The organism is Photobacterium kasasachensis (genome assembly GCF_050336885.1).
Taxonomy (GTDB): domain Bacteria; phylum Pseudomonadota; class Gammaproteobacteria; order Enterobacterales; family Vibrionaceae; genus Photobacterium; species Photobacterium kasasachensis.
Genome location: NZ_JAKJSH010000007.1, coordinates 57,672 through 173,014, shown reverse-complemented (window position 1 = coordinate 173,014; position 115,343 = coordinate 57,672). Strand labels below are relative to the sequence as shown.

General features: G+C 46.7%; 88 protein-coding genes and 6 tRNA genes (2 of these 94 cut by a window edge). 46 read left to right on the top strand and 48 right to left on the bottom strand.

The window, feature by feature from the left end; all coding sequences use genetic code 11:
* The 3 genes from L4D19_RS10630 to L4D19_RS10620 form a co-directional block, all read right to left on the bottom strand.
* Positions 1-719: the 5' portion of a LutB/LldF family L-lactate oxidation iron-sulfur protein gene (locus L4D19_RS10630; RefSeq protein WP_428452436.1), read on the bottom strand. 712 nt of this gene lie to the left of the window's left edge; 719 of the gene's 1,431 nt are visible here — the first part of the coding sequence; it begins with the start codon at positions 717-719; its stop codon lies off the left edge, out of view.
* A gap of 2 nt (positions 720-721) precedes the next feature.
* On the bottom strand, positions 722-1,474 hold the full coding sequence (locus L4D19_RS10625; RefSeq protein ID WP_428452435.1) for a (Fe-S)-binding protein: 753 nt from the start codon (positions 1,472-1,474) through the stop codon (positions 722-724).
* 143 nt (positions 1,475-1,617) lie between these two features.
* Positions 1,618-3,309, bottom strand: a complete 1,692-nt coding sequence (locus L4D19_RS10620) for an L-lactate permease (protein ID WP_428452434.1) — start codon at positions 3,307-3,309, stop codon at positions 1,618-1,620.
* 155 nt (positions 3,310-3,464) lie between these two features.
* Here L4D19_RS10620 and L4D19_RS10615 point away from each other — a divergent pair, with 155 nt between their 5' ends.
* Positions 3,465-4,367, top strand: coding sequence for a LysR family transcriptional regulator (locus tag L4D19_RS10615; RefSeq protein ID WP_428452645.1), 903 nt, complete (start codon positions 3,465-3,467; stop codon positions 4,365-4,367).
* A 10-nt stretch (positions 4,368-4,377) separates the two neighbouring features.
* On the opposite strand, the gene L4D19_RS10610 is transcribed toward L4D19_RS10615, so the two are convergent.
* Positions 4,378-4,728, bottom strand: coding sequence for a YcgJ family protein (locus L4D19_RS10610; protein ID WP_428452644.1), 351 nt, complete (start codon positions 4,726-4,728; stop codon positions 4,378-4,380).
* 135 nt (positions 4,729-4,863) lie between these two features.
* Between L4D19_RS10610 and L4D19_RS10605 the strand changes: the two genes are divergently transcribed.
* On the top strand, positions 4,864-5,259 hold the full coding sequence (locus L4D19_RS10605) for a DUF805 domain-containing protein (protein WP_428452433.1): 396 nt from the start codon (positions 4,864-4,866) through the stop codon (positions 5,257-5,259).
* An 81-nt stretch (positions 5,260-5,340) separates the two neighbouring features.
* On the opposite strand, the gene L4D19_RS10600 is transcribed toward L4D19_RS10605, so the two are convergent.
* Positions 5,341-6,015, bottom strand: a complete 675-nt coding sequence (locus L4D19_RS10600; RefSeq protein WP_428452432.1) for a hypothetical protein — start codon at positions 6,013-6,015, stop codon at positions 5,341-5,343.
* A 259-nt stretch (positions 6,016-6,274) separates the two neighbouring features.
* Positions 6,275-8,077, bottom strand: coding sequence for a MutS-related protein (locus tag L4D19_RS10595; RefSeq protein ID WP_428452431.1), 1,803 nt, complete (start codon positions 8,075-8,077; stop codon positions 6,275-6,277).
* A 471-nt stretch (positions 8,078-8,548) separates the two neighbouring features.
* Here L4D19_RS10595 and L4D19_RS10590 point away from each other — a divergent pair, with 471 nt between their 5' ends.
* Positions 8,549-9,529 carry a hypothetical protein gene (locus L4D19_RS10590; protein ID WP_428452430.1) on the top strand — a complete coding sequence of 327 codons (981 nt, stop codon included), beginning with the start codon at positions 8,549-8,551 and terminating at the stop codon, positions 9,527-9,529.
* Between the two features lie 143 nt (positions 9,530-9,672).
* Positions 9,673-10,017 carry a hypothetical protein gene (locus L4D19_RS10585; protein ID WP_428452429.1) on the top strand — a complete coding sequence of 115 codons (345 nt, stop codon included), beginning with the start codon at positions 9,673-9,675 and terminating at the stop codon, positions 10,015-10,017.
* A gap of 71 nt (positions 10,018-10,088) precedes the next feature.
* Here the strand turns inward: L4D19_RS10585 and L4D19_RS10580 are convergent, their stop codons facing one another.
* Positions 10,089-11,792, bottom strand: a complete 1,704-nt coding sequence (locus L4D19_RS10580; protein WP_428452428.1) for an FAD-dependent oxidoreductase — start codon at positions 11,790-11,792, stop codon at positions 10,089-10,091.
* Between the two features lie 202 nt (positions 11,793-11,994).
* Here L4D19_RS10580 and L4D19_RS10575 point away from each other — a divergent pair, with 202 nt between their 5' ends.
* Both L4D19_RS10575 and L4D19_RS10570 read left to right on the top strand, forming a co-directional pair.
* On the top strand, positions 11,995-12,414 hold the full coding sequence (locus L4D19_RS10575; protein WP_428452427.1) for a YeeE/YedE family protein: 420 nt from the start codon (positions 11,995-11,997) through the stop codon (positions 12,412-12,414).
* Positions 12,415-12,438: 24 nt separating this feature from the next.
* Positions 12,439-12,921 (top strand): DUF6691 family protein, encoded by a 483-nt coding sequence (locus L4D19_RS10570; RefSeq protein ID WP_428452426.1) that lies wholly within the window; start codon positions 12,439-12,441, stop codon positions 12,919-12,921.
* A gap of 75 nt (positions 12,922-12,996) precedes the next feature.
* Here the strand turns inward: L4D19_RS10570 and cobA are convergent, their stop codons facing one another.
* The 4 genes from cobA to nirB all read right to left on the bottom strand — a co-directional run bounded on the left by cobA (position 12,997) and on the right by nirB (position 17,800).
* Positions 12,997-13,755 carry a uroporphyrinogen-III C-methyltransferase gene (gene cobA, locus L4D19_RS10565; RefSeq protein WP_428452425.1) on the bottom strand — a complete coding sequence of 253 codons (759 nt, stop codon included), beginning with the start codon at positions 13,753-13,755 and terminating at the stop codon, positions 12,997-12,999.
* A 164-nt stretch (positions 13,756-13,919) separates the two neighbouring features.
* Entirely contained in the window at positions 13,920-14,774 is an 855-nt protein-coding gene (locus tag L4D19_RS10560; protein ID WP_428452424.1) for a formate/nitrite transporter family protein, read from the bottom strand.
* A gap of 141 nt (positions 14,775-14,915) precedes the next feature.
* Entirely contained in the window at positions 14,916-15,239 is a 324-nt protein-coding gene (nirD, locus tag L4D19_RS10555; RefSeq protein ID WP_428452423.1) for a nitrite reductase small subunit NirD, read from the bottom strand.
* 2 nt (positions 15,240-15,241) lie between these two features.
* The gene (nirB, locus tag L4D19_RS10550; RefSeq protein WP_428452422.1) at positions 15,242-17,800 is read right to left on the bottom strand and encodes a nitrite reductase large subunit NirB; all 2,559 of its coding nucleotides are present in this window, start codon (positions 17,798-17,800) and stop codon (positions 15,242-15,244) included.
* Positions 17,801-18,329: 529 nt separating this feature from the next.
* On the opposite strand from nirB, the gene L4D19_RS10545 reads away from it, so the two are divergent.
* The 4 genes from L4D19_RS10545 to L4D19_RS10530 all read left to right on the top strand — a co-directional run bounded on the left by L4D19_RS10545 (position 18,330) and on the right by L4D19_RS10530 (position 23,886).
* Positions 18,330-20,567: an alpha/beta fold hydrolase gene (locus tag L4D19_RS10545; protein WP_428452421.1), complete on the top strand. Its 2,238-nt coding sequence runs from the start codon at positions 18,330-18,332 to the stop codon at positions 20,565-20,567.
* 108 nt (positions 20,568-20,675) lie between these two features.
* Positions 20,676-20,927, top strand: coding sequence for a hypothetical protein (locus tag L4D19_RS10540; RefSeq protein ID WP_428452420.1), 252 nt, complete (start codon positions 20,676-20,678; stop codon positions 20,925-20,927).
* Between the two features lie 608 nt (positions 20,928-21,535).
* The gene (locus L4D19_RS10535) at positions 21,536-22,702 is read left to right on the top strand and encodes an amino acid permease (protein ID WP_428452419.1); all 1,167 of its coding nucleotides are present in this window, start codon (positions 21,536-21,538) and stop codon (positions 22,700-22,702) included.
* A gap of 386 nt (positions 22,703-23,088) precedes the next feature.
* Positions 23,089-23,886, top strand: coding sequence for a DUF4922 domain-containing protein (locus L4D19_RS10530; protein ID WP_428452418.1), 798 nt, complete (start codon positions 23,089-23,091; stop codon positions 23,884-23,886).
* 110 nt (positions 23,887-23,996) lie between these two features.
* Here L4D19_RS10530 and fusA read toward each other — a convergent pair whose 3' ends face one another.
* Positions 23,997-26,084, bottom strand: coding sequence for an elongation factor G (gene fusA / locus L4D19_RS10525; protein ID WP_428452417.1), 2,088 nt, complete (start codon positions 26,082-26,084; stop codon positions 23,997-23,999).
* Between the two features lie 479 nt (positions 26,085-26,563).
* Between fusA and L4D19_RS10520 the strand changes: the two genes are divergently transcribed.
* The gene (locus L4D19_RS10520) at positions 26,564-27,271 is read left to right on the top strand and encodes a DUF4336 domain-containing protein (RefSeq protein ID WP_428452416.1); all 708 of its coding nucleotides are present in this window, start codon (positions 26,564-26,566) and stop codon (positions 27,269-27,271) included.
* 78 nt (positions 27,272-27,349) lie between these two features.
* Here the strand turns inward: L4D19_RS10520 and L4D19_RS10515 are convergent, their stop codons facing one another.
* Together L4D19_RS10515 and L4D19_RS10510 are read right to left on the bottom strand one after the other, a co-directional pair.
* Positions 27,350-27,808, bottom strand: coding sequence for an RNA methyltransferase (locus L4D19_RS10515; protein ID WP_160651078.1), 459 nt, complete (start codon positions 27,806-27,808; stop codon positions 27,350-27,352).
* A gap of 153 nt (positions 27,809-27,961) precedes the next feature.
* Positions 27,962-28,294: a PBPRA1643 family SWIM/SEC-C metal-binding motif protein gene (locus tag L4D19_RS10510; RefSeq protein WP_428452415.1), complete on the bottom strand. Its 333-nt coding sequence runs from the start codon at positions 28,292-28,294 to the stop codon at positions 27,962-27,964.
* 292 nt (positions 28,295-28,586) lie between these two features.
* Between L4D19_RS10510 and L4D19_RS10505 the strand changes: the two genes are divergently transcribed.
* The 10 genes from L4D19_RS10505 to L4D19_RS10460 all read left to right on the top strand — a co-directional run bounded on the left by L4D19_RS10505 (position 28,587) and on the right by L4D19_RS10460 (position 45,188).
* Positions 28,587-30,386, top strand: a complete 1,800-nt coding sequence (locus tag L4D19_RS10505) for an extracellular solute-binding protein (RefSeq protein ID WP_428452643.1) — start codon at positions 28,587-28,589, stop codon at positions 30,384-30,386.
* Positions 30,387-30,472: 86 nt separating this feature from the next.
* Positions 30,473-31,558 carry a microcin C ABC transporter permease YejB gene (locus L4D19_RS10500; protein WP_075763389.1) on the top strand — a complete coding sequence of 362 codons (1,086 nt, stop codon included), beginning with the start codon at positions 30,473-30,475 and terminating at the stop codon, positions 31,556-31,558.
* A gap of 5 nt (positions 31,559-31,563) precedes the next feature.
* The gene (locus L4D19_RS10495) at positions 31,564-32,580 is read left to right on the top strand and encodes an ABC transporter permease (RefSeq protein WP_428452414.1); all 1,017 of its coding nucleotides are present in this window, start codon (positions 31,564-31,566) and stop codon (positions 32,578-32,580) included.
* 3 nt (positions 32,581-32,583) lie between these two features.
* Positions 32,584-34,176: an ABC transporter ATP-binding protein gene (locus L4D19_RS10490; protein ID WP_428452413.1), complete on the top strand. Its 1,593-nt coding sequence runs from the start codon at positions 32,584-32,586 to the stop codon at positions 34,174-34,176.
* Between the two features lie 193 nt (positions 34,177-34,369).
* Positions 34,370-35,869: a glucose-6-phosphate dehydrogenase gene (gene zwf / locus L4D19_RS10485; protein ID WP_428452412.1), complete on the top strand. Its 1,500-nt coding sequence runs from the start codon at positions 34,370-34,372 to the stop codon at positions 35,867-35,869.
* Between the two features lie 2 nt (positions 35,870-35,871).
* Positions 35,872-36,588, top strand: coding sequence for a 6-phosphogluconolactonase (gene pgl / locus L4D19_RS10480; protein ID WP_428452411.1), 717 nt, complete (start codon positions 35,872-35,874; stop codon positions 36,586-36,588).
* A gap of 10 nt (positions 36,589-36,598) precedes the next feature.
* Complete coding sequence (gene gnd, locus L4D19_RS10475) at positions 36,599-38,047, top strand: decarboxylating NADP(+)-dependent phosphogluconate dehydrogenase (RefSeq protein WP_428452410.1); 1,449 nt, start codon at positions 36,599-36,601, stop codon at positions 38,045-38,047.
* A gap of 584 nt (positions 38,048-38,631) precedes the next feature.
* Positions 38,632-40,179 (top strand): alanine/glycine:cation symporter family protein, encoded by a 1,548-nt coding sequence (locus L4D19_RS10470; protein ID WP_428452409.1) that lies wholly within the window; start codon positions 38,632-38,634, stop codon positions 40,177-40,179.
* Positions 40,180-40,613: 434 nt separating this feature from the next.
* Entirely contained in the window at positions 40,614-42,524 is a 1,911-nt protein-coding gene (locus tag L4D19_RS10465) for a methyl-accepting chemotaxis protein (protein WP_428452408.1), read from the top strand.
* Positions 42,525-43,217: 693 nt separating this feature from the next.
* Positions 43,218-45,188: a methyl-accepting chemotaxis protein gene (locus tag L4D19_RS10460; RefSeq protein WP_428452407.1), complete on the top strand. Its 1,971-nt coding sequence runs from the start codon at positions 43,218-43,220 to the stop codon at positions 45,186-45,188.
* 251 nt (positions 45,189-45,439) lie between these two features.
* On the opposite strand, the gene L4D19_RS10455 is transcribed toward L4D19_RS10460, so the two are convergent.
* The gene (locus L4D19_RS10455; protein WP_428452406.1) at positions 45,440-47,308 is read right to left on the bottom strand and encodes a methyl-accepting chemotaxis protein; all 1,869 of its coding nucleotides are present in this window, start codon (positions 47,306-47,308) and stop codon (positions 45,440-45,442) included.
* A 284-nt stretch (positions 47,309-47,592) separates the two neighbouring features.
* Complete coding sequence (locus L4D19_RS10450) at positions 47,593-48,696, bottom strand: phosphoribosylaminoimidazolesuccinocarboxamide synthase (protein WP_428452405.1); 1,104 nt, start codon at positions 48,694-48,696, stop codon at positions 47,593-47,595.
* Between the two features lie 272 nt (positions 48,697-48,968).
* On the opposite strand from L4D19_RS10450, the gene L4D19_RS10445 reads away from it, so the two are divergent.
* A complete protein-coding gene (locus tag L4D19_RS10445) occupies positions 48,969-51,296 on the top strand; it encodes an ATP-dependent helicase (protein ID WP_428452404.1) in 2,328 nt (775 codons plus the stop codon).
* Between the two features lie 197 nt (positions 51,297-51,493).
* Positions 51,494-52,960 carry a glycoside hydrolase family 19 protein gene (locus tag L4D19_RS10440; protein ID WP_428452403.1) on the top strand — a complete coding sequence of 489 codons (1,467 nt, stop codon included), beginning with the start codon at positions 51,494-51,496 and terminating at the stop codon, positions 52,958-52,960.
* A 50-nt stretch (positions 52,961-53,010) separates the two neighbouring features.
* Here L4D19_RS10440 and L4D19_RS10435 read toward each other — a convergent pair whose 3' ends face one another.
* Entirely contained in the window at positions 53,011-54,627 is a 1,617-nt protein-coding gene (locus tag L4D19_RS10435; protein WP_428452402.1) for a BCCT family transporter, read from the bottom strand.
* A gap of 341 nt (positions 54,628-54,968) precedes the next feature.
* A complete protein-coding gene (locus L4D19_RS10430) occupies positions 54,969-55,403 on the bottom strand; it encodes a carboxymuconolactone decarboxylase family protein (RefSeq protein WP_428452401.1) in 435 nt (144 codons plus the stop codon).
* Positions 55,404-55,533: 130 nt separating this feature from the next.
* Between L4D19_RS10430 and L4D19_RS10425 the strand changes: the two genes are divergently transcribed.
* Positions 55,534-56,424, top strand: coding sequence for a LysR substrate-binding domain-containing protein (locus L4D19_RS10425; protein WP_428452400.1), 891 nt, complete (start codon positions 55,534-55,536; stop codon positions 56,422-56,424).
* A gap of 201 nt (positions 56,425-56,625) precedes the next feature.
* On the top strand, positions 56,626-58,359 hold the full coding sequence (locus L4D19_RS10420; RefSeq protein ID WP_428452399.1) for a hypothetical protein: 1,734 nt from the start codon (positions 56,626-56,628) through the stop codon (positions 58,357-58,359).
* Positions 58,360-58,570: 211 nt separating this feature from the next.
* Here the strand turns inward: L4D19_RS10420 and L4D19_RS10415 are convergent, their stop codons facing one another.
* Together L4D19_RS10415 and L4D19_RS10410 are read right to left on the bottom strand one after the other, a co-directional pair.
* Positions 58,571-59,209 carry a glutathione S-transferase family protein gene (locus L4D19_RS10415; RefSeq protein WP_428452398.1) on the bottom strand — a complete coding sequence of 213 codons (639 nt, stop codon included), beginning with the start codon at positions 59,207-59,209 and terminating at the stop codon, positions 58,571-58,573.
* A gap of 44 nt (positions 59,210-59,253) precedes the next feature.
* Entirely contained in the window at positions 59,254-59,622 is a 369-nt protein-coding gene (locus tag L4D19_RS10410; protein WP_428452397.1) for a VOC family protein, read from the bottom strand.
* Between the two features lie 377 nt (positions 59,623-59,999).
* Between L4D19_RS10410 and L4D19_RS10405 the strand changes: the two genes are divergently transcribed.
* From L4D19_RS10405 to L4D19_RS10395, 3 genes are all read left to right on the top strand, one after another.
* On the top strand, positions 60,000-61,454 hold the full coding sequence (locus L4D19_RS10405) for an HD domain-containing phosphohydrolase (RefSeq protein ID WP_428452396.1): 1,455 nt from the start codon (positions 60,000-60,002) through the stop codon (positions 61,452-61,454).
* 264 nt (positions 61,455-61,718) lie between these two features.
* The gene (locus tag L4D19_RS10400) at positions 61,719-63,689 is read left to right on the top strand and encodes a tetratricopeptide repeat-containing diguanylate cyclase (RefSeq protein WP_428452395.1); all 1,971 of its coding nucleotides are present in this window, start codon (positions 61,719-61,721) and stop codon (positions 63,687-63,689) included.
* A 198-nt stretch (positions 63,690-63,887) separates the two neighbouring features.
* Positions 63,888-66,587 carry an EAL domain-containing protein gene (locus L4D19_RS10395; protein WP_428452394.1) on the top strand — a complete coding sequence of 900 codons (2,700 nt, stop codon included), beginning with the start codon at positions 63,888-63,890 and terminating at the stop codon, positions 66,585-66,587.
* Positions 66,588-66,669: 82 nt separating this feature from the next.
* Here the strand turns inward: L4D19_RS10395 and L4D19_RS10390 are convergent, their stop codons facing one another.
* Positions 66,670-67,158 carry a L,D-transpeptidase family protein gene (locus L4D19_RS10390; RefSeq protein ID WP_428452393.1) on the bottom strand — a complete coding sequence of 163 codons (489 nt, stop codon included), beginning with the start codon at positions 67,156-67,158 and terminating at the stop codon, positions 66,670-66,672.
* 495 nt (positions 67,159-67,653) lie between these two features.
* On the opposite strand from L4D19_RS10390, the gene L4D19_RS10385 reads away from it, so the two are divergent.
* On the top strand, positions 67,654-68,511 hold the full coding sequence (locus L4D19_RS10385) for a GNAT family N-acetyltransferase (RefSeq protein WP_428452392.1): 858 nt from the start codon (positions 67,654-67,656) through the stop codon (positions 68,509-68,511).
* Positions 68,512-68,622: 111 nt separating this feature from the next.
* On the opposite strand, the gene L4D19_RS10380 is transcribed toward L4D19_RS10385, so the two are convergent.
* The gene (locus L4D19_RS10380) at positions 68,623-69,870 is read right to left on the bottom strand and encodes an NADH:ubiquinone reductase (Na(+)-transporting) subunit B (protein ID WP_428452391.1); all 1,248 of its coding nucleotides are present in this window, start codon (positions 69,868-69,870) and stop codon (positions 68,623-68,625) included.
* A 570-nt stretch (positions 69,871-70,440) separates the two neighbouring features.
* Here L4D19_RS10380 and L4D19_RS10375 point away from each other — a divergent pair.
* Positions 70,441-71,811: a cytochrome ubiquinol oxidase subunit I gene (locus L4D19_RS10375; protein WP_428452390.1), complete on the top strand. Its 1,371-nt coding sequence runs from the start codon at positions 70,441-70,443 to the stop codon at positions 71,809-71,811.
* A gap of 8 nt (positions 71,812-71,819) precedes the next feature.
* Entirely contained in the window at positions 71,820-72,818 is a 999-nt protein-coding gene (gene cydB, locus L4D19_RS10370; protein ID WP_428452389.1) for a cytochrome d ubiquinol oxidase subunit II, read from the top strand.
* A gap of 230 nt (positions 72,819-73,048) precedes the next feature.
* Here the strand turns inward: cydB and L4D19_RS10365 are convergent, their stop codons facing one another.
* The 3 genes from L4D19_RS10365 to L4D19_RS10355 all read right to left on the bottom strand — a co-directional run bounded on the left by L4D19_RS10365 (position 73,049) and on the right by L4D19_RS10355 (position 77,955).
* A complete protein-coding gene (locus L4D19_RS10365) occupies positions 73,049-76,222 on the bottom strand; it encodes an efflux RND transporter permease subunit (RefSeq protein WP_428452388.1) in 3,174 nt (1,057 codons plus the stop codon).
* Positions 76,222-77,322, bottom strand: a complete 1,101-nt coding sequence (locus L4D19_RS10360) for an efflux RND transporter periplasmic adaptor subunit (protein WP_428452387.1) — start codon at positions 77,320-77,322, stop codon at positions 76,222-76,224. Before L4D19_RS10360 ends, L4D19_RS10365 begins: the two co-directional genes overlap by 1 nt.
* Positions 77,323-77,799: 477 nt before the next feature.
* Positions 77,800-77,955, bottom strand: a complete 156-nt coding sequence (locus L4D19_RS10355) for a hypothetical protein (RefSeq protein WP_428452386.1) — start codon at positions 77,953-77,955, stop codon at positions 77,800-77,802.
* 119 nt (positions 77,956-78,074) lie between these two features.
* Between L4D19_RS10355 and L4D19_RS10350 the strand changes: the two genes are divergently transcribed.
* Positions 78,075-78,437, top strand: coding sequence for a hypothetical protein (locus L4D19_RS10350; protein ID WP_428452385.1), 363 nt, complete (start codon positions 78,075-78,077; stop codon positions 78,435-78,437).
* 657 nt (positions 78,438-79,094) lie between these two features.
* On the opposite strand, the gene L4D19_RS10345 is transcribed toward L4D19_RS10350, so the two are convergent.
* From L4D19_RS10345 to L4D19_RS10295, 11 genes are all read right to left on the bottom strand, one after another.
* A tRNA-Val gene (locus L4D19_RS10345) sits at positions 79,095-79,171 on the bottom strand.
* Positions 79,172-79,194: 23 nt separating this feature from the next.
* Positions 79,195-79,271 (bottom strand) — tRNA-Val (locus L4D19_RS10340).
* A gap of 52 nt (positions 79,272-79,323) precedes the next feature.
* Positions 79,324-79,400 (bottom strand) — tRNA-Val (locus L4D19_RS10335).
* 23 nt (positions 79,401-79,423) lie between these two features.
* Positions 79,424-79,500, bottom strand: a tRNA-Val gene (locus L4D19_RS10330).
* A gap of 52 nt (positions 79,501-79,552) precedes the next feature.
* Positions 79,553-79,629: transfer RNA gene (locus L4D19_RS10325), tRNA-Val, on the bottom strand.
* A gap of 23 nt (positions 79,630-79,652) precedes the next feature.
* A tRNA-Val gene (locus L4D19_RS10320) sits at positions 79,653-79,729 on the bottom strand.
* A gap of 185 nt (positions 79,730-79,914) precedes the next feature.
* Positions 79,915-80,712 carry a ParA family protein gene (locus tag L4D19_RS10315; protein ID WP_160651153.1) on the bottom strand — a complete coding sequence of 266 codons (798 nt, stop codon included), beginning with the start codon at positions 80,710-80,712 and terminating at the stop codon, positions 79,915-79,917.
* Between the two features lie 65 nt (positions 80,713-80,777).
* Positions 80,778-81,038 carry a DUF5062 family protein gene (locus L4D19_RS10310; protein WP_075763414.1) on the bottom strand — a complete coding sequence of 87 codons (261 nt, stop codon included), beginning with the start codon at positions 81,036-81,038 and terminating at the stop codon, positions 80,778-80,780.
* Positions 81,039-81,174: 136 nt separating this feature from the next.
* On the bottom strand, positions 81,175-82,221 hold the full coding sequence (locus L4D19_RS10305) for a DUF3080 domain-containing protein (RefSeq protein ID WP_428452642.1): 1,047 nt from the start codon (positions 82,219-82,221) through the stop codon (positions 81,175-81,177).
* Positions 82,222-82,314: 93 nt separating this feature from the next.
* Entirely contained in the window at positions 82,315-83,685 is a 1,371-nt protein-coding gene (locus L4D19_RS10300) for an MATE family efflux transporter (protein WP_428452384.1), read from the bottom strand.
* 90 nt (positions 83,686-83,775) lie between these two features.
* The gene (locus L4D19_RS10295) at positions 83,776-85,638 is read right to left on the bottom strand and encodes a diguanylate cyclase (protein WP_428452383.1); all 1,863 of its coding nucleotides are present in this window, start codon (positions 85,636-85,638) and stop codon (positions 83,776-83,778) included.
* A gap of 206 nt (positions 85,639-85,844) precedes the next feature.
* Here L4D19_RS10295 and L4D19_RS10290 point away from each other — a divergent pair, with 206 nt between their 5' ends.
* Complete coding sequence (locus L4D19_RS10290; RefSeq protein WP_428452382.1) at positions 85,845-86,459, top strand: riboflavin synthase subunit alpha; 615 nt, start codon at positions 85,845-85,847, stop codon at positions 86,457-86,459.
* Positions 86,460-86,542: 83 nt separating this feature from the next.
* On the opposite strand, the gene L4D19_RS10285 is transcribed toward L4D19_RS10290, so the two are convergent.
* The 9 genes from L4D19_RS10285 to ompV all read right to left on the bottom strand — a co-directional run bounded on the left by L4D19_RS10285 (position 86,543) and on the right by ompV (position 96,746).
* Positions 86,543-86,746 (bottom strand): CPXCG motif-containing cysteine-rich protein, encoded by a 204-nt coding sequence (locus L4D19_RS10285; protein ID WP_075763419.1) that lies wholly within the window; start codon positions 86,744-86,746, stop codon positions 86,543-86,545.
* 324 nt (positions 86,747-87,070) lie between these two features.
* Positions 87,071-87,724, bottom strand: a complete 654-nt coding sequence (hxpB, locus tag L4D19_RS10280) for a hexitol phosphatase HxpB (protein WP_428452381.1) — start codon at positions 87,722-87,724, stop codon at positions 87,071-87,073.
* 133 nt (positions 87,725-87,857) lie between these two features.
* Positions 87,858-88,724: a fructosamine kinase family protein gene (locus L4D19_RS10275; protein ID WP_428452380.1), complete on the bottom strand. Its 867-nt coding sequence runs from the start codon at positions 88,722-88,724 to the stop codon at positions 87,858-87,860.
* Positions 88,725-88,954: 230 nt separating this feature from the next.
* Complete coding sequence (hutH, locus tag L4D19_RS10270) at positions 88,955-90,487, bottom strand: histidine ammonia-lyase (RefSeq protein WP_428452379.1); 1,533 nt, start codon at positions 90,485-90,487, stop codon at positions 88,955-88,957.
* Between the two features lie 25 nt (positions 90,488-90,512).
* Positions 90,513-92,225, bottom strand: coding sequence for a urocanate hydratase (gene hutU, locus L4D19_RS10265; RefSeq protein ID WP_428452378.1), 1,713 nt, complete (start codon positions 92,223-92,225; stop codon positions 90,513-90,515).
* 27 nt (positions 92,226-92,252) lie between these two features.
* On the bottom strand, positions 92,253-93,281 hold the full coding sequence (hutG, locus tag L4D19_RS10260; RefSeq protein ID WP_428452377.1) for a formimidoylglutamase: 1,029 nt from the start codon (positions 93,279-93,281) through the stop codon (positions 92,253-92,255).
* Positions 93,271-94,503 (bottom strand): imidazolonepropionase, encoded by a 1,233-nt coding sequence (gene hutI / locus L4D19_RS10255; protein ID WP_428452376.1) that lies wholly within the window; start codon positions 94,501-94,503, stop codon positions 93,271-93,273. Before hutI ends, hutG begins: the two co-directional genes overlap by 11 nt.
* A 305-nt stretch (positions 94,504-94,808) precedes the next feature.
* Positions 94,809-95,513, bottom strand: coding sequence for a histidine utilization transcriptional repressor HutC (gene hutC, locus L4D19_RS10250; protein WP_239411825.1), 705 nt, complete (start codon positions 95,511-95,513; stop codon positions 94,809-94,811).
* 459 nt (positions 95,514-95,972) lie between these two features.
* Complete coding sequence (gene ompV / locus L4D19_RS10245) at positions 95,973-96,746, bottom strand: outer membrane protein OmpV (RefSeq protein WP_428452375.1); 774 nt, start codon at positions 96,744-96,746, stop codon at positions 95,973-95,975.
* A gap of 365 nt (positions 96,747-97,111) precedes the next feature.
* On the opposite strand from ompV, the gene thrS reads away from it, so the two are divergent.
* From thrS to L4D19_RS10220, 5 genes are all read left to right on the top strand, one after another.
* Positions 97,112-99,043: a threonine--tRNA ligase gene (gene thrS, locus L4D19_RS10240; protein WP_075763428.1), complete on the top strand. Its 1,932-nt coding sequence runs from the start codon at positions 97,112-97,114 to the stop codon at positions 99,041-99,043.
* 3 nt (positions 99,044-99,046) lie between these two features.
* A complete protein-coding gene (infC, locus tag L4D19_RS10235; RefSeq protein WP_075763429.1) occupies positions 99,047-99,598 on the top strand; it encodes a translation initiation factor IF-3 in 552 nt (183 codons plus the stop codon).
* A 97-nt stretch (positions 99,599-99,695) separates the two neighbouring features.
* The gene (gene rpmI, locus L4D19_RS10230) at positions 99,696-99,890 is read left to right on the top strand and encodes a 50S ribosomal protein L35 (protein ID WP_007469870.1); all 195 of its coding nucleotides are present in this window, start codon (positions 99,696-99,698) and stop codon (positions 99,888-99,890) included.
* 41 nt (positions 99,891-99,931) lie between these two features.
* Positions 99,932-100,285: a 50S ribosomal protein L20 gene (gene rplT / locus L4D19_RS10225; protein WP_007469869.1), complete on the top strand. Its 354-nt coding sequence runs from the start codon at positions 99,932-99,934 to the stop codon at positions 100,283-100,285.
* Between the two features lie 374 nt (positions 100,286-100,659).
* Positions 100,660-101,943: a trypsin-like serine protease gene (locus tag L4D19_RS10220; RefSeq protein WP_428452641.1), complete on the top strand. Its 1,284-nt coding sequence runs from the start codon at positions 100,660-100,662 to the stop codon at positions 101,941-101,943.
* A gap of 118 nt (positions 101,944-102,061) precedes the next feature.
* On the opposite strand, the gene L4D19_RS10215 is transcribed toward L4D19_RS10220, so the two are convergent.
* Entirely contained in the window at positions 102,062-103,570 is a 1,509-nt protein-coding gene (locus L4D19_RS10215) for an acyltransferase family protein (RefSeq protein WP_428452374.1), read from the bottom strand.
* A 298-nt stretch (positions 103,571-103,868) separates the two neighbouring features.
* Here L4D19_RS10215 and pheS point away from each other — a divergent pair, with 298 nt between their 5' ends.
* The 6 genes from pheS to btuD all read left to right on the top strand — a co-directional run bounded on the left by pheS (position 103,869) and on the right by btuD (position 111,280).
* On the top strand, positions 103,869-104,852 hold the full coding sequence (gene pheS / locus L4D19_RS10210; protein ID WP_160651212.1) for a phenylalanine--tRNA ligase subunit alpha: 984 nt from the start codon (positions 103,869-103,871) through the stop codon (positions 104,850-104,852).
* An 18-nt stretch (positions 104,853-104,870) separates the two neighbouring features.
* Positions 104,871-107,276 (top strand): phenylalanine--tRNA ligase subunit beta, encoded by a 2,406-nt coding sequence (gene pheT / locus L4D19_RS10205; RefSeq protein ID WP_428452373.1) that lies wholly within the window; start codon positions 104,871-104,873, stop codon positions 107,274-107,276.
* A 471-nt stretch (positions 107,277-107,747) separates the two neighbouring features.
* Positions 107,748-108,044 (top strand): integration host factor subunit alpha, encoded by a 297-nt coding sequence (ihfA, locus tag L4D19_RS10200; protein ID WP_075763434.1) that lies wholly within the window; start codon positions 107,748-107,750, stop codon positions 108,042-108,044.
* A 237-nt stretch (positions 108,045-108,281) separates the two neighbouring features.
* Positions 108,282-109,325, top strand: coding sequence for a succinylglutamate desuccinylase (locus tag L4D19_RS10195; protein ID WP_428452372.1), 1,044 nt, complete (start codon positions 108,282-108,284; stop codon positions 109,323-109,325).
* Between the two features lie 115 nt (positions 109,326-109,440).
* Positions 109,441-110,433, top strand: coding sequence for a vitamin B12 ABC transporter permease BtuC (btuC, locus tag L4D19_RS10190; protein WP_428452371.1), 993 nt, complete (start codon positions 109,441-109,443; stop codon positions 110,431-110,433).
* 85 nt (positions 110,434-110,518) lie between these two features.
* Positions 110,519-111,280, top strand: a complete 762-nt coding sequence (gene btuD / locus L4D19_RS10185; protein WP_428452640.1) for a vitamin B12 ABC transporter ATP-binding protein BtuD — start codon at positions 110,519-110,521, stop codon at positions 111,278-111,280.
* A gap of 19 nt (positions 111,281-111,299) precedes the next feature.
* Here btuD and L4D19_RS10180 read toward each other — a convergent pair whose 3' ends face one another.
* Complete coding sequence (locus L4D19_RS10180; protein WP_428452370.1) at positions 111,300-111,713, bottom strand: hypothetical protein; 414 nt, start codon at positions 111,711-111,713, stop codon at positions 111,300-111,302.
* Positions 111,714-111,777: 64 nt separating this feature from the next.
* Positions 111,778-113,232 (bottom strand): DUF3360 family protein, encoded by a 1,455-nt coding sequence (locus tag L4D19_RS10175; RefSeq protein ID WP_428452369.1) that lies wholly within the window; start codon positions 113,230-113,232, stop codon positions 111,778-111,780.
* Between the two features lie 645 nt (positions 113,233-113,877).
* Here L4D19_RS10175 and L4D19_RS10170 point away from each other — a divergent pair.
* Together L4D19_RS10170 and L4D19_RS10165 are read left to right on the top strand one after the other, a co-directional pair.
* Positions 113,878-115,245, top strand: a complete 1,368-nt coding sequence (locus L4D19_RS10170; protein ID WP_428452368.1) for a TolC family protein — start codon at positions 113,878-113,880, stop codon at positions 115,243-115,245.
* Positions 115,242-115,343, top strand: the 5' portion of a protein-coding gene (locus tag L4D19_RS10165) for an efflux RND transporter periplasmic adaptor subunit (RefSeq protein WP_428452367.1). Its footprint extends 1,050 nt past the window's final position; 102 of the gene's 1,152 nt are visible here — the first part of the coding sequence; the start codon lies at positions 115,242-115,244; its stop codon lies beyond the right edge, outside the window. The genes L4D19_RS10170 and L4D19_RS10165 overlap by 4 nt, the downstream gene beginning before the upstream one ends.

Here is a 115,343-nt window from a genome sequence, read left to right as displayed (position 1 = left end):
GCGATATGGACGTCGGGCACAGTGGTACACATTCTGCCGTTGCCTTCATTTTCCACCAGGCACAATGTGCCGGTTTCGGCAACCGCAAAGTTAACACCGGACAGGCCGATATCTGCATCATGGAATTTCTGGCGCAGCCTGCTTCGGCCAGTCTGAATTAATTCATCGACATCAATGGTTGGAGTGAAATCATCAAGGTTATGTTCGAAGGTATCACTCACTTCCTGTTTGTTCTTGTGAATCGCCGGCATGATGATGTGAGAAGGCTTGTCACCGTCAAGCTGGACAATGTATTCGCCCATATCACTTTCGAGGCACTCTATACCGAGCTTTTCCATTTCATGATTCAGCTCGATCTCTTCGCTGACCATTGATTTGCCTTTGACGATTGTCTTGGCGTTATGGGACTGGGCAATAGTGGCGATAATACTATTGGCCTCGTCGGCGTCTTCTGCCCAGTGGACCTGAATACCGTTCTTCAGGCAATTAGTTTCAAGTTGTTCCAACAAATCGGGTAGCTTGCTTAGGCAACGCTGGCGGATAGCCTCAGAAAGGTTGCGAATATTGTGTTCTTCATTGGCATCAGCAAAAGCCGTTTTCCGTTTGTCCCGGAGGTAATCCATCGCACCGCGGAAATTCTGTCGTAGCTGTTGGTCCGCCAATGCTGATTTGGCTTGCGGGTGGAAGAATTCTGGCCCTTGGGCGTTTTCATGTTTCATGCTTACTTTCCTCCGGTTCTTTCCAGCAGGAAGCTGGCAAGGTGGCGGCCGCGCATTGACTTGCCTTGGTAGTCCAATGCCCCGTTAATGTTCAGCAGGCAACCCCAGTCGGCGCTCACCAGCTCATCGGCCTGGGTATTCGACAGGTGGTGGGTTTTGTCTTCGACCATAGCCTGGCTGATATTAGGGTGGCGAACGGCAAAGGTACCGCCAAAGCCGCAGCACTCGCTTTCGTAGTCTTGTTCACGAAGCTCGACATTTTTCAGCTGGTTGAGTAGCTGGGTGGCGGTGACATGGACATTCATTTCGCGACGGGCGGCGCAGGAGGTGTGCATAACGACAGAGGTTGATTCACCGCGGTCATTAAGCTTGATTCGGCAAACATTGACAAGGAACTCGGTGAGTTCAAAAACACGGTCACAAAAGGTATCGACCTGTTGCTGCTTTTCATCTCCTTTGAATAGACGACGATAGTGGTGGTGCATCATTCCGCCGCAGGAACCGGACAGAACGATGACCGGCCATTGCTCTTCAAACAGTGCCATCTGGCTGAGAGCGACTTGCTTGGCTTCACTGTCGTAGCCGGAGCTATAGGCTGGTTGGCCGCAGCAAGTTTGCTTCTCTTTGAAAATGACCTCGATCCCCTGCTGCTCTAACAGCGTAATGGCATCAAGACCGGCTTCCGGGTCGAACATGTCGACCAGGCAAGTTGCGTAGAAATAGACTTTTTCCGGCTTGGCAGGGTAGATTCGCATCTTGAACTCCTTGAAGGCAGGTAAGCTATTCCATCCGGTCCAGTGAAACTGCTCTGGGAAGCGACTCTTGTTCACTGGGGCCGAATGGAATAGCTGTGTTGCTCGTCGTTAGTGACTTTCCGTGTACTCGTTGTGTTGTAGTGTTAGCTCATCAGGGCATCGGTAATGTGGAAACCATAGACGATGGTTAGACCAATCACACCTGTCACGATGAGGTAGTAGAACGTTGGGATAACTGTTTTACGTAGAGTTGCACCCTCGCGGCCAAGCAGACCAACGGTAGCTGATGCGGCGACCACGTTGTGGATAGCAATCATGTTACCTGCCGCGGCACCGACTGCCTGTAGGGCAACAACGGCGGCACTCGAGATAGTCAGGGTTTGGGCAACCTCAAACTGGAACTGGCTGAACATCATGTTTGATACTGTGTTCGAGCCGGCGATGAAGGCACCCAGGGCACCGATAGTCGCACTTAGGGCAGGGAAGAACTCACCAACCAGTCCTGAGGCAAAGTTTGCTGTTGTCACTGGCATACTGGCTAGGTCAGCGGCGTTAACGCCCGAGTTGATGAAGATTCGTACCATAGGAATGGTGAATACCAATACAAAGCCGGCACCGATTAGCGTTTTGCTTGATTCACCAAAAGCCTTCACCAGCGGCGACACTTGGCGAGATTGCAGCAGTACAGCCAGCAGGGCTACGAACACCAGGATACCGCCCGGTAGATACAGAGGTTGGATGGCAGCACTGATCCCGGCTTCACCTAGGATGTCACCAAACGACAGGCTGACACTTTTCAGGAAGTTCTTGAAGTCAGCACTTACACGGCTGGCAACTAGTACCACAGCCAGAAGAACATATGGGGCCCAAGCAAGTGCCATGTTCATTGGCTTTTTCTCGTTTTCAGTCAGATCCATCTTCAGAGAACCCAACCATTCAGTCGGCCACTTGTCTTCACTTTCAAAGTCCCAGTGATTCTTAGGCACCAAGAAGCCATTCTTGGCAGCGGTAACTACGATAGCCAGACCAACCAGACCGCCGATTAGTGATGGGAATTCAGGACCAAGGAACACGCCTGTTAATGCGTAAGGGATGGTGAACGCCAGACCGGCAAAGATGGCGAATGGCAGAATTTCCAATCCTTCTTTCCAGCTTTTGTTCTTACCAAAGAAGCGGGTCAACATCACAGCCATCAATACCGGCATTAATGTACCGACAGTGGCATGGATAAGAGCAACATTGGTGGTGATTTGTTGGAGGTAGATATCCCAGTTAGAGCCGTTTGCGACTAGGGTCTCGGTAATATTGTGTGTATCAAGACCTTTGTTTACACCCACGATGATAGGTGTACCGACGGCGCCGAAAGAAACCGGCGTAGACTGGATCATCATACCCATAACAACTGCGGCAAGCGCCGGGAAACCGATAGCAACCAAAAGAGGGGCAGCGATAGCAGCAGGTGTACCGAAACCAGAGGCACCTTCGATAAATGAACCGAAGCACCAGGCGATAATGATTGCCTGTACGCGTCTATCGGTTGATATATCGGTAAAGCCACTTCTTATAGTAGCTATTGCCCCGGTGTGCTTAAGGGTGTTAAGCAGGAATATGGCACCGAAGACGATCCAGAGTACGGCAACGGTAATAGCGAGTCCTTGCAGGGTGGAAGCGAAAACCCGGTTGGCAGACATATCCCAGAAATAAAGGGCAATGCCGACAGTGAGTAGAAAGGCCACAGGCATAGCGCGTTTTGCTGGCCAGTTAAGGCCGACCAGTAAAACAGCAGCGACCAATATGGGTGAAAAAGCGAGTAACGCAAGTAGGGTATCGTTCATGGTAGTACATCCTTCGTACAGCTGTTTCGTGTTTGACCTATTCAGGTCTTGTTATGGATTGTAGGGTGTTTGTTAATGTGGTGTGACGATAACCCTTTATTTTTTTTTGATATAGGGAAATAATGAAAAAGATTAATTCCAAAAGTTGATAAATGATGGCTAAAACAGATGATTTGATCCTCTTCGCCCAAGTGGTGGAATGCGGTTCATTCAGCAAGGTGGCTGAATTAAATTCCCTTACAAACTCAGTGGTTAGCAAACGGATTGCGAGGCTGGAAGAAGACCTTGGTGTCCAACTTTTGTACCGGACAACCCGAAAGTTAACAGTTAGTGAAGCAGGTAAAGTTCTTTACCAGGGTGCCAAAAATGTGAAGCAGGCAGCACTCGAAGCGGTTGACGCGGTCAGCGGATATGGCGAAAAAGTCAGCGGTCATGTCAAAATGTCAGTGCCGACTATCTCCGGAGACCTTTTGCTGGCTGATGCAGTGGCTGAATTTTGCACCCTGCATCCCGGTATGACAGTTGAAATGTCGCTGAATAATCGCTTTGTTGACTTGGTGGAAGACGGTTACGATCTGGTGATCCGTACCGGCTACCTGGAGGATTCAAGCTTGATTGCCAGGCATATTCTTGATTCCCAATGGGTCATTTGTGCTGCACCTTCTTACATAGGTCGCCAAGGGCGGCCGATGGAACCGGAAGATTTGGTTAATCATAATTGCCTTCAATACGCCTATCAGACAACGGGGGCGGCAGAATGGCAGTTTATCGGCGAGCAAGGGAACTATATATTGCACGTAAAAGGGAATTTTTCGACGGATAATGCCACGGCTCTGCGTAAGGCGGCGCTTGGTGGCTATGGCATCGCCTATGTACCACGTTGCTTGGTGTATCATGATTTGATTGAGGGTAAGTTACTTGATCTTTTTCCGGATAAAGTCGGCAAGAAGCTTGGGATCTATGCTGTCTACCCGTACACTCGCCAACCTTCCCAGAAAATACGATTGTTGATCGAACACATCCGTAACCGTTATTTGTCGATGAGTCAGTTTTTTTAATAGCTCAGTCCTATTTAAACAAAACCTGGCTGTAGGTTTCTTGTGGTTGCTCTTGGTACCGGTCGGTAAAACACGCTTGCTGGCCGGAATCGCAATAGACTTTGTTGCTAAATGAATATCGGCTGGTATCAAAGTTCTTTGCACCCACCTCATTAATCATATTCATCATCTTGTCTTGTGCAGCCTGTCCAAGGAACTCCTTGGTAAAGGCCATGGAAATACCGTAACGGTCGACGCAGAACCCTGCTCTTTGATCACATATGATCCCATGGTCAGGAGAGAATAGATGTTCGTCAAGCCTGGTGTTCGCGTGAGCTGAATGAACACAACAGAGTAAAGCGGCAGAAACAAGCAATTTCATGGTCACAAATGCGCTCCTTATATCAGTGTCCTCTAAGTCTAGGACTACGTGATTTGTGGGTTGTTCAATATCAGAGAAAACGGGATTGGCAGTAGTGGATATACTTTCAGTAGTTATTCACATGAAGGTTGAGCCATGAACTGGTATTTCCACGTCCTTAAAAATTATGCCGTCTTTAGGGGAAGAGCACGCAGGAAAGAGTACTGGTATTTTTTCCTGACCAATGTTGTGATCAGTATTGTACTGGCCTTTCTTGATAACGCGATGGGGAACCCTGGTGCAGGAGAGGGAGCAGGTGCTTTAGGTACGGTATATTCACTGGCTATTCTTATACCGAGTATTGCCGTGGGTGTGCGGCGTTTGCATGATACCGGGCGTAATGGCTGGTGGATGTTGCTTGGTCTGATCCCGTTGGTAGGGGCGGTGGTGCTGATCTATTTCTTTGTATTGGACAGTCAACCGGGCAGTAATGAGTACGGATTAAACCCCAAAGATATTGATTCTGATTCCGTCGGGCAATTTAAGGTGTGAGTATATTGTTATCACATACAGGGCATTGCATTGCCCTGTATCTGCTTTAGTTGCTAAATATATAATTTAACAGGCTTTGAACTATAGAAGCTCACATGTTCCGTTAGCAGCATCGTATTTATACCCTTTAGTAAAAGTCACAGCCTTGTCGTTAATGCTGTAAGTTTTAACCTCATTATTAAGAGATGAGCTTTCAATAAAGTGTACGTAAGATGTCATCGTGGTTGCTGGGTTAGGTTGCTGTTGTGAATCTGTAGTTTTTGTATATTCAACTGTTACGCTTACATCTGCTAAATTCTCTTTATAAGCTAATGAGAATACGTAGTGGATTCCATCTTTATTAACATAGTACCTAGCATTATACCTATCATCGATGTGAAAACTCATGAAATTCGCATTACCAATAAAGAGTGTTTCGCTACTTGTTAATTCATCAATGTCAGCTATGTTAAATGCGGCAAACTTCCAATGCTTATTATTATTGGCTTGGCTTCTAAGATCGCCTAGTTCAACAATTTTTCTGTAAACAGGCTTTCCTTTCCAAATCTTGTTTGTCAAAGTTTCTGATGTTGAGTAAAGATCGTATCCCTGAGCTTGAGCTACTTCTCTGTGCAAGCTTTCTAAATTGTTTGAATAACTATAGGATTTCACACATAGATCCTCTTGAATATCAGGACCATTAATAATCATCCGATAATCTGCCTGAGCATATAAAGGAGCTATAGCAAGAAGTGCCAAGGTAGTATATTTCTTCATATATCATTTTCCCTTTTCTGGTAAGCCATCACAGACGCTGTTGGGCTTTTATATAAATAATCAATAAAAACAGTACACTAGGTGGTTTAAGGAACAAGGGCAACGATTAAGCATAAATGTAGAACTTATATGTGTGCTGATTCATATTTTTGCTATATAGGTGACCGTTGTATGGGCTAAAGGTATGTTTTTTGTGATAACACTTCGCTTGTTCTAAAGGAAAGACTCCTAAAGCTACCGGTGATTTAGTAGCCAATCACTACTGACTTACTGGGATCCCAATTTCCTGCATCATGAAAAGTGCATTGCTGGTGGTTGAGTAGCCCGACCGGATCTTATAGTCAAAGTAAATTCTATTACCTTGATAGTGTTCGCGGAAATAGTAGTTCTCGGCGGTGAGCATGTCATTGGTTGTGAGCTCGCATAACGCCAAATCATGGGTTGAAACTATGCCAATGCAGTTAGGGGTATTTAGTGCTTTGATGACCTGAAAGGCCCCTTCAAGTCTGTCACGGGAGTTTGTGCCACTAAAGATTTCATCAATGAAAAAGAAGGTATTGCCAGTTTTGGCAACATCAATCATCTTCTTGATTCGTATCAGCTCTGCGTAGAATGTGGATATTTTCTTATCGATATTGTCGACGGTTCTCATAGAGGTCACGATGGTAAATTGACCACAATGAAAGTTGTCGGCATTGACTGGAGCACCTGCATAGGCAAGTATTAAATTGGTCGCCACAGTTCGCAGGAAAGTGCTTTTCCCTGACATGTTCGAACCTGAAATAATCGCTGTATCTTTATTTTGTCCCAGTGAAAAATCATTGCCGATATTATTCTCTGCTTCTAACAGAGGATGCTTGATGTTCTTGGCATCAATGGTATTCGAATTATTGATTGTTGGCATTGTCCATGACGGGTTCTCATAAGACAGCACCGATAATGATGCGAGTGCTTCTATTTCGCCAATCACCTCGAACCATGTGGCAATTGAAGCGCCATTTTGAGTTTTCCATTCAATAAGTTCGTTGACGTATTGGCAATCCCACAGCAATAGTATGTTGATAAACAGGTGAACGAGCTTGTTATGTCGAAGGCTGGCTTGGTTTAGCAAATAGTTCAGTGTAGCCAGTTCAACAGAAGGTAGAGTACAGCGGTCACTCATCATACGTTTGTGTAATTCTCGTAGCCTCTGAGAGGTAAAAAGCTGCTCTTCGATGATTTTTAATAACTCGGTATAGTCTTTTAGGCTGTTTTTCTTGTTATCAAACGATGTCAACAAACTCTGGTTTTGTTTATGGTATTTCAGAACCACAAATGCTTGTAATGTATAAAACAATACCGGAAGAAAGAGCGTTTGAAAGAAGATAAATTCAGCACAGGAAGAGCCGAATGATACTATGGGTAGCAGACGAACTAGTCTTTTCTTTTGTTGTAGGCCCAGACCCGTTTTCTTGTCTCCAAGCCACGCTATTGTTTGGTTGATATTGTGACTCTTTAACTGCGATGAAGCTTGCTCCAGATTTTGTCTGAACTCGACATTGGCAGCAAGTTCTAAGACGGCGCATTGGTTTTCGTATGTGCTTGAACAGGTTTGGTTAGGCTTACGGAGCTTAGTTGCTAGTGCTTCTCGTCCGAATTTAGTATGTGAAGTATTTATCCGCTGAAAGAGAGAGCTATTGCCAAAAATATCCAAATCACTGGTAAATAAATGCTCCTCGTTTATGAAATCACTGCCGCTATCTGGAAGTGAATGCCAGCGCCCCTCGGTGCGAGAAATACCATTATTATTGATAACAATTAAGGCTTTTAGCTGGGTGATTCTTTCTTCTACTAGCAGGTGTTTTCTAACCAACAGTAAGAAGATTGTGCCTGAAATGAATATTATTGTAAAAATGGCTTCAATATAATCATGGTTATAGAGAATAGATGCTGCAGTAATTGTTGTTACTACCAACAATAATCGGAGATGACTAATGTTGCGATGGAATTTTTCTTTCTCTGCTAGTTCTCTATTGTGGTTTTGTAGTCTTTTTTTATACTCGTTAGCGGCATTGTTTATCATTTAATTAGTTTAAGTTAGTGAATGAAACGCTGAGTGAGAGTCTATGTGATATCGAGGATTAGAACATAATTAATTACCTTGATCATACCACTTTTCAAGCTTGAAGGTAAATAAAACAATCGGTTATGCGATTTTTGTCGACGTTCGGATTATGTGTGATTTTCTTAATTATGAGAACTGGGAATAGATCTTTATAGGTGGATTTTACCAATGTTCGCATAATTTCTAATTTATTCATGATGTTGATAATAATTAAAGGGAATAGATATCATTATCAAAATATTTAATACCATCTACAATTAAGCASAATAAAGCAGTTCAAATTACTCCCATATTATTATGTTTGGAGGTGGCTTGGTTGTTTCTGAAAAATAGAGCAGATGGCAAGGAGTATAATGGAAGTGCTTTGTTATGTTTGTTGGCTATAGCAATTACCTAAGATGTCACTAAAAAGGTTCGTGGAGAATCGTGATGAAAATGAATAAGGTTGCAATATCCGTGCTTACGGTATGTGTCGGCTTTTCCGGTATTGCCGTCGCATCTTATGATGATAACGACTCATATGATTACTCGTCGTATGAAAGTGATAGTTATGCGAGCACTGATACTGATAGTGGTGATGAGTATAACTCGTATGATGAACCTGTTGATGAATCTGATGATGAGTACGTTGATGATTCGTATGAAGATGATGATACAGGTGATGATGATACAGAGTATGACACCAAGGATGAACATTCTGACTACAAGCACGAAGAGCATTCTGGTGATGACGATGACGCAGACAGTAAACAGCGCTTAGCCCTTAATTTGGTAGGTAAGGGTGAAATGTATGAAATGGACGTGCCTGATATAGACGGTGATGAGCAGCCAGATCCCGCTTTTTGCTTTGATGTTGATTTGAAAGAAATTGCAACGGGGGATCTTGTCGGAACCGCGACAGATTGCTTGTCTAACATCGAGGACGGGCCCAATGGAGGGCTTCAGCTTGTCGGAACAACCTTCTTTAAATTTCCGAACGGCACCATTGTGACTCGGGGTGACACCACAGTACAACCGGCAAACAAGCCAATAGTGACACCTGAAGGTGAGGAAATAACACATATCACAGGCGCCTCCAGTGATGAAAATGCAGTGATTAAAACGTCGGGCGATTTTGCCTGGTACCAAGGTACTGTTAGGTTGTCGGGAATGGTAAACCTAACCGACTTTGGAGGCGGGGTAGGTGATCCTATCTTCTTTGACTGCCTATTTATCCTTGATTTAGATAAGATCAAGTTCAAACGTCCGTACTGGTATGACTGGTACAAAGAGCGCTACAACAGAGATCACAACTGGAGACATCACGGTCATCGACACTATGATGGCAGAGATTCATCAGATGATTCTGACAAAGGTGATAGATCCGACTACAGCAGAGGTTATGGTTCCCACTCAGGCTATTGGCGATAATCGAACGCGTCCTCCGTGGAAGCGGTAAATGGAAAGCCTAAGGCAAAATGTTTTAGGCTTTTTTATACATATCTTGCACTTGGAGCGACATTTTCCCTCTTTTTAGCTACTATCATCCCACGATTTATTCTGGTGATATTGATATGAGAATTTCTGTTGATGGTGGCTCCTTCAAGGTCGCGATTGAAACTGAGTTTGAAGGGCTAGTAGACGAGGCATCGGTTATCTATAACGAGGCCCTTAAGCAGACGAAATCTAACGATAAAACGATTTTACGCTTCTTGCAGACCATCCTTGAGCACCGAGATAGCGACGATGCCATCGGCTATGCGGTATTGGGTTTGCTGGGTTGGTATCACGCGACGATTAACCCGGTAGAAGATAAAGATATCGAGCTGAACTTACCGAAAATCTTGCCTCACCTTATTAACCCGGCTGGCGATTTAGCTGCCTTCAGTGCCAGTGAAAAGGGCACGTTTTTGCATTAATGAATAATGCTCCTGTCACCATTGCTGTACGAAAGAAGTACAGCAATGGTGTTGGTTAAAAACTTTAGTGTTTACGCTTTCGCAAACTGATAGGTACGATAGCCGCCAATTAAGTTGCGTGCCTGATAGCCGTTGTTGACGAGCTGACGATAGGCAACGTTACCACGCAGTCCCACCTGACAAATTACGATGATTTCTTTATCTTTAGGCAGTTCATCCATACGATGGCGCAGGCTGTCGACCGGGATGTTTATCGAGCCGTCAATAAAGCCAACGTTTTCCAGTTCAGCGGGATTGCGGACATCCAGCAGCAGCTGGTTATCGGAAAGCGTCTCTATTTCATCAAAATGAATTGGCTTGGCATCGCCCTTGATGATGTTGGTAGCAACAAAAGCGGCCTGGTTAATCACATCTTTGGCGCTGCCATAAGGCGGAGCATAAGTAAGTTCTAGGTGCTGTAGCTGTTCAACCTTCATACCGGCGCGTTGTGCCACGGCCATCACATCGATACGCTTGTCTACACCGTCTTTGCCCACAGCTTGTGCACCAAGGATCTTGCCTGTTTCAGGATCAAACAGCATCTTGAACGAGACGATCTCCGCACCGGGGTAGTAGCTGGCATGGCTTGCGGTATGAACGTAAACTTTTTCAAAGCGGGTACCTTCACGCTTGAGTGTTTTTTCATTCTTACCGGTCGAGGCAACGGCAAGATCGAAGATCTTACAAATCGCGGTGCCTTGTGTACCCTGGTAGGTTTCGTTGCGGCCAAGCATGTTGTCTGCTGCCATACGACCCTGGCGGTTTGCCGGGCCAGCAAGCGGGACAAGAGTCTGTTTACCTGTCACGAAATCAGCTTCTTCTACGGCATCACCAACGGCGAAAATAGCTGGATCGCTAGTTTGCATATGCTCGTTGGTATAGATACCGCCAAGCTCACCGATTTGCAATCCGGCTTCTGCGGCAAGGGTCGTTTCCGGACGAACACCGATAGCCATGATCAAGATATCAGTGTTTAGCGTATCGCCATTATTCAGGTTCAGTGTTAGTTCGCCACAGAGATGCTGGTGCTCTGCGCTCTCGCCGGCATCCTCGTTGGCGACAGATCCGCCAGAGATGTACTCGACAGATTCGAGAGCAATACCCAAGCGCAGATCGATGCCTTTATCGCGAATTTCTTGATGCGCAAAGCCTGCCATCTCCCTGTCAACTGGTGTCATGACCTGATCGGCCATCTCGACCAAGGTGGTCTTGATACCGAGCTGGTGGAACGCTTCCATCATTTCGAGGCCGATAAACCCGCCACCAATAACGGTAGCGTGTTCCGGCTTATTCATCTCGATCGTCTTAATGATCTTATCCATGTCCGGAATATTACGCAGAGAGTGGGTCAGCGGGTTATCAAGGCCAGGGATAGGCGGGATAACCGGCGCAGCACCGGGACTCAGTAGCAGGAAGTCGTAGCTTTCGACATACTCACTGTCATCCAGGGTGTTGCGGACGGTAACCGTTTTGTCTGCACGATTGATGCTGACCACTTCGTTCATCACCCTCACATCGACATTGAAGCGGGCGAGGAAGCTTTCAGGCGTTTGCAGCAGCAGCTTACTGCGATCTTTGATGTCGCCACCAATGTGGTATGGCAAGCCACAATTAGCAAATGAAACGAATTCACCGCGTTCAAACATGATGATTTCGGCGTCTTCGCTGAGACGACGAGCACGGGCAGCAGCAGATGCGCCGCCAGCTACGCCACCGACGATGAGGATTTTGGTCATTACACTCTCCAGTAAAATTAGACAATGCTGAAAGTCATTACGGCTTCGTCTTGTTTCTAGCATTGGATATCACTATAAAACCATCAATTAGCAATGTCTAATTTAAATTTATCTAATTTACTGTTGACTATAAGTCATACTTTAGTAATCTCTAATTTAACGAGGGCGGGAGTCGAACGAATTGAGAGAGTAGGAGAGTGTGATGGGTTTTGAATTTCCGTGGGATGCCTTGTTTGGAGGCATGCTTTTAGGGTTGTCTGCCAGCTTGCTGTTGATGGTTAGCGGCAGAATTGCCGGGATCAGCGGTATTGTATCAGGCCTGCTAAAGCCGGTCAGTGGTGAAATTTTATGGCGGGTGCTGTTTGTCATAGGGATGATAACCAGTGGGCTGCTGGCCACTCGTATTGGGTTTGAATTACCGGAATCATTGCCTGTCAGTTCTTTCTTTTGGGTAGGTATCGCAGGATTGCTGGTCGGTATAGGGACCAAAATAGGTAATGGATGCACCAGCGGCCACGGTATTTGCGGGATGGGACGTTTGTCTGGCCGCTCAATTGTCGCCACATGTGTATTTATGGCAGTTGCTATTGTAACTGTGTTCGTTCGCATGCATCTGCTTTAAATGGCCTTAACTCGGAGATTAATAATGAAAAAGTCATCACAGGCAATTGCCTCACTTTTCGTTGCCCTTGTATCTGGTGTCTTGTTCGGCATGGGGATGATGATTTCGGGCATGGTTGACCCGCACCGGGTTATTGGCTTTCTGGATATTACCGGCGCATGGGATCCGAGCCTGATGTTCGTGATGGGTGGCGCATTGGCGGTGTTCATGCCGATCTATCTACTGGTGATAAAGAAACGTTCCGCCCCTGTATGCAGCGAACGATTTCAATTGTCAGAGAATCGTATGATTGATAAGAAGCTGGTGGGCGGTGCAGCAATGTTTGGTTTAGGCTGGGGGATTGCCGGAATTTGTCCTGGACCGGCTGTAACATCAATCTCAGGCCTGAACCCGTCGATGTTAGTGTTTATCGCTGCAATGCTGTTGGGTATGGTGATAGCTAATTTAGCGGTCAATAAGTACGGTAAGGCTAAGCCTGAAAAGGTTAGTGTTACTGCGCGAAGCTAAGACGGTATAGAAATCAGTAAAAGGGCGCAATTAAGTGCCCTCCCCACCAAAAAAATAACTAACAAACTAACTCGATTACTCCTGATTGAACCACTGCAATGATTCGCTCAATGTCGTCACGCTGCCGATAACAATCAAGGCCGGGCTTTGGGCGCTTTTTGCCACTACGGGCAGATTAGCCAAACTACTTGTGAGTACACGTTGCTCTTTACGAGTGCCGTTTTCGATAATGGCACATGGCGTGTCTGAGGATAAACCGTGCGTGATCAACTTGTCGCTAATATGACCACTTTGCTTGAGCCCCATATAGAACACCAGCGTATTATTTGATTGTGCCAGTGATGCCCACTCGATTTCTCGGCCATCTTTTTGTACGTGACCAGTAATAAACTGAACACTCTGTGCATGGTCTCGATGTGTTAGAGGGATCCCCGCATAAGCAGTTGCCCCTGCCGCTGCTGTGATGCCCGGAACAACTTCATATTTGATGTCGTGCTTGCTCAGCTCTTCCAGTTCTTCGCCACCACGACCGAAGATAAAAGAGTCACCGCCTTTTAGCCGAACGACACGTTTTCCAGCCTGCGCTTTGTCGACCAGGATCTGGTTGATCTGGTCTTGGGGAACGCAGTGGTAGTCTAGCTTCTTACCGACATAAACCATTTCGGCATCAGGGCTCGCCAGCGCTAAAATTTCCGTTGATACCAGACGGTCGTAAACCACGACATCAGCTTGCTGAATCACCCGGTGCCCCTTGACGGTAAGCAAGTCTGGATCACCCGGTCCTGCACCAACAAGGGAAACAAAACCGTTGTTTAACGATGTGTGATTGGTCATAGCAACGCCTATCAGTTCAAATTTGGGTATAAAAAGTAGAACTCAGGGCTAAGGGGCCGGGAAACTATCCTAAGGAGTTATTACTTTTTATAGCCAAAACAATACAATACATGGCGAAAGTTAAGGTTGGCCCCGCACAGTCTGCACAGGGCCAAATTATGTGATTATTTAGTGCTAAATGCAGGTTCTGCGTGAATCTCTGCATCGTTTTCTACGTCAATAGCTGGTGCTGTTTTTGCGTGAGTCAGATATAGAGGAACACACGTAAATAGCAGGCCACCAACTAGGTTACCTAGCACTGTAGGAATAAGGTTCCAGTTCAACCAAGTCGCAACACCGAAATCGGCGCCTAGCATCATGCCTAGTGGGAACAGGAACATGTTTACTACTGCGTGCTCAAATACCAGTGCGAAGAAGATAAAGATTGGAAGCCACATCGCCGCAATTTTGCCAGCGACAGAGCGAGCTGTCATGTTACCTATAACGCCCAGACAAACCATTAAGTTACAAAGAATGCCTTTAACGAAGACGGTGATCCAGCCATCCATTCCATGTTCGGCGTAACCCACAGTACGAGCTGTTGCAGCTGCAATGAATTTTTGACCGACAGCACCGGCTTCGACGCTGAAGTTTGTTGTGAAGGTTAATGCGATAAGGAAAGCAACAAGCAGTGAACCGATAAGGTTGCCCAGGCCTACATAACCCCAGCAGCGCAGGATACGGCTCCAGGTGATGCCTTTGCGGTTTTCAAATTTAGCCAGTGGTGCAAGACCGAAAACACCCGTCAGCAGGTCATAACCCATCAAGCTAAGAATACAAAAGCCTACCGGGAAAACTAGCGCTCCGACAATCCCTACACCGGTTTGTACGATAGTTGTTATGGCGACAACCACGGCCAGAGAAAGGATAATACCTGCCATCATGCCACGTAAGACTAGGTCACGCGTCGATGTGCGTACTTTTGCTTCGCCAGTGTCGATCATCGTCTGAACGAATTCAGCAGGTTTGTTATAAGACATAATAATCCTTATTATCAAAAGTTTAAAAATTAAAAGTTAAGATTGAATAGACAAAGGCTCCCTGCATCTCACTTTCCTCTCCGAAAAAATCCGGCCCGAAGCAAGAAGCCTTTTAGCTATTAAATCTCGACGACTGTTAGCTTAAGCTGCAATTTCTACTTTGCTGCCAGTCACACGAGCTTTAAACGCTTTGATATTGAAGCGCTCATCCTCCATGCACGCGCCAGTGGCCAGATTGAAGCGCTGCTTCTTTAGCGGACTGGCTACCCAAAGCTCGCCCTGATGTTCACAGATAAGGCCGCGTGATAGCACATTGGAACGGGCAAATGGGTCCATATTGCTGATGGCAAAAACCTGCTCTGCATCGCTTGGGCGGAATACCGCGACCTGCTGTCCATTGATCAGTGCGCAAACACCGGTTCCCGGGGCGATGTCGGTGATATCGCAAACTTGTTCAAAAGCCATGATTAGTTCTCCAGTTCCACGTGTAGGATGTCGCCTTTGGCCTCAGGGTGTTTTTCAGTGAATGTTGCCGGGCGGTGTTGGTCACGTTCAGAAACGAACACGACGTTATCGTCACGCAACTCTGAGTTGATGAAGTGAGCAAAGCGAGTCAGTTGTGATTCGTCTTCAATAGTGTCTTTCCACTCACAGCTGAACTCGTTAACCAGACGGGTAACATCGGCTTCCAGTTGGGTATTGATGCCAAGTTTGTCGTCGATGATCACTTCACGCAGGTAGTCCACTCCGCCTTCCATGTTATCCATCCATACCGATGTGCGCTGTAGCGGCGCAGCCGTGCGGATATAGAACATCATGAAGCGGTCGATGTACTTAATTAGCGTTTCCTGGTCCACGTCGGTAGCCAGAAGGTCTGCGTGACGAGGCTTCATACCACCGTTACCACAGACATACATGTTCCAGCCGGCATCTGTAGCGATGATGCCCAGATCCTTACCCTGTGCTTCAGCACATTCACGGGTACAGCCAGATACACCAAACTTCATTTTGTGAGGAGTTCGGATGCCTTTGTAGCGGTTCTCGATATATGAACCCAGCCCGACAGAATCTTGTACACCGTATCGACACCAGGTCGAGCCAACACAGGTTTTTGCCATGCGCAGCGCTTTAGCGTAGGCCTGACCGGTTTCGAAGCCCGCGTTGATAAGCTTGCGCCAGATCGCTGGTAGGTCATCTTTTTGGGCACCGAACAAGCCGATACGCTGGGCACCTGTTACTTTGGTGTACAGGTTGTACTCTGCCGCCACATTGGCCAGTTCTGCCAGCGCTTGTGGTGTAACTTCACCGCCAGCCATACGCGGAATGACCGAGTAGGTGCCGTCTTTTTGAATGTTGCCCAAGAAGTTGTCGTTGGTGTCGTGCAGTTTGACCAATTGTGGCTTTAGAATGTGTTCACCCCAGCAAGACGCCAGAATCGAACCAACCAGAGGTTTACACACTTCACAGCCATAGCCTTTACCGTATTTATCCAGCAACTCGTCGAATGTTTTGATTTCTTCGACGCGGATCAAGTGGAAAAGCTCTTGGCGCGAGTAGGCAAAGTGTTCACAAACATCGTTCTTCACTTCGATGCCGGTTTTTGCCAGTTCAGCGTTCAAAACAGAGGTAACCAGTGGGATACAACCGCCACAGCCAGTGCCTGCACCGGTAACGGCCTTGATGTCAGCCATTGTATGGTGACCATCAGCAACCGCTTGTGCAATTTTGCCTTTGGTAACATCAAAGCAAGAACAGATAACAGCACTTTCAGGTAGTGCGTCCGGGCCTAGGGCTGGCTTTTCAGCTCCAGCATGCGCTGGCAGGATCAGTGTGTCAGGATGCTCTGGCAGGTCGATTTCGTTCAGCATCAGCTGAAGCAGGTCGCCGTAGTCAGAGGTATCGCCAACCAGTACGGCTCCAAGTAGCTTTTTACCGTCTTCGGAAACGATAATGCGCTTATAGACTTCTTCGTTTTCGTCAAGATAGACGTAGCTTTTGCTGTCAGGTGTGCGGCCATTGGCATCACCGATGCTGCCTACTTTAACGCCGAGCAGCTTGAGTTTGGCGCTCATATCAGCGTCTTTGAATGCGTTCTCTTCGCCAATAAGGTGGCTGACAGCTACCTGGGCCATTTTATAACCCGGTGCGACCAGGCCGTAGAATTTTTCATTCCATGAAGCACACTCACCAATGGCGTAGACATCTTCGTCAGAGGTGATGCACTGGTCGTCGATAGCAATACCACCGCGACGGCCAGTTGCCAGTCCGCACTGCATGGCTAGCTTGTCTTGAGGACGGATACCTGTTGAGAAAACAATGAAGTCAACTTCTAGCGAGGTACCGTCTGCAAACTGCATGGTGTTACGGCCATTGGTGCCTTCCGCAACAATTTCTTTGGTATTTTTGCCGGTGTGAACATTTACCCCGAGCTTTTCGATTTTCTTTCGAAGCTGTTCACCGCCCTGAGGGTCGAGCTGCTCGGCCATTAGCACAGGAGCAAACTCGACAACATGGGTTTCTACACCGAGTGCTTTAAGAGCGCCTGCAGCTTCAAGGCCAAGCAAGCCACCGCCAACAACCACACCGCTTTTACTGCGTTTTGCTGTTGCTTCGATGGTTTTGAGATCTTCGATGGTGCGGTATACGAAGCAGTCCTTGCTTTCATTGCCTTTGATTGGTGGAACCCAAGGGTAGGAGCCGGTGGCCATGATGAGCTTGTCGTATTGAACTTCGCGGCCTGTGCTGGAGTGGATGATTTTTTGAGCGCGGTTGATGGTAATAGCACGTTCACCGATAAGAACCTTGATGCCATGTTTCTCGTAGAAACCTTCTTTGACCAATGAAAGTTCTTCGGCTGTGTGGTGGGAGAAATACGAAGACAGGTGAACCCTGTCATAAGCTTTTCGTGGTTCTTCACAGAAAACTGTTACGTCATAGTTTTCCATGTCTGCTTTATCGATTAGTTCTTCGATATAGCGATGGCCGACCATACCGTTACCGATAATCGCCAATCTGACTTTGCTCATAAGATCCTCTTAACAACAGGCGTTAATTCTGAGGCAATAGTAATAAGTCAGATTGTGAATAAATATGACGTAAATCAACTACGACTTTGAATACCTCTAAAGGGGTATGCAGCTAAAAATCAATGGCTTATGTGTTTTGTGGTGATTTTGATGCACATGTTATGAAGGAATATTACATCTTTATAACCGCTATAATCATGAAAGAATATGCAATTTGTTTAATTCAGGGCAGAAGAAATTGCTGATCAAATCTTGCCCTCGTAAAACGGATAAATGGTGTCTTATGTAATAATCTGCGAGCCTGTTTTTAGATGGGCTATTTGGATGGTTATTGGGGTGGGGAATGGTTGATTTGAACTCTATTTTTGCTGTGATTGTTTTTTATATAAAAAATAAATAAAAAACAAAATATCTAAGTGTTTTAATGCTCATAGATGCATAATTTTACATTCTTCTGACATTTCAGAGGGGGCGTATTTTTAGGGTGATGGCGCGTCTGAAATACACTAACCGTTTGAATGGAATGAAAATGAAGAATAATAAAAGCTATTTTTACCTAATCCCGATAGTCGCCTTGTTAAATGGATGTTCGGATGATAGTGAGCTGGAAACGGATTCCCGTCAGTTTGTTCCGTACACCCTAGATAAATTGTATTACCCCAACGATTTGTTGCTTAGTGATAGTGACGGGACGATTGAACTACCTGCTGAACAAGATGGCAGTGTTGTCGATTATCACGACTACGAGAATGTGTATGGTGCCCTGGATGGTTGGTCGACCGGGTACCCGATGACGCTTCCATTAGTTGGTTCGGATATTGCGATAGATCCAGAGACGTTATCCGAGAGTGTGATTCTCTTTGACGTTGCTAGCGGACAACGATTGGTGGCAGGAGAAGACTTTGTTACTAGCCTGTCGGAAAGCCAGGATATTGTCATTAAGCCGATGAAAATATTCCCGGAGTCGACGACCTATGTATTGGCACTGACAAATGGTATCAGGGATATTCAGGGCAATGAGCTTAAACCTTCTCCGGGTTACGAAAAGCTTGCCAAGGGCGAATCCCTGGATGACCCGTTAAGCGATCAAGCTATGGCACAGGTTCAGCGCAATCAGAGTCAGTTAAAAGCGGCCGGTGTCGCCGGTGAGATTGTATATAGCGCCGAGTTTACAACCCAGAGCATTTATCCGGTCATGGAAGCTGCCCGGGACAATATCCCAACTCAAATGCTGCAAAACCTCGCATTGAAGGCCAAGGGAAGAGATTATTGGACGTATAGTGCCACGATTTCCATTCCGTATTATCTGGATATGCCAGCCTCTTCGAATTGTGAAGTGTCTTCATTGTATGAACGCGGTAGTGATAAATACCAGCAGATTGATGCTGATCCGGTTGGCTACTGTCCGCCTCTTTATAGCTGGTGGAATGATGTTAATGGTAACTTTGTCCATGGCCTAAACCCAGAACCGGCAATTCGCTCGGTGCAGGAAATTCCAGTAATTATCTATTCCCCGGTAAATTGGAATCCTATTCAGCTTTCTGGAACGGCGGATCCATTACCGACGTCTATTTTTGTCCACGGCATAACAGGATGGAAAGAATCAGCAGGAACCATGGTTAAAAGCATTGTCACTCAAGGCAATGGCCGCCTTGTCGTGGCGATTGATCAGCCACTTCACGGCGAACGCGGTATTGACCTCAACAACGATGGCGTAATAGATATTACGGCAACCAGTTCAGAAGATAACGAAGATAAATCGGTTTATCTGAACCTGTTGAGTCCACTGACATTACGTGACAATCAGCGTCAGGCCGTGCTGGATCAGCTTGCGCTGCGAAAAGCGCTTAATAGTACGCCGTATATCGATAATACAGACATCAGCCTTATCGGCCATTCTCTGGGGGGAATCATCTCCACTATGGTAAGTGAGATGTCGCAGGGCGTCGACGAACTGGCCTTTTCTACCGTTACTCTGGTGGTGCCGGGAATGCATCTAACAGATCTGGTGATGAACTCTATGTTGCTTGGTGAGGAAGTGATTGGCGAGATCAAGAAATCAACCGATGTCCAGCTAGCCGTTGCCGGGATCCTCGGTGTCTATGATGAGTCGCTGCATTCACCAGAAGAAGGATTGAACGCGTTACGTGACTTTAAACGCGTAAGTCAGGAGAACCGCGATAAAGCCGCAGAACTCGAGGAGATGATTTACGGTATGGTGATTGAGGAAATGACGGCTGCGATTCAGGCGGCGGTTGATGCAGGGGATCCAGCAAACTTTACGACCAGACAAGCGACGAATACTGAGCAGCCAATTTTGCTGATTGAAGCGGCAGGGAACTGTGGTGAATTCTTGGGTGAGTCATGTATTGAAGGGGTTGAATACCTGTCTGATACTGTTGTTCCCAACAGTGCCGAAGGCCTGCCGCTAGCGGGTACAGAGCCTCTAATCCGCCATTTGGATCTCGATCCAATTTCGCAGTCTATTGAAGATGGCTCGGAGATCATTAAAGGTGCTGTTCGCGTTAAGCACGGTGGTCACGGAACCTACCTGTTCCCTTATGAGGGGGCTGTTTCCTATGACGGGAAAGATAACAATGAGGGAGTGCCGTCGCTACCGGGTGATGATCAATTCGACATGGCGGAAGTGAAAGCATCAATGGACATGCAGCAACTGGCGGTATCTAGCTTTGTGACAAGTGGCGGTGTTGACGTGGTTGTTGATGAAAACCTTGTCCATGGAGACACTGATCCCACTGCGAAGTAATTATGGTTTATCTTGGGTGTTTTTTGTTCGGTCGGTCTGGCGCAAGGTTGCAACTGCGTAAGGATTTGGTAAAAGAACAGTATGTTTCAGGGTGCACAGGAGGTTAGGATGACTGTTGCCGTAAAATCTGTAGCTGAAAAGTTGCTAAGCCCTGCCATTTTGCTTCAGGCAAAAACGGATGGGGCACTTAATGCACTGGAAGCGGTGTACACCAAAGCCCGTTATGCAAGGTTTACCCGGGTTAAGTGGGGCGCTGACTACTATGATGGCATTCAGTTTGATGACGGTAGCCATATTAGTGTCCGTCCTGGCCCATTTAACCGCTTAATGCTTGTCGCGACTGACGCGAGCGCCCAGTAACGCCAATTGAAATACCTTCTTCAAATCCCTTTCAGATGATAATTGTCTGGAAGGGATTTCCTTATTTCTCACTTGAATCTGCTCATTGAAAGCCACGTAACCATATATGAGATCAAAGATTTCATATATGGTTGTTGTGATTTTTCTGTTAGAACTTTAAGTTGCTAAATGACCGAACAAAAATAGGATAATTAACGGATGATTATCCTTACTAGCAGGGAAATATCGTTTTTTGGAGTACGATAAATGAAACTTAATACAGCAGGGCTGTCACATTCAGCCATATACTGCTTATCGTCAGCGTCTAACGCTGCGACATCCTCTCGCCAACATTCTGCCAGCTCTTCTGCCTTCGCCTCTCAGCATGACGGTTTTTTTGCCTATTCGCGATTTAGCTTTTTTAGCTAATAATTCTTGTCTGTCCTTTGGGGACAATTTTTCTTTATAGACTGTTTTACAACAACTTTGCCAAAAGTTTGTATGTATTGCCGTTAGCTTGGCTGCTGACCACAGCTAAGAATAAGTGAGATTGCCAAATAGACAGTGTTTAAGTACTGCTAACGGGAAATCCTCTAGCAGAGTCGATCTATTTTTCAGAGATATTTGTTGTGAACTTGAAGTTATTGGGTAGTGCGCTGATTGTTGCGGGTACGGCGCTGGGTGCGGGAATGCTGGCAATCCCGATGGTATTGGCACAATTCGGACTGTTATGGGGCACCTTAATGATGCTCTTCATCTGGTCTGGAACGACTTATGCGGCCTTGCTGCTTTTAGAAGCCAGTATTAAAGCCGGTGGTGGTTTGGGAATGAACACCATTGCCCGCAAAACGTTGGGCAAGGGTGGCCAGGTAGTTACAAACGGCTTGCTTTACGCTTTGCTGGTTTGTTTGTTGATGGCTTACATCATTGGAGCTGGTGATCTGGTTAAGAAAATGATGAGCGGTCTGGGCGTTGAGCTGACAATGATGCAGTGTCAAATCGCCTTTGCGTTAATTGCCGGTATCGTTGTTGCAGCCGGTACAGCGGCGGTAGATAAGCTCAATCGAGTGCTGTTCGCCATTATGGTGGTAATGCTGGGGCTGACATTGGTATCACTGGTACCGACTATTTCTGTTGAAAACCTTTTGGAAGCCTCCAGTGATAGCAAGATTGATCTGATCAAAACAAGTTCGGTGCTGTTCACCAGCTTTGGTTTCGTGGTGGTTATCCCGTCTCTGGTGACTTACAACGAAGATGCCACGCACAAACAGCTACGAAACATGATCATCGGTGGCTCCTGCATACCACTGGTTAGTTACCTGTTCTGGCTGTACGCTGCGATGGGTAACTTGTCTGCTGAACAGATGACGTCTTTTGCAAACGTTTCTGAGCTTATTGCGACACTGGGCGCTGAGCATGGCATGATCAAGCTGGTGCTATCTGTCTTTACTGGCCTTGCGCTACTGACGTCGTTTCTGGGTGTGGCTATGGCGCTATTTGATCAAAATGCTGATGCCTTTAAACAGAACAGGGCGGTCACTTATGTACTGACATTCATCCTGCCTCTAATGGGGGCGCTATGGGCTGCAGATCAGTTCCTGGCAGTACTGGGATATGCCGGCATTATTCTTGTTTTCCTGGCGATTTTTGTGCCGATGGCGATGACTATCAAAGTGCGTAAGCTGCAAAGTGTTCAGGAAGATGCAGTCGAGTATTACCAGGCCGGCGGTGGCCAGCTTGCATTGGGGATGAGCTTTTTGTTTGGCTGTTTCTTGTTGGCGGCTGAACTAATCTAAACTCTTCATCGGTTAACATTTTCTGAGTACAGCAAAAGGGCGTTTACCAGACGGTAAACGCCTTTTTATTTTCAGAGATAGTCGTTGAATATGAAGAGAGCATGCTTGTTTGACCGAACGAACATGCGCCGAGTTGATAAACTTTGAGTGACCGAACAAAGATTTATCCAGCTTCCCTTTGGAGTAGAGCATGGGAATAGGGTGGGAAGCTGTTCTCATTCAACAAGTTGATCATACAAACTTTTATTGCGTGCTGCTATAGAACTACGGGATTCAGAGCTACCGACATCTGATTTGAAGTGTAAACTAAGCAATACACACGGTTGAAAAATAGGCAGTTTGCTGTAGCCTTTTATATCGGTTTCGTTTTCAGATAAGGAGAGTCAATGTTTTGGAATGTCGCTGAGCAAGTGACCCAGCAAGCACTCGCTGATAGCCTCTTGATGCCAATAACAACAGAAGCCGAGGTGATCATGGAGCAGGGAGTCGATTACCTCGGTTATGTTGTGACGCCTAACGCCAGTAAAAAGCCGATAGCGAAAGCGCCGCAAGCGAACCCGTTTCTGCCCTATGAGCCATCTATGTATGTCGGAGAAGCCGGAGAGCATCATGTGTGTCTGCTCAATAAGTTTCCTGTCTTATCACCTCATTTGCTAATTTGCTCCAAAACATTTATTCCCCAAACCTTTCAGCTGTGTCTGGCAGATTTTAAAGCGTGGTTATTGGGCTTCGATGATAGGGATGTCTTTGGTTTTTACAATAGCGGCCCGCTTGCCGGAGCTAGCCAGCCGCACCGTCATATGCAGCTGGTAAAAGCTGATATACCGCTCGAATCACTCATAATGTCAGGCTCTCTGCCTTTCAGGCATTGTCTTTTTCTACTCTCAAGGCCGAGTGCAGATGAGTTGTATCAGCATTATCTGGATGCATTGAAGGTGTTGTCGTTGATTGATGATGAAGGGAAGTGCCGCCCTTACAATATCTTACTGACAGAGCGCTGGATGCTGGTACTGCCGAGGAGAATCAATAATATCGAAGGTGTGTTTGCCAATGCGCTTAATTACAGCGGCAGATTTCTGGTAAAGCGGCCGGAGCAGCTTAGGTGGCTACAGCAATACGGCATTATGCGCTATCTCGCTGAGTGCAGTGGGAGTAATCAAGAAGTCGCACCAAAACATCATTGAAGTAGTTCTTGCGCTCATTTCCTATATGCATTTTTCTTTAGGTACAGATAAAAAATAACCCCAGTTACCGAGGTAACTGGGGTTATCGATAGGTTAAAGTAATTTAAAAATTACTTCTTACCGTCTTTTTCTTTCTGCTCTGCGATTACTGCTTCAGCAACGTTTGCAGGACATGGTGCGTAGTGTGAGAACTCCATAGAGAACTGACCACGACCAGAAGTCATTGTACGTAGAGTACCGATGTAGCCGAACATTTCTGATAGAGGAACGTCTGCTTTAATACGAACACCAGTAGTACCAGCCATCTGATCTTTGATCATGCCACGACGACGGTTAAGGTCACCGATAACATCACCAACGTGATCTTCTGGAGTGAACACGTCAACGTGCATGATTGGCTCTAGAAGCTGTGCACCTGCTTTAGGCATAGTCTGACGGAATGCACCTTTCGCTGCGATTTCGAATGCTACTGCAGATGAATCGACTGCGTGGAAGCCACCGTCGAATAGTTCAACTTCAACGTCAAGAACAGGGAAACCAGCTAGAACACCAGTGTCCATCATGCCAGCAAAACCTTTCTCGATTGCAGGCCAGAATTCTTTAGGTACGTTACCACCAACAACAGTTGAAGAGAACGTGAAGCCAGAGTTTGGCTCACCTGGTTTGATACGGTAGTCGATCTTACCGAACTGACCAGAACCACCAGACTGCTTCTTGTGCGTGTAGCTATCTTCAACAGGTTGAGTGATAGTTTCACGGTAAGCAACCTGTGGCTGACCAACAACTAGGTCAACACCGTAAGTACGCTTAAGGATGTCAACTTTGATGTCTAGGTGAAGTTCACCCATACCTTTCAGGATAGTTTCACCTGAATCTTCGTCAGTCTCAACCTGGAATGATGGATCTTCTGCAACCATTTTACCGATCGCGATACCCATTTTCTCAGAACCGCCTTTGTCCTTAGGAGCAACTGCGATTGAGATTACTGGCTCAGGGAAGATCATTGGCTCAAGAGTACACTCGTGCTTAACATCACATAGAGTGTGACCAGTCTGAACGTTCTTCATACCAACAACAGCGATGATATCACCAGCTTGTGCGCTAGTTAGTTCGTTACGCTCGTCAGCCTGCATTTCAACCATACGGCCGATACGCTCAGTCTTACCAGTCGCGCTGTTAAGAATTGTGTCACCTTTGTTCATCTTACCTGAGTAGATACGGATGAATGTTAGGGCACCGAAACGGTCGTCCATAATTTTGAACGCAAGAGCACGTAGAGGCTCGTTCTCGTCAACTAGTGCAACTTCACCAGTTGGCTCACCAGTTTCTGGATCTGTTAGCGGCTGTGGATCAACTTCAGTCGGAGCTGGTAGGTAATCAACAACTGCATCAAGGATTAGCTGCATACCTTTGTTTTTGAATGCAGAACCACAGAAAGTTGGGAAGAACGCTAGGTCACGAGTACCTTTACGGATACAACGCTTAAGCTCTTCGATAGAAGGCTCTTCACCTTCCATGTAAGCTTCCATTAGGTCGTCGTCCTGCTCAACAGCAGTCTCAACAAGCTCTTCACGGTAAGTTTCTACGTCATCAACCATATCCGCTGGGATATCTTTGATTTCGTAGTTTTCTGGAAGACCTGTGTCATCCCAAACGTAAGCTTGACGGTTTAGTACGTCAACAACACCAACGAAGTCATCTTCGCGACCGATTGGAAGAGTCATAACTAGTGGGTTAGCACCTAGAACGTTCTTAACCTGGTCAACAACGTTGAAGAAATCTGCACCCATACGGTCTAGTTTGTTAACGAAGATCAGACGAGCAACTTCTGATTCGTTCGCGTAACGCCAGTTAGTTTCTGACTGAGGCTCAACACCACCAGAACCACAGAATACACCGATACCACCATCAAGTACTTTAAGTGAACGGTAAACTTCAACTGTGAAGTCAACGTGTCCAGGAGTATCGATAACGTTTAGACGGTGGTCGTTCCAGAAACAGCTAACTGCTGCAGACTGGATTGTAATACCACGCTCAGCTTCCTGCTCCATGAAGTCAGTAGTTGATTCGCCGTCGTGTACTTCACCAGTCTTGTGGATTTGACCAGTAAGCTTAAGGATACGCTCAGTAGTGGTGGTTTTACCCGCATCAACGTGCGCGAAAATACCAATGTTTCTGTATTTAGATAAATCTGCCATTGTTTTTCTCTATAAACAATTACTGTCACTATTCGGTGGGGGAGTATATCACTGATTCAAACAAAGATTACAGAGCCCATGCACTATAAAATGAACATTTGCTTGTTTTTGCTCCGTCTTTTCTATATTTCCAGCTCAAACGCTCAATAAAACCACAAGGTTACCAATGAGATAAGATAATCTGCTGGGAAATGACCCATATACAGGTTGCTTATCGTTGTGGTAGACGTTGCAGATTGTTAACCGAACGCTTTGTGATAATTCTCCGTGTAGTTTGAGTCTGGTGTTGTGACCCATAGTTGAATCGGATTAAGTCTAGTTCGGTTAGGCCTCGTGCACCAGTTGTGTACCCATATTTTCAGGACCTGATGGAAGATAGTTAATGGCCTAGTCATTGCCATTGTTCCAGCATGAAAGACTGGCTGAGTTTGACAAAATTGTAAGTGCTAGACTTTTCCTGAATAAACCGGAGAAGTGATATGAGCATGCTACTGACCGAACATACTCGAGATAGGATATGGACAATTGACTATCCGGTACATTACGCCGGTTTAGATTTCTTCTCACGGATGACCGTGATTCGCCTTATAGATGATCGGCTGCTCCTGCATTCGCCTTGCCATATCAGTCCGGCATTGAAAGCGCAGCTTGATCAGTTGGGAGAGGTTGCGTATATCGTTGCTCCGGGCTCGTATCATTACCAGCATGTTGTTTCCACACAGGATACATATCCGTTAGCACAAACTATGATTTGTCCGGGTGTTGAACAGAAAGTGCCGGATTTGCAGTTCAGCGAGTTCCTGTGCGACAAGGTCCCTAACTGTTGGGTTGATGACTTCGATCAGGTATTGGTGCGAGGGGCTAAGTATATGTGGGAGGTCGCTTTTTTTCACAAGCCGAGTCGAACGCTCATCCTGGTCGATCTTGTCGAAAACATTGGCGATAAAACAAAAGGGGTTGGCTGGGGGCTGAAGTTTTGGTGGAAGTTGGTTTTTCGAATGTGGAATCATCCCAAGCCTGCGCCTGAGTATCAGTTGGGCTGGAAGGATAAAGTTGCAGCAAGGCAGTCTTTATTGCAGATACTGAACTGGGATTTCGATCGAGTGATTATTTCTCATGGTGATTTAATCAATCATAACGCCAAGGAAATAGTTAGGCAGGCCTGGGAGGTGCCGCTTGAGCACTGACTCTATCTGTGTGGAATAACCAAAGAGGTCCTGGTTATTCCGTTTGCAGTCTATCACTTGCTATATATAGGCGGCTATTTATTTGTGGTTAGAGAAATTATCGCCCTTTGCCATGCGGTCATAAAGGATAACATTAACGGCAGCAGCCAGGTTCATACAGCCTGTGGTCGGTACGTAAATTGTTTCACGACAAAAATCGGTGATCTCTTTTTTCAGCGTGTTGTCTTCCGGACCGAAAATATAAAAGGCGCGCTTCGGGTGTTTGTAATCCGGCAGCGGTTTTGCCCCTTCAATCAAATCAACGGCAACAGGCACGCAGTCATGCGGAATGATATCTTTTAGGTCCTGTACCCCGATGAGTGGAATGTCCTGATAGACGTTTTTGGTGTCAGTACAAAACTTTTTGGCAAGGTCATAACGTGTCCCTGTGTAAAACACCGAGTTTACGCCGTAGCAGCCAGCTGCGCGCATTACCGAACCAACATTTTCAGGGGTTTTGGGGTTGAATAGCCCGACACAGGAGTAGCCTTTGCTCATATCGCGTATTTCTTCAAAATTTAAAAACGAGGCGGGATTATACGGATTTTTCTGCAAAATTGCAGGAACAAAAGGAATTCGGCTAGCTGATGGGTAGGAGAGTTGAGGTAACAGCCCCACTAGATGGCGGGACTGTTGCCAGTCAGCAGGGTGTTAGCCGCAGCACTTTTTGAATTTCTTGCCGCTACCACATGAGCAAGGGTCATTACGGTTGGGCGTTTTCTCGAAAACGGTCGTTTTTGGTTTGTTCAGGATTGTTTCTAGTTCTACGAGATTTTCTTTTTCTTCTGCACTGACCGTAATCGTTGCAAACAGCTGGTTTTCGGTAAGGATAGCTTCAACTTCTGCTTTGCGCTCTTCACTATTGACGATAAGCGGTAGCGGGTTGGTTTCGGTACCTAGTTTGGCTGCACGTTTGGTGTTGTAGCCGAAGCTTTCGTGCTTGGGCTTTTTCTCGATGCGGCCTTTATAGAAAAATTTAGACATAACCTGAATCCTGAATAACGTATTCCGCACCTGCGGAGAGGGAGGGGATGTTAACGGCTAACCGTGCTGCCTGCAAGTCATAGGCCATATCAGTGGATAACCTTTGTTCGACAGAACAAAAGCGTTATCCGCGTCGGACAGATTATGATGTAACCAAGCTCGTGACATTGTCGAATAGTGATTACTGTCCTATCGTAGAATAATGATAATTTGAACTTTTTTAACCTCAAGCAGGACGTTCGAGGTAAGCAGGGAGACGCTAATGTTGAAAAAGATACCATTATTCGGGGCAATGTTGTTCGCTACCGGTGCGATCCATACCGTCGATGTTTATGCTGCCGAGGTAATAGAGTCGACCAATCTGGTTGGTTTCGGCAGTGCGAAATACCCCAGTAACTTTACCCATTTCGACTACGTGAATCCCAAAGCCCCTAAAGGTGGCCAAGTTACCTACGCCCAGGTAGGCACGTTTGATAGTTTTAATCGTTATGCCAGTCGGGGAGTATCTGCAGCCGGTGCGGATGCTATCTATGATACCTTGTTTGTTTCCTCTACAGATGAAATCGACAGCCACTATCCGCTTATTGCAGAAAAAGTACGTTATGCCGATGATTTCACCTGGATGGAGGTAGACATCAACCCCAAGGCCCGCTTTCACGATGGCCACCCTATAACGGCTGAAGATGTTGCTTTTACGTTTGAAAAATTCCTTAAAGAAGGGGTTGCACAGTACAAGGTTTATTATAAGGACGTTAAGTCAGTAACGGCCAAGTCCAAACTCACTGCCCGTATCGACATGGTTAAACCCAATCGCGAAATTCTATTTTCGCTGGTACAGGGAATGGTTGTGCTCCCAGAGCATTATTGGAAAGACAAAAACCTGAGTGAGCCTCAGAGCACGCCCCCTCTTGGTAGTAGTGCCTATAAAGTTGCCAGCTATAAATCAGGCCAGAGCGTGACATATTCGCTGGTTGATGATTACTGGGCCAAGGATTTGCCGGTGAATATCGGTCGCCATAATTTTGAAACCATCAAGTACGACTACTATCGTGATGAAACGGTAACCCTCGAAGCCTTCAAGGCGGGTGAATACGACATCCGGGAAGAGAATGTTGCCAAGTTCTGGGCCACTATGTATCAGGGGCCTAACTTTGATCAGGGCTATATTCTCAAGGAAGAGATCCCACACCAGATCCCGCAATCGATGCAGGCTTTTGTCTTTAATACCGAAAGTCCATATTTTCAGGACGCCAGAGTCCGCGAGGCACTGACCTATGCAATGGACTTTGAATGGATGAACAAAAGCTTGTTCTACAACCAGTACAAACGCACCCGCAGTTATTTCCAGAATACTGAGTATGAAGCAAGCGGCCTGCCCACCGCTGATGAGCTCAAGGTGCTTGAGCCTGTGAAAGATAAAGTGCCGCCGCGGGTATTTACCGAGGCTTATCAACCGCCGGTGACTGACGGTTCGGGACGGATCCGTAGCCAGATGCGCAAGGCCCTTGGGTTGCTGAAGCAATCTGGCTGGGTACTGAAGAACAAGGTGATGAGCAATGTCGAAACAGGCGAACCGTTTGCCTTTGAGTTGTTGATCTATAGCCCGACTACCGAGCGTCTGGCAATCCCAGTGCAGAGAAACCTCAAATTGATGGGGATCGATATGAAGATCCGCACCGTCGATACTACCCAGTACATCAAGAGATTGCGTGATCGTGACTTTGATATGGTGTCCCATGGCTATGGTGCCAATCCTTATCCGAACCCTAACTTGTTGATAGCGTGGAACAGTAACTTTATTGACAGTACCTACAACACGGCAGGTGTCAAAGATCCCGCTATTGATTATCTGACTGAGAAGATCGCTGAAAATCAGCAAGATCCGGATGCTCTACTCAGTTATGGGCGAGCGCTAGACAGGGTGCTGCAGTGGAATTTCTTCGTGATCCCGCAATGGCATATTAGTCAGTTTCGTGTGGCCAGCTGGGATAAGTTCTCCCGTCCGTCGGTAAGGCCCAAGTATGCGCTGGGCAAGGATACCTGGTGGATTGATCCGGTGAAGGCCGCCAAGCTGCCGGAAAAACGCCGCTAGCGAATAATATTACGATTGAGGAGCCAGCGTTCTGTGCTGCCGATACGTTGTTCGCCTTGGGAAGTTTTAATAAGGCATAGGGAAAGATGACTGCTTATATAATTCGTCGTTTGTTACTGGTTATTCCGACCTTGTGGGCGATTATAACCATTAACTTTTTTGTCATTCAGATTGCACCGGGCGGCCCTGTCGAGCAGGCAGTCGCCCAGCTTGAAGGGCACTCGTCCGGTATCATGGAACGTTTCACCGGCGGAGGCCAGGAGGTTCAGGCCGTAGAGCCGGGAGACAATGGTTCTGGCTATCGTGGTTCGCGCGGGTTGGATCCCGAAGTGGTCGAAGCCATCAAGGTGCAGTTTGGCTTCGATAAGCCTCTGCATGAGCGCTACTTCGATATGCTGAAGAACTATGCCACCTTTAATTTTGGCGAGAGCCTATTTAAAGGGGGCAATGTGATCGATCTGATCATCGATCGTTTGCCGGTCTCTATCTCACTCGGACTCTGGAGTACTCTGATCATCTATTTTGTCTCTATTCCGCTGGGGATCGCCAAGGCCATTAATCATGGTTCGCGGTTTGATGTCTGGAGTAGTGCCGTTGTGATTGTCGGTTATGCCATACCGGGCTTTTTGTTTGCCATCTTGTTGATAATCTTCTTTGCCAGTGGGAACTATTTTAGCTGGTTCCCGTTGCGTGGTTTGGTGTCGTCCGACTTTGACCAGCTGGCGTGGTATCAGCAGATCATTGATTATTTCTGGCATTTGACCTTGCCAATTCTGGCCATGGTGATCGGTGGGTTTGCTACCTTGTCGATGCTGACCAAAAACTCCTTTCTTGATGAAATTAACAAGCAGTATGTGGTGACGGCCCGGGCCAAGGGGCTCGATGAGCGCAGCATTCTCTATCGTCATGTATTCCGTAATGCCATGCTGATCATCATAGCCGGGTTCCCCGCGGCGTTTATCAGCATCTTCTTCACTGGCGCCATGCTGATAGAGGTCATGTTCTCGCTGGAAGGGATCGGGCTATTAGGGTTTGAGTCGACCATACAGCGTGACTATCCGGTGGTATTCAGCTCTTTATATATCATGACCCTGCTAGGACTTTTGTTAAACATCATTTCGGATTTAACGTATACCTTCGTTGATCCACGCATTGATTTTGAGGCGCGCTAGTGAAAATGAATCCGTTAACAAAGGAGAGACTGGCGAGATTCCGTGCCCATAAACGCGGTTACTGGTCGTTGTGGATTTTTGCTTTGTTGTTTTTTATCAGCCTGTTTGCCGAATTGGTTGCCAACGACAAGCCGCTGCTTATCCGTTTTGATACCAACTGGTATTTTCCAATCATCGAGCAATATACCGAAACCGAATTTGGCGGAGAGTTTGAGTCTGAAGCCGATTACACCGACCCCTATGTGATTGACTTAATTGAGGCCGATGGCTTTATGATCTGGCCGCTCATCCGTTTTAGTTACGATACCATCAACTATAACCTGACCGGGCCAGCACCGTCGCCACCTGATAATGTGAACTGGCTGGGGACGGATGATAAAGGGCGGGACGTACTGGCACGGATCATTTATGGTTTCCGGATCTCAGTGTTATTCGGGTTTGCCCTTACTGTTATCTCGACCATCATCGGGGTGATTGTCGGCGCTTGTCAGGGCTATTACGGTGGTTGGGTCGATTTGTTTGGTCAGCGTTTCATCGAAGTGTGGTCGGGAATGCCGACGCTGTTTCTGCTGATCATTCTTTCCAGCTTTGTCGAACCCAACTTCTGGTGGTTGCTTGGGATCATGGTGCTGTTTAGCTGGATGGGGCTTGTTGGTGTAGTGCGAGCCGAGTTTCTGCGTTGCCGGAACTTTGACTACGTGCGTGCCGCCCAGGCGTTGGGTGTTGGTGACGGCCGAATTATGTTACGCCATATGCTGCCAAATGCCATGGTCGCCTCGCTGACTATGATGCCGTTTATTCTCAGTGGCTCGGTAACGACATTGACCTCACTGGATTTTCTTGGCTTTGGCCTGCCGGCAGGTTCACCGTCGTTAGGCGAGTTACTGGCGCAGGGTAAAACGAACTTACAGGCTCCCTGGCTGGGTTTGTCTGCGTTTGTTGTATTGTCAATTATGCTAAGCCTGCTGGTATTTGTCGGTGAAGCAGTTCGGGATGCATTCGATCCCCATCATCAGAGATAAGTTATGGCAAAACCAATACTTACAATTGAAAACTTATCGGTTGGCTTTCAGAGCGGCGACAGTGTCAATCAGGTCACCCATGATGTCAGTCTTTCTATTCGCCGTGGTGAAACACTGGCGCTGGTGGGGGAAAGTGGCTCGGGCAAGTCGGTAACGGCCAATGCAATACTGCGCCTGTTGCCAAGGTCCTCTACTCGTTATATCGGTGGCCAGGTTATCTATGACGGCACAGATATGATGGCGTGCAGCGAGCGCGAGATGCGCAGAATGCGCGGCGATCGGATCGGGATGATTTTCCAGGAACCGATGATGTCGCTTAACCCGCTGCACAAAATTGGTCGCCAGTTGTGTGAAACCTTGGCCATCCACCGAGGGATGAGGCAGAGAGATGCTGAAAAGCGTGCATTGAGCTGGCTGAAGAAAGTCGGTATACGCAATGCCGAAAAACGCCTGACAGCTTATCCGCATGAGCTTTCGGGGGGCGAGCGTCAGCGGGTAATGATTGCAATGGCGTTGATAAACGAACCTGAGCTGTTAATTGCCGATGAGCCGACAACAGCGCTGGATGTGTCGGTTCAGGCGCAAATACTGGAGCTGCTCAAAGATCTTCAACAGGAAATGGGTATGGCAATGCTATTTATTACTCATGACCTGAGTATTGTCCGCCGTATTGCAGATCGTGTGGCTGTTATGCAGCTAGGCAGACTGGTCGAGACAGATACCCGGGAGGTGATATTCAATAATCCCTCTGATCCTTATACGATAAAGCTGATCAACTCTGATCCGAGCGGCAGTCCGGTTTCAGTTTCAGCCAGTGCCGAGCCTTTGTTCGATGTGAATGAATTGCGGGTGTGGTTCCCGATCACTGGCGGCATTTTGAAAAGAGTGAAGGATCATATTAAAGCCGTTACCGATGTCAGCTTTATTCTGCGCAAGGGCCACAGTGTTGGCTTGGTGGGAGAAAGTGGCTCCGGTAAATCGACAACCGGTATGGCGGTGCTGAAACTGCTCAACAGTGAAGGGCAAATTCGTTTCGATGGTGTTGATATATCGGCGCTCAGCCGTAAACAGATGTTACCTTACCGGAGCAAGTTACAGGTGGTTTTTCAGGATCCGTTTTCGGCGCTCAATCCACGTATGTCGGTTGCGCAGATAATTGGTGAAGGGTTAAAAATTCACAAGTCGCTGACCCCGGAAGAAGAGAACGAGGTGATTTGCGAGGCAATGCGGGAAGTTGAGCTGGACCCGGACACCCGTCACCGCTATCCCAATGAGTTTTCAGGCGGACAGCGGCAACGTATCGCGATTGCCCGTGCCCTGGTATTGAAACCGGAGTTTATTTTGCTCGATGAGCCGACATCATCGCTCGACAGGACCGTGCAGTTTCAGGTCTTGAGCTTGCTAAAATCCCTCCAGCAGAAGTACGGGTTGAGCTATCTGTTTATCAGTCATGATCTCCATGTTGTGAAGTCACTCTGCCATTACACCTTGGTGCTTAAAAATGGCCAAGTAGTTGAACAGGGTGACACGGCGCAAGTCTTTAATGAACCACAACATGCCTACACCCGAGAGCTAGTGAACTTGTCATCAGTCTAAATAGTTAACCGGTTTACCTGTATGGTATATGTTCAGTAACTATTTGGCTTTATCGTCTAAACTTTTCCCACAACAAGGTTTTACCTATTACTGTAATAGGTAAAACCGAATTTCCCTTCTTTTTCGTAGTGCTAACATCCGGTCTATCAAGACATTGTCTTGCAGATCTTGTTGTTCTGAATGGAAAAACTCTATGGATAAGCCAGAAAATAATTGTATTGTCATTTTTGGTGCGTCAGGCGATCTGACCCACAGGAAATTGATCCCTGCTTTCTACCATCTCTATGCCAATGGGCAGTTACCTGAAGAGTTTGCCATTTTGGGTGTTAGCCGCACGGCATTCTCCGATCTTGCATTCAGAGAAAAGCTCAAGCAAACACTGATGACCACGGAGGAAGTGGACGAACAGACGCTTGAGGCATTTTGCCAGCATTTGCATTATCAGGCTCTCAATACGGCAGCAGCTGAAGATTACGCGTTGCTGAAAGAACGCCTGGATAGGATTGGTAAGCAGTGCCATACCAATGGCAACACCACCTTCTACCTGGCTACACCGCCAAGTCTGTACAGCGTGATCCCAGAAAATTTGGCTGCATACGGTCTCAATGATGAATCGAACGGCTGGAAGCGCCTGATTGTCGAGAAACCCTTTGGTTATGATCTGGCTTCGGCACAGGCTTTGGACCAGCAGCTCCATCGCTATTTTCAAGAGCACCAGATTTACCGAATCGACCATTACCTGGGTAAGGAAACCGTGCAGAATTTGTTGGTTTTCCGCTTTGCCAATGGGATGTTTGAGCCGCTATGGAACCGTAACTTTATCGATTATGTCGAAATTACGGCTGCAGAATTTCTCGGTGTTGAAGAGCGCGGTGGCTATTACGACGGAGCCGGTGCGGTGCGTGATATGTTCCAGAATCACCTGCTGCAGGTACTAGCCATGGTGGGCATGGAGCCGCCAGCGGCTATCAATGCCGATTCGATGCGTGACGAGGTTGTGAAGGTGATGAACAGCTTTCAGCCGTTGTCAGAGCAGGATTTAAAACAGAATCTGGTATTAGGTCAGTACACGGAATCTGATGTTCGCGGTGAGCATCTGCCGGGTTATCGCGACGAACAAGGGGTGGCATCCGAATCCCGCACCGAGACCTATGTTGGGCTTAAGATGTTCATTGATAACTGGCGTTGGAGCGGGGTGCCATTTTATGTTCGTACCGGCAAACGCCTTCCAACCCGAGTGACCGAGGTGGTAATTCATTTCAAGAAAACGCCGCACCCGGTCTTTAGTGCCAATGCGCCAGCCAATAAGTTGATTATTCGTATCCAGCCGGATGAGGGCATTCTGATGAGTTTTGGCCTCAAAAAACCGGGTGCCGGGTTCGAAGCCAAGGACGTGTCGATGGACTTCCATTACGAGAGCCTTGAGGAAACTCATATGCTGACGGCCTACGAGCGGTTGCTGCTTGATTCAATGAACGGTGACGCAACACTGTTTGCCCGTACTGACGCAGTAAAAGCTTGCTGGAAGTTTGTTCAGCCAATTCTTGACTACAAAGAAGATCCCAAACACCTGTACGGCTATGCTGCAGGCACCTGGGGGCCAAAAGAAGCTGATGCCCTGTTGGCTGGCGACAATCGAGAGTGGCGCTTCCCTTGTAAGAACCTGACTAATACCGATTACTGCGAGTTATAACCATGATGAACTATTCAATCTTTGATACCCCCGAGCAGGTTGTTACTTCGCTGGCCGAGTCCATCGTTGAGTACAGTCAACAAAACCGTCCGGTACATATCTCATTGTCTGGTGGTAGTACACCGGCTCTGTTGTTCAAAGTATTGGCACAGCCGACATTTGTAGATGTCGTCCAGTGGCAGAATTTGCATTTCTGGTGGGGAGATGAGCGCTGTGTCTCGCCAGATAGCCAGGAGAGTAACTATGGTAATGCCAAGGCCTTGTTATTCGATCATATCTCGATACCGGCTGAAAACATTCACCGTATTCGCGGCGAAGAGTTTGCGGCACTGGAAGCGGTGCGCTTTGCCGAAGAAATGAAGGCGGAGATCCCCCATGAAAATGGTGTACCGGCGTTTGACTGGGTACTGCTCGGGATGGGGACGGATGGACATACGGCATCGCTGTTCCCCGGCCAGACGAATTACGACACAACCGAGCTTGCAACCATTGCGGCTCATCCGGAAAACAGACAAATCAGGGTATCCAAGACCGCGTATTTGCTGTCTCATGCCAAGCGAATCACTTATTTGGTGATGGGGGAGAGCAAAGCGCCGGTGATTAAAGCCATTTTTGAGCAGTCAGCCGAAGCATCCGCGTATCCGGCGGCAAATATCAAGGCCGAAAATGGTCTGACAGAATGGTTTTTAGATTCAGCAGCCGCCAAAGAGCTGGCATAAGGAGAAAGAAATGAAAGGTGATATTGGTGTAATTGGCTTGGCTGTGATGGGCCAGAATTTGATCCTGAATATGAATGATCATGGCTTCAAGGTGGTCGCCTACAACCGTACTGTGGCCAAGGTTGACGAGTTTTTGAGTGGTGCTGCGAAAGGAACCAACATTGTCGGGGCAACCTCGCTGCAAAACCTGGTTGATCAGCTCGAAAGTCCGCGAAAAGTGATGTTGATGGTACGTGCAGGTGAAGTGGTTGATCAGTTTATCGACAGCTTGGTTCCGCTGCTGGATGAAGGCGATATTATTATCGATGGCGGTAATACCAATTATCCGGATACTAATCGACGTGTTGCGGCACTTCGTGAAAAAGGGATCCGTTTCGTCGGTGCCGGTGTATCCGGTGGTGAAGAAGGTGCACGTTTTGGTCCTTCCATTATGCCCGGTGGTGATCCGGAGGCATGGCCGCATGTGAAGCCGATTTTCCAGGCTATCGCCGCGAAAACCGATAAGGGCGAGGCTTGCTGTGACTGGGTTGGCAGTGAAGGTGCCGGTCATTTCGTGAAAATGGTACACAACGGGATTGAATACGGTGATATGCAGCTGATCAGCGAAGCCTATCACTTCATGAAAGAGGGGCTCGGAATCTCGCATGATGAGATGCAGTCAATCTTTTCTGACTGGAATAAAACGGAACTAGACAGCTATCTGGTTGAAATTACAGCCGATATTCTTGGCTATCGAGATCAGGAAGGCGAACCGCTGGTGGAGAAAATTCTCGATGCGGCAGGTCAGAAAGGTACAGGCAAGTGGACAGGGATCAATGCTCTTGAACACGGTATTCCACTGACGCTGATCACTGATTCTGTATTTGCACGCTGCCTGTCATCGCTTAAAGAACAACGTGTCGAGGCTGAAGCGTTGTTCGATAACGCGATTCAGCCTGTTGATGGCGAGAAGTCCGAGTGGGTTGATGCGCTTCGCCAGGCGTTGCTTGCATCGAAGATTATCTCCTATGCACAGGGCTTTATGTTGATCCGCCAGGCTTCGGAGGAGAATGATTGGTCACTCAACTACGGTAATGTGGCCTTGATGTGGCGTGGCGGTTGCATTATCCGCAGCGCGTTCCTTGGGAATATTCGAGATGCATTCGAAACCAATCCGGATTTGGCCTTCCTTGGTCTCGATCCTTACTTCAAGGCTATTTTGGAGCAATGTCTGCCAGCATGGCGTAAAGTCGTTGCCAAGTCGTTTGAAGTAGGTCTGCCTATGCCTTGTATGTCATCGGCGCTGACGTTCCTTAACGGTTACACTACGGCCCGTTTGCCAGCCAATATGCTGCAAGCTCAGCGCGACTACTTCGGTGCGCATACTTATGAGCGCACGGATAAGCCTCGTGGCGAGTTTTTCCATACTAACTGGACAGGTAAGGGAGGAGACATTTCTTCTACGACTTATGATGTGTAACGGTGAGATTAACGCCCAACAAAGATAACAAAAGCGCAGTGACTACCACTGCGTTTTTTGTTTGTCGAGCAGGAAGAGCGTGAGCAGTCGCTGTCATTACACTTAGTAAGAGCAAGGTTAATGGTTAAGACCTTGTTAAATTTTAACGGGCTGTAGCCTGGGTCCAAAAAAAGGTTGTGGCTAGGAAAACATTAAAGTTAGTAACAAATACTAAAACTTATTTAATATAAAACACATAGTAAACGTGCTGCTATTTACTGGTTAATAAATGTGCAGCTTTTATAAGAGCTGCGAATTTATCTGCTTTATCATCCTGCTAAATCTGTGATCAATAACATAAATATTGGTTTGCTTGCCTGCCTATTGTTCAAAGAATAAGGGGCTAAGCCTTTCTCTTGCAGTACAAATAACCATGCATTTCATGGCATAGGGATAAATTCACTGGTTGTTAATTTAATGTTGTTGTTCTGTGCTGTTGCTCACGCTTAATTGACTGATGAAATAAAAATCTTAACATTTAGCTTACAATCTGCTTATTATACTGCCCACGCATTAACCATAATCTATAAGACAGGGAGATTTTAATGCAGTCGTTAGTAGATTTTCTAAACGGAATAATATGGAGCCCGGTACTGATTTATTTGTGCCTGGGTGCTGGTTTGTTTTATTCCATCGCCACTCGTTTTGTTCAAATTCGTCACTTCAGAGAAATGTGGCGCCTACTATTATCCGGTAAGAGTTCAGATCAAGGTATTTCCTCTTTTCAAGCACTAGCCGTTTCTTTGTCTGGACGTGTCGGTACCGGTAATATTGCAGGTGTTGCTGCAGCAATCGGTTTTGGTGGTCCGGGTGCCGTATTCTGGATGTGGGTTGTTGCCTTCCTGGGTGCTGCGACAGCATACAGTGAATCAGCTCTGGCGCAGATTTATAAAGAAGAAGACGAAGACGGTCAGTTCCGTGGTGGTCCGGCTTACTACATCGAAAAAGCAATGGGCCAAAAGTGGTATGCATGGATCTTTGCTATTGCGACTATTTTCGCTTGTGGTGTGCTTCTACCTGGTGTTCAGTCAAACAGTATCGGTAATGCGGTTGAAGCTGCATTCGGTACAGGTGGTATGATTGAAACAACTATCGGTACTATCAGCCTGGCGAAAATCGTAACAGGTACAGTTGTCTCGATTATTCTGGCATTTATCATCTTTGGTGGTGTGAAGCGTATTGCTAGCTTTACCCAGATTGTCGTTCCATTTATGGCACTGGCCTACATCATCATTGCCTTCATTATCATCCTGCTGAACATCAACTTGGTACCTACGGTATTCGGTATGATTGTTGGTGATGCATTTACACCTATGGCTGGTGTTGGTGCAGCAATTGGCTGGGGTGTTAAGCGTGGTGTTTACTCGAATGAAGCCGGTCAGGGTACAGGTCCTCATGCTGCGGCAGCGGCAGACGTTGATCACCCGGCACAGCAGGGTTTGGTTCAGTCGTTCTCTATCTACATCGATACACTGCTAGTATGTTCTGCTACAGCATTTATGATTATTATCACTGGTGCTTACAACGTTCACGGTGGTGCAGAAGGTACATTCCTGGTACAGAACCTGGCTGCTGATATTGGTGCCAACGGTCCTGTGTTCACTCAGATGGCTATCGAAAGTGCAATGCCAGGTATCGGTAAACCGTTCATCGCATTTGCTCTGTTCTTCTTTGCCTTCACAACGATTCTTGCTTACTACTACATCGCGGAAACTAACATCGCCTATATCCGCCGCTCACTGAAGCTGCCTGGCATGATGTTTGTACTGAAAATTGTTCTGACTGTAGCGGTATTCTACGGCACAGTGAAAGCAGCAAACCTTGCCTGGGCAATGGGTGATGTGGGTGTAGGCCTGATGGCATGGCTGAACATTGTTGGTATCCTGATCATCTTCTTCTTGTCGAAGCCTGCTCTGAAAGCGCTGAATGATTACGAAGCGCAACAAAAAGCAGGTGTAACAAAGTTTACTTTCGACCCTGTGAAGCTTGGTATCAAAAATGCTGACTACTGGGAAAAACGCTTGAAGTCTTCAGGTAAACCAGCAGCTCAGCCAGAAGATGTTGACGGCGAGCCGGTTAAGCCGACAGCGTAACTGAACCATCTATTGAAATGTGTAAAGGGTTAGCTTAGTGCTAACCCTTTTTTCTTTTGAGTCTGTTTCAAATGACATATGCCTATAGCGTATATGATGCGTGATGATTATCACAGATTTCAATCTTGCCGCAAATTAAGGCATCTGAGCTGATATGCAGTTCGAATAAATAGTTTTTCAATAGTTGAATAAACGATTGCATACCCTCAGTGTTGAACTTATGACAATAAGCGAGCGCCTAAGAAGGGATATCCTGGGAAAAACTCTGAAATGGTTGATCTCTAGCCAAGAATGGGACGAGATTAGTTTTTCATGGCGTCAAAAAACAGATAGAAATGTCAATTTATTAACTCTCCACTTTCTTATTCTGCGTGTTTAGACTCTAAAGTGAACAATTATTTAGTACTCAACTTTAAGCATATAAGACGTAGATCATGCACCTTTCATTACAACGTATTGGTTTCAAGCAACGCATCATCATGACAGTTGCTGTATTGGTTGCGGTTGCTCTGTCGATCACCAATTGGCTGTCTTACAACAATTTCAAACAAGATAAAATAGCGACAATTGAAGAGAAGTCTCAACTCATTGTTGAGAGTGCCAAACGAGAGATAGAAGTGTCTATGCAAAAAGGCGTAGATGCGCTTGAGTCAAGCAGGGCCTTCTACCAGGAAGAGCACTCAGACAGTGAATATGTCGAAGTGGCTAAGATGGTCACCAAAGCGGCCAGTTTTGCCAGTTTTACTGCTGGTTACAGCGATGGTCGGGCATATGGTGACTCAGGTGGAGATAACGGTGTCTTTGATGTTAAAGATTATGATCCTCGTACACGTGATTGGTATAAGCAGGCACTGACGAAGAACGGAACCATACTGACTGATTTTTACAGCGATGCAACCACGGGCGATCTGATGGTGAGTATTGCTACGCCAATTAGTCGTGAGGGTGTGGTGGTTGGTGATGTTTCGTTAAACAGCCTTAATGAAACAATCCGCCGGGTAAACTTTCCGGGAGCTGTTATTCTGATTCTCAGCGAAGAGTTTACTCAATTGGCCTCTACGGATCCAAGTGATGAGCTAGGCATTTACTTTGATATTCCTGATCTCGAGCAGAAGATGACGGCAATGGGATCGGGCGCGGCTGATTATCAATGGGCGGGTGTTGATAAGCGGGCTTATTTTTCTGATATTCCATTGGTTGATGGTAAGAGATGGTATTTGTACGTAGGTGTCAATAAGTCGGTGGTTTATGCCGATGTAGAGGAGGCGTTTACTAACTCTTTGATCACTTCGGCCACCATTCTTATATTTGCCTTGCTTGTTGTGGTTATGGTGTTAAATCGGCTATATCGTCCGATTGTTGCCCTGAAAGAAACTGTTATAGATCTTTCGGCAGGAAACGGCGATCTTACCCGTCGACTTGATGTGAACAGTCATGATGATCTGGGGAAAATCGCTGAAGGGATCAATACCTTCATCGCTAACCTGCAACAGATGATGTTGGAAGTCTCACAGGCGACGAACCATATCTCACGAAGTGTGGAAGATCTCAGAACGCAGTCTGAACAGAACGCAACCGTACTGCAGTCTCATGTCGATGAGACCGACCAGGTGGTGACAGCGATTAATGAGATGAGCATTACAGCCGAGACGGTGTCAGCAAACGCTGCCCAGACTTCTTCCCATACTCAGAGTACGAATGACCAGGCGCAACATTCAAAGGCAATTGTTTCTAATGCTGTGTCATCGGTCTCTGCGCTGGTTAATGATGTTGAGTCAATGGCAACCAATATCAGTGAGATGAACCGAAATAGTATGGATATTGCGGGTGTTCTCAAAGTAATTGGTGATATTGCTGAGCAGACAAACCTGTTGGCATTGAATGCGGCCATTGAAGCTGCACGTGCCGGTGAGCAAGGCCGGGGGTTTGCAGTCGTTGCCGATGAAGTGCGAGCCTTGGCTGCCCGAACACAGCAGAGCACCTCTGAGATTGAGCAAATGCTGACCAAGCTTACGACGGGGGCTGACAGTCTGGTGTCGAACATGAATGTGATTAAAGAGAGCTGTAACCATACCGCCGAGAATACGGCGCGGGTAAACCAGGATCTCGATACCATGGCGGAGTCTATCATCGAGGTGAATAATCTCGCGGTAGAAATCGCAACGGCTGCTGAAGAGCAAAGCTCTGTTTCTGAGGAAATTAGCAAAAACATGTCTTCCATCAGGGAGATGGCAGATACGCTTGCCGAGAGCGGACAGCAAAACGTTGAGAATAGCCAAATCCTGGCGTCGGCCAATACTCAGCTTGCGGCTATTGTTAGCAAGTTTAAGCTTGAAGCAAGTTAACCGTACAAGGTTACAACTAGTAAAGTTGCCGAAGTAGACAAACTCCCCCTTTTTTATGGCTATATACCCAAGCATCTTAAGGTAGCTTGGGTATATTTTTTCGTATCAACAGCCATTGAGGTTTTGGTACGATGTTTAGCTGTGGTTAGTACTGATCGTTGTGAAATAAAAACAAAAACGCACGTTGATGTGACTAATTGCCCATTTGTTTGGGGTTCTCAACTTATTTCTTCCTGATTGTCCTTTCTATTGTTATATTTTTGGAATAAAAATAACCGAGTATCTATTCTATATTCTGATTTATTAGGTAAGGTTTACAAATATTAGTACCGTGAGTTGTATTGATATTTAAACATGATGGTATATTTATAAAGGCAAGTAACTCACTCACTTCACAAACCTTAAAGAGCATAAATGCTCAAAATGGTATAAGCCTATTTCCAGCTTCATCAACTGGAATTGTTCATGTAAGATATGTTAATTGTAAAATATATGCGTCATTAAAGTTGCGAGCTGTTGGTGGTTTGTGCAATTTGTTGTCGTAGGCTAAATATCTATACCCACATTTGAGGTTAGTTCCGCTAATCACGGCCCTGTGACAATAATTCTCGTATATAAATCACAGTGCAACTCGTAAAGTCATGAGTAGTAAGGCTTTTTGTTTTTATATGATTATTTGACAGGCGTTGAAGTATGTTACATCCACAAGCTCTCTCCATTAGGAATATTAGTCAATGGAGTCTTAAGACTAAGTTAACACTTGCATTTTTGTTAGTAGGAATATTTCCTGCTTTAATTAATACAATTATTGCAACCATACAATCTAATCAAGATGTTGAAAGTAAGGTGTTTCTTAAGTTAGAAGCCATCAATAAGATAAAGAAAAATCAAGTTAATAGTTTCTTCAATGAACGTGAGGCTGATATTAATGTCTTGGCGGCTTTAATCCCGCAGTTAGATGAAGAGCTGTATGATTCATTCTTTTCAGATTATATAAAACAGTATGATTATTACGACTTGTTCCTGATTAACGAGCAGGGAATGATATTCTATACTGTGACGAAAGAAGCGGACTACCAGACCAACATATTGACAGGGAAATATTCGGGGTCAAATTTAGGGAAACTTATTAAGCAGGTTCGACAATCAAGCCGCTATGGCATTGTTGACTATCAACCTTATGCTCCTAGTAATGGCGATCCGGCTGCTTTCATCGCCAAGCCTGTTGATGGTGCCAATACAATAGTCGCGCTACAGCTATCGCAGGATGGTATTCAGCATATCATGACGGTCCGTGACGGTATGGGGGAGACAGGTGAAAGCTACCTAGTGGGTGATGATAGGTTAATGCGTTCTGATTCGTACCTAGATCCAACCGGTCGCTCAATGAAAGCTAGCTTTGCCGGGACCGTTAAGAATAATGGTGTCGACACTGATGCCGTCAACCGTGCACTGAGTGGGCTGGGTGGTGTTGACATCATTACTGACTACAATGGGAATGATGTATTATCTGCCTACGATAGTATTAAAATTGGCAGTTTTACATGGGCGATTCTAAGTGAAGTGGATGCCCAAGAGGCATTTGCTTCTGTTGAGCGCACGATGTTTATTTCCGCGCTGTTGATTGTCGCTACCGCAATCATTGTCTCTTTACTCGGATTTTACAGTGCACGTAGAATTGCGACACCAATTATTGAAGCTGCAGATGTTGCGCAGAAAGTCGCTGACGGCGATCTCACTCACAATATAACGGTAAATGCTCACGATGAAGTTGGTATGCTGCAAACGTCTCTAGATAGGATGCTGGCTAACTTGCGTACTATGGTCGGTCAGTTAACGGATGTTGCAAATCAGCAGGGGGCGACGGCTGATGAACTAGCGGCTGTGACAGAGCAAACCAGTGCGGCCGTTACTGAGCAGCAGGCTCAGACAGCCCAAGCGGTTACGGCAACGACCGAAATGGGGGCAACAATTAGGGAAATAGCTGGAACCACAGCCACTGCATCCAACGTGTGCGAAGATGTTCTGGCAAAAGCGAAAGAAGGTGCCGATCATATCGAAAATACCTATAGCTCTTTGGTCACATTAGGCGAAACGACACAATTGACAGCTGAGCAGATGGTCAATCTTCGCCATGACTCAGAGAAGATAGTTAACGTATTGGGTGTTATCAAGCAGATTGCTGAACAAACTAATCTATTGGCATTGAATGCTGCCATTGAAGCAGCTCGAGCTGGTGAACATGGACGTGGATTTGCTGTCGTTGCTGATGAGGTACGTCACCTTGCACAGTCTACGCAAAAATCGACCTCGGAAATTGAAGCCATTATCGAAGCTATTGTGGGGGGAACAAATGCTGCTGTTGAAACTATGGAAACAAATGTTGAGCAGACGAACAAGGTACAACGGATAGCCGAACAGGCTAATCAGATAAACAGTATGCTCTCAAAAGAGGTTGGTGGTATTTTTGATATGGTTGTACAAATAGCGGCAGCAACTGAACAGCAAGCGACGACGATTGATGAAATAGCCCAAAATATTGAGTTCATCGATACTGGTGTATCTGAAACAGAAAAAGCAACTCGAAATATTGCAGACTCCAGCAGTGAGTTATCGCGAATGGCACATGCTTTAAATATCGAAACTCAAAAATTCAGTACGTAGCGGCTTAGATAATTGCGTTGGGAAAATTACTTAGAGGAAGGCATGAATTATAGCTAACTGGTTATTCTAATTAAAAAACTAATAGCGCAGTTATAAGAGATTGCAAACCAGAAAGAATGGTCAAACATTTATTTAATTGGGATAAGTGCTTGATAAAGAATGAATGAAAAAATGCCACTCTGAATAAGGAGTGGCATTTTTGTTATGTGTGTTTTATTGGATTCTGAGTCCCATAAAGGTTACTTAATTTGTTAGACAATAAACTTGTTCATCACACTATCTTGTTCACGTACTTTGTTGATTTGAACTCCCATTGCCTCGTTGGCACCATTGGCAGCATCGGCAACCTGTACCGAGAGCTCTTTGATGTTCAGGGTGTTGGTATTTATTTCTTCGGCAACCAGGCTCTGCTCTTCAGCTGCAGAAGCAATCTGCAGGTTCATATCGTTGATTTGCTGAATTGCGCCACTAATGCGTGCCAAGGCTTCATCTGCCTCCTGCGCTTTTACAACGGTATTGGCCGCTGTTTCCTTGCTTAGCCCCATAACACTAGCGGCTGAGCTGGCGCCAGATTGAAGTTGCTCAATCATCTGGCGGATTTCTGTCGTTGACTGCTGAGTACGCTGGGCAAGTGTGCGAACTTCGTCGGCGACTACGGCGAATCCACGGCCAGAATCACCGGCACGTGCAGCTTCAATCGCTGCATTGAGTGCCAGCAGGTTCGTTTGGTCAGCAATTTCATTGATCACCTTAAGGATGGACTCAATGTTGCCGGTGGCTGCTTCCAGTTGTTTGACGACCTCAACAGCCTCATCGATTTGTTCCGACAGATTGGTAATGGCAGTCGCGGTATGGGAAACCACGTCACTTCCCTCGGTCACTGCTGTGTCCGCAGCTTGAGCCGCAGAGGCGGCACCTTGCGCATTACCGGCGACATCTGATGACGTGGTCGCCATTTCATGCATAGCCGTGGCGAGCTGATCCAGTTCCTGCAACTGAGCAGACATCGCACTGGCAGACTGTTTTGCGCCTTCTGCCGTCATTTCTGTGCCTTGCATGATGTCATGGCTTAATGACTTGGACTGAATGATAAGGCCTTGTAGCTTTTCGGTGAAGGCGTTAAAACCCGTTGCCAGCTCGGCAAACTCGGCATCGGTGCTGGTGTCCAGACGGCGGGTCAGATCGCCCTGACCGGATGCCACGTCCTGAATTGCGATATTCAAGTCTTGCAAAGGACGCATGAGTACTTTGATAAGAAGAAGCAGGGCAATAATACCGGCAATCAGAGCAACAACTGAATAGATGATGGAATCTGTTTTTAGCTTGTCAACGGCGGCAAATGCCAGGCTTTCATCCAGAATAGTACCAATGTACCAGTTCTGGCCTGCAACCTGGGTAAAAGAGAGCTTAACAGTTTTACCGTTGAGTTCAGTTGTTACTACCTTGTCTGAAAGAGCTTGATTACCCAGGAAGTCTGACATTGGTTTGCCATTATATTTCTCTTCAGGGTGCGCAATAACGGTACCATCGTTGGCAACGATAAATAGGTAACCGGCATCAAACAGTGAGACCTGATTTACCAGTTCAGCCAGGCCGCCTAGGCTAACGTCAAAGAAAATGGCGCCGGTAAATTCACCGCGTGCAAATATTGGCGTTGCAATGGAGACCAAAATCTCTTTGGTAGCAGAGTCGGCGTACGGCGCGGTGATCACAAGATCACGGGCTTCTTTGGCGTCTATGTACCATGGACGTGCCCGAGGGTTCCAGTCACTGCCCGGGTTCCAGCTCGGGTCATTACTGGTATAGCTGCCATCTTTCTCAAAGCCGAGTCCTGTCAGGAGAAAGGTGTTCTTCATTACAGGCTGGCTGATAACGGTTTGGATATTATTGAGTGATAAATCTTGCTCAATCAAGCTAGTAGCGTAACTGGCAAGTTCTTTGCGACTGCTTATCTCGGCATTGACGGTATTACTCATACCAGAAACAATTTCCTCAATACTTTCCATGACCAGAGTCTGGATCTGAGATTTAGTATTGAAATACTGATTGGCAGACAGCAGAGATAATGCTGCAAGCAATATGGCGGATGATGTGGCGACCACTTTATGGCTGAACTTCATATGATGAGACCTCAACGAGCACACGTATATTTATAGGTTTGATAGCCATTGTGTCGGCTGGGTAACGGGATTGTTAATAGCGGTTGTGTAAATATGTGATCGCGGAATGTGTTTTTTTGCTGGTAATTAAGTTTATAAAATCTGTATTGCAAAACACGGCTAAATTCTGCACTTTTAAATATTAAAGCAGTTGAATATTGCGATTTAACGCTTGTAAATATAGTTAAAAATATAAAAAGAAAAGCGGCATGATTGCCGCTTTTTTTTAATTAACAATGTAATTGCTAATCAATTAAATTATATTCATCGCGCAGAATATTAATAATTTCAGCTTTAGGGTTTTCACTCAGTGTGATTTTTTTGCCGGTGATTTTTTCAGCAATGCTGGTGTAAACCTTGGAGACTTGCATGAGCACCTCTTGTGGCAGGGCGTTGTCACGCGCTAATGCCGAACGTTCATCCATGCGATCTTTGTTGAGCAGGATGTCAGGATCTGGGAAGTGGTTTAGCAATAGCTGGCGGAAATCTTCTTTAGAATTTTCAACTATTTTTCCTTCACGGAAAGCGGCACCTTCCCAGATACGTGATGAATCAGGTGTACCGACTTCATCCATATAGATAAGTTTATCGTTGCCTTGGGCATCAGTGACATAGCCAAATTCAAATTTGGTATCGACAAAGATTTGGTCCAGTTTTGCAAGGGCGTCACTGATCACACCAAAGCCTTCTTTCAGTAAGGTTTCGTAGCGAGCAATATCATCCGCTGAACTGAAATTAAAGGCGGCAAAGTTATCTTCAATGTTCTTTCGGCTGATGTTGACATCATCAACGGCCGGAACGCCAGGAATGCCTTCAAGAATGCCTTTGGTGGACGGGGTGATCAGTAATTCTGGTAGCTTCTGATCTTTTTCCAGCCCCTCGGGTACATTAATACCGCAGAACTCACGTTCGCCATTGGCGTAGGCACGCCACATCGAACCCGTGATGTACTGGCGACAAATGGCTTCGATTTTGATCGGTTTGGCTTTTTGCACAATCCAGACAAATGGATGGGGGATATCAAGAATGTGGCTATCGGCCAGGCCGTTATCGCGGAATAGCTTAAACCAGTGATTAGAAATAGCATTGAGCGCGGCGCCCTTGCCCGGAACGCCTTTCATTCCGCCTTCGCCATGCCAGATACAGTCGAATGCGGAGATACGATCACTGATCACCATGATGGCGAGCGGGGCATCTGGCTGTACGTTATAGCCTTTTTCCTTGATCAGACGGCGGCTATCTGCTTCCGTCAACCAGTACACGGAACGTACTTTTCCGCTATGGACGGGTTTGTCTGTACGGATCGGGAGATCGTCATTTACAGCGAGAACTTGATCAGCAAGGCTCATGGTGAATTCCTATTTCAAAAGTCGAGACAAAGATAAAACCATGCAGGTTAGGCCGGATATGTCTTCAAAACAGCAGCCTAGCCTGTAACTGTGGCTGATAATAGCAGAAGCCATTACAGCTTTCAGCAAATAAAGCAAACGTTTGCGTGATTTGATTTGCAGACTATACCGGTGGGAATTTGAATTTGGTCTGTTAGTATCGATTTTGAGGAGCGAAGTGGCGTGAGTTGTGGCAAAATCACCGTCTTTTCGTTTTCAGGTTCAGGTCCACTATGACGCGCTATACCCCCGAGCAGACAGCATTTATTAATCACCAAACAGGTAATGCCCTCTGTATCGCAGGCGCAGGAACGGGGAAAACCACAACCCTGGTTGGCCTGATTGAAAAGAAGCTGGCGTATATCCCTGCCGAAGCAATGTTAGTGATGATGTTCAACCGCGATATTCGTACCGACTTTCAGCAGAAACTCGTCACAACGGGGATAGAGCAAAACGTACCGGTCCATACTTTTCACAGCTTCTGCCTCAAGCTGCTTAATCAAACAGGGGTTCTCAGAGAAACGGGCTTTCGCGTTGATTATCAAAGCGGTGAGAGTGATAAGTCACTGGTAAAAACAGTACTCCGGGCAGTGGCAGGACAGGAGAAAAGCTTCCAGCGCCAGCAAATGGTCAAAGATCCCAAGACCATTGAGCTCTTGTTGAGTTTTATCGGCCTGGTTAAGGCGTATATGCTGCCGCCACGCGAAGTGTTCCGGATGTCAGAGATCAGCCGGGACTATTTGTTCATTATTGATGCCTATGAGCAGTTCGAGACCTTGCGCAAGCAGCAAAAGGTGCTGTTTTTTGATGACTGGCTGGTGGAGTCGGTGAAATTGCTCGAAGGCAACGATGCAATACGTGAGCATTATCATCAGTACTGCAAGCTTGTAGTGGTTGATGAGTTTCAGGATATCAATACGGCTCAGTACCGCTTGCTCAAACAGCTGCTGGGGCCAGATACACAACTGCTGGCTGTCGGTGATGTTGATCAGTGTATCTATAAATGGCGGGGTAGCGCACCTCAATTTATGCTGGATTTTGAACAGGATTTTGCTCCTGCCAGTACCTATACCCTGTCTCGTACCTTCCGGTTCGGGCATAGTTTGGCTTTGTCGGCGAGTCATTTAATCGCTAACAATAAGCAACGATTTAGTGATTTCCTAACCATTTCTGATGAAGCTATCAGTGATACCGCCATTGAGATGTTAGGCACTTCGCGTCAGGTCGGTGAAATTGCCCAGTCGGTGCAGAACTACATCGCTGACGGTGGCGAGCCGTCAGACGTTGCCATTTTGGTTCGGCGCTGGTCGCAGACCTTGCTGTTTGAGCTAGCATTTTTGAGCAAGCAGGTGCCATACCAAATGCCGGTGCCCTCGGTATTGGCCAATAGCCGGGAAGTTAGGTTGCTGATAGAACTCATGCTGCTGGCGACAGGCAGGTACGGGGAGATGCCTCAGCAGCAAAAGTCTTTGTTGCTATTTGGTTTTTTGAGCTTTCCCCATTGTTATGTACCGAATAAGGCACTGCGGCCGCTGTGCGATCAGCTGGCCGGTATGGAAACCACCAACTGGCTGGTGTTTATTGGTCGGTACGAGAAAGCGAACAGTAGCCTGAAGCTGGATAATCTGATCGAGCGATTGGATTTGCTGGTTCGATTACAGCGAAAGGGGAGCTTCAAGGCGCTGGAAGTCTATAACCAGTATCGCAATGACAGCGGACTCGATAGCTGGATATGGAAAACCGAGGCAACAGCGACTGAAATTGAAGAGGCCATTGAAAGGCTCGACAGTGTGGCAACGGTGCTGGAATCGATGGATCAGAATTGCGAAAAAGCACTGCAGTATTTCGAATATTACACTCAGCAGTCGGCACAGCAATCTGCCCAGCGAACTGGGGAGACCAATAACGAAGCTTCGGGTGTCCAGTTGACAACGATTTTCCGTGCCAAAGGCTGTGAATATAATCATGTTCACCTGCCTTTCTGGGATAAGGATGCCTTCCCTTATATGAATAAATCGTCGGGGAGTATTGCTGCCGATGTTGAGGAAGAACGGCGGCTGGCCTATGTTGGCCTGACACGGGCTAAAGCGCGGGCAATGGTGTATTTCACCGAGCCGGATAAACCAACGGCCAAAGCGACCAATGCGAGTATTTTTGTATTGGAGGCGAAAGTAGATCTGGCCAGAGAGCTGGGGCCGAAGTTGTACCAAAGTGGCGAACTGCCCCATCACCGGTCTCCTGTTGTCTGCGAGTATTACAGGAAACTAGGGCGTGAAGCGGATGTTCAGTCTCCAATTGAAATCATGATTGATGCTCAAGGGGCTGGCAATGATTCGGACACCAGCCAAGGCTACAGTTACCAGTGGGCACTGGCACAGCCGTTGCCGGTCAACGCTGATAAAGTCATCAGTGCAATGATCCGCACTAAGACAGCCAAGTACCTTGATTCTGAAATCAGCCGGGTGATCCGCGAGCTTAATACTTCGTCGGAGACCAAGAAAAAAGTATTGATTAACCGACTTATTGTAGCGGCGAATGCCAGAAGCCGGGTAAGGCGGTGATTGCGTTTTTACTAATTTTATCAATAGAATAATTCTTTGCGCGATATCGACAATTCACTGCGAGAATATTCTCGCTATCAGAAATAATGTGAATACACTCGAACGCCTGACAATTTAAATTTGAATCACATCGCACCGTATTTTTGTTGAACAAATAATAACCAGAACCCGAAAGATAGAACGGAGGCTTGTTATTTATGTTAAACATTAATAAGACTAAAAGAATTGGTTATTTGATTGGTATGGCACTCAGTGTTAGTGCAAGCGGCGTGACTCTCGCTAATGTACAACCTATAGAGTGGGTGCCAGGTCAGACTCAGGTTGTTAATGGTGATGTTGTTAGCTACAACGGAAGTTGCTATATCGCCCAAAATAATCCGGGCGCATGGGATACACCGTCTGCGTCATCATCATGGTTTTGGAAACCCTCGGATTGTACCACCCCTGTAGAGCCTGGTCCGGGACCAGGTCCCAACCCTAATCCGGAACCCGGCCTGACGGTGATCCCTGATGGCAAAGGCGGGTACTTAATGCCGCGCAGTGAGCTGGAAGCTTTCGAAACACAACAAACCAGCACAGAGCTGTTTAGTTTGGTTCGCTCAGATATTGCGACGCTTGATAATGCATTGGTGGAAGCTGTGACTCCTCTGAACATAGCGAACCCGGAGAATGTCCGTCGTGTCGAGACGATTGTTGATGAGGCGATGTGGAACTATCTTTTCCCGCTGCGCAATGAGAAGTACACCTATACACGTTTTCTACAGGCTATAGCCAAATTCCCTGCATTCTGTCGAACATATACCGACGGTCGTAATTCAGACGACATCTGTAAACGTTCTATCACCACCATGTTTGCCCACTTTGTCCAGGAAACAGGGGCACATGCTCCAAGCTGGGAGACATCAAAAGGGGTACCAGAGTGGCGTCAGGGACTGTATTACCTGCGTGAGATGTATAAGTCCGAAGATAAGCCCGACAGCACCTACAGTAAATGCAGCGGCTGGCAGGGCGAGAAGTGGCCATGCGCGCCAGGCAAGAGTTATTTTGGTCGTGGTGCTAAACAGCTGAGTTGGAACTATAACTATGGCCCGTTCTCGGAAGCGATGTTCGGCGATCAGAGTATCTTGTTGGAAAACCCCGCATTGGTTGCCGATACCTGGTTGAATCTTGCTTCGGCAGTCTTCTTCTATGTCTATCCTCAGCCACCGAAGCCGAGTATGTTGCATGTCATTGACGGGACTTGGAAGCCAAATGCCGCGGACAAAGCGGCGGGCATCGAGGCCGGATTCGGGGCAACCATTCAGATCATCAACGGCGCCTATGAATGTAACAAGGGAGCCGAAACCAATCTGGCGCAAAACAGAATTGATTATTATCGTCTCTTTGCCAAAGAACTGAATCTTGATATCACCGGCGAGAAGTTGGGTTGTGCCGATATGAAGCCATTTGATACAAGCGGAGCAGGAGCGTTAATGATCACCTGGGATAAGGATTGGGGCTGGAATCCGAATACTCCGGGGAACCATAGCTTTGCATGTAAACTCGTTCCTTATCAGTATGCTTTTAATGCGCTATTTAAAGGTGATTACGAGAAATGTGTCGAGTACCATTTCAATGTCCGGGCCTATGATGAAAATGGCAATGTGATCCCGGATGGACAATAGTTCGGGCGGGTAAAAAAATGGTCAGCATGTTGCTGACCATTTGTTTTTAATTAAAGAGAAGGGCTTGTGTTAATGCTCGTCCCTTTCGCCGTGTAGAGCGATGTTTCGGTTCTTAACCCTTTGATGAGACTCACACACATCAATAGGAGAATAATGGTAAACGGTAGGGCTGTGGCAATGGTACCTGCCTGCAGAGCCTGGATTGCTTCGGTTCCGCCGACCCACAACATGACTGCCGCAATTGCGCCCTCAACGGTTGCCCAGAAGATACGCTGCGGAACAGGAGCATCCACTTTACCGCCAGCAGTAATGCTATCGATAACCAGAGAGCCTGAATCAGACGAGGTGATAAAAAACACCAAGATTAGCGCGATAGAAATTACTGAGATGATTGAGCCAAATGGCAGAGCATCAAATACGTGAAACAGAGTCAGAGAAATATCAGTCAGCCCGTTTGCACCTAGCTCACCCACTTTATTCACCACCTGGTCGATAGCAATACCACCAAACACAGACATCCAGATTAGGGTAATCAGGGTTGGAATAAAGATTACGGCAATCAGGAACTCTCTAACCGTTCTGCCTTTAGAAACGCGGGCAATGAACATACCGACAAATGGTGACCAAGAGATCCACCAAGCCCAGTAAAAGACTGTCCAGCCGTGCATCCAGGTCTCATCTTCACGACCATGCGGGTTGCTCAGGGGAATGATATTTTCGACATAGCCCATGAAAGTTGCTGGAAGGGAACCTTTTGCAATGGCAAAACCAACCAGAGTAACGAAGACAAGCAGTGCAAAGGCAAAAAGCATGTTGATGTTGCTTAGCACCTTAACGCCGCCTTCAATACCACGAACAACAGACATAACAGCCAGTGTAGTAACAAAAGCAATGACGGCTAGCTGCATGCCAAGGCCACCATCGGTGCCAAAGACATGATTGATGCCACTGGTTGCCTGTTGAGCACCAAGCCCTAAAGAAGTCGCAAGACCAAACAGGGTAGCCAGAACAGCCATAATATCAATGGCGTTACCAAACCAACCCCAAGTTCTATCGCCGAGAATTGGGTAAAAGATTGAACGGATAGAAAGTGGCAGGCCTTTGTTGAACGTGAAGAAAGCCAGAGACAGGGCGACGATTGCATACATAGACCATGCATGAATCCCCCAGTGGAACATGGTTGCTCCCAGAGCGACTTCCTTCGCCTCCGGTGAATAAGCTTCTACGGCAAGAGGTGTTTCATACCAGCCAGTAAAGTAGGCTGTTGGCTCTGCCACGCCCCAGAACATCAGACCGATACCCATACCGGCCGCAAACAACATTGCAAGCCATGAGATCTTGGAGTGCTCAGGTTTGGCATTGATGCCCCCGAGCCTAACTTTGCCAAGCGGCGAGACTATCAGGCCAAGGCAAAAAATAAGGAAAATATTGCCAGACCACATGAACAGGAGGTCAAAGTTTTCAATGATTTGAAACTTTAGGCCATTGAGGGCGGCTTTGGCAGTACTTGGATCTACAAGCAAGAGTGCACTCAAAAATAGAATAATCAGTCCGGCACTGATGCCGAACACTGGGTTATGAACGTCAAATCCCCATTTTTGAATGTTGTCTTGCCCAACTTCGTAATCCGTTGTTTCTATACTGTATTTACTAAATACGCTATCCATACTTCTTCTCGAACGTTTTGTCCTCTAAGTATTTCCCTCTGGTAAACATGATCTAAACAGCTCAAAACAGAAAAATACTTAGACTTCAAATTAAAAAAATCGGCAGAATGTTAACATTGTGATAAGGGTCTCACAAGTTTTGATTTGAATTTCATCATTTGACAAAGGTTTTTATCAGTAAAGCGGTAACTTGTGTGGTGGAATGTTTTGACCTCTAATTATTCATGTCGTATCTATCGTGAAGCGAGTGATATAGCGGGATGGCGTAAGAAAACCAGCCACGGGAAGTGACTGGGTGTGGTGCTCGTTGAGGAGTGTTCTAATTGTGGTAAGCCGATCAGTTATTTTTCTTGGATTTTGGTTGCTATAGCCATTCGGTTCCATGCATTCATGGTTGAGATCAGCATAATGAGCTGCGCAATTTGTGGTGGGTCGAACGACTCCTCAAGTTGCCTGTAAGTGGTATCGCTGACACCGTTATTTGATATCTGCGTTGCTTCTTCTGTTAGGGCAAGCACTGCCCGTTCTTGGGGGGTGAACAGTTGTGATTCTTTCCACGCAGGCAGAGAGAACAATCGTTCCTGACTTTCTCCGTGTTCAAGTGCGGATTTTGAGTGCATTTGAATACAGTATGCACAGCCGTTGATTTGCGATGTCCGGACTCTGATGAGTTCTTCCAGGATCGGCGGCAGGTTACAACTCTTGATATATTTTTCTAGTGTAAACATTGCGTTATAAGCTTCAGGCTGGCTGGTGTAGATATTAACTCGGGACATGAGTCGCTCCTTGATTGGTTTTGGGTAATGTGTGCATGCCCCAAATATAAAAGCTCCTTTTGTTGACATAAATGTACATTTTGCTAAGTAATTAATAGCAAAATAGCATTAATTAAGGGGGAAGAGGCGAATGAAACTTAAACTCAGTGAATTGGAAGTGTTTATTGCCGTTGCGGAGTCCAGTAGCTTCAATCTAGCTGCAGAGCGACTAAATATCGCAAGCTCTGTGGTGAGTCGAACGATAAAAAAACTGGAGGCAGATCTGGAAACAACCTTGTTTAACCGGACAACGCGTCGTGTGACGTTGACAGAGGAAGGTTTGTGGCTCATTGACAGGGCAAGGCATGTTTCTGAAGGCGTTTCGGCTATCGAGCATCACTTTTCTCGCAAATATCAGCAGCCTGTAGGGTCTTTAACTGTCGATGCGGCCTCATCATTTGCTTTGAATGCAATCGTGCCTTTGTTACCGGTATTTGTTCAGCGTTATCCGGATATTAAAGTGACGCTTGTGAGCAATGATTCGATCAGTGATTTAATCGAAAGAAAAGTGGATGTTGCGATTCGAATTGGTCAACTAAGTGATTCGAGCCTTAAGGCCCGAAAGCTAGGAGTGACGCAGCGGGGGTTATATGCAAGCCCTGGTTACCTTAAGCGGATCGGCTATCCCGGTCGCATTGACGAGTTACCTACACATAAGCTTCTTGGATTCGATAAATACAAGTTGCTTAATCACTGGCCGTTGCTTGATCAGCATGGAGAAAGGCTGAGTATTACGCCTGATATGAGCAGTAACAGCGGTGAGACTCTGAAGCAGATGGCAGTAAATGGGTTAGGAATCGCTTGCTTGTCGAATTTCACCGTTCAGCAGGAACTGGAAGCTGGCTTGCTTGAACCGGTATTAGAGCAATATTGGGTGAACGAGGATATACCAATTCATGCTGTATTTTATTCCGAACAAGCTCTGAGCCCCAGAGTACGAGTATTTATTGACTTTCTGGTGGAGCAAATCCGGTTCACTTAAAGGGGCACTATGCCCATCCATGTAAAGTGTCTGTGGAGAAAGGCAAGGTATTCTTTATGGAATATTCTCTATTGGCATCAGTTATGTAATTTTATTCTTATATTGCAATATTTTGTTACATTGGTTAGACTCGCCGGAAAAATACGGTGTTCATTTAGAGTTCCGATCCTTTCATAACACATTTTTCTGTTGAGTTTTAAAATGAATAATAATTTGTTGTTACCTATATGTATTGCTTTGAGTTTGTCTGCATGCGGTGGTGGTGGCGGAAGTGATGCCGCGGCATCTCCAACTACTCAGGAAAAAGGAACGTTTGTTACGGTTACACCTTCGGATAACCAGGGGGGAGCAGTAACTCTTGGTTGGAATCAGGTCAGTGGAGCTGCTTACTACAAGCTTGTTCGTTATCGTTCGAGTGGTCAGCGTTTATCTGATGAGGTCGTTGCTTCACGGTTAACAGGCACTTCGATGAAGCTGAGCCTTGAGCTGGTTGATATGGATGCAACCACGGCTGATTACGAGCTGCTTGCATGTGATAGCTCTGACTACTGCTTTGTAAAATCAGCGAAGTTCCGGCTTGAAGACTTGGATCAAGCCGTTTCAAAAGTAAAAACTAGCGTTAGTCGCTATGATTCGGATAGTGCACGTTTTGGTAATGCTGTTGCGTGGCAGCAGGATTACCTGTTGATCAATACTGTTGATGATTCGAGACGCATTGCCCAAATTTATTCTGCTCATGAGAACGGACAATACCAGGTTGATGAGAACCTTTTACGAAAATCATATTTAATAACAGCTGGCAGTCATACGACTCGAGCTAATGGTTTAGTGACCGTTGGCAGCTCTTTCGATGATTTTTTCCTGGCTGCGGCAACGGTACCGGGAACAACCGAAACAGATAAGTCAGAAGCTTTTGTCTATATGGCCAAAACAATGGATATCACCAATAATGGTAAGCCTGAGCGTTGGCTTCAAGGTCATACATCGCCACGCGGTCCTGTAAGCGACGGTTATGGTGCCTCTTTGGCAAGTTCGGGTAAAGATGGGGGCATGGTTGTTATGGGACATCCGGCACAAAATTCGAGTGGCGAGGTTTCATATTACTACTTTAAAGATCTGAAGTTCCCGGCCGCACCCGAGCAATATATGAAGACGATCCCGTCTCCGGGCCAGTTTGTCGTCAAACGCCCTGATGATTTGGCAGCAGATGCAAAATTTGGTGCCAGTATCGCTATTGCTAAGGATGAAGTCTTGGTTGTTGGTGCACCAATGGATTCGTTGCTAAAAGGTACGGCCAGTGAAATTAAGCACGGTGGTGCGGCTTATGTTTATCGCAAGGCATTAGCACCAAGAAATACGAGTGAAATTTGGCAGCTAGAAACGGTTCTGACTTTGCCTGATGGTTATCAAAAAGAAAACAGTGGCTTTGGTAGTTCCGTTGTAATCAATAAGGCAGCGAACCTTGTTCTGATCGGCGCGCCGGGAATTGATCGTGTGTTGACGTATAAATACGATGAACAAAGAGGCTTTTGGAGCCAGATTGATGCAATTTCTCCTGTGAAAGCCTCTGCGGGACAAAAGTTTGGTAGTCAACTTGCTCTCAGTGATAAAGGCTTCCTAGCTGTTTCGGCACCGTTAGCACCATGGCGAGGATTTGGATTCCATACCAGTCCTGATACATTGGAGCGGGGTGGTGATCTTGATGGTACCGTCTATATTTATCGCTTGAATGAATACGGTGACCGTAAATTTGCCTGGGAAGGAGCGATTACTGGAGACAGTGTTTCTGGGGTCAATGAAGAGTTTGGCGCATCACTGAAATTCAAACCAGGGACGAATAAATTAGCTGTAGGTGCCCCTGGCCACCCGTCTGATCCAAAACTAGATTGGAGTGACCGTTCATGGCCTAATGCTGGCGCAGTATATATTTTCTGATTACGTTACAAATATATCGTTTAGCAGAACAAAAAAACCGGCATTATGATGCCGGTTTTTTGTTAGACGAGTGGTTCAATAAGACAATAAGGATCATTTTCTTGATACCTGTAAGCAGTTCTGCCCGTTGGCATTGGTATGGAAGATTTATATAGAAATGGCTCATAGAACATTCTATTTTTTGAAATAACTTAAGTTTCAGTTCAAGCAATTAATTAAAAGGCTGAAGATCAATATTTTCAAACTCACAGACTTCACGAACCGTTGGATGTTGAGCCATGCGTTTAAGGTACGTACTTAAATGGGGGAATGACACCGGTGATTTCTTGGTGCCAAGCGACCACAACGAGAGCATGAATAGGAAGAAGTCACAGGCGGAGATATCATCGCCGAGCAGATATTGTTTGCCTGCTAATGCTTCATTGATAATTTGCAAAGATTCCGCAACGCGTTCATCTTGCGCTTCTCTAATCGCTGGTATGCCTCCCTCGTTAAACGTATGTCTATGTGGGTAGTAACGGACCATAAGTTCAGCTTGAAGTGTGTTGTTTAAATAAGCCAACCACTGAAAGAACAATGGCCTTTCTTTGCTTCCTAACGGTGGAATTAAGCCTTTTTCGGGGTGCTGTTCACAAAGGTGAATACAGATGGCCGGACTTTCGAATAATGTTTTTTCATCATCAATCAATGTAGGGATCCGGCCCGCAGGGTTTAACTTCAGGTACTCTGAAGACTTTTGCCCATTAGATTTTCGGTCAACAAGTATCAGGTCATAATCAAGCTGCATCTCATGAAGCAGAAAGTGGGGAGCTAGACTGGCGTTGTTGGGGTAGTAATATAGTTGGTACACGTTGAGTCCTTTTCAATAGTATCTAGGGCTTTTAGACTGAAGGGCTAACAACAGACAGCTTCAATTTTGTTTCCGTCTAAGTCGTAGATATATGCCGCGTAATAAGATTTACCATACTGGGGGCGCAGTCCGGGCTTGCCACCACAGCGGCCGCCTTGCTTCAGAGCAACTTGATAAAATTCGTCGACAGACTGTGTTGTCGGGGCAGTAAAGGCAAAATGAGAACCGTTTCCGGATGTTGGCTTATCGTCACAGGGGCTGCCAACCCAAAACTCGAAGCTTTCACCGTATGAAGCGGCAACACCATCGATAACGTGTGAGCGTTGAATTTCAAGTGTTGCAAATACTGCATCATAGAATCGAATGGCAGCTGAGATATCATTTGTACCGACTGAGACATGGTTGATGATCACAACAGGTCCTTATTAGACAGATTGATATTGTATATATATACAGTAATGATACAGCAACGTTATATTGATAAAAAGTACTGATTTCAGGTGGTTATTAATATGGCCTTTGCAAATGACAGCAGTATGACTTTTGCACTTTAGAGTAGGGTAAGCCCTTGGATTAATGCGCCTTGGGGATGTTTTTATTATTTGAGTAGAACTAGTGAGTTACAGGGTCACCTTTGATGGTGTTTGGTTATTGATGAGGATTGAGATAGTAAGGCACTTAGGCGGACCATTTTAAGTAGATGCCACGTCACTATTGGATAACTTAAGTGAATGAAATGTTTTTAACATTTGGTTACACTGAACCAAATTCATACTAACAATAAGTAGCGATGAATACAGAACAACAACTGACAAAACGAGCTGCGATTCATTACACGCTTGCAGCAGGGATTTTTAGTTTGTATGGCGGGCGGGTATGTCCTTTTCTCGATACGCTTTCGGGATGGCAGGCCGGGCTCTACGCCTTGGTGGCATTTTCGCTGATGTTTGCGTTGCGATCGTTATGGATCAAAGCCGGTGACAGTATCCACTGCGTAACAAAGAATCTGGCTATATTCGCTGTAGGAGCCATTGGACTGTCTGTCTGGTACAACGTTTTTCATGACTTCCCCATCGAGAGCAGCTTTAAGGTCTTGTTTGGTATTGGTAGCCTGGGTGTGCTGATCAGCCTGGATCTCTCTTTGTATAGTCAGATCTTGCATTATCCCAAGCAGATCAAGGTATCGGAGCTGGCGGGTATTCAGAGTTATCGTCATTCACTTGCCTTCCAGATGGCGGGGATGGTGGTGTTTGTGGTTACCTTGCTGACAACGATACTGGGTATGCTGATGCTCAAAGATGTCCGTTGGCTGGCTGAAAACATTGCGGTAACGGGTCCGCATTCTGCGATTGTCAGTATCGTCAAAGAGTTTGTCTATGTTGCCGTTGTTCTTGTCGCCTATACCGTCTCCATCATGTATCAGTGGCTGAAGTTGTTGCGTTTATTGTTAGTCAACCAGCAGCAGGTGCTCGAAGAGGCGGCTAAGGGAGATTTATCTGTTCGCGTGCCCGTTGTCCAGCATGGCGAGATGGGGACAATTGCGTATTATACCAATGAGATGCTGATCCGACTGGAGAAAAGCTATGATGAGGTTAACCAGACTCGCGATGTAGCTATTGTCGGGCTATCGGCTCTGGCTGAATCCCGCGACAATGAAACTGGCGCACATATATTGCGAACGCAGGAGTATGTCAGGGCGCTGGCCAAACGGCTCAAGTATCGAGATGCTTTTCGTGATTATCTGACAGATGAGCGGATAGATTTGCTGTATAAGTCGGCTCCACTGCATGATATCGGTAAAGTTGGGATTCCGGATGCGATACTGCTCAAGCCGGGTAAACTCACTGACGAAGAGTTTGAGACCATGAAAACGCACGCCCTGATCGGAGCTGAGTCGATTGCAACGGCTGAAAAACAAATGGGAAGCTCGACCTTCTTGTCTCTGGCGCGTGAAATTGCACTGACTCACCACGAGAAGTGGAACGGAAGTGGCTATCCGGCCGGATTAGCTGGAGAAGAAATACCCTTGTCAGGCCGGTTGATGGCATTAGCTGATGTCTATGATGCCCTGATTTCGAAGCGAGTGTACAAGCCTGCGTTTAGTCATGAAAAGGCCAAGGCAATCATTCTGGAAGGGAAGGGAACACATTTCGATCCGCAAGTGGTCGAGGCCTTCTTAGAATGTGAAAATGAGTTTGTGGATATTGCGCGAAATTATCAAGATGAAGAGGCGATGGTCGCTTAAGTAAATTATTCACGAGATATATAAATGCCCGCTTTTTTGCGGGTTTTTTTATAAATGAACTTTTGTTGCACTTTATTACTTTAATTGCGATTACTCGTTATTGTCGGAATTAGATACCATGTTGATGATGACATCGGCATTTCTTGATATTGATTGACAAAATAAAAGGATAGAGATTGTATTTGTAATACAATCTCTGGTACTAATAGCCCCGATGGAATGTTGTGAGGGAACAACGACAATTACTAATCTATAAAGAGTTTTATGCCTGAGCCTTCAAAGTTGATAGCGCGTTTTTCAATTCTATTAATCATGCTTGCTGCCGTGACGTTTTCCTATCGTTCAATGGCTGGTCAAGACAGCAACCAACCCTGTACCCATTTCTTGAAGTCGATATCAAGCGATAAGGAACAGCCTTTGCTGGATCTTTATGTACAGTCTTTAATTGCACCCAAAAAAGCAGAGCAGCGCCTGCCGGTAGTGGCAAAAAAAATAGATCCTTCTTATTCCTCAGTAAGACAGGCGATATTTTTGCTGGTTAAGTACAACATTGAGCAGGCCGAAGGTGACAATGATATTAAGGCAATGAGCTATATTCGCGAGCTAAAGCAGCTTGGCGAGAAAACTGGCAGTAAATGGATGGTCGCTGAGGCATGGTTGGCTGAAGCTGCTGAGCTGGTGGATAAGCGAAACTACGAACTGGCGGAATCAACGGTAGCTGTCGTTGTCGATCTGGCGAGGGAGCTGGAGTATTCATCCTTGCTTGCCCGTGCGCTGAAGTGGCAGGGAAATATCTATATTGACCGTTCGGAATATAAGCAGGGACTACAGAGCTACCAGAATGCGTATGAGATTTTCCTCGGGTGTGGTGACAAGCTGCAAATTGCCCGCGTTCTATCGAATATTTCAACGGTTTATATACGTATGGAGGAGTGGGACAAAGCTGACCATTACCTGAGCCAAGCGTTGGATATCTATCATGAGCAGGCATTTTCCAATCCATTTGCCGAAGCAATACTCCATATCAATGGCAGCGTTATTACTAAGTATTTAAATAGACCAGACGAGCGTGTTGCTCATATTAACGAAGCGATGAAAATGGCGGCAAAAACCAGCTCTTACCGTGTGAAGCTGACTGCCCTCATGAATCTGTCTGCCATGCAACAGGATCATGGTATGCCACAGGAAGCGATGGAGAGTTCAATAGCTTGCCTGAGGTTGGCAGAAACATATAACGAGCCCCGGGGGATCGCCAATTGTAATGAAAGCTTGGCTGAGTCGTATTTGTTGTTAAATCAAACTGATCAGGCACTTGAACATGCCTTTCTTGCCCTGGATACCTATGAAAAAAGGAAAAATCGCAAGCGCTACATCTACGTGAGTAATATTATTGCTAATATTTATGAGGCATCGGGCGATTTCAAGCTGGCCCTCAAGTATTACAAACAGTATGCAGTACAAGGCAAAGAGTACTTGTTTGATGCTAGGAGGAAAGAGCTGTTTGATTTACAGGAGCGGTTTGAAGCGAAAGAAAAAGAACACGAAATCGTGCTGTTGAAAACGGAGAATGCCTTGAGCTCAGCGCGTCTTGCAGAGCAGGAAGCCCGTGAAAACATGCTGAAGGTCGGCACTGTATTAATTTTGATTGTGCTGTATATGCTTTACCGTCGCTACAGCAGTATTAGCCGCAACAATATCGCTTTGGAGCAGTCAAATGCGGAACTGGCCACCCAGTCGATGCAAGATCCGCTGACTCGTCTTAACAATCGTCGTTACCTTGAAAGGTGGCTGACAACCATTTCTTCAAGACCCGAGCAAAGAACCGCTCTTGTGGTATTACTAGACATTGATCATTTCAAATCTATCAATGACAAGCTGGGACATGATGTTGGTGACCAGGTGCTGATCTTGCTGGCTCAGCGAGTAAAAAAAGCATCGTGTAGCGGGGATCTGAGTGTTCGCTGGGGAGGGGAAGAGTTCGTGTTGATAATCAATACACCTGAACATGAAGCCGATAATATTCTGGCGTGTCTAAGCTCGGCTATTTCTGAAACAGCTTTTCCTACCAGCGCCGGAGATATTACTGTTACTGTTTCTATGGGGGCAGTATTTACAGCGTCCCAGCAGCAGTTGCAGAGTGAGTGGGATGCAATTATGATGGCGGCCGATAAAGCGCTGTACAGCGTAAAAGCGGCAGGAAGAAATGGATACAAATTAGTAAATTACCCATGTTGAGTACACGGTTTACGGGGTATTATTTACAGCTTGCCGTATTTCTTCACTATTAGTAGCGCCCGTGATTTGTTGCGTCTGCAAAGGGTAAATTGATATTCTTTGATGGAATGAAACTGCGACTGTTAATGGAAAATGAGAATAAAAACTCTTGCACCTGCCAAGCTAAGCACAAGAACGGCTCTATTATTTGGAGCAGGCTTGTTTGCGATTGCTGCTATCTGCTTGTTTTGTGCCCGTTATTTTTTTCTTTTGAACCTTAATGATATTGAGCGCCAGCAGATTCTTAAGGATAACTATCAGGCTAAAGCCGTCATCGATATTCTTATTCGCGGTCAGGGAGAGCGTTCATACGACTGGGCGAACTGGGATGAAAGCTATCAGCTTGTGACCAAAGGTGATGATGCCTACCGGGATCGAAACCTGAACTTTGATGCGCTGAATAACCTTGAGCTTGATTTGATGCTTTTTGTCAGCAAAGAAGGAGAGATCATTGAAAGCTCGATGGCAAGTGGGCATGGTCGAACATCGAAGATTTCACCTGACATACTTCATCAGCTATTGTCCTTGCAGGGGATAGGCGACTACCTTGATGCTCTTACTCAAGGTCACCATCCCGAAAACCAAGTTAAATCAGGACTGATATCAATATCGGGTAAAGTGCTGGTCGTCAGCGTGACGCCGATTCGAAACAGCCTTGCCAATAGCCCGGTTGGCGGCTGGCTGATTTGGGGGCGCTATTTATCAGCCGTTTTCCCCAGTCAATTCGAGGAAGTATTATCTGCCGAAAATACGCTGGTTGCGGTAACACCGCAAGACAGCATAGAGGGTAAGCTAATTCCTCTTACTCAAATTGAGAATAACGGGAAAGATCTTTCGGCCTGCGTTGTGCTCAATGATTTCAACAGTAATCCCTTAGCTATTCTAAAAAGCAGCCGACCACGAACTATCTACCAGGAAGGTAACCAGCTTATTATCTGGTTAGCCGCAGCGATGCTTATATCCGCTGTGATTACCGGTGTAGTGACTTTGCTCGCGTTTCGCCGAAAAGTGGGTAGCCGTTTTATCGCGCTCGAAAAAGGACTTGAGACCCTGATCCGGGACGAGTACAGCACTCCGATGAAAGTTGATGGTAACGATGAGTTCTCGATGGTGGGCGAGGTTATAAACCAAATCCTGACAAAATCATCCCATACCGACTCAGCCCTTAATGATGTTGCTCAAAAGTTTGAAGCCTTGTACCGCACCAGCAACCTTGGGCTGGTCATCGTGCTTGATGGTCAAATTGTTGATGCCAATGATACCTTAGCCTCTATTTTGCACTATCCGTCTGGGAGGGTTCTTGTCGGTCAGCCTTTACTGAATATCTGTTCGGAATCCGGTGATCAAAGTGGCAAGGTCGATGCCATGTATCAAGCTGTAGCCGCCGGACAAAGACATTTTGATACGGATATGCTGGCAGCAGACGGCAGTTTGATTACTTGTAAGCTGGAAGTGACTCCCATTAAACAACAAAATGGCGAGGCGCTGATGCTGTCCGTTAAAGATGTCAGCCACCAGAAAAAGCAGGAAGGGTTGATTAAACAACTCGAAAAATACGATACGGTGACGGGACTGGCCAATCGTCAGACCCTTTATAAACTGTTATCGAACAAACTGGCTGATAAACAGCAAGGACCACAGTTAATCTCACCTGCGCTGATTTATATCCGGATAGAAAGGTTTAATATTGTCGCTGGCGCATTCGGGCACCAAATGGCCGATGAGGTGCTGGTGGCCGTTGCCAGAATGCTTAAGCGTGTTGTCGGTAGGGGAACCCTGGGACGTGTGGCAGACAGTGAATTTGCCTTTGTACTGACTGAAGGCAGCCGTTTTATGCCTTATCGTCATGCCAAAGCCATTATCGAAGCGCTGCATGAGCCGTTAATGGTCGAAGGTGTCGAAGTTCAGCTAACCGTCTCAGTGGGAGTTGTGCTAACGACAAAACAAATTTTATCTGCAGATGAAATGATGAATGCCGCCGAGTATGCAACCTACCGGGCGGGATTAAAGCCATCACGGATTCAGCTGTTCAACCATCGTATTGCGGAACAGCTAAAGAGTCATATTTTGATTCAGCGAGATATCGCCAAGGCTATTCGCGATGGCAGTATCTATCCTAAGTTTCAGCCTCTAGTGTGTGCTGCTACTGAAGAAATATCTGGTTTCGAAGCATTGGCTCGATGGTACCATCCGGAGCTTGGAGAGGTGTCGCCGGGCCGGTTTATTCCGATGGCAGAGTCACGAGAAATGATTATCGCCCTTGGCAGCCGAATTTTGGATAAATCCTGTGAGTTCTTGGCGCAAGTTAACCGCCAGCGTCGGGAAAATAACTTAGCGCCGCTATCGGTGCATGTGAATTTGTCGAGTCCGCATTTTTCGCATTCCCAGCTACTTCACCAGATACAGTCTGTGCTTGAGCGACATCAGATTGAGCCTGAGAATCTGACGATCGAAATAACCGAAAGTATGTTGATAGGCTCGACCAAGCAGGTTATTCACCGAATGCAGGTAATCAAGAACATGGGGGTCAAGTTGGCACTTGATGACTTTGGAACCGGCTATTCGGCGTTGAATTCACTGTGCGAGTTTCCGCTTGATGTCGTCAAGCTGGATCAAAATTTTGTCAAGCGCATTGGTGTCGATGACCAAGGGGAAATACTCATTAGCAGTGTGGTGAGCATGTCGAAGGCTCTCGGACTTAAAATGGTGGCTGAAGGGGTCGAAACTGAGCAGCAAAAGAAAGCGTTACAGGGGTTGAAGGTCGAAGAACTTCAGGGGTATTTCTTCTCCAAGCCTTTGTCATATGAAGAGAGCTTGCGCGTTGCGCTGGATGGGCGTGTTACGCAACCAGTAAGGTGATGCAAGAATAAAGGTTGTGATAACTCTCCGTACTCTAATTCTTCTGGCTGACGGAGAGCTATCCCTAAGTGTGTAGTGACCGTTACGGCGCAATTCGAATCGGTGTACCGTCTGACACGTACTGGGCAATTTCTCTGATTTGCGGGTTGTTTACTGCAATACAGCCTCGGGTCCAGTCTACGCCTTCGTAGACAAGGGGCATGTTCTTTCCGTTTGGCAATCCGTGAATAAAGATATCTCCGCCCGGATCAACACCGAGTTGCTGAGCTCTCAACCTGTCTTGCTGGTTAGGATAATCGATATGCAAACTCAGATGGAACTTACTTTGTCTGTTTTTGAAATCGAGTGTATATAAGCCTTCTGGTGTTCGGTTATCTCCCCGTTTTTGTTTATGTCCAACAGGTTGCTTACCTAAACTGATATTATATTCACGAAAGACGGTATCATTCTTTATCAGGAACATTTTTCGTTCGGCTTTCTTAACCAAAACCATATCAGCGGTAGGTCTGTCACTGAATGCCATTGCGCTTTGTGAGGCGACTACTAATAATATAAAAAGTAATTTTTTCATTAACTGCTTAATATTGTTATAAATTTATTGTGTAAAATAATAATGGAGTCTTTAATAACGAATAAGAAATAGAGTTATTACTTCATAAGCATCCTTGCTGTTATTATTCCGGTAAGCCTTATGGCCATCAATAATGGTTATTATTGTTTTTGACATTGCTCTGACATGGCTGACTTTAGTCAATGTAATATAAATTATCAATATTTCATGTGCCTTTTATGAGGTGATATTGATCCCAAACTTGTTGTTTTAATTTCAATGTATTGAAATAAATATAGTAATTATTTTGCCGAGAATAAGGCAAAATATTGTCACTTTTTTGGCGTCAAAATATTGACTGAAAAATGCCGAAATAATGCCGTAAAAAACGTCAAAACATCTCACCGAATAACTCATACATCACAACTTTGCTTTATGCCATGCGATGAGTTTGGTTAACTTTGATATGATAAATAATCAAATGATTGCTTATTTTCATTGGCAAGGTTTTATGTGATGCAACAAGATCGTTATCAGGTTTATCATCTGGAAGAAACGTCATTTCAATTAATTCAATCTTATTCCCGTTGGCAACAAGTTGTTCAATGGGCGTTAGAGTTGGAGCTTAATAAAAAGCAAAAATGGTATGTTGTTGATATACATGCAGATGATAATTGTGAAGATGTATTCCAAATTGATGCTTTCGGGCTTCTGAAACCGACAGGCCACCGTGCATGTTCTTGCTATGATCAGGTGAGATTGCTGCCGTTATCTGCATTAACCCTGGAGGGAGTGTTAGAACCGTTGGCGCTGACAGACGGAGTGACAGTTCTTAAACCGCTTGCTGAAGCTAGCTATGAAATCCAGGTGCTGAATGGCAACGATGGCATGAGCACCTTTGCTGCTGAATCAAGCCTGCTGGAAGCACCTTTTCAACGCCAGTATCAATCCGACAATGATGTAGCATTGCTTGTATATTGCCATGACGAGTTGATTGCTACGGCACTTTTCAGTCGTTATATCGAAGACCATCGTTTTCCGTTCCATTCATCAGAGTTGTGTTATGAGCTCTCTTTGCATACTGTCTATGTATTGCCTGAATACCGTTCTCTGGGAATAGCGACCAGCCTGGCAAACAGCATTGTAAATATTGCGCGTAAAGACATGCTGAACCTTCATCATGTGCTGCAAGGAAAGATCAGGCTGAAACCCTGGTTCTCCGCTTTGGCTTTGACACCAGGAGGGGAGGCGATTTGCGATATCCTGAGCGAAGCGTTTGTAGAAATGAATGACGACATCATCGAAGAGCTCATGGACGAAGGAATGGCGATCAGCTATCAGGATCCGGTTATCTTTGTCGAAGGCATGGCTTAACACCTCCCATAAGTGAGCCTGTACAGAGACCATTGTCTGTTCAGAGATCATAGTTTTATCGGTTCCTCGGGCACGCAAAGCAATTGAGTGCCAGAGAAACCAATTGCCTCCTCAGCCAGAGTGCGATCTGCGCTTCCTTCTTGTGATATTGGCTTGGGTAACAAAAAAGTCGAAAATGGGCGCAAAGAGATTGGCGAAGAGAATGGCGAGCATAATGCCTTCAGGGTAGGCCGGATTAATTACACGAAGCAGCACTGTCATCACTCCAATCAGTACCCCAAATGCCCACTTTCCTTTGTCTGTAAATGCTGCTGAAACCGGGTCGGTGGCCATAAAGAACATCCCGAATGCAAACCCACCTAACACCAAGTGCCACCAAAACGGCATTGAAAACATAGGATTAGTTTCCGAGCCAATGAGGTTGAACATTGTCGAGGTGATGACCATTCCCAGGAACACACCGGTTACAATGCGCCATGAGGCTATACCCATGGCAATAATCATGATACCGCCGATAAGCAGTGCCAGAGTAGACACCTCGCCAATGGACCCAGGAACATTGCCAATAAATGCGTCCATCCAGCTAATTGAGTCGCCGGTTGTGTTGTGAATCAGTGCCGAGGGACCGCTTTCGGCCCACTGACTGAGCGCTGTTGCCCCGGTGTAACCATCGGCTGTGACCCAGACTAAGCCGCCAGAATGTTGTGCTGGATAGGCAAAGTAGAGAAAAGCCCGTCCGGCGAGCGCGGGATTAATGAAGTTTCGGCCTGTTCCTCCAAAGACTTCTTTGGCAACAACGATACCGAAAGTGATGCCCAAAGCCGCTTGCCACAACGGAGTGGTAGGCGGGAGGATGAGGGCAAATAAAATTGAAGTGACAAAGAAGCCTTCATTGATTTCATGCTTGCGTATGACTGCGAAAAGAACTTCCCAAAAACCGCCGACGATAAAAACGGTCAGATAAATGGGCAGGAAGTAGGCAGCCCCTAATAGCATGCGGCTGCCCCATCCTGCACTGTCGGCGAGAGATCCGCCAAGCGCAAGACTTGTCGCATAATGCCAGTTGGTTTCGGCAAGGGTTACTATCTGTTCAGGCGAGTAGATAGTATTGAGTGCGATAATGGCCTGGTTACCGATATTGTACATTCCCCAAAATAGGGCAGGGAAAGTCGCTAGCCACACCATGATCATGATTCGCTTTAAATCAATGCTATCACGTATATGGGTGTGACCTTTAGTGATCGTGCCGGGTGTGTAGATGATGGTTGCAATGGCCTCATACAATGCATGCCATTTTTGATATTTCCCTCCGGGCTCAAAGTCCGGCTCCATTTTTTCAAGAGTTCGTTTAAGACTCATAAAGTGTGCCCTCACATCAAATACAAAATTCAAACGTAAGATGACGTGCCAGTAAATATCATTACTAGCAAGGGCTGAGTGGTGGTTTAATTTATATCTATACGCTTAACTAAGGGTAATGGCAAGAAGAAATATCTGATTGATAAACTCTAAAATATCGATGAAATATATCTCACTAAATTGGTTGGTAATAATGTTGTTAATTATCATTGGTTTGTGTTTCTTTGCCAAGTTAAGGAATATATTAATGTCATCATTGATGTACAAATTCAGAGAGGAGGCTTATTCAAACACAATTATTGTGGTTTTATCATTAAGGGCGGATTATTAATATCCTTGTGTTTTTCATTGTTGTTTGTCAAAGGATGAAGAGGCTAATAATTAGGTGGTTACAAAAATAATAAAACGCCTAATGATAGTTAATAGCGTTAATCGTACTGAAAATGTCCCAACGAATGCAGATAGATGAACCATAATTTAACTTTGATCGTATTAGCATAATAGAGCTTTCATCACATGTACTACCTGAACCGGGCACCTTGATACGTTGGTTTGGGCTAAGGAGCAACTATGAATGAACTCGCAGTTGATCTGGCAAGGTTCCAATTCGCATTTACTGTTTCTTTCCATATCATTTTTCCGGCATTCACTATTGGCTTGGCGAGCTACCTGGCTGTGCTGGAAGGTTTGTATCTAAAAACAGGCAAACACAAATATATCGAGCTGTACCATTACTGGATAAAAATCTTCGCTATCAGCTTTGGGATGGGCGTCGTCAGCGGCATTGTGATGAGTTATCAGTTTGGTACTAACTGGAGTGTCTTTTCTGACAAAACCGGCCCCGTGCTTGGCCCTCTGATGGGTTATGAAGTCTTTACTGCTTTCTTTCTTGAGGCGGGTTTTCTTGGTGTGATGCTGTTTGGTATGAACCGAGTCGGGAAAAAGCTACATTTCCTGTCTACTGTTATTGTCGCATTCGGTACCCTGTTCTCAGCATTCTGGATCCTTTCTGTAAACAGCTGGATGCAGACACCAGCGGGCTATTCGATGAATGAGCTTGGCCAGTTTATCCCTGAAGACTGGTGGGCCGTCGTCTTTAATCCTTCTTTTCCTTATCGTCTTGTTCATATGGTGCTGGCGGCATTCTTGACGACGGCTTTTGTCGTGGGAGGAGTCGGGGCTTTTCATTTGTTGCGTTCTCAGAGCAATCATTTGGCACGAACCATGTTTTCAATGGCAATGTGGATGGCCGCGATAGTCACCCCGATCCAGGTAATCGTGGGGGATCTTCATGGCCTGAATACGCTTGAGCACCAGCCCGCCAAAGTGGCTGCGATGGAAGGGCACTTTGAAACCCAAAAAGGGGCTCCACTGATCTTGTTTGGCTTACCCAATGAAGAAGAGAAAACCGTTGATTACAAAATCGCGATTCCGCATCTCGGTAGCCTGATCCTCACGCATGAGTGGAATGGCGAGGTGAAGGGGTTAGATGCGTTTCCCGAGGATGAACATCCGCCAGTCGGTATCGTTTTTTGGAGCTTCAGGATCATGGTTGGGATCGGGTTTCTGATGCTGGCAATCGGCCTGACTAGTTTGTGGTTGAGGAGAAAAGACGAGCTTTACCATAATGAGTGGTTCCACCGCTGCTGCGTTGTGATGGCTCCGACTGGCTTTGTCGCCATTATTTGTGGCTGGGTGACCACGGAAGTAGGGCGACAGCCATTTACCGTTTATGGGTTACTGAGAACCATAGATTCCATTTCACCCGTTAACGCTGCTGCGGTAAGTGTGTCGCTGGCGGCATTTGTTGTGGTGTATTTCACTGTTTTTGGCGCAGGTTTTTTCTACCTGCTTAGGCTGATGCGTAAATCGCCGACCAAGTACCAGGCGGAGCTGAAAGGCCAATCGGCTGTATCAACCACAACTGACCCAACGCTATAGGAGGCCATATGGATTACGCATTGATATGGTACATGCTCATTGCTATTGCGGTTTTCGCCTATGTAGCACTTGATGGATTTGATCTCGGTATTGGGATTTTGTTTATTGCCGGCGATTCAACCAAAGAGCGAGATTTGATGATGAATAGTATCGCCCCGGTATGGGACGGTAATGAAACCTGGCTGGTGCTTGGTGGCGGCGGTTTATTTGCCGTATTTCCTTTAGCCTATGCGGTGGTAATGCCTGCCTTGTATGCCCCGTTGATCATGATGTTGCTCGGGCTCATTTTTAGAGGAGTCGCATTCGAGTACCGTTTCCGGACCCGGCGCGGGCAATTTCTATGGGATAGCTCATTCTTTATTGGCTCACTGATGGCAACCTTCACCCAGGGCATGATGCTTGGCACCTTATTGCAAGGCATTGAAGTGGCTGACAGGCAGTATAGCGGCGGCTGGTTCGACTGGTTCACCCCCTTCAGTGTTTTCTGTGGATTGGTAACTATTGCGGCTTACAGCTTGCTTGGTGCCTGCTGGTTATTGATTAAACTGCCGAAACCTTATCAGAGTCGCTATTACTCGACAGCCAAAAGGTGTGCCTTGATTATGGTGGTTATGGTTGGGATCCTGAGCTTGTGGCTGCCTTTAGGAAATAGCGAAATCGCTGATCGCTGGTTCTCATTTCCGCAGGCATTTTTGTTCTTGCTGATCCCGGCAGGGTCTGCTTATCTGGTGTACCTGTTGTTTAAAGACCTGATAGAACATAAACCTATTAAGGCATATCTGGCCAGCCTTGGTCTATTCCTGCTGGCCTCGCTGGGATTTGGTGTTAGTACCTATCCTTATATTGTCCCGCACAGCCTGACTTATGCTGAGGCTGCTGCGCCTGATACCAGCTTGAAATTTCTGCTGGCTGGCGCGGTCGTGTTATTGCCGTTGATCATTGCCTATACGGCGTATTCGTACTGGGTGTTCCGAGGCAAGCTGAATGAAGATGAAGGGTACCATTGATGATCAATCCGTGTTTTAAACGCTGGCTGTGGTTTGTTGCGTTGTGGTTTTGCGGCGTGTTGAGTTTGTCACTGGTCGCGTTACTGATCCGCTGGGCACTGAATGTTACCTAGGACAGTTTTTTTCCAGCTAGTTTAGCTAATTAAGGGTCAACACTCCGTGCACCTTGTTGCTCCAAGGTGCACGGAGTTATAACGAAAGGAGAAGTGACTAGTAAGCTAGCTCCCTTTTCATAGGGTTACCTTCGTCTTTGTCGATACGTCTGTTTCTTCCATGATTTCAATCGTATCATCGGGCCTGAAGGGGGGCTGTTGCTGACTCTTTTGCTGCTTATCACGACCTAACATGAGCAGGCAAGGTGTCAAAATCAAGGTGAGCAATGTAGCAAACGTCAGGCCGCCTGCTACTGCTGTTGCCAGCTGTGACCACCATTGGGTACTGGGCGCACCAAATTCCACTTTTCTGTTTAGCAGGTCAATGTTCATTTCCATGACCATGGGCATCAGGCCCAGCACTGTCGTGATGGTGGTCAACATAACAGGACGTAAACGCTGGGCACCGGTATGCATTATGGCAACCGTTTTTTCATAGCCTTTTCGGCGCAATTGGTTATAGGTATCGATAAGAACGATATTGTTGTTGACCACAATACCAGCCAGAGAGATAACACCAATTCCAGACATTATGATGCCAAATGGACGTTGGAAGATGAGTAAGCCGAGGAAAACACCGACGGTTGAAAACAGCACGGCACTTAAAATCAGCAAGGCCTGATAGAAACTATTGAACTGGGTGACAAGGATCAGTCCCATTACAGCCAGTGCAACAACAAAGGCTGATTGAAGGAACTGAGATGACTTATCCTGATCTTCGTTTTGCCCGCGAAGTTTGACATTAATATTATCAGCTAATGGCATAACATCGATAGCAGCCTGAACCTTAGGAAGCTCTAAGCTCAGGTTATAACCGGGGGCAACGTCTGCCATAACTTCCAGAACGCGTTTACCGTCAGTACGGCTGATCGTGTGCTGTTTCGGTGATGGTGCAATACTGGAGAAGTTGGTGATAGGAACTAATCCATAGAGCGTTTTTATCCTCAGTTCATCAAAGCGGCCGATATCACGCTTGTCCTGTGGGTAGCGCACAAGTATATCGACTTCTTCATCAGTATCATCCGGCAGATATTCACCAATTTTCAAGCCGTTAGTAACAAACTGGACTGTATTACCGACAAGCGTGGCATCACCACCAAAGCGAGCAGCATCATCGCGGTTAATTTTGATTTCCCAGTCGATCCCTGCCTTGTTACTGGAATCGGAAATATTGGTGAAGGTGGCCTGAGATTCTACCCAATGGCGGATCTGCCGTACGGCTTCGGTCATGTCTGAGCTATTGGTACCGGCTACTTCAATGATCAGATCATGTTCACTTGGCGGCCCGGCATCCGGTGACTTGAATTCCAGCTCGACGCCGGCCAGATCATCGGTTTTGGTCCGAAGCTCGGCGATAATATCCTTGATAGGAGCACGGTACTGCCAGTCTAGCGGATTAAGTTGTATATAGCCGATTTGATCTTCCCCGCCAGTTCGGGTGTAGACGCTGCTGATCCCCGCTGTACCGATGATCCTCGCTTCGATATCGCGCATCAGCTTATCTTTTTCATAAATCGACAAGTCACCGTGAGAACGCACTTTAAGCGAAAAGTGAGGAGGATCCACTTCGGGGAAGAATACGACACCGAGTCCAGCCTTCGCATAGCCAAAAGCAACGAGCACCGCGAACAACAGGGCACCAGCAAGTATTTTTAAGGGATGGCGAATTGCGATAGCCAGACTATTCAGGTAAAGCCGGGTAAGTCCTTTAGCTTTATCGAACTCACCTCGTTCGAGCGCCAACTTCCGTTGAAGCTCTTTTTTATTGTTCTGTTGAGGTTTACCAATGACACTGCCAACCACAGGAACAAACAGGAGCGCCATAATCAGGGAGGCACTCAGTGTGGCTATCAGGGTTAACGGCAGATAGCGCATAAACTCCCCGGTAATATCCGGCCAGAACAGCATGGGGGCGAAGGCTGCCAGGGTCGTTGCTGTTGAGGCGGTAATAGGCCATGCCATGCGTTTCGCCGCTTCCCGGTATGCCTGTTTGCGTGGGGTACCTTCCAGCATTCTACGATCAGCATACTCAGTGACGACAATAGCACCGTCCACTAACATACCGACAGCCATGATCAGGGAGAACAGAACAATAATATTTACGGTGAGCCCGCTCATAGCGAGTATGAGTAAACCGGTTAAAAATGAGCCGGGTATTGAGATCCCAACGAGTAGGGCAGTTCGGGAGCCGAGGATTGCCAGTATGACAACCACAACCAGGACAATTGCCGACATGATATTGTTTTGCAGGTCGGCAAGCATGATTTTGACATCTTTAGACTGATCGAGAGTGTACTCAACCAGCAGGTTGTCGGGCCACATTGCCGTTTGCTGGGCTTCCTGAACCACAGCCTTGACTAATTCGACGGTTTCGATGATGTTCTCGCCACTTCGCTTTTTCACATCGAGGACAACAGCGGGCTGGCCGTTAAGACGAGCGAAACTGTTCGGATCACGAAACGAGCGACGTACTGTGGCGATATCACCGAAAGTGATAACTTTATTGCCGTCTACCTTGATGGGCAGTTCAAGAATGTCTTTGAGCGAGTCGAATACCGAGGGAACTTTGACAGAAAAACGGCCATAACCGCTGTCAATAAACCCGGCTGCCACCACACGGTTGTTACGTGAGACGAGATTGAATACGTCATTTTGGTCAAGGCCGTAGCTCTCCATCAGCAGGGGTTCGACAACAACCTCTACAACATCTTCCCGGTCGCCGGCAATATCGACTTCCAGTACCTGGCGGTAGCTCTCCAGTTTGTCTTGAAGCTGCTGTGCAATTTGGATGATCGTCCTTTCAGGGACGGTCCCGTAAAGCACCATGGATAGGACCGGATCAAAGCTGGCTATCGTCACTTCTTTTACGATTGGATCATCGCTATCGGCAGGCAGCTTAGTTTTGGCGGTATCAACAGCTTCGCGAACATCGACCAATGCCTCGTCAAGATCGGTGCCTACATTGAACTCAAGTACCACAGACGCATAGCCTTCTGCAGCCGTCGCTTTCATCTCTTTGATACCTTCAATTGAGCGAAGTTCTTTCTCCAGCGGGCGAACAAGCAGTCGCTCTGAGTCTTCTGGGCTGATCCCTTCGTGTGACACAGAGGTATAGATAACGGGAATGGTAACGTCGGGGTTCGCTTCTTTGGGAACCACCTGATACATAATGGCACCAGCGATCAAGATCAGAATTAACAAGGTGATCATGGTGCGTGTGCGGCTTAATACCGCATCGATAATCGCGAACATTATTCATTCTCCGCCTGATGCACCGGAATGACGTTATCGCCTGCACGTACAAAGCCCTGGCCGACAGTAATAACATCAACTTGATCGCCAACCCCACTGAGCCAGACGCCATCGGGTTCTACTTTGACAATCGCAATAGGAATAAAGTTGACGCGGTTATCATCGGCAAGGGTCTTAATGCCCAGGTTGCCTGACTCATCCAGTGCCAACATAGAAGGCGTTACTTTGATAGCCGATTGCTTATCAAGTTTAAGCTCGACATCAGCGCTGACGCCAGCTGCTAACTTCATGTCCGGGTTCGGGATCTCAATCTCAATGGCGAAGGTATTGGTTTGCGACGAGGCTACGCTGGCCTGATATCTGAGTTCTCCCTCAGTGCTGTAGCCATTCAGCAGTGAAATGCGCGCTTTCTGCCCGGTATGGATCTGCTGGATATGGCGCTCGCTGACATCAGCATTAATTACTAAAGGATTGAGATCAACCACGGTTGCGACAGGATCGCCAACGCCAAGGTAGTCACCTTTTTCTATGTGCAGCGTCTCGACAATTCCGTCGAACGGCGCTTCGATCAGGGTGTTTTCCAGTGCCAGTTCCAGGTTTCTTACCGTGGCCTTTGCATCAATCAGTGAAGCTTCTGCCTGGCTTAATGCCACTTCGCCCTGTAGCCCGCGCTCGCGAAGAGATCTTGCTGCGTTGTGTTCCTTCTCTCGAACCATTAACAACGCCTCGGCACGTTTGAGTTGTAGCTCGCGATCAGCCTTGTTGAGCTGGATCAGCGGCTGGCCTTCGGTAACCCGTTGCCCCTTACGAACCAGCAGCTTATCTACGGTTCCAGAAACCTCTGCTCCCAAGGTTGCCTGTCTGTCAGGAGCAGTACGCCCGTATAAGGATATAGAGCGTTGGGTAGGTTGCGATTTGAAGTTGGTTACAACGACTTTTGCTAATGGTGCTTGTTCTTTTTCACTAGGCTGAGAAGCTTCAGCTTGTGGTGCCGGTTCGGTTCCGGAGGTACCACTGAGCAGCCACAGTCCAATAGCAAGCAGGATAGCAAGAGAGATGATCCAAGGTTTTTGGGAAAGAAATCGGCGAACTGACATCATATATCACAATCCTTGTATGGCAGGTGGGACGATATCGAATGGATACAGTCCAGAGATTTTAGGTTGAGCCAATCGGCTGCAATATGATGCTTATATTATCATCATTGAATATCTGCTGGTGGTTTCACATCTAATAACGATGACTGACAGAGTATTCCATCATTTGGATTAACTCTCTTATTATCAATATATAAGTTAAAGTTATTGGATGATCTTCCTGAGAATTATTCTTTTTTAGAAGCATATCGCTTTCTGGGTTGATCTTTCTTATGAAATTTGCGTCATTTAGGGTGTTTTTTTCTTATTAAATTCCAGCGCACTTCAAACTTTTAATTTTGGCATTCAGGAAATGAATGCTATGTAACCGAATACATTTCGGTTATTTGCCTGTTTGCGTTTTCACCTGAACGCATTGGTCGCGAACTGCCTGAACTTTTTTGGTATGTATCCGTTTACCTTGAAGTTAAATTGATGCTATTAGCCCCATACGAAACGACTGTCTGTGATTGCGGATATTGCATCTTCACCCGCCAAGGCGTCATACGCTCCCGCTGCGTAAAGGTAGCTGAAGGTGTAGCGCTGTACAGGTGTAAGAAATGGGCGAGGGCGCCAGTGGGTAAGACCGATCTTCATTGATGTGATCACAGCATACAGTTTAAATATATGATTTGTTGGTAAAAGTTGAACAAAAAGCATGGGCGTTATACGATCTCAGTTCGTAAAATATAATGTTAGTTTTTCAAGGAAACAATATGAAGTTATTACCAATATTTTTAGTGTTCATTTTTGCTTGGACTGCTCAAGCCGCAGAGGGAATGAACATTTTGATCCTTAAAGAAAACTCAATTAAAGAGATCGAGAAGGCTAACCCAAAGGTATCAGCAAGTGAGCTAGTTTTTATAGGTATGGATGTAAACACTAAGAGTAAAGAACTGGCCAAAAGTTATATAGAACTTGACTTTGTAGATAAAAATTCTCTTCACTCAGATGATTTTTCTGAATTCTCATACGACAGATATATTGTATCTTTCAATATTATTTCTGGCGTACCAGAGAAAGTAGAGAAAGGTGGATGGGGATCGTATCAATCTGTCGACAATCACGTTATTAAATGAATTGTTTGCACCGAGCTATCAAGGCATTTAAGAGTGATTCTCAACGCTTGGCATTTTCCATTTAAGGTTGGGTTTTGTGTTTAAGGCGTAATGGATTAGTTTTGGTGATAGCGTTATGTTCCTGCATCCACTCCCGCTGCGTACAAAGTAGCAGAAGGCGTAGCGCTGTGCAGGTGTAAGAAATAGGTGAGGATACACGAAAGGATTAGCCAATACTTATAAAATAAAAGCATCCTAATTTCTTGAAGTTAGACTGCTTCAGCTTTCCTACCAAATTAATACACAAGCGTCTTGATATCTAGACACTTGTTGCTTTCAAGTTTGATTATGATGATAAAAGTCGATTTCAAACTTAGATGCTACTTAATATGTCCATTTTTTTAGTTACAGTTACTACTTATGTCGAGGTTTTCAAGGAAAAGATGGTGATATAAAGTTTAACAAAGTGATCTCGCCGACCGTAGCGTAATTAATGTAACACATACTCTCAAAATCCCTCCCAACACTTCTCAGCAAATGGCACTCTGCCACATTGATTACGACCGAGCCCCTGAGTTAACTCTCAGGGGCTTTTCCGTTTTAGGGCAGAGGTAGTTTGGCTTGGGTAGGACACCTAAACGAAAAAAGCCTGTTCCTAAGAACAGGCTTTCTTATGTATGGTGCGTCTGAGTGGACTCGAACCACCGACCCCCGCCATGTCAAGGCGATACTCTAACCAGCTGAGCTACAGACGCAAATTGTTATTCTCATCGAGAATTGGTACGACCGAGTGGACTCGAACCACCGACCCCCACCATGTCAAGGTGGTGCTCTAACCAGCTGAGCTACGGTCGTATCATTTGTTAGTAGACTGCAATTATATTGAATAAGGCAGTGTACTGAAATTTGGTGCGTCTGAGTGGACTCGAACCACCGACCCCCGCCATGTCAAGGCGATACTCTAACCAGCTGAGCTACAGACGCAAATTGTTATTCTCAACGAGAATTGGTACGACCGAGTGGACTCGAACCACCGACCCCCACCATGTCAAGGTGGTGCTCTAACCAGCTGAGCTACGGTCGTATCATTTTTAAGTAGACTGCATTCATATCGAATAATGCAGTGTACTGAAATTTGGTGCGTCTGAGTGGACTCGAACCACCGACCCCCGCCATGTCAAGGCGATACTCTAACCAGCTGAGCTACAGACGCAAATTATAATTCTCATCGAGAATTGGTACGACCGAGTGGACTCGAACCACCGACCCCCACCATGTCAAGGTGGTGCTCTAACCAGCTGAGCTACGGTCGTACTGTTGTGTTCCTGAGAACAAGGAGGATATTAAACACTTCATTCTGGTGGTGCAAGTGCAAGTATCCAGAAAGTCAGAAAAAAGAGATTGTTTGCTTACAGTTTGTCCAAAGCGGGAGCCGAATCGGCAGTTGTGGGGAGTTTCGCGCTAATCAACTTTAGAATAGCGCGAATATAATGGCTTGTTATTGCTCGATTTCTGCTGTTTTATCTGCAGTTTCTTCAAGGGTATGGAAGAGCTTTTCGAATGTTATGGTCAGCTTATGGTTAGGCAGCAAATGGATCAGAGGTTGCTGGTGGTAGTGAGACTCTTTCATTTTGATCGAAAGCGGAAGATAAGGCTCTAGAATCGGCAACCCGAGATCACTCAGATCGGCGATGATCTGGGCCGGGAAGTTGGCCTGGGCATTGAACATATTAACGATCACACCCTCGACTTCCAGCTTGGGATTATGATCCTCACGAAGTTCGGCCACATTATTGAGCAAGGTGATCAGTGCTTGTTGAGAGAAGCTGTCGCAATCGAAAGGAATTAACAGCCGTTTGGCTGCGATCAGGGCGGCCTTACTGAAGAAGTTCAGGTTCGGCGGCGTATCGATATAGATGCGATCATAGCTTTTCTCGAGCTCATCCAGGGCATCTCGAAGCTTGTAGATTTTATAGCGTCGTTCGAGTTCAGATTCTATTTTTTCGAGCTTAGGGCTCGAGGGAATAATATCAAGGTTAGAGAAAGGCGTGGGTTGCGGAAAGTCTTTGACCGGCGTCGATACTGAAAACCACCCGACAGTTTGATTGAGTAAATCAGCTACCGTCGTATTGCTATCGCTGTTGATATCATAGCCGAGGTAATGGCTACTATTGCCTTGTACATCGAGATCAATCAATAACGTTTTATAACCATTGGCTGCACTTAGTGCTGCCAAGTTTGCCGCGATGCTTGATTTTCCCACTCCACCTTTTTGATTGAATACTACCCGACGCATTGTTTCCTACCTTGGAATATGTGTAATTAGAATACGTTACCTGACGCTATTATGAGTCGCAATGCTTATTTGAGTAACTCGTGATCAGGGGGTAATAATCGTGAAATCCACAGCACTAACTTGTGCTTCATGTTAGGACCATCTTCCTGATTGGTTGCTAGCGGGGTAATTTGTTTCGCCTCGACTAAAAGGCGGTAGATGCATTCGACTTTGTCTTTCGGCGAGACCGTTTTGTCGAGGTCTCCATATCCTTGCTTTTTCGCAAACGCCATGCCGAGCTCTAGAGCTTTCTTAAGCAGTTTGGCTTCATTCTTGTGTTTCTTCATTGTTTGCTCCTTGCAATACGGATTTGCTGAGTTCACACAGCCGGATGAACTTAGCGAATAGGTATTGCCGAGCTTTCATCTTAGAGCGAACAGCGCAGAAATAACAGTATGATTTTATTCAAATACTGTGCAATCGCTAATTTTGTGTCCCGAGCTTGAGCTGGCATCGCTTGAAGGTCCGTTGCCAAAATTCCACATGCTTAAGGATAGCGTCTCTGAAGCTGGCATGCAGTTCACCGGCAACATAGCTTTGATAGTAGGCATTAAAGTGGGAAGAGACGGCAGATGGAGGCTGCAATATCACTTTCAGCGGGGTCTGAATTTGACTGTATTGCGAGTCTAGCTCTGCCAGGTAGGGTTGGATGTCCCCGACAAAAAAACGATGAAAAACATTACTGAGATAGACCGCTTTTTGCTGGTTACGGTTTGCACCACAGATGATGTTTGCTTCGTTGGATTCCAACAGGTGGGTAGATGCATTTAGCCAGTCCCGGGAGCGGGCGAGCGAATATACAAGCTGGCCGAAATATCTATGGGTATAAATCTGCTGTTGGTAATCCAACAGGCGCTCAGCTTGCTTGGGCGGAACGGTAGCGCCATCTTGTAGCGTGTTATGAATGTACAGTAAGTAACGCATAGCATCATGGTTTGCGGCAAACCCCGGATATTCAGTGAGGCCAAAAGGTTTGTGATAAATTCGCAACTGCTTTCGCCATTCCTCTCCGGTAGTCAGCATATTCCATAAATAAACGGGGAGCTGTTGCTGTTTGAGTTGGTGGAGTTGTTTGAGCTCGGGAAGGATCTCAGCATCCTGGGGCAGGGTAGCGAGGCAGTGCTCTAAGCCATCCATGAATAGTAGTTCGTAGCGGAAGCGATGCGTTTTATCTTGTACTTTGCCCAGGATTGAATTTCTTTCGGCAATTAAGTGAAACAAACCGCACTTTCTTAGCTCATAGGCATCCAGTAACCCGATGCGAATGTCTTCAATGGGTAAGAGCAAATCTCGAATATCGGCCAGTTGCGGAATGTCAGTATCCGGTTTCTTTGAGGGAGAGACCTCCAGTACGTTGGCCAGGCGTTCGTTGTAGGTTTCAAGGCTATCTTCAGCCGTAGTAAATTCGCACCCTGTAAGAGTGAGTAAAGCTATAACGACGATGGCGAAAAAGAAGGGTTTGTTTGGCATCACATAGAGTACTCGTTTTCTTCTATTATGGTGAATACCATGGAAAAAAGAAAAGGCGACACATGGCCGCCTTATGTTGAAAATGAATTCTTTTTATCGAAGTGACATGGCTATCTGAGCATCATCGTCCTGTTTGTGAACCCAGTGCATGCGGGCACCCAGCATGATTGCAGCTGATGTTAAGCCGATAATGTTTCCGTACCAAAAACCATGAGGCCCCATTGGTTCGGCTATCCAGTCTGTCATTCCCAGGATATAGCCGATTGGCAGGCCGAGGATCCAGTATGCAATGAAGGTACGGACAAAAATGGCTTGCATGTCTTTGTATCCGCGTAAGGCACCAGCGGCAACAACCTGTATGGCGTCAGTACACTGGTAGACAGCTGCCAGGAAGAGCAATTGGCCGGCAAGGATCACAACGTCTGGGTTGTCGGTATACAGCAGGGCAATATCTTCACGGAAAATAACCGTTAGCGCAGCAGTTGTCATCGACATCAGCAAGCCTATGAGCAGTCCGCAGTGGCTGGCGATTTTTGCTTCGGTAAGGTTCTTTTCACCCAGCAGATGGCCGACCCGGATGCTAAGCGCGGCACCAAGACTCATTGGCAGCATGAACACCAGCGAGGAAAAGTTAATGGCAACCTGGTGCGCGGCGACAACAATTGAGCCGAGCGGTGAGATCAGCAGGGCGATAGCAGCAAACAGTGATACCTCGAAAAACAGAGATGCCGCGACAGGAAAGCCTAGCTTGAACAATCGCAAAATGGCTTTCAATTGTGGTTTATGCCAGGTAGTAAAAAGGCCGGCAGCCTTAAGACGCTTGTTGATCAGTACATAGATCAGCATAGAGAAAAACATCAGCCAGTAGACGATAGCCGTAGCCACACCACAGCCAACTCCGCCAAGCTCAGGGGCGCCAAATTTACCGTAGACAAAGATCCAGTTGAGCGGAATGTTGGCTGCCAGGCCAATGAATCCGATAACCATGCCCGGTACTGTCATCGACAGTCCTTCAGAGAAACTCTTCAGGGTTTGGAAGAACAGAAAAGCCGGCACGGCGAACAGAACTGCGTGCATGTAGCCAATGGTTTTTTCGCCAAGCACGGGCTCGACATCCATCATATCAATGAGCATACCTGCATTGTAAAGAACAAGCATGATCGGTATCGAGATGATCAACGAAAGCGCAAAACCATGCTGAACTTCAAACGGGATCTTTTCTTTTTTCCCTGAGCCGTTTAGCTGGGCAACGACAGGAACAAGTGCAATCAGCAAACCAACACCAAATAGAATGGAAGGTAACCAGATACTTGCCGCCACGGAAACTGCGGCCATATCGGTTGCACTGACGCCACCGGCCATAACGGTATCGACAAACCCCATGGATGTTTGGGCGACAGAGGCAATAAGCACAGGTATTGCTAGCTTGAGTAAGTGGCGTGTTTCACGCCTGTAATTATGCACAGAATGCTCCTGAAGCAGAGAAAAGTAATACAAATAAACGAGGGTGGATTATAGCGCCTCGAAACGACGATACAATTGTTGTTGGAGTTATTACACCAGATTATTTGAGTGAAGCTGGGTATCGATAACTGCTTTGCTTTTGCCAGTTTGTTTGGCTTTATAGAGCATCCTATCAGCAATGGCATAGCAGCTCAATTTACCAGGAACGCAACGTGTGGCACCGATACTGGTGGTAATCACAATTGAGGTGTCTTGAACCTTTAGTGGTGATTTTTCAAGACCCTCGAAAATTTGGTCTGTTAATTGTCTAACTTGTTCGGCGTTTCTGCCTTCGGACCAGATGGCAAACTCTTCGCCGCCAATTCGGCCAATGTAATCGCCTTCTGCCAGGCTGTTTTGGCAACATTCGGCAAAGTGCTGAAGGGCGAGATCGCCGGTAACATGGCCAAAGTGATCATTTAACTGTTTGAAGTTGTCGATATCCAGAATAAGAAGCCAACCATCTGCGTCTTTGGAGGATTGCTCGAATTGCTCCCAGAAATGGCGACGGTTCGCAATCCCGGTTAACGGGTCGATATAAGCAAGCTCGCGTAGCTGGCGATTGGCGATACTCAGTTCTTCTGTTCTGGCCCTTACACGCTCCTCCAGCTGTAAGTTCTGCTCCTCGAGAAGCGTATTCAGCCGTTTGGTCTCTTGCTGTTGCTGATCAAGCTGGCGGATTGTTGATTCTATATGCGTGGTCATTTTGTTGAACGACTTTTCGAGTTGTCCGACTTCATCATCGCGATCAACGGTGATCTTCTTATCCCATTTTCCCTGGCTGATTTCTTCGGCAATTTTGGTTAGCTGGCGGATAGGCGTCAATATATAGCGGGTACCAAGTGAACCGTAGTAGGTTGCCAGGGCAATCATTAACACCGTAATAATGATGGCATAGTGTTTTGCTTGGAGAAATCCAGGAGTAAGATCTGACAATGGAGAGTAAAGAACAATCCGCATATTGCGTTTAGCGCTTAAGGGATAATCCGTATGGTAGCTTACCCAATCTTGCCCTTGATACGTAAACGGCAGCGTAGATTCAACATGCAGTTCATTGTGTTTTTGTTGAACGTGGAGCCTTATCTGCTGCCAAAGCGGACCTAGTGCGTCTGATTGAGGGGAGTTCACTGTGATTAGTTGGCCTTCCTGAGGTCGGTGCAGAGGGTTGCTGCTGGCAACGATTTGACCATCCTCGTTAACGAGGGCTACGGTACTATTTTCGCTGGGTTTGGCTTTAATCAGTTCGTTGACCACGCTGGTGAGTGTGATATCAAGCCCCCATACGCCAACAATCTGATTGTTTTCATCCCGCAGAGCTTTGGATAGGGTAATGCCTAACTGGTTTTGATCAATGGCGCCAGGGTAGAGGTCACTCCAAATGGATTTATCTGATGTAAGTGCGCGTTGGTACCATTCTCTCGTACGGGCATCAAAGTGATCCGTGGTTGCGGTAGCAACGCCACCTTTTCCGTTGTACAGGGTCTGATAGCTGGTTAAAGGGCCTGCAACCCCGTTTTCTGATTCCAGCCGAATGAAGTGCTTGTCCCAGTCTTGCCCAAGAGATAGCAAACCGCCGTCATTGTTGGCAAAGTAGAAGTAGTCGATGGTAAAGTGATGATTTAGCACGTTGGCCAGATACGCAATGAGTTCGTCACGATCCTGAACGATAGTCGGCAGGTTTGCTTCAATTCTCTGCTGGTGCTGATAGACACTCCGAGCTTCAGAAAAGAAATTATCTAGTTGGTGATAAATGGTTTCACTGGAGTGGTGGTATAGCCTTTCTATGGTTTGCAGCCGGACCTGCTCGGAGCTGTGATACCATAACAGTCCAATAGGTATGGCCGTTAACAGAACCAACAGGGTAAGGATTAACTGAATACGCAGACCAAGGTTTTTAGATAATTGACTTAACATATTATACCCTTTATACCCTTGGGCCATTCAGGAATTTATAGGCTGATATTGAATGCCTCGAAGGATATATTCTCCTGTCGATGGTTACAAATGTTATAGCCGTGTTTTATAAGATTTTTGTTTAAGTTATAGGGTTGGCTGAGTGAATTGCAGCCCTCTTATACAGGGAATCAATTGTTCCTTTGTGAATATCAACAGGAGAGACCATGTTTACCGGGATTGTTCAGGGTACTGCGGAAGTTATCGAAATTACCAAAAAAGATCAGTTTCAAACTCATGTTATTCGGATGCCGTCGCAGTTGTTGTCTGGACTTGAAATTGGTGCCTCAGTGGCACATAACGGTTGTTGCCTGACGGTAACTGCGTGTTCTGGTGACGAGGTCGCTTTTGATTTGATGCAGGAGACATTAAAGGTGACCAACCTTGGTTTGCTGAAAGTCGGGGATGCGGTGAATGTTGAGCGAGCAGCCAAGTTCGGCGATGAAATTGGTGGCCATTCGATGTCGGGACATATTAACTTTTCGGCAGAAATCAGCGAGGTTATCACCAGTCCGAATAACTGTACTATTTGGTTCCAACTGCCTGAAGCTTACGCCAAGTATGTATTACGCAAGGGGTACATTGGCATTGATGGTTGTTCATTGACGATAGGGGAGGTTAAAGAAAATCGTTTTTGCGTTCATTTGATCCCTGAAACGCTTAACCGAACCCTGTTTGGCTGCCGCCAGGCTGGCGATATTGTGAATATTGAAATCGATCCCCAGACACAGGCCATTGTTGATACCGTTGAACGTGTGCTGGCGGCAAAAGAAAACGCCTAGTAGCGCTTTGTTTAATAACAATCCCTGCTGTTGCAGGGATTGTTTGTTTTAATGGGTATTCAGCCACCTACTAGGGAGATTAGTTAGAAAATCTGTTCATCGTCGGCATCAACGAATAGATTTATGGTTTTATGCAGCTCATCAACTTCCATCGTTAAATGAATGGCGTGGCAACATGCCGGACAATCATCGTAAAACTCTTGGCTACCTGCGCTGGCATCGAGGGTTATCCTAATATTATGTCCGCAATGAGGGCATATAACCCCTTGTTCAGTATAGTTTTTCATAGTGTACTCCGTAGAGGTGCTGAGCACATAAAATCGGCTTCATTACTGATTTATAGGAATAATTGTATATAACTAAACTTTAGCGTCATGCATTCGTTTTTGCCGAGAATTAACTGCAAAGTTTGATTGGATAAGAAGTTTCGGAGAAATAATGAAAGTTTTGTCAGAGATTGTTATTTTTGGCTGGATGTTTGTGGTTTTATAAGATTTGTTTTGTTTGATAAAGTGTTGATTTTGGAACATTTATGAAGACTATAGGTATGCAAAACATGAGGTAAAGACAGGGCGATTTGTCTTTACCTCAGCATAGTAGCATCTAGCGTGTTACAGGCTGGCAATTAGTTGCTGATTTACTTCGTGAAGCGAGGAAAGTTTTCTATCAGCAATCGCCCAGCGCGCATCATCGGCATAGGCTTTTTCCGGTACGGCAATACCTTTCATTTGTGCGGCTTTGGCAGCAAGCAAGCCGTTTACTGAGTCTTCAAATGCGACACAGGCCTGCGGAGTGACACCCAGTTCATCGGCGGCATTGATGTAGACTTCCGGGTGTGGTTTGCCGTAGCGAAGGTGCTCGGCAGATAGTACCGCAGAGAACTTGCTTTCGAGGGAAAGGGCTTCCAGCGTTGACTGGATCAGGCGCATTGGCGAAGAAGAGGCAAGGGCAATTTTCAGACCTAGCTGTTCGCAGGTTGCCAGGGCTTCAAGTACACCCGGTAGCATCGGCTTATGCTCTTTGATTAGCTCTTCAACTCGCACCACAATCATTTCTGTTACTGTGGCACAGTCGAGATCTTGCCAAGGCTGTTTGGCATACCAAAACTCGACGACCTGATCGATGCGTAGTCCCATGGTTTGCAGGGTATCTTTTTGCTCAATTTGCACGCCTAGCGAAGAGAAAATCTCAACCTGTGCACGTTGCCAGAAGGGTTCCGAATCGACCAACAGGCCATCCATATCAAAAACAGCTGCTTGTAACATCAATATCTCTCAGTAAGAATAATAACGAAAACAAGCCGAGAGCTTGGCAGGATAACCAGCCAAGTGCTCAGCTTGTAATTTTTACTGAAGATACCATATATCTTAGATAGAGAATAATCCCGAAGGCGCCTGACTATTTGAGCAGGCCGAGTTTCTCTATCGAATGTTCGGCTTGAGCAATATAGCTGCCGCCAAACAGGTTACAGTGGTTGAGCACATGGTAAAGGTTATAAAGCTCTTTACGCTCTAGATACCCTTCATCCAAAGGCCAGACAGACTGGTAACCCTCATAGAAGGTTGGCGGAAAGCCACCAAAAAGTTCGGTCATCGCAATATCACACTCGCGATCCCCCCAGTAACTGGCTGGATCAAAAATAATCGGTCCGGTGACAGTAACGGCGGTATTGCCGTGCCAGAGATCACCGTGGAGTAGTGATGGTTTGGGCTGGTGGTGCATCAAAAGGTCGATGACTCGACTGGTGATGGTATCAATATTGCCCAAATCGATGCCTTTCTCCTGACAAATTTGCAACTGCCAGGCAATGCGCTGTTCGGCAAAGAAACGACACCAACGTCTGCGCCACTTGTTCGGTTGCGGGGTTAGTCCGATGTAATTGTCCCAGTCAAAACCGTATTCAGCCTGCTCGCCCCAGGAGTGCAGCCTGGCAAGTTCTTGCCCGAGTGTATAGGCGGCATCGTTATCAAGCACTTTGGTTGGTAGGTAGTTTAAGACCAGAAACGACTTGTCGCGGCAGGTACCGAGGTGAATGAATTCAGGGACTTGTATGCAATCAGCTTCGTTAAGGACATGCAGGCTTTCGGCTTCCGTCTCGAAAATCATCAGTTGCTCACGATCATTGAGCTTCAGGAAGTACCGATCATTGCCATCGCCAATACAGTAGCACTCATTGATATCACCGCCTTCAAGAGGTTCCTTTTCAATGATTTTGAATGGTTTATCTAAAACTTCTGAAAGCTGGTGAGAAATCGCTTGCCACATAGCACCCTCCACGGCTGATCAAGATAATACGAGACTTTATAAGTGTCTCATCAACATCTTAGTCTATTTATTGAGCAAATTACTGTGCGCTTATCAAGGTTTTAGCCTGTCCGAATAGGTGACGACTATTAAATAATAGTCAACTCGGCCTCAAAAAGTTGATTAAAAACGATGACAAAATAATGAAAAAGCCGGAAAAAGGTATTTTCCGGCATTTGATTAGGTGGGGATTACAAGCTTGGTAGTAACAGCTCTGGCATCAGTGAGTTGTAGGTTGCCTCTTTAAGCAGTTGGTTCGCTTTTTCAATGTCCGGTGCGAAGTACCTGTCTTTATCATAGAAGCTAACACGCTCACGAAGCTGAGCCTTAGCCTGCTCGATACGCTCAGAACTCTTGTTAGGGGTTCTGAAATCCAGTCCTTGCGCAGCAGCTAGAAGTTCTACGGCCAGGATGCCACGGGTATTTTCTGCCATATCGGCCAGACGTCGACCCGCAAAGGTCGCCATCGAGACGTGGTCTTCCTGATTGGCTGACGTTGGCAGGCTATCAACAGAAGCGGGGTGGGCTAGTGTTTTGTTTTCGCTAGCGAGAGCTGCCGAGGTTACCTGAGCAATCATAAAACCGGAGTTCACGCCGCCGTTGTCGACTAAGAAAGGAGGCAGTTTACTCAGGGCGCTGTCGATTAGCAGGGCCATCCTACGCTCGGACAGGCTACCAATTTCAGCAATCGCCAATGCCAGATTGTCAGCGGCCATGGCGACAGGCTCGGCATGGAAGTTCCCGCCTGAAATGATGTCGTCATCGTCGGCAAATACCAGCGGGTTATCCGAGACCGCATTGGCTTCAACTTCCAGAATGTCGGCAGCGTGGCGGATCTGCTGTAGGCAGGCCCCCATTACCTGAGGTTGGCAGCGAAGAGAATATGGGTCTTGTACTTTTTCGCACTGCTGATGCGACAGGCCAATCTCGCTATCTTTGCTCAACATATGTCGATAAGCCGTTGCGGCATCAATCTGTCCGCGATGACCACGCACACGGTGAATGCGTGGATCAAATGGACGACGGCTACCAAGAGCTGCATCCACAGACATCGCACCACAAACTGTGCCCGATGCATAAAGATCTTCTGCAGCAAACAGTCCCTCAAGGGCAAAGGCCGTAGAAGCCTGGGTACCGTTAAGCAAGGCTAAGCCTTCTTTCGGTGCCAGTGTAATAGGCTCGAGACCGGCGATTTTCAGTGCTTCTTCACCAGAGATCACCTTGCCCTCGAAGCGTGCCTGACCTTCGCCAAGCAGTACTGTGCTCATATGGGCGAGGGGAGCCAAATCACCTGACGCACCCACTGATCCTTTTTTCGGAATACACGGATAAACTTCAGAGTTCACCAACTTCATCAGCGCATTGACCACCAGAGGACGAATACCTGAATAGCCACGAGAAAGGCTATTGATTTTCAGAGTCATCATCAGACGAACTGTTGCGTCATCCATGAATTCGCCGATGCCGGCAGCATGTGAGAGAACGATGCTGCGCTGAAGAGTCTCGAGATCTTCGACGGCAATACGGGTGTTGGCGAGTAGCCCGAATCCCGTGTTGATACCGTAGACCACACGATCTTCGGCGATGATTTGCTCAACGGCCTGAGTACTTGCCTGCATACCTTCCAGTGCTGACTCATGCAGAGACAGCTCGACAGGTTGACGGCTGATCTCGCGGAGTTGCTTCAGTGATAGCGTTCCCGGCTTGATTTCTAAATGGTACATACAACTTCCTTCTTGCTACCGTTGATTACTTTGATACTGACGGGGTGGTGATCATTGGCAAGTCAAGTCCTTGCTCTTTTGCACAGTTAATGGCGATGTCATAGCCTGCATCAGCATGACGCATTACCCCGGTAGCCGGGTCATTGCGGAGCACACGACCAACGCGTTCGGCTGCATCGTCACTGCCGTCACAGACGATAACCATGCCGGAGTGCTGCGAGAAGCCCATACCGACACCACCGCCGTGGTGCAGCGATACCCAAGTAGCGCCAGAAGCGGTATTCAGCAGGGCATTCAGTAGCGGCCAGTCCGATACGGCATCGGAACCATCCATCATGCCTTCGGTTTCGCGGTTAGGGCTGGCAACCGAACCAGAATCCAAGTGGTCGCGTCCAATAACAATTGGCGCTTTCAGCTCGCCGTTCTTAACCATTTCGTTAAACGCTTTACCCAGACGAGCACGGTCTTTCAGGCCAACCCAGCAGATACGAGCCGGTAGTCCCTGGAACTGAATACGCTCACGGGCCATGTCGAGCCAGTTGTGCAGGTGAGGATTATCCGGGATAAGCTCTTTCACTTTCTGATCGGTTTTGTAAATATCTTCCGGATCGCCAGACAGGGCAGCCCAGCGGAATGGTCCGACACCTTCGCAGAACAGCGGACGGATATATGCAGGTACGAAGCCCGGGAAATCAAAGGCATTCTCAACCCCTTCCTCAAATGCCATCTGGCGGATGTTATTTCCGTAATCGACTGTTGCTGATCCGGCCTTCTGCAGATCCAGCATCGCCTGTACCTGGATTGCCATTGACTGCTTGGCGGCTTTGACAACTGCGGCTTCGTCTTTGGTTCGCATTTCGACAGCGTATTCCATGCTCCAGCCTTTCGGCAGGTAGCCGTTCAGAGGGTCATGCGCCGAGGTCTGGTCAGTGGTGGCATCAGGAACAATACCGCGCTCAACTAGCTCCGGATAGACATCTGCCGCGTTTGCCAGCAGGCCAACGGAAACCGGTTTGCCGGTTTGTTTCGACTCTTCAATAATTGCCAGTGCTTCATCCAGGCTGGTTGCCTTGCAATCGACATAGCCGGTGCGTAGACGATAGTCGATACGTGATTCATCGCATTCGACAGCCAGCATAGAGAATCCAGCCATTGTCGCTGCCAGCGGCTGAGCACCACCCATACCGCCAAGACCACCGGTTAAGATCCAACGGCCTTTGGCATCACCGTTGAAGTGCTGTCGCGCCATGGCAACGAATGTTTCGTACGTGCCCTGAACAATGCCTTGAGAGCCGATATAGATCCAGCTTCCCGCTGTCATCTGGCCGTACATCATCAGGCCTTCTTTATCGAGCTCGTTAAAGTGCTCCCAGTTCGCCCAGTGTGGCACCAAGTTTGAGTTGGCGATCAATACACGCGGCGCATTGCTATGGGTTTTGAATACCCCAACAGGCTTACCGGACTGAACCAGTAAGGTCTCGTCATCTTCCAGACGCTGCAATACTTCAACAATCTTGTCATAGCATTCCCAGTTACGGGCCGCACGACCGATGCCACCATATACGACTAGCGCGTGAGGGTGCTCGGCAACATCCGGATGCAGGTTATTCATCAGCATCCTTAGCGGGGCTTCTGTTAACCATGACTTGGCGTTTAGTTGTGTCCCTGTAGGGGCTTTAATTGTTCTGGTTTCATCTAAACGTGGGTTTGATTGTTGTTGAGACGTAGATTGCGTCATTTGGCTCTCCTTGCAGTACCGATTCAGTTAGCGAATGGCACGGGCGATTGTCCAGGCTAACCTTGCGGCTAACCGTGCTGTTTGGTTATCGATATCGAAACGAGGGTTATACTCGGCAAGATCAGCAACCAGGATTTTGGATTCACCATCCTGATTTTTGGCTGCAAGGATCGGCTCAAGCAGTAACTCGACGATATCAAAGGGAACACCGCGCGCGGCAGGTGCGCTAACACCAGGTGCGACAGCAGCGGGGAATACATCTAGATCAATGGTGAGGTAGAGGTAGTCACATTGATCGATAAATTTCTTAAGCTCAGCGACTGTTTGCTCGATATGCTGATGCGTCAGCTCGGTGTCATCTTTATAGAGCACACCGAGGCGATCGGCTTTGGCATAAAGCGCCTGAGTATTGCCTGCACGGCTCAGGCCAAGGCAGGCGTATTTAAACGGCCAGTTTTGGAGCTGACAAAAACGGGCTGCCTGATGAAACGGGGTGCCTGAGCTACCCATTTCAGACTGTTGTCCGGCTGGCGGGTTCCTGAGATCAAAGTGGGCGTCGAAGTTGATGATCCCCACTGTTGGCGCAGGCTTCACCGTTTGTTCTTCTATAGCCGGCTCGTCTTCCGGATTCGCGACGTATTGTTTCTGAACTAGGTAGCTACCTATACCTTGGAAAGTTCCCCATGCGACTTCATGACCGCCACCAAACACGATAACTTTATGGCGCTGTCGCAGTGCTCTGCTGACATCTTCGCCCAAACGGTGCTGCGCCAGTTCTAGGTTGCCATCGTTACAGTTAATATCGCCGCCGTCATAGACAGGTCCGGTATGATGCCAGGCCAGGTTTGCCAGCGCTTTTCGAATTGCCACCGGCGCTCCGTAAGCCCCTGTGCGGCCTTTGTTGCGGGAGACACCTTCATCGCAGGCAAAACCTAGTATCATGATCCCTTCTTCGTTTGCCTGATCTGCCGGCTGTAATTTCTGGTGCCAGCGCAGGCCCAGTTCGCCATCTTCAGGATCTGTACGACCCTGCCACGGACTCATATCAATTGGCATTTTGCTTTTCTCCATTTGATGGAAAGAGGTGGCCGTCTATCACACGAGCGACAAGATCCGGCACACCAAGGCGGTATGACAGCTCTGCCGGTGTTTCGATATTCCAGATGGCAAGATCGGCGTCCATACCAACAGCGATTTGCCCACGGGTCTCCTGCAGCCCCAAAGCCTGAGCTGCATTGCAGGTGACGCCACGTAGACACTCCTCCGGGGTCAGCCGAAAGAGGGTGCAGCCCATATTCATCATTGTGCGAAGTGATGCTATCGGGGAGGTGCCGGGGTTAAAGTCGGTGGCGATAGCCATAGGCACATTTTTCTGGCGCAATTGTTCGATAGGTGGATATTGCGTCTCGCGCAAGAAGTAAAAGGCGCCTGGCAACAGGGTGGCAACCGTATTGTTGGCTGCTAGTGCTGTCACCCCGTCTTCGTCGAGATATTCAATATGGTCAACGGAAGTTGCGCCCATGCCTGCTGCCAGCGCACTGCCACCCAGGTTGGAAAGCTGCTCAGTATGTCCTTTTATGTTCAGGCCGTGTGCTTTAGCAGCAGTGAACACACGCTGGCTTTGTTCGGTGCTAAAGCCAATTCCTTCACAGAAGACATCGACGGCATCAGCGAGTTTTTCTTTGGCTGCTGCCGGGATGATTTCCTGACAGACAAAGTCGATGTAATCGTCACTTCTGCCGTTGTATTCCGGTGGCAGTGCATGGGCCGCAAGAAGCGTCGTGGTGACTTTGATATCCGTCATTTCGCCGATACGGCGCGCAACACGCAACATTTTCAGTTCATCGTCTAATGTCAGGCCGTATCCGGATTTGATTTCGACGGTCGTAACGCCGTCTTGCTTCAGGCCATTGAGACGCTGCACTGCTAGGTCATACAGTTCGTCTTCCGATGCGTCGCGGGTTGCCTTTACTGTAGACAGAATACCGCCGCCGGCTTTGGCTATTGCTTCGTAAGGAACACCGTTCAGTCGCTGCTCGAATTCGTTGGCCCGGTTGCCGGCGAAAATCAGGTGAGTATGACAATCGATCAATCCCGGAGTGATGAGTGCGCCATGACAGTCGATAACATCAGGGTGGCCATGCAAATCTTCATGGTCAGCATGACCGGCAAACATGATTTTGCCTTCTCGGATGCCAATCATGCCGTTCTCTATGATTTGGTAACCAGCTTCTGGCTGCATGGTGACCATTTTTAGATTCGTCAGTACTCGATCCATGGACGTTTATCTTCAAGGTTGATTATGTATATACAAATAAATAGACAATTATTGAGATAAACTCAAGATGGTATGTAAAGAAAATGTGATCGGAATTGTAATTATTGGCTGACAGTGAGTAAAAAACTGGTGATTGATCGGGAAAGACGTACTTCTCTTTGATGAGGTATTGTATAGCAGTGGTGAAGAGGAGGAGTAAGCTGAGAGTTCTTTGTTTTCGTTGTCCTACTAGCGTAGGAAATCAGCTAGGTACTTGATAATAAACTATTAAGTGCCTAGCTTGACATTGCGCGAGGCTGTCAGTGTTAAACCTGACTTCTCGAGCTGAGTTTATACTTGTCTCCCGGATGATAGAGAAGCGCGGTGCTGATCAGGTTCTTATCACTCCAGGTTCGGCGGTTTAGCAGCAGGCACGGCGCACCCGAAGCCATCATCAACAGATCCGATACGCGCTTGGCCGGCAAAATGGCTTCGACAGTATGCTCAATGTCGCTCAGCGGACAGGTTTGCACTAGGTATTCGTTAGGGGTCTGCTGCGTAAAATCTTGCTCTATGTAATCGGGGGCAAAGTCGGGGTTTACCCAGCGTTCTTCGAGCTGAATTGGGGTGTCATTTTCATAGTGGACTATCTGAGTGAAGTAGACACTGGTTCCGTGACGAACACCGAGCCACAGAGCAATGTCATCATTGGCTTCTACTGTCGTTTGGTTAATCACCTTGTTGGCATAATCATGGCCACGATTCTTTACTTCTGCAGCTATATTGCGAATTTCCATCAGTGGCGACTCGGCTTTTTTCTGGCAGACAAACGTGCCGAGCCGAGGGGTTCGCTCCAGAAAACCGTCTTTAACCAAGTCGCGAATCGCTTTGTTTGCGGTCATACGACTGACGGAGAACTGCTCCGAGAGCTCAATTTCTGTTGGGATCTTGTAACCAGGTGGCCAACTGCGAGATTGAATCTTGTCGTTGAGGTATTTTTTTATTTGAAGGTATCGCGGTGACTGAGCCATTGCTGTCATTCCATAATTGCCTATACAAATGAAAGCAATTTTTCCGCTGTATTTCAAGTTTGTTCTGATCAGGAGCAGAAATAATCTACTAGAAGTGGGGGAGGAGCTTGCTGTTGTGATAGTAAAGGTAAGTTAATAGGGGAGCTGCGCCCAAGGGCAGGTGCAACTCCCTATATATACCCAAGCCACCTCAAGATGCAGGATTCAGAGTGAGACCAGCGAGCTCAGTTCAAGGAAAATGACGGTAGGAATGGTATTCCCTTTCAACGTTATTTGACACAGAAATGGGTTCGCTGGCTCACTCCCAAAGGGCGATTTTACTTGGCTTCTATGCGTTGTTACCGATTATTAATTTAGAGCCACTAGATTTTCTAATCGGTGCCTAGCCTACAAGCCAAGTAATTCTCGCTGAAACGAGCATCTTGAGGTTGCTTGGGTATAGTGCTAAGAAAGCAATAGTTAGAAGTGGTAGGCGACGGTTGCACCGACTACCCATTGGTTCGCGCTGTCTACAATCGGTGAGTCTGAGATCTTAGAGCCCAGACGGGTATAGGCTGTGCTTTGAGTAATGTCGATACTGTCTGTTACAGGAACCACAAGCTTATATCCGACATTGAAGGCAAAGTCGCTATCACCTTTGTACGCTTTGCGTGATGAGGTCGCCTCTGAGGCTTTAACGCCATAGTAATAGTCGACAAAGTCTTTGCTAAGGTAGCTCACACCTGCAAACGGTACGAAGTCGGCAACACCGAGGTTCATTACGTGGAAGTACTTGGCACCGCCAATAAATCCTTTATAGGCCCCGGTAACATCGTGTTGTAAGAATGTGGAGACGGTTCCCAGCCCAAGATGGAAGTCAGCGTTAAGGCCAAGATCGCCGCTCATCTTACGGTCCTTCATTCCTTTCAATACGTCAGCATCATCAGCGTCATATCCGGTACCACCTGCTGTAAAATAAGCACTTATATTGAGCAGGTCGTTGTCAGTACCAATAAAGCGGTAGTTAATACCGCTGAGATCAATGTTGAAATCTTCACCGTGATAACCACCGTTTAGTACTACGGCTGTTGTTTTATCCTGGCCTTTGTATAGTTCGCTGTCGGTAACAACGCCTGCCTCTACAAAGCCTGCTCCTTCGTTGGTGTAAATATTACCATTGCGGATATAGGTGTCTCCTGCAAATGCCTGGGAGGATAGAAGTGACGCGGCGATGAACAGTGTTAGCTTTTTCATGGTTGAATTCCGTCTATGAGTTTGAATTGTTGTCATTAATTAAGATGTGAACACTGTACAAAATGGGTTTGGTATCGGCTATCCAAGGATTGTCCGGAAATGTCACGGCTTATTACAATCGAGTACAAAACTGCTTTTAATGTCGTGTGAGAGGCAGCTTGGATATAAAACAATTAAATTTGTCAGGGCCTTTGCAATCAGTCACAACCGTTTGATATAGTTCCACCTTCGTTTCTGTTCTCTGTACTGCTCAGTATTGCGGGACTGGCTCAGAAGCTTTTACTCATTCATCTAAGCTTTCCAAAGCTTATATATATTCAACATGTGCTACTTGGTGTGTGGCACCACTGTGAAAGGACATATTCATGCCTGTAATTACTCTTCCTGACGGCAGTCAGCGTCAATTTGACAACCCAGTTTCTACTTTTGAAGTCGCGCAATCGATCGGTCCAGGTCTTGCGAAGGCGACCATTGCTGGTCGCGTTAATGGTAACCGCGTCGATGCGTGTGACCTTATCGAAGAAGATGCCAGCCTTGAAATTATCACGGCTAAAGACGAAGTCGACGGTCTGGAGATCGTTCGCCACTCTTGTGCCCACCTTCTTGGCCACGCGCTGAAGCAGCTTTACCCGCAAGCGAAAATGGCGATTGGTCCAACCATCGACAACGGCTTCTACTACGACATTGACCTTGACGAGTCACTTACGCAAGAAGATCTTGAAAAGATTGAAAAGCGTATGAAAGAACTGGCGAAGACCAAATACCAAGTTATCAAGAAAAAGGTAAGCTGGCAGGAAGCACGTGATACGTTTGAATCACGTGAAGAACCGTACAAAGTGGAAATCCTTGACGAGAACGTTTCTCGTGATGATCGTCCTGGCCTGTACCACCACGAAGAATACATCGATATGTGTCGTGGTCCGCACGTACCGCACATGGGCTTCTGTCAGCACTTTACCCTGCTGAACGTTGCTGGTGCATACTGGCGTGGTGACAGCGACAACAAGATGCTTCAGCGTATCTACGGTACTGCTTTCCATGATAAGAAAGCACTGAAGGCGCACCTGACTCGCCTGGAAGAAGCCGCAAAGCGTGACCACCGTAAAATCGGTAAGCAGCTTGATCTTTTCCACATGCAGCAAGAAGCGCCGGGTATGGTGTTCTGGCACCACAATGGTTGGTCAATCTTCCGTGATCTGGAAGTATTCATTCGCGAGAAGCTAACTGAGTACGGTTACCAGGAAGTTAAGGGTCCTCTGATGATGGACCGCGTGCTTTGGGAACGTTCTGGCCACTGGGACAAGTATGCAGAAGCAATGTTCACAACCTCTTCAGAGAACCGTGAGTACGCTATCAAGCCGATGAACTGCCCAGGTCATGTTCAGATCTTTAACCAAGGCCTGAAGTCTTACCGTGATCTGCCATTGCGTATGGCCGAGTTTGGTTCATGTCACCGTAACGAGCCATCTGGTGCACTGCACGGCATTATGCGTGTGCGTGGCTTTACTCAGGATGATGCACACGTCTTCTGTACAGAAGCTCAGGTACAAGAAGAAGTTACATCTTGTATTAAAATGGTTTATGATACTTATCAGACATTTGGCTTTGACAACATTGTTGTTAAGCTGTCTACACGCCCTGAAAAGCGTGTAGGTTCTGATGAAATGTGGGATAAAGCAGAGTCTGACCTGACGCTTGCTCTTGAATCAATGGAAATTCCTTTTGAAATTCAAGAAGGCGAAGGTGCATTCTACGGTCCTAAGATCGAGTTTACCCTGCATGACTGCCTAGATCGTGCTTGGCAGTGTGGTACCGTTCAGCTAGACTTTGCTCTGCCTGAGCGTCTTGGTGCAACATACGTGGGTGAAGACAACGAGCGTCACACTCCGGTTATGATTCACCGTGCTATTCTTGGTTCACTAGAGCGTTTCATCGGTATTCTGATTGAAGAATACGCAGGCTTCTTCCCGACTTGGTTGGCGCCTCAACAAGCTGTTGTGATGAATATTACTGACAGTCAGTCAGAATATGTACAAGAAGTAGTAGAAAAACTGCAAAAAAGTGGAATTAGAGTCAATGCGGACTTGAGAAATGAGAAGATTGGCTTTAAAATTCGCGAACATACTTTGAAGCGAGTGCCTTACATGCTCGTTTGCGGCGACAAAGAAGTCGAAGCAGGTGAGATTGCAGTTCGTACTCGCAAGGGTAAAGATTTGGGTAAATTTAAGATTGATGATCTTGTTGCATTCTTGCAGCAAGAAATTAGCAGTCGCAAGCTCAATATTTTGGAGGAATAAGGTATTAAAGGCGGAAGAAGAACACAAGCACCAGTTAAGCAAAACGCACATCGTTTGAATGGTGAAATTCGCGGCGTACGTGAAGTACGTTTAACTGGTCTTGACGGCGAGTCAGTCGGTGTTGTTTCTATTGAAGAAGCAATGAATATTGCTCATGAAGCTGGAGTAGATCTAGTTGAAATCAGCCCTAATGCCGAGCCACCAGTCTGTCGTGTGATGGACTATGGCAAGTACCTGTTCGAAAAGAGCAAGGCTGCTAAAGAGCAAAAGAAAAAGCAGAAACAAATCCAGGTTAAGGAAGTTAAATTCCGTCCTGGTACAGACGAAGGCGATTATCAGGTAAAACTGCGCAACCTGACTCGCTTTTTAGAAGAGGGCAACAAGGGTAAGGTCACACTGCGTTTTCGCGGTCGTGAAATGGCCCACCAGAGTCTGGGTATTGACCTTCTAAATCGTATTAAGGAAGAGCTAGCTGACCTAGCGGTTGTAGAGAGCTTCCCTAATCGAGTTGAAGGTCGTCAAATGACGATGATGCTTGCCCCAAAGAAGAAGTAATTACGGCATTCAAGTAGCACAAAGCGCTGCTTAATCGCAGCGCTTTTTGTTCGCCTGATTACTATGTTATTAACTATCAACAATGCGGAGTCTCATCATGCCTAAGATGAAATCCAACAAAGGTGCTGCTAAGCGTTTCAAGAAAACTGCTGGTGGCTTTAAGTTTAAGCACGCGACTAAGCGTCACATCCTTACTAAACGTACTACTAAGAACAAGCGTCAGCTTCGTCCAAATGCGATTCTTCCAGCATGTGAAGTTGCAGCAGTTGCACGTATGCTTCCGTTCGCTTAATAGTTTTTAGTTTTATATTTTAATTTAGTTAGGAGTCTCCTATGCCTCGCGTAAAACGTGGTGTACAAGCACGTGCACGTCACAAGAAAGTTCTTAAACAAGCTAAAGGTTACTACGGTGCACGTTCACGTGTTTACCGCGTAGCTTTCCAAGCAGTAACTAAAGCTGGTCAGTACGCTTACCGTGACCGTCGCAACAAGAAACGTACTTTCCGTCAACTATGGATTGCACGTATCAACGCTGCTGCTCGTCAGAACGGTATGTCTTACAGCCGCTTCATCAACGGTCTTAAGAAAGCATCTATCGAGATCGATCGTAAGATCCTTGCTGACATCGCTGTATTCGACAAAGCTACTTTCACAGTACTAGTTGAAAAAGCAAAAGCTGCACTGTAATTTCAGTCCAGTTTGATGTGAAAAGGAGAGCTTCGGCTCTCCTTTTTTCTTTTTTGGCTTTCCTATTGCTTCACCTCTCTTCTTCGTGTTGCCTTTAAGCTCTACTCTCTACTCTCTACTCTCTACTCTCTACTCTCTACTCTCTACTCTCGTATTGATGCCTGTCACCTTGATAGGGCAAAAAATGTATTGCTGTTGGTGTAACTGGGATTTCTCTCGAGACTTTTTAGAGTTTTCAGCCCCCATATTTGGAATTTTATAAATATCTGCTTGGTTTGATATGTGGTGTAAATATCTGAATTATTTACCAATTAATCATTAATCAAGAGGACGATAAATTGAAATCAATAGGGCATGTATCGCTAGCTGCTGCGATGTTGTTTTCTATCCCGGCGGTGGCTGATAACGGGAATACTATTACGCCGAAAAATGAACCTCGTATTGTGGGTGGCAAGCCTGCCAATGCGGCAGATTGGGGGTTCTATACGCAAATTGTGAGTAGATATAGTAACCGTTCCTACTGTGGAGCGAGTTACCTGGGAGATGGCTATGTGCTTACGGCGGCCCACTGTGTAGATGGTGATGCTCCGAATCAGATCGCCGTCAAGGTAGGAGGGATGAAATATAATGGAACAGATGGCCAAAGAGTTAATGTATCTAATATTTATATCCATCCGAACTTCAACTCGCGCAATCTGGACAATGACATCGCTGTATTGAAACTCGACCGTATACCCGTCGGTGCACAAACGGTTGAGATTGCACAGGGTTCGCTGACTCAGTATGCAGGTGTGGGTGACTGGTTAACGGTTGCCGGGCTTGGTCGCACTCAGGAAGGCGGAAGTTCGCCATCCGTTCTGATGGAGGTGGATGTGCCTTTGGTGTCGGATGCGACATGTCGTACTGCCGGGGGCAGCTATACCAATGTTGGTGCAGTTTCATTTTGTGCCGGGTTGCCTCAGGGGGGCAAAGACTCCTGTCAGGGTGACAGTGGTGGTCCTATTGTTGTTAATCGCTCAGGAACCATAACTCAGTTGGGAGTGGTCAGTTGGGGGATTGGGTGTGCAAGACCGGGCAAATATGGCGTCTATAGTGATATTGCGGCTTTGCGAAGCTGGGTAGATAGCGTCATTGCCAGTCCGTCAGGTAACATTTCTGTCGGGTATACCAAGCAGCAGACACTGGCCGGATTTAAGGTTGGAGAAATTAAAACTCATACATTTGAGGTGGCCAATACCGGTACAATAGGCTTTACAGTCACCAAAGTTGAACTTGGGTACGGGGGAACTGCCCAGCGCCCTGTGATCAGTCGCGATACGTGTTCCGCCAAAACATTAAATGCTAGTCAGGCTTGCTCGGTTGCGGTTGAGTTCGGCGCCTCTGCGGCAGGAACGGCGACGGTTGCCCTGAATTTCTCAACAGATAAGGCTGCGACAGCTTATACCGCTAACATCAGTGCGGTTGCCACTGATAGTGGAAACCCTGGTACATGCGATGGCGGCTGGGACCCAGTAAAGGTTTACAATACGGGGGACAAGGTGATATGGGCCGGTAAAGTGTGGCAAGCGCAGTGGTGGACTCAGGGCGATAACCCGTCTGATTCGGGACCTTGGGGTGTCTGGCAAGAAGTTGGGCTGTCAAACTGCGGTGCTAAATAATACTTAAGCGAGTAGCTGTACTTTATTCGCGAAGGCTAAGCTTTAAGCCGAGCACTGATTTTTCATAATGAAGAGTCAGTGCTCGGCAATATAGGCTAGCTCGTTATAGGGCCGTTTTTCAGTAACTTTCGCCCATCTGTTTTTGGGATTCAATACGAGGGGAATAAGCTAACCTCTGAATCGCGAGGGTGACTCCAACAGAGATAATAATCAGAACGCTGAAGGTAACTAACGGACTAGAGAGTACAGCAAGATATGGGTTTATATCCATTTGATAAACCCCCAGCAGCATATTTAACAACCCTGTCATAGAAAGTGCTAACCAGTAGCCGGAAACAACGATGGCAACGGCAATATGTTTGTAGGCAGGCACTGTCATTTGCTTACTCCCTGGGGTAAGCCAGCGAAGAAAAGCATAATAGCTGATGCAGCAGACAAGTATAGCTTTGGCGATCGTCATTGGGTTACTGATGTCAAATAAACTGCCGTTCTGCCCGTCTTGCGCATAGAAAAATAATAGCCAGAAAGCGCTGAGTACCATAGCTGACTCGCGGTAAGCCCCGAGTACCTGCTTGCCAAAACAGCGTTGGAATAGCTTCCTGATTGAAAAGTACAATATCAGGTTGACGGTAAAAGCGGCAGGTACAAGCAGCACTTGCAGTGCCAGGTTATTACTCAGTGCGGCGTTAATCTCAGGGTTAGAATAAGCCCCCATGTGGAAAAACAATGACATTACCGTGATGTTGAGTACGCCGTGATTTAAGTAAATCTCGCCACTATGTTCACCGCCCTTTGCAAATAGCGAAGGTTTGTCTGTTCTTGGCAGCGTCAGTGCCAGGGCAACAAATGATAGCGTCACAGGTATTGTCATTAAATAATAGTCGGCAAGGATACCGCCATGGCCTTTGACTAACCACAAGCCTTCTGCGACTGATAGCCCGGAAAAAATCATAACGCCAACCAGGTACACCGGCCATGGCATTTTTTTAAAGAGACTAACGGCATTTACTTTGGCCAGCTGATAGCCAAAGGTGACATAGAACAGGCCGAAGAAGAGGGGATCTCGGGAGTTAACAAAGAAGGTGTTTGTTTCCGGGTTGAAGAGCTCAAATGGCAATAGAGGTTGGTAGGACTGCCCGCTGAGGCCAACAAGGTGGAGGGCAAAGGCAACCGCAAACAATATGGTGCCGGCTTTGCATTTGTTGGCAATGAACTGAATGAATACCGCGAACGTCAAGGCCGGTATAAACCACATAATTTGCGAGCCTAAAGTGCCGTGGTAGAACGCCTCAAAGAATAATGCCTGGGTAAATTCGGCCGGATGCCAGAACCTGTATATGATTCCGGTAATTAGGACATAAATCAGGGTCCAGCTAATATACATCCTGATGAGTTTTGCCAGATACCGCCAGGTGTAGCGGTTGGTATCAGCCATGCTTTGGAAATAATACAAGTAACCTGCGACAGCAAAGAAAAATGGTACGGCGAAGCGGGCAACTATATTAAGACTGATATGAATGGCATTTTCTTCTTCGCCACCATAGGCATAAAATATCGGATAATGAATAACGAATATTGCCAACATAGCCAGTAACTTCAGGCTATCAAATGCGTGCACTCTTTTCATTTAAGCTTTCACTCTACAACTGAATAAGCAAATGTGTTCATACTGGGGCATCATTCGTATCTTGATAACTATATTCAAGTACTATCGTAGAGTTACACCTTTTTTCATGGCACCACGCGATTGATTACTTATTTATGAAAGTGTTATACCACTAAGAACCAAAGCGGCATTAATTTTGTTCAATTCCCTCTTTTTATTGCGATTCAATTTGGATTTAGACGCATGTTTCTTTAGTATGTATCGTTACGCGAATTTATATCTCCCTTAAGGACGCCACCTGTGGGTGGATGAGGAAACGATGCAACATCTAGACGAGATTATTGCCAACGCAACGGCAGCTATTGAGCAGGCTGAATCACTAGTCGCTCTGGACGAAGTCCGTGTCCAGTATCTGGGCAAGAAGGGCGAACTAACCCTTCAACTACAGAGCTTGGGTAAACTTCCACCGGAAGAACGCCGCGAAGCTGGTCAGAACATCAACAAAGCTAAGCAGGCTGTTCAGCAGGCGATTTCTGCTCGTAAAGAAGCACTACAGCGTGCTGAGCTGGAAGCAAAACTGGCTGCAGAAACTATCGATGTGACTCTGCCTGGTCGCCGTATCGAGAATGGTGGTCTGCACCCTGTTACTCGTACTGTTGAACGTATTGAGCAGTTCTTTGGTGAACTTGGCTTCAACGTTGAGGCAGGCCCTGAGATTGAAGATGCATTCCATAACTTTGATGCCCTGAATATCGCAGAAGATCACCCGGCGCGTACGGATCATGATACTTTCTTCTTTAACCCTGATCTTATGTTGCGTACCCATACATCGGGTGTTCAGATCCGTACAATGGAAAACGGTAAGCCGCCATTCCGTTTTATCGCACCAGGCCGTGTTTACCGTAACGACTATGACCAGACTCATACCCCAATGTTCCACCAGGTGGAAGGTATGCTGGTTGACGAGAACGTAAACTTCGCTCAGCTGAAAGGCATTCTGCATGACTTCCTGTGTAACTTCTTCGAAGAAGAAGTGGAAGTGCGTTTCCGTCCGTCATATTTCCCGTTCACTGAGCCTTCTGCAGAAGTAGACGTTAAAGGCAAGAACGGTAAATGGCTTGAGGTTCTGGGCTGCGGTATGGTTCACCCGAACGTACTGCGCAGCGTAGGCATTGACCCTGAGAAATACTCTGGTTTCGCATTTGGTATGGGTGTAGAGCGCCTGACCATGCTTCGTTATGGCGTAAACGATCTGCGTGCGTTCTTCGAGAACGACCTGCGTTTCCTAAAACAATTCAAGTAATCCAGAGGTTCAAACACTATGAAATTCAGCGAATCATGGCTTCGTGAGTGGGTTAACCCTGCGGTTACTACTGACGAGCTAACTCATCAAATTACTATGGCTGGCCTGGAGGTAGATGACGTTCTGCCTGTGGCTGGCACATTTACCGGCGTTAAAGTGGGTCAGGTTGTCGAGTGCGGCCAGCACCCGGATGCCGACAAACTACGTGTAACCAAAGTTGATGTTGGTGCAGAAGAGCTTCTGGACATCGTTTGTGGTGCGCCGAACTGTCGTCAGGGCCTGAAGGTTGCTGTTGCAACAGTGGGCGCTGTGTTGCCGGGTGATTTCAAAATCAAGAAAGCGAAGCTACGCGGCCAGCCTTCTCACGGTATGTTGTGTTCTTTCACCGAGCTGGGCATTGACGTTGAGTCAGACGGTATCATGGAGCTTGCTGAAGATGCTGTTATCGGTACTGATTTCCGTGAATTCCTAGGCCTTAACGATGTTACCGTTGATGTTGATCTGACTGCAAACCGCGCTGACTGTTTCAGCATCCGTGGTCTTGCACGTGAAGTTGGTGTACTTAACCGTGCTGACGTGGCTGAGCCTCAGTTTGACGTTGTTGCTCCGTCTATTGATGACACCGTATCGATTGAGGTTAAAGAGGGCGCAGCGTGTCCACGTTACCTTGGTCGAGTAGTTCGCAACGTCAACGTAAAAGCTGAAACACCACTTTGGATGCAGGAAAAACTGCGCCGTTGTGGTATCCGCTCAATTGACCCGGTTGTCGATATTACAAACTATGTACTGCTTGAGCAGGGCCAGCCAATGCATGCTTTTGATCTTTCCAAGATCAATGGTGGCATTGTGGTTCGTATGGCAGAGCAGGGCGAGAAGCTGACGCTGCTTGACGGCTCAGAAAATGAGCTAAATGCCGATACGCTGGTTGTTGCCGATCACGACAAAGCACTGGCTATCGCCGGTATCTTCGGTGGTGAACTGTCTGGTGTGATGTCTGGTACAACAGATATCATGCTGGAGTGTGCATTCTTCGCGCCTGACCATATTCGTGGACGTGCGCGTAGCTATGGTCTGCATACTGACTCTTCTATGCGTTTTGAGCGTGGTGTGGATTACGCACTGCAGTACAGCGCAATGGAGCGTGCTACTCAGTTGATCGTTGAAATCTGCGGCGGCGAAGTTGCACCGGTTGTGGCTGTTGAGTCTGAGGCTGATCTTCCTAAGCCAAACACAGTATCACTACGTCGTACTAAGCTGGACAACCTGCTAGGCCACCACATTGCTGATGCTGATGTGGTTGAGATCCTTGAGCGTCTTGGTCTGACGGTTGAAGCGACTGATGCTGGCTGGACTGCAACGGCACCGACATGGCGTTTCGATATTGCTATCGAACAAGACCTGATCGAAGAAGTTGGCCGTATCTACGGTTACGACAACATTCCAAACCAGAACCCTGCTGCAGCACTTAAGATGCACGACCACGTTGAAGCTAAGCTTCCTCTTAAGCGTGTTCGTAACCTGCTTGTGGACCGTGGTTACCAAGAAGCGATCACTTATAGCTTTGTTGAGCCAGAGCAGCAGAAGCTGATCGTTCCTGGTGTTGAGCCGCTAGTCCTGCCTTTCCCGATTTCTGCGGATATGTCTGCAATGCGTCTTGGTCTAATCCAAGGCCTGCTTAACACTGTTGTTCATAACCAGAAGCGTCAGCAACCACGTGTTCGCCTATTCGAATACGGCCTGCGCTTCATCCCGTGTGAATCTGCTGAAAACGGTATGCGCCAAGAGCCTATGCTGGCTGGTGTTATCGCCGGTACGCGTAGCGAAGAGCACTGGGACATCGAAACTAACACTGTTGATTTCTTTGACCTGAAAGGCGATCTGGAAGCTGTTCTTGAGCTATCTGCTAACGAGAAAGCTTACAGCTTCGCAGCCCTTTCTTCTGAAAACAAAGAGCAGCATCCTGCACTTCATCCTGGCCAGTCAGCAGCAATTGTTGTAGACGGCAAAGAAGTGGGTGTGATTGGCACGGTTCACCCAGAGCTTGAGCGTAAGTTTGGTTTGAACGGCCGCACGATCGTATTCGAAATCGAATGGTCTGCGATTGACACTAAAGTGATTCCAGAAGCGGTTGCACTGTCTAAGTTCCCGTCAAACCGTCGTGACATCGCGGTTGTTGTTGATGAAGCAGTGGCTTCTGGCGACATCGTTAACGCTTGTCTGGAAGCTGGTGGTGAGTTCCTGACTGACGCAAAACTGTTTGACGTTTATGTAGGTAAGGGCGTAGAGGAAGGCAAGAAGAGCCTTGCAATTGCCCTTTCACTGCAGTCGGTTGAGCGTACGCTGGAAGAAGCTGACATTGCCGGTGCCGTAGACGGTATCGTTGCAGTATTGGCTGAGCGCTTCGGTGCAAACCTGCGTGACTAACTGATTAACAATCTGTCTTAGATCGGCAATTTTTTGTTATTTAAGTCATTGTTTTATGAAAGCAGCCGTAAAAGGCTGCTTTTTTTTGATCTGTATTCAAAAATATCTAACATTCTGATAGATAGCGCTATTTACTGATTCTTGGTCTTATTTTAGAGAGTTATTCGGTATGCCCCTGATTTAACAGGACTAATTTTGGGGTTATATGATCTCTAAGCACAACCGGGTGCATGGAATTAGCCTTTTCTTGCTATTAAAAATCAATTATTTGATGATAACTTTAATTAAAAAAGTTGGCGGAAATCAGCAAGTTGGCTTAAACTTGTCTCTAGTTAAGGGTGAGCAGTTATTATGCGACATATGGTGCATAGTGATTCGTTGATAAATTGCTCAGTTCTTACGAAACTAATTCGCAGCAGATATACGGGGTATATCTGTACTCCATTCAACATAGTCTTGAGGGAATGATCTATGGCGCTCACAAAAGCCGATTTGGCTGAGAACCTGTTTGAGAATGTTGGATTAAGCAAACGGGACGCCAAGGATACGGTGGAAGTCTTCTTTGAAGAAATCAGAAAAGCTCTTGAAAGTGGCGAGCAGGTGAAACTATCAGGTTTTGGTAATTTCGACCTTCGTGACAAGAATGAGCGACCAGGAAGAAATCCTAAAACGGGTGAAGATATTCCTATTTCAGCCCGCCGTGTTGTTACTTTCCGCCCAGGTCAAAAACTTAAAGCTCGCGTAGAAAGTATCGAAATCGAAAAATAGTAGCTTTAAGCAAGGTAACAAAGAACCCAAGTGAGATGTGTAGACTCACTTGGGTTTTCTTTTTTGGGGTATATATAACTTTATTCTCTTTTTTGCGATCTTCTGCTGAAACAAGCTGGTTACAAAGATGTAACTAGCTTGTATATTGGTTTGTGGTGGGTTTCACTGCGGCTGGTAACAAATAGCCGCTAATGACAATGAACTCACCAGTTAACCGTATAGACATGGAGGTTGTAAATGGCATTTCTGCAGCAGGTCAAAGATGGGAAGTTTCTTCAGGCTACCCTTGATTTGTCGTTAGCGTTTGAAGGTGGTGAATGGACGGTATCATCAGGAGCCCATTGCCAGTTGCTGATGCGTGGTGTACTTCAGGTGACGCCGGCTGACTTAAACGGTAACGAGAAAGATATCGTCCTGTCGTCAGGGGTTCATGGGGACGAGACCAGCCCGATAGAACTTGTTCAGCAATTGGCAGAAGGGGTGTTGAAAGGGGACATTATACCAGCTCACCGTCTGCTGCTGATCATTGCTCATCCAGAAGCGATTAATGCACATACCCGTTTCATCGATGAAAATATGAATCGCTTGTTCAAAGGTTACAACGAAGAACGCAATATCGACAGTATCACTGCCAACCAACTGCAACAGGCTGTAAGCCTCTTTTATGCGGGCTCAACAGCAAACACCTCAGATCGCTGGCATTTGGATCTTCACTGTGCCATTCGGGATTCTGAGCACTATACGTTTGCCGTTAGCCCCCACAGTGACAAGCCGACCCGGAGTAACCGGCTGTTTTCTTTTTTGCAGCATGCCGAAATAGAAGCGGCGTTATTGTCCAACTCGCCCTCACCGACGTTCAGCTGGCACAGTGCCGAGTATTTCGGTGCGCAGGCATTGACGATGGAGCTGGGTAAAGTTGCGCAGTTTGGTGAAAATGACCTCGAACGTCTCGCGGCTTTCAACGCTGCCATGCTCGCCTTGGTGATCGAACCCGAATTACCTATGTTGTGGGAAGGCGATAAGCTCAGTGTCTACAAGGTGACCCGTACCCTGGTGAAACAAACGGATACTTTTTATTTTACCTTTCCGGCAAACCAGGCCAACTTTACCTATTTTGAGCAGGGCAAACTGCTGGGAGGCGACGAGGGTGTAGAGTACTTCTCTCTGGAAGGCGGGGAGTCCGTGGTATTCCCCAATCCGAACGTTGCGCTTGGACAGCGTGCGTGCTTGTTGGTCAAGAAAACTGATGTGAACTTCGGTGAACAGGTGTCTGTAAAGTAATACTCGCTTATCTACTGAAAATGAAGGTGATTTCCAGAGTATTCTTAAATGGCCTTCTTTTCATTCCCACGGTGAAAAGGTATGGTTAACGCTTCTTTTTTACCGTGTTCGTCCCATGCAATTACATGATCTCATTTTACGTCAGCAGGCCAGGTGGAAATTCAGCGTTGTTCTGATTTTATTGGTATTGCTTGTTGCCTGTTTTTTCTCTCTCGCTGTGGGCGAACTTTTTATCTGGCCATGGTCGCCTGATGGCGGCCTGGAGCAACAGTTACTGCTTCAGCTACGGATGCCTCGGTTATTAGCTGCGCTGGCAATAGGGGCCTCTCTGGCTGCCTCTGGTGCCGTATTACAGGTATTGCTAGGCAACCCTTTGGCCGAACCCGGTGTACTTGGAATTTCAGGTGGCGCCAGCCTTGCCTTGGTTATTCTGTTATTTACCTTGCCGTTTGTCCCAAATCCAATGTTAACCATGTTAGCCGCAATGCTTGGGGCATTGTGCTTTACGTTGATCCTTGTGGGTCTGTCCCGTCGACGCAAAGTGTCAACGGCCAGACTGCTGCTGATCGGTGTTGCGCTGGGGATCCTCTCCGGGGCCGTCGTGACATGGGCATTTTATTTCAGTGATGACCTGAATCTAAGACAGCTGATGTACTGGCTGATGGGCAGTGTCGGAGGCGTGAGCTGGTCACAGCTTTCTCTGCTGGTGTTAGTGCTGCCTGTATTGGCGTGGTTATGCTCGCAAGGCAAGAAACTCGACTTGCTTATGTTAGGCGAAGGGCAGGCCAAGCAACTTGGGTTGGATGTCTCAGCGTTTCGCTGGCGGCTGATCCTGATTGTGTCACTCCTGGTGGGTGCATCTGTTGCCCTGGGAGGGGTTATCGGATTTATCGGTCTGGTTGTGCCGCATTTACTTCGCCTGGCTCTAGGCACCGAGAACCGCTTCTTGCTGCCGCTGGCTGCAATGTGTGGTGCGTTGCTGCTCGCTATTGCCGATACGCTATCCAGAGTTATCCTACCATCGGCCGAACTGCCTGTCGGTGTCGTGATTACAAGCATTGGTGCCCCAATATTTATCTGGATGCTGCTGCGTTCGCAGCTTGACTGATAGCGATAGATTGATGAGCAATATCATTACAGGCTGTGTAATGAAAAATAAGGCAACAGAGAGTTATTTAGATGATGAGAGTGCAATGATTGTAGATGCTAAGAATCTGGCGATGCCACCTAGGCTGTTGCCGGTTTCATTTTCCATAGAGGCCGGTGAGATCGTTCACCTAATTGGTCCTAATGGCAGTGGTAAAAGTACTGCCATTTCGATGCTATCCGGGCTGTTTCAGGGGGAAGGTGAAGTACAGCTGCTCGGTAAATCATTGCAAGATTATGATTTGCAATCATTGGCAAGGCTGCGCTGCTATCTGGCCCAGCAGGATCGCCCTGCTTTTTCTGTTGGTGTCTACCATTACCTTTCCTTGGCGCTGTCGGCGCTTGGCGAGCTAGACGCTGATAGTGTTCAGTCGGCATTAGATGAGGTATGTAGCGCCCTGAATATAGCCGATAAGCTAACCCGAAATATTCAGCAGTTATCTGGCGGGGAATGGCAGCGTGTTCGTCTTGCGGCAGCATGCCTTCAGGTGTGGCCGACGTTGAACCCCGAGGCCAGATTGCTGTTGCTCGATGAACCAGCAGCTGCGCTGGACATCGGCCAGGAAGCTGCAATGTACAAGCTGATACGCATGATGGCAGAGCAAGGTATTGCGGTCGTGATGGCAAACCATGACTTAAATCGTACCTTACGTGAGGCTGATAAGGTGTTGTTGCTGAACAATGGTTCCTGTGTCGCCAAAGGCAAACCGAGTGATGTGATGACTGTCGAAATGCTTGAGTCCATCTTCGTCACTCGGGTACAGCGTATTGAGCATGACGGGAAGTCTTGTTTACTGTTTGCCGATTAGGTTGTTCAAATGGGTACAATTAAGGCTGGACGGAATGGTTTGAAATGCTTACTACGTTATTTGTACGCGGGGCAGACCATGCAATAAGCTGCTGGTAATACTTCTTTTGCAGATACAGCAGTAGGCTCAGACCAATAAATGCCAATCCGACCAGGTAGCTGTTCTCTTGTATATCAGATGCTGTGAAGTTAAGCAAAATACCCATTCCAACCCCCAATCCACATAATAGCTGTAGCATTGGATAGGCAAGAAAGAAAAAAGACTTCAGATTAATAAGTAGAGAATACAATCCATGTTTCAGCATTCTCAGGGCATGGTTTGGAGCCATGTCTGTCAATCGCATATTCTTAACCAAGATAATTAGAATTATTATTTCACTGGGGTGGTAAACAGGAAGCTCGGTATTGCTTGTTGGGGTGAAATTAAGCTTCACCTTACTTCCTGTTGATAGTGTGCATTAGGCCAGAATGTCCGGCCAAATGCTTTTGCAGGACTCGTTAGCCTAGCAGTGCAGGAATACCTGGCAATTGACCGACAAGGGCCAATGCACCGACACAAACAATCACTGCTGTTGCCGGGATAATCAGCTTATCGGTGCGGGACAGAGAATCAGCACGTTCTTTGTTGCCGATAAGTCCCAGGTTGTCCAGCAGCATGGTAAGTGCCCAGCCAAATACAGGGTTAACCAGTGCACAGGCAAACATACAGATACCAGCGCTTTGTGAATTACGTGAACATTTCACCATCTGCATACCGGCTTCCAGTAGCGGTAGGAATACACCAACAAGCAGGGCAACACGCAGAACCGGTTCCCACATAGCCAGATCCATCGGGAAGCCAAGAACCGCCGCCAAAACACATAGTAAGCCTGTTAGTAGTGCACCACCTGGAATTGGACGTTTGGCAATCGCAGCCGGGATCATGTAAGTACCCCAAGACGATGCCAGGTTACCACCACCCAGACCCGCACCGATCATCTGACGAATAGAACATACTGCCATTGTATCGTCGACGTTCATTAGCGCGCCTTTGGCACTTTTCGGGTAATTTAATTCCTGGAAAACACGGTGGCCAAGAAAATCTGGCGACCACATAGCAACGGCTAGAATGGCAAAAGGAATAACCGCAATATAATGCTCTAGTTGAGGCCAGCCTAGCTGCCAACCGGTATTTTCTCCCCACCAGAAGAATGGGCTCATATTTGGTAAGCCAGGCTCAGTGACAAACTCAAAAGGTACACCCATGATATATGCAACAACACCTGCAATTAATGAACAAAGTGGAATAGCGAGCCAACGTTTTTCTACTTTTGCAAGGTAGGCATAAATAACAATTGTCGTAAGAATAACAATAAATGAAACGGCATCCAGACCAGAACTTACTGACCATGATTCGAATTTATTTAATTGTCCGATAAGTCCAACGGCACCAAGGTATATTAATAGTCCACCCCGAACACCTTCGCCGGTTAAATTAACTAACCTTGAGCCACCCTTGGTTGCACTTAATATTAAACCAAATACACCAACCATAATTCCTAATGCAAGAGGGTGGCCACCAGCGGCTGCAATTAGTGGAATCAGTGGGATCATTGGCCCATGAGTACCTGCCAGGTTGGATAACGGATTTAAGATGGCTGAGAAGAAAACAACAAAAAGCAGTCCTGCAATTAATAGCTCAAAACGTACGTTTTCTGCAACGAACTCTTGTGACAGGCCAAATTGTGCGGCAAATGCTGCGACCATGGCGGTAACCATGACAACTTTACCAATGGTTGCGGCAATAGCTGGAACCCAGTCTTCGATCTCTATACCAAAATCTCGAAACGGTAAGTGCACCCTCCACCGCTTAAGATCCATGATAGAGAGCTCGTGCTCTAAATACGCCGACCTCGATTCAAACTCGCTGGCTTTTTTCCGGCGCTGTTTATAGGTCCCATGATCTACACTCATGTCAACTCCAAAAGATTAATAGATATATGCACTTCAGTGCTAATAATAGTTATATTACTAAAGAGGTATTTCATAAGTCTGAAATATTTACATAAACATTGAAATATATTTTGATACTTAATTTGACCCAGGTCTCATAATCAACGTAAACATATAAACAAGATGCACATAAAGAAATTTTATATTACAAATGATTTATTTTTAATTATGTTAAGTTTTTAATTTGWATTATTTTTTCTCTAGTTGATTGTTTTATATATCCAAACTTTTCGTGGTAACCAAATAGTAATTGATAGGTAACTGCTTGTTAACATTGAGGGTGCTGTGGCTGTTGTTTTTACGTATTTAGGTGGTTGTACTGACGTTTGATCTTGTTGTGGTTGATTATCTGGTTTATTTGCTAGTGGGTAGGAAGATGCGTCACTAAAAAAGTTAAAATCTTTGTGTTTAATTCATATTCTTCAAAAGTGTTTAACATTTATAGTAATTGTTATAAATATTATTAGGTTCTAATATACTCATGTTCATTAAGTATTATTCCTTCTGTTGAATATATTAGTTGCGCTGTTAATTACACCAATATTAACCCTGCCTTAACGCCTTCATCTTTATGCTTGCTTCAGAAAATTTCAGGAGACAGGCGTAATGACTTTGCCAAGTGAATTTAAGATCTCACTTGTTTCACTCATGATACTGGGTATTACCGGCTGTAGTACCTCGGGCGGTGTGAACTTCCAACAAACAGCACAGGACTCACGTGCCGAACACCAAGCATGGAGCTATCAGCAAACTGATGCCTCTCAGGCGAGTCAGCTTACCGATTTAGTAGCCATACCGACGCTGACACAGTTAGTTGATGATGCGTTGGCCCAGAACCCCAGCCTTCAGCAAACTGCATTGGCACTCCAAATTGCCTATGCCCAGGAAAAACTTGCCGTTGGTGATCAGTTGCCGGCGTTGAGTGCCGGGTTCAGTGGAAAACGAGAAGAAGATAAGGACACTAGCTATAGCACAGATCTGACGGTGAGCTGGGAGCTGGATCTGTGGCAGAAGATCAGCGATGGCGTTGGGGCTGCCCAGATGGATGTAGCCAGTTCACAGGCTACCTTTCAGGCGGCACAAGATGCCTTGGCGGCGAATATTATGCGGGCCTGGCTGCAGATTAATCTTAGACAGCAACTGCTGGACATTGAAACACAACGTCTGACGGTTCTGAAAAACAACGAAACTTTTATTCTGGAGCGTTACCGTGTTGGGCTTGGGCAATTGGAGGAGCTTGATAACGCCCGTAGCAGCAGTGCGCAGACAAGGGCTACACTGGCAGATTATAAAGAGCAGCTTGCCAAGGAATACCGTGCACTAAATCAGTTGTTGGGCAGGGATCCATCTTCCTCGGCCCCTCATATAGAGCAGCGTTTTCCGGAAGTACTCGAGCCACTTGCGTCACTTCCCGAGCAGGATCTAGGGCGGCGACCAGATTTGCAGGCTGCCTATTACACCATTCTCGCTGAGCAATACCGAACTTCTGTTGCCTATAAAGCGCTGCTCCCGTCGATCAGTTTATCGGCTTCGCTGACAGATATCGGTTCCAGCCCGAGTGATGCCTTACTGACAAGCCCTGCCTGGAGCCTGCTAGGGCAACTGACAGCGCCATTGTTTCAGGGGGGGAAGCTCAGAGCCCAGGTTGATATTGCCGAGCTAACGGCTGAACAAAGTTACTGGGCGTATCAGGAAACATTGCTCAATGCTGTCACTGAAGTCGAAAACACTTTGGGTCAGGAGCAGTCACTGGAACGACAGCAGCAACACCTGACAGAAGCACTAAGCAGCGCCTCTCGCAGTGTCACTAATTACCAAACCAAATATCGACAAGGGCTCGTCGATATTCTTGACCTGTTATCGGTACAGCAACAAACGTTTGATCTTCAATCTCAGCTGGTACAGATAACGTATAACCGACTCGTAAACCGAATTGACTTAGGCCTGGCGCTAGGGCTTGGAGTGTCATCATGAAATTAAAAATGCTTACTATTGCTGTAACACTTGCTTCAGCTGCCAGTATTGTTGCTGTTGCAGCCTATAACGGCGAGCAGATGAGTGCCGTTATTGCT

Coding starts and splice junctions, on each gene's coding strand:
- L4D19_RS10625 (WP_428452435.1), bottom strand. CDS start 1,474: ATGCGAATCTACCCTGCCAAGCCGGAAAAAGTCTATTTCTACGCAACT.
- L4D19_RS10620 (WP_428452434.1), bottom strand. CDS start 3,309: ATGAACGATACCCTACTTGCGTTACTCGCTTTTTCACCCATATTGGTC.
- L4D19_RS10615 (WP_428452645.1), top strand. CDS start 3,465: ATGGCTAAAACAGATGATTTGATCCTCTTCGCCCAAGTGGTGGAATGC.
- L4D19_RS10610 (WP_428452644.1), bottom strand. CDS start 4,728: ATGAAATTGCTTGTTTCTGCCGCTTTACTCTGTTGTGTTCATTCAGCT.
- L4D19_RS10605 (WP_428452433.1), top strand. CDS start 4,864: ATGAACTGGTATTTCCACGTCCTTAAAAATTATGCCGTCTTTAGGGGA.
- L4D19_RS10600 (WP_428452432.1), bottom strand. CDS start 6,015: ATGAAGAAATATACTACCTTGGCACTTCTTGCTATAGCTCCTTTATAT.
- L4D19_RS10595 (WP_428452431.1), bottom strand. CDS start 8,077: ATGATAAACAATGCCGCTAACGAGTATAAAAAAAGACTACAAAACCAC.
- L4D19_RS10590 (WP_428452430.1), top strand. CDS start 8,549: ATGAAAATGAATAAGGTTGCAATATCCGTGCTTACGGTATGTGTCGGC.
- L4D19_RS10585 (WP_428452429.1), top strand. CDS start 9,673: ATGAGAATTTCTGTTGATGGTGGCTCCTTCAAGGTCGCGATTGAAACT.
- L4D19_RS10580 (WP_428452428.1), bottom strand. CDS start 11,792: ATGACCAAAATCCTCATCGTCGGTGGCGTAGCTGGCGGCGCATCTGCT.
- L4D19_RS10575 (WP_428452427.1), top strand. CDS start 11,995: ATGGGTTTTGAATTTCCGTGGGATGCCTTGTTTGGAGGCATGCTTTTA.
- L4D19_RS10570 (WP_428452426.1), top strand. CDS start 12,439: ATGAAAAAGTCATCACAGGCAATTGCCTCACTTTTCGTTGCCCTTGTA.
- cobA (WP_428452425.1), bottom strand. CDS start 13,755: ATGACCAATCACACATCGTTAAACAACGGTTTTGTTTCCCTTGTTGGT.
- L4D19_RS10560 (WP_428452424.1), bottom strand. CDS start 14,774: ATGTCTTATAACAAACCTGCTGAATTCGTTCAGACGATGATCGACACT.
- nirD (WP_428452423.1), bottom strand. CDS start 15,239: ATGGCTTTTGAACAAGTTTGCGATATCACCGACATCGCCCCGGGAACC.
- nirB (WP_428452422.1), bottom strand. CDS start 17,800: ATGAGCAAAGTCAGATTGGCGATTATCGGTAACGGTATGGTCGGCCAT.
- L4D19_RS10545 (WP_428452421.1), top strand. CDS start 18,330: ATGAAGAATAATAAAAGCTATTTTTACCTAATCCCGATAGTCGCCTTG.
- L4D19_RS10540 (WP_428452420.1), top strand. CDS start 20,676: ATGACTGTTGCCGTAAAATCTGTAGCTGAAAAGTTGCTAAGCCCTGCC.
- L4D19_RS10530 (WP_428452418.1), top strand. CDS start 23,089: ATGTTTTGGAATGTCGCTGAGCAAGTGACCCAGCAAGCACTCGCTGAT.
- fusA (WP_428452417.1), bottom strand. CDS start 26,084: ATGGCAGATTTATCTAAATACAGAAACATTGGTATTTTCGCGCACGTT.
- L4D19_RS10520 (WP_428452416.1), top strand. CDS start 26,564: ATGAGCATGCTACTGACCGAACATACTCGAGATAGGATATGGACAATT.
- L4D19_RS10515 (WP_160651078.1), bottom strand. CDS start 27,808: ATGAGCAAAGGCTACTCCTGTGTCGGGCTATTCAACCCCAAAACCCCT.
- L4D19_RS10510 (WP_428452415.1), bottom strand. CDS start 28,294: ATGTCTAAATTTTTCTATAAAGGCCGCATCGAGAAAAAGCCCAAGCAC.
- L4D19_RS10505 (WP_428452643.1), top strand. CDS start 28,587: ATGTTGTTCGCTACCGGTGCGATCCATACCGTCGATGTTTATGCTGCC.
- L4D19_RS10500 (WP_075763389.1), top strand. CDS start 30,473: ATGACTGCTTATATAATTCGTCGTTTGTTACTGGTTATTCCGACCTTG.
- L4D19_RS10495 (WP_428452414.1), top strand. CDS start 31,564: ATGAATCCGTTAACAAAGGAGAGACTGGCGAGATTCCGTGCCCATAAA.
- L4D19_RS10490 (WP_428452413.1), top strand. CDS start 32,584: ATGGCAAAACCAATACTTACAATTGAAAACTTATCGGTTGGCTTTCAG.
- zwf (WP_428452412.1), top strand. CDS start 34,370: ATGGATAAGCCAGAAAATAATTGTATTGTCATTTTTGGTGCGTCAGGC.
- pgl (WP_428452411.1), top strand. CDS start 35,872: ATGATGAACTATTCAATCTTTGATACCCCCGAGCAGGTTGTTACTTCG.
- gnd (WP_428452410.1), top strand. CDS start 36,599: ATGAAAGGTGATATTGGTGTAATTGGCTTGGCTGTGATGGGCCAGAAT.
- L4D19_RS10470 (WP_428452409.1), top strand. CDS start 38,632: ATGCAGTCGTTAGTAGATTTTCTAAACGGAATAATATGGAGCCCGGTA.
- L4D19_RS10465 (WP_428452408.1), top strand. CDS start 40,614: ATGCACCTTTCATTACAACGTATTGGTTTCAAGCAACGCATCATCATG.
- L4D19_RS10460 (WP_428452407.1), top strand. CDS start 43,218: ATGTTACATCCACAAGCTCTCTCCATTAGGAATATTAGTCAATGGAGT.
- L4D19_RS10455 (WP_428452406.1), bottom strand. CDS start 47,308: ATGAAGTTCAGCCATAAAGTGGTCGCCACATCATCCGCCATATTGCTT.
- L4D19_RS10450 (WP_428452405.1), bottom strand. CDS start 48,696: ATGAGCCTTGCTGATCAAGTTCTCGCTGTAAATGACGATCTCCCGATC.
- L4D19_RS10445 (WP_428452404.1), top strand. CDS start 48,969: ATGACGCGCTATACCCCCGAGCAGACAGCATTTATTAATCACCAAACA.
- L4D19_RS10440 (WP_428452403.1), top strand. CDS start 51,494: ATGTTAAACATTAATAAGACTAAAAGAATTGGTTATTTGATTGGTATG.
- L4D19_RS10435 (WP_428452402.1), bottom strand. CDS start 54,627: ATGGATAGCGTATTTAGTAAATACAGTATAGAAACAACGGATTACGAA.
- L4D19_RS10430 (WP_428452401.1), bottom strand. CDS start 55,403: ATGTCCCGAGTTAATATCTACACCAGCCAGCCTGAAGCTTATAACGCA.
- L4D19_RS10425 (WP_428452400.1), top strand. CDS start 55,534: ATGAAACTTAAACTCAGTGAATTGGAAGTGTTTATTGCCGTTGCGGAG.
- L4D19_RS10420 (WP_428452399.1), top strand. CDS start 56,626: ATGAATAATAATTTGTTGTTACCTATATGTATTGCTTTGAGTTTGTCT.
- L4D19_RS10405 (WP_428452396.1), top strand. CDS start 60,000: ATGAATACAGAACAACAACTGACAAAACGAGCTGCGATTCATTACACG.
- L4D19_RS10400 (WP_428452395.1), top strand. CDS start 61,719: ATGCCTGAGCCTTCAAAGTTGATAGCGCGTTTTTCAATTCTATTAATC.
- L4D19_RS10390 (WP_428452393.1), bottom strand. CDS start 67,158: ATGAAAAAATTACTTTTTATATTATTAGTAGTCGCCTCACAAAGCGCA.
- L4D19_RS10385 (WP_428452392.1), top strand. CDS start 67,654: ATGCAACAAGATCGTTATCAGGTTTATCATCTGGAAGAAACGTCATTT.
- L4D19_RS10380 (WP_428452391.1), bottom strand. CDS start 69,870: ATGAGTCTTAAACGAACTCTTGAAAAAATGGAGCCGGACTTTGAGCCC.
- L4D19_RS10375 (WP_428452390.1), top strand. CDS start 70,441: ATGAATGAACTCGCAGTTGATCTGGCAAGGTTCCAATTCGCATTTACT.
- cydB (WP_428452389.1), top strand. CDS start 71,820: ATGGATTACGCATTGATATGGTACATGCTCATTGCTATTGCGGTTTTC.
- L4D19_RS10365 (WP_428452388.1), bottom strand. CDS start 76,222: ATGTTCGCGATTATCGATGCGGTATTAAGCCGCACACGCACCATGATC.
- L4D19_RS10360 (WP_428452387.1), bottom strand. CDS start 77,322: ATGATGTCAGTTCGCCGATTTCTTTCCCAAAAACCTTGGATCATCTCT.
- L4D19_RS10355 (WP_428452386.1), bottom strand. CDS start 77,955: ATGAAGATCGGTCTTACCCACTGGCGCCCTCGCCCATTTCTTACACCT.
- L4D19_RS10350 (WP_428452385.1), top strand. CDS start 78,075: ATGAAGTTATTACCAATATTTTTAGTGTTCATTTTTGCTTGGACTGCT.
- L4D19_RS10315 (WP_160651153.1), bottom strand. CDS start 80,712: ATGCGTCGGGTAGTATTCAATCAAAAAGGTGGAGTGGGAAAATCAAGC.
- L4D19_RS10310 (WP_075763414.1), bottom strand. CDS start 81,038: ATGAAGAAACACAAGAATGAAGCCAAACTGCTTAAGAAAGCTCTAGAG.
- L4D19_RS10305 (WP_428452642.1), bottom strand. CDS start 82,221: ATGCCAAACAAACCCTTCTTTTTCGCCATCGTCGTTATAGCTTTACTC.
- L4D19_RS10295 (WP_428452383.1), bottom strand. CDS start 85,638: ATGTTAAGTCAATTATCTAAAAACCTTGGTCTGCGTATTCAGTTAATC.
- L4D19_RS10290 (WP_428452382.1), top strand. CDS start 85,845: ATGTTTACCGGGATTGTTCAGGGTACTGCGGAAGTTATCGAAATTACC.
- L4D19_RS10285 (WP_075763419.1), bottom strand. CDS start 86,746: ATGAAAAACTATACTGAACAAGGGGTTATATGCCCTCATTGCGGACAT.
- hxpB (WP_428452381.1), bottom strand. CDS start 87,724: ATGTTACAAGCAGCTGTTTTTGATATGGATGGCCTGTTGGTCGATTCG.
- L4D19_RS10275 (WP_428452380.1), bottom strand. CDS start 88,724: ATGTGGCAAGCGATTTCTCACCAGCTTTCAGAAGTTTTAGATAAACCA.
- hutH (WP_428452379.1), bottom strand. CDS start 90,487: ATGTACCATTTAGAAATCAAGCCGGGAACGCTATCACTGAAGCAACTC.
- hutU (WP_428452378.1), bottom strand. CDS start 92,225: ATGACGCAATCTACGTCTCAACAACAATCAAACCCACGTTTAGATGAA.
- hutG (WP_428452377.1), bottom strand. CDS start 93,281: ATGCCAATTGATATGAGTCCGTGGCAGGGTCGTACAGATCCTGAAGAT.
- hutI (WP_428452376.1), bottom strand. CDS start 94,503: ATGGATCGAGTACTGACGAATCTAAAAATGGTCACCATGCAGCCAGAA.
- hutC (WP_239411825.1), bottom strand. CDS start 95,513: ATGGCTCAGTCACCGCGATACCTTCAAATAAAAAAATACCTCAACGAC.
- ompV (WP_428452375.1), bottom strand. CDS start 96,746: ATGAAAAAGCTAACACTGTTCATCGCCGCGTCACTTCTATCCTCCCAG.
- thrS (WP_075763428.1), top strand. CDS start 97,112: ATGCCTGTAATTACTCTTCCTGACGGCAGTCAGCGTCAATTTGACAAC.
- rpmI (WP_007469870.1), top strand. CDS start 99,696: ATGCCTAAGATGAAATCCAACAAAGGTGCTGCTAAGCGTTTCAAGAAA.
- rplT (WP_007469869.1), top strand. CDS start 99,932: ATGCCTCGCGTAAAACGTGGTGTACAAGCACGTGCACGTCACAAGAAA.
- L4D19_RS10220 (WP_428452641.1), top strand. CDS start 100,660: ATGTTGTTTTCTATCCCGGCGGTGGCTGATAACGGGAATACTATTACG.
- L4D19_RS10215 (WP_428452374.1), bottom strand. CDS start 103,570: ATGAAAAGAGTGCACGCATTTGATAGCCTGAAGTTACTGGCTATGTTG.
- pheS (WP_160651212.1), top strand. CDS start 103,869: ATGCAACATCTAGACGAGATTATTGCCAACGCAACGGCAGCTATTGAG.
- pheT (WP_428452373.1), top strand. CDS start 104,871: ATGAAATTCAGCGAATCATGGCTTCGTGAGTGGGTTAACCCTGCGGTT.
- ihfA (WP_075763434.1), top strand. CDS start 107,748: ATGGCGCTCACAAAAGCCGATTTGGCTGAGAACCTGTTTGAGAATGTT.
- L4D19_RS10195 (WP_428452372.1), top strand. CDS start 108,282: ATGGCATTTCTGCAGCAGGTCAAAGATGGGAAGTTTCTTCAGGCTACC.
- btuC (WP_428452371.1), top strand. CDS start 109,441: ATGCAATTACATGATCTCATTTTACGTCAGCAGGCCAGGTGGAAATTC.
- btuD (WP_428452640.1), top strand. CDS start 110,519: ATGATTGTAGATGCTAAGAATCTGGCGATGCCACCTAGGCTGTTGCCG.
- L4D19_RS10175 (WP_428452369.1), bottom strand. CDS start 113,232: ATGAGTGTAGATCATGGGACCTATAAACAGCGCCGGAAAAAAGCCAGC.
- L4D19_RS10170 (WP_428452368.1), top strand. CDS start 113,878: ATGACTTTGCCAAGTGAATTTAAGATCTCACTTGTTTCACTCATGATA.